Genomic DNA, 113,367 nt, shown 5'->3' on the forward strand with positions numbered 1-113,367 from the left:
CGCCAATGCGCTGCAGAAGCACCCGATCGTCAATTCCTCGGTCGACGGCACCGACGTGATCTATCACGGCTACGCCGACATCTCGATCGCGGTCGCCACCGACAAGGGTCTCGTCACGCCGGTCCTGCGCAACGTCGAGAACATGTCCTTCGCCGACGTCGAAGGCGCCATCGCCGGTTACGCCAAGCAGGCGCGCGAAGGCGGCCTGAAGCTCGAGGACCTGCAGGGCGGCACTTTCACGATCACCAACGGCGGCACCTTCGGTTCGCTGATGTCGACGCCGATCGTCAATCCGCCGCAGTCGGCCATCCTCGGCATGCACGCCATCAAGGAACGTCCGATCGCCGAGAACGGCGTCGTCGTGATCGCGCCAATGATGTACATCGCGCTGTCGTACGACCATCGCATCATCGACGGCAAGGATGCGGTGTTGTTCCTGGTGGACATCAAGAACCAGCTGGAAAACCCGCACCGGATGCTGCTCGGCCTCTGAGCCGACAGTTGCCCGCTGTCGCGCCGGAGACTGGAAAAGCGCGCCCTGCGCCCCCATCTAAGGCATAGACGGTCTCCCACTCCAATCCGCGCGGCTTCGCGCGGATCGATGCAAACAAGGATCGGAATTTCATGAGCGAGCAGTTCGATGTCGTGGTGATCGGTGGCGGTCCGGGCGGTTACGTGGCGGCGATCCGCGCCGCGCAGCTCGGCCTGAAGACGGCGTGCGTGGATGCGTTCATCGGCAAGGACGGCAAACCCGCGCTGGGCGGCACCTGCCTAAACGTCGGCTGCATCCCGTCCAAGGCTCTGCTCGACTCCTCGCGCCAGTTCCACAACCTGACGCACTCGTTCAAGGATCATGGCATCAGCGCCGACAATGCCCGCATGGACGTGCCGGCGATGATCGCGCGCAAGGACAAGATCGTTAAGCAATTCACCGGCGGCATCACCACCCTGTTCAAGGGCGTGAAAGGCAATCCGGTGACGCCGATCGCCGGCTTCGCCACGCTCAAGCCGGGCAAGCTCATCAGCATCAAGGGCCACGACGGCAAGGTCGCGGAAATCTCGGCGAGGAACGTCATCCTCGCCGCCGGTTCCGTGCCGATCGAACTGCCGTTCGCGAAGTACGACAACAAGCTGATCCTCGACAATGCCGGCGGCCTCGACGTGACTACCGTGCCGAAACGCCTCGGCGTGATCGGCGCCGGCGTGATCGGCCTGGAAATGGGCAGCGTGTGGCGCCGTCTCGGCAGCGAAGTGACGATCCTCGAAGCGCTGCCGGAATTCCTGGCCGCCGCCGACGCCGACATCGCCAAGGCCGCCGCACGAGAGTTCAAGAAGCAGGGCCTCGACATCAAGCTTGGCGCCAAGGTCAGCAAGACCGAAATCAAGGGCGAGGAAGTGCATCTCACCTACGCCGACGCCAGTGGCGAACAGACGCTGGTCGTCGACAAGCTGCTGGTCGCCGTGGGCCGCAAGGCCGCCACGGCCGGCCTGCTGGCCGAAGGCACCGGCGTGCAACTCGATGAGCGCGGTCGAGTGGTCGTCGACGATCATTGCAAGACGGGCGCCGACGGCGTCTGGGCGATCGGCGACTGCGTACGCGGCCCGATGCTCGCGCACAAGGCTTCGGAAGAAGGCATCGCCGTCGCCGAATTGATTGCCGGCCTGCCGGGCCACGTGAACCTCGACACCGTGCCCTGGGTCATCTACACCGAGCCGGAAATCGCCTGGGTCGGCAAGACCGAAGCCCAACTCAAGGCCGAAGGCGTCGACTACAAGGTCGGCAGTTTCCCCTTCGCCGCGATCGGCCGTGCCGTCGCGATGAACGAAACCGCCGGCATGGTGAAGATCATCGCCCACGCGGAAACCGACCGCATCCTCGGCGTGCACATGTGCGGCGCGAACGTCTCCGAGATGATCCACGAAGGAGTCGTTGCGATGGAGTTCAATGGTTCTGCCGACGATCTCGCGCGCATCTGCCACGCGCACCCGACCCTGTCGGAAGCGGTGCACGAAGCGGCGCTGGCCGTGGACAAGCGCGCGATCCACAAGGGCAACTGAGGTGCGGGGCTCGTCAGCGTTGCGCTGCAGCATACTGCTCGGCCTGCTGGCGTGCTCCCCGACTGCCTCCTCGCAGGATAGCCAGCCAATTGCCGCAGGAACCGACGTCGACAAGAGCGTGCCTCCCGCCCACGTCGAAGCGGTTCGCAAGGCGCAGACCCTGGGCTACTTGCTGCAGCAGCAAGATCGAGCCGTCTGGGTAAGTACGGATACGCTCGTTGAGAAAGGCATTGCCGCATCGCACCCCGAGGGTACCGGCTGGCTGGCTTCGCAGCAGGATGCCGAAGGCAACCAATGGGTGGTGGCCTACACGGAGGGCAGCGGGAGCGAACAAGTCTCATTCGTCGACGCACTCGTCACCTTGTCGACCGATCCACCTACTGTCCAGCTGCATTTGAACGAGCCGGGGCGCGAACTCAACGACTACGACCGCTTCCTGGTGCAGTACCGCGACATGGTATTGAAATCGGACAAGTGGCTACGCTGCGCACAGAACTACAACCATTCTGTCGGCATCGAGATCGTCGATGGAAAGAGGCAGTTCGTCGTCAAGCTGCTTCCCGGAAGGACTGACGTCAACATCTTTCCGCTGGGCGGTTTCCACGAGTTCCGCTTTTTCCCATTCGAGAAAGATAGAAAATCGGAACATTTCAGCCAGACGAAGTCCTGCTTGGCGATAGACACCAGCAAGTCCAACCCGGTGGCATTCGTAGTCAGCCATCTCACTTCTCCGACGCCGACGCAGTTCCACGTATTCATGAGCCTGTCTTACGACAAGCCCATCTACGTGACAACCGTCGAGAACGAACTAATGTGGCAGGTGGAAGCGGGCCGCATCAGCATCATGAAGGCGGACCCCGGCGCGGCAGCCAACGAATAGCGTTGCGATCCGCCTGCGAGCAGCCTCATCGCGCCGACCTGTGCCAGACTTCGCGCATGCGCCCCCTGCCCGCCGCCACGCTCGATAACATCAACCCGCCGGTGCGTGGCTATCGCTATTTCGACCATGCGGAAAGCACCCTGGAAACCGGCCGCGGCATCGAGTCGGCACGCAACCGCTGGCTGCTGAGCGAATACGCATTGCTGGCCTACGACGACGCCCAGCGCATCGGCGAAACGCTGCGCGACCGCAGCAGCAGGCTGCACTTCCTGCGCGGCGCCGGGCACAAGGGCTTCGCCTATGTCGCCGATCTCGACGGCCACGACGCCGTGCTCGCTTTTCGCGGCACGCAGGTCTTCAAACCCGGCGATTCCTTGTCGAAGTTCGGCGAAGTCGCCAGCGACTACTGGACCGACGGACGTTTCGCGAAACGTGCGGCGCATGGCGGCGGGTGGATGCACGGTGGATTTGCCGACAGCGCCGACGAGCTGATCGATGCGCTCCTGGACACCGACCTGCTGGCTTCGCCCAGGCGATGGTGGATCGCCGGCCACAGCCTGGGCGGTGCGCTTGCGCTGTTGGCCGCCTCGCGCTTGCGGGAGGAGGCCGAGCAGCGCATCGCCGCCGTGTTGAGCTTTGGGCAGCCGAAGGTAGGCGATGCGACCTTCGTTTCCCGGCTGGAAGAATTGCCGGTGTATCGGATCGTGCACGGCTGCGACGTGGTGCCCACGCTTCCGCCCGCGGCCTTCGGTTTCGCCCACACGAGCCGCGAGCACGTCATCGATGCCGCGCGCCGCGCCGACTACCCGCGTGCCGTGTTCAACCATATCGCCGACTACGCCCAGCGCTGGCGACAAGGCCTGGGCGCGCTCACGCCACTGGCCCTGCTCGATCACGCGCCGATCTACTACGCCACCCACTGCTACAACGAATACGTCGCCGGAGCCAATGCACGATGAGCCCCTCGCCTTCCGCCTTTCGCGCCTTCCGCATCCATAACGACGCAGCCGGTTATCGCGCAGGCATCGAAACGCTTTCGCTCGACGCGCTGAGCCCCGGTGAAATCGTCGTGCGCGCGGCGCACAGCGGCATCAACTTCAAGGATGCGTTGGCGGGTACCGGTGAGGGCAAGATACTTCGGCGCTTCCCGCTGGTGGGCGGCATCGATGTGGCCGGACACGTGATCGCGTCCGCCGACCCGGCTTTCCGGGAAGGCGACGCGGTGCTCTGCACCGGTTGCGGCTTGTCCGAAACGCGCGACGGCGGCTACAGCGAGGTCGTCAGGCTGGAATCGGCGTGGGCCATTCCGCTGCCGGCGGGCCTGAGTTTGCGCGAAAGCATGATCCTGGGTACGGCTGGTTTCACGGCAGGCCTGGCCCTGTACCGGATGCGGGAGAACGCACAGACGCCGAGCCTGGGGCCGATCGCCGTCAGCGGTGCCACGGGCGGCGTCGGCAGCCTGGCGGTTGCGATCTTTTCCAGGGCGGGCTACGAAGTGCATGCGATCAGCGGCAAGCCGGAGCATGGGGACTACCTGCGTGGGCTGGGCGCCACGACGGTCCTGTCGCGCGAGGCCGTGGCGACCTCGCGCCCCATGGATTCGGCCCGTTTCGGCGGCGCCCTGGATAACGTCGGTGGCCCGATGCTGGCCAGCCTGCTGGCGCAGACCGCACCCTACGGCAACGTCGCCAGCTGCGGCCTCGCTGCCAGTCCCACGCTGGAAGCGACGGTCATGCCCTTCATCATCCGGGGCGTTTCCCTGCTGGGCATCGCCTCGGCCGGTACGGCCCGAGCGATCCGCGAATGCGTCTGGATGCAGCTGGCCAGCGACTGGAAGCCCGAAGGCCTGGAATCGGTCTGCACCCGCCAGGTCGGCCTGGACGAGCTGCCCGGGGTTTTCCCCGGCATGCTGGCTGGTGGCTCGGTCGGGCGCACCCTGGTCAATCTGTGACATTCATCTTGCGCGATCCGGCCTTCCCGGGCATACAATCTGCGTAATTTCCTCAGGGGCAATCCATGGCACGCATCCTCATCGTCGACGACTCTCCGTCCCAGCTCATGGGCATGAAGCGCATCGTCGAAAAGCTCGGACATGAGGCCCTGAGCGCCGAAGACGGTTCGGCGGGCGTAGAGGCCGCCAAGGCCAATATTCCCGACCTTATCCTGATGGACGTCGTGATGCCGAACCTCAACGGCTTCCAGGCCACGCGCGCCATTTCGAAGGAACCGAGCACGGCCCATATCCCGGTCGTGCTGGTCACCACCAAGGACCAGGAAACGGACAAGGTTTGGGGCATGCGCCAGGGCGCGAAGGCCTATATCACCAAGCCCTTCACCGAAAACCAGTTGATCGAAGTGATCAATTCGCTGCTCGAGGGCTGAATCCGCCGCAGCGAAAGAAAAAACGGGCCTCGGCCCGTTTTTTTTCGCCTGCGATTCGCCGCTCAGTCGCGGAAGGCTTCGGCCATGCGTCGGTACAGATCGCGCTGCGCCTCGTTCTCGGCTTTCGGCGCACGGACCTCGATCTCGACGATCTGGTCGCCCGCCACCGGTTTGCCCGGCAAGCCACGACCCTTCAGGCGCAGTTTCCGCCCGGCATCGGAGTCGGTCGGGATCTTCAGTTCCACCTTTCCGCCCAAGGTCGGCACGCTGGCCGTGGTACCCAGCGCCGCTTCCCAGGGCGCGAGGCTCAGCGTGTAAAGAATGTTGCGCCCGTCCACTTCGAAGTCCGGGTGCGGCCGGTAATCGATTTCTAGCAGCAAGTCGGCCCGTCGCGCACCCTGCTGCTGGCCCTGCCCGGCGAGTCGGATCGACTGGCCCGGGCGAATGCCGGCCGGTACCTTCACCTCGAGAGTGCGGCCATCGATGCCGATGCGTTGCACGCCACCCGAATAAGCGACCTCCAACGGGATCGCCAGCTTCGCGCGGGTATCTCCCATCGGCGCGCCAGCGCCTGCGCCGCGCTGACCGAAGCCGGCACGACCGCCGAAGATGGATTCGAAGAAATCGCTGAAGCCGCCGCCTCCGCCCTCGTCGAAGCGGAAACCGCCCTGCCCGAAACCATTGCCGCCGCCGAAGCCTGGCGGCGGACGGAATTCCTCGCCCGAACGATAGCCCTGCGCGCGCAGCCGGTCGTACTCGGCGCGCTTTTCCTTGTCGCGCAGCACCTCATAGGCCTCGTTGATGGCCTTGAAGCGATCTTCCGCGCCTTTTTCCTTGCTGACGTCGGGATGGTACTTGCGGGCAAGGCGACGATAGGCGGTCTTGATCTCCGCCTCGCCGGCGCTCGCTTCCACACCCAGCGTCTCGTAGTAATCCTTGAACTGCATGCTCGTCCCTCTACTGCACTGCGCCCTGCATGCGCGCGAAAGCCCGCGAAGCGCACTTCGCGGGCCGATTGTCGCACCTGTCGCGCGGCGGAAGAAACTTCGTGCCGCCGACCGGTTCCGGCTTACTGGACCTGGATGCGTCGCGGCGTGGTTTCCGGACGCTTGGGAATGGCGATTTCCAGTACGCCGTTCTTGCCGGAGGCGGAAATCCCTTCCGGGTTGGCGCTGTCGGGCAAGGCGAAGCGGCGATAGAACACGCCCTGCGCGCGCTCGACGCGCGAGTAACGCTCGTTCTCGGCCTTGCTGCCGGTGCTGCGTTCGCCCTTGATCGACAGGATCCCTTTGTCCATGTTCACTTCGATGTCCTTCGGGTCGACGCCGGGCAGGTCGGCGAAGATGACGAAGCGATCGACCTCTTCCTTGATGTCGACGCGCGGCACCCACTGGCTGGTGACGACGCTGGAGGCGTCGGTGTCGCCGGCATCGCCGAAGAACTTGTCGAAAGCTTGTTTGATTTCGTCCTGGAGCGGATTGCGTGCATTCCAGGCGTGGTGACGGATCAGGCTCATTGCGTGTTTCCTCGTTTGCGGTGGGCTTGCGGCGAACTGCCGCCATGGCTCGTATCTAGGTTCAGGCGCCACGATTTCAAGGCCACGACCACGCCTTGAATTGGCCCCGCATCGACACCATGTCATATGATTCATTTTCTGCCGCGGACGATTCGCGGCTCCAGCGCAAGGAAACCGCATGAGCATCCAGATCGGCGACAAGATCCCGCAAGCCACCTTGAACATGTTGCGGGACGGCGTGCAGGCCATCGGCACCGACGAACTGTTCGCGGGCAAGAACGTCTTGCTGTTCGCCGTGCCCGGCGCGTTCACGCCGACCTGTTCGGCGAAGCACCTGCCGGGCTATGTCGAAAAGATCGAAGAGTTCTCGCGACGCGGCATCGATGTCGCCTGCCTTTCCGTCAACGATGCTTTCGTGATGGGTGCCTGGGCGAAGAACCAGGAGGTTCCGGACGAGCTGCTGATGCTCGCCGACGGCAATGGCGCCTTCACCAAGGCGCTCGGTCTCGAACTCGACGCCACCGCTTTCGGCATGGGCCTGCGCGCCAAGCGCTTCGCGCTGTATGCGGAAGACGGCGTGGTCAAACAACTGCACGTCGAAGCGCCCGGCGAGTTCAAGGTGTCGTCGGCGGACTACGTGCTGGAACACCTGGGCTGATCGGCCCACGCGTCGCGCGGCATCAACGCAGTACGCGGATATTCAACTCGGCCCAGGCACCGCTATCGGCCAGCGCGACGATGCGTTGGTCGCCGGCTTCGGCGAAGGCGTGCACGAATCCATTGCTTGCCCGGCTTTCGCCGGCCAGTTCGCCGTTGATCAGCCAGCGGACGCGCTCCTGCGTACCGAGCGCGCGCAAGCGGATCTGCGGCGGAACGACGCTATTGGGCGCGCGTGCGATGGCGCTGCCATCGGCCGGACCTTCGATGCGCAAGCTCTCCAGCGCGGCCAGCGCATCGCGACGGCAGTCCGGCGATAGCATCGGCAGGGCCGATGCCTCGCGCTCCGTGGCCGCCAGCCAGGGATAGGCCAGGCTGGGCCAGCGCGCCAACGCGCGGGCACGCGTCTCATGCGCGAGACCGCAGTCCTCCGATACGCGCAGGCCGCTGTTCGCGTCCACGAGCACGTCGAGTCGCCCGGCATTCCAGCGATGGCTCGCGCGCTCCGCGAATGTCGGCGGCACGACGCCCGCCAGCGTCCAGGCTTCGCGCTTGCTGCGGCACAACTCCGGATGCGCGGGGTCCAATGCGACACCGAGCGGCCAGCAGATCGTCTGCTTGCCCACGCCACGCGGCGATTGGCGGTGTGCGGCGACCGGGCCATGGCGCGGCAGGCTGTCCACGACTTCGAACAGCAACGGCAATGCCGTGATCGCGCCGTATTGGCCCGGCATCGGCGTGCCGTCCGGCCGTCCGACCCACACGCCGACCGTGTAGTCGCGCGTGCTGCCCAAGGCCCAGGCATCGCGAAAACCGTAACTGGTGCCGGTCTTCCAGGCGACGCGACGGCGCTGGCCCGGATCGAACGCGTCCTCACTGTTGCCGCCTCGTGCCGGATCTTCCAGCACTTCGCGCCAGATCCACGCCGATTCCGCCGACAACAAGCGTCGATCATCGGCCTTTCGCGAAGACACATAGCGCACGCGGCCGGCCAGGCCTTCGCGATTGAAGGCTGCGTAAGCGCCGACCAATTGCTCCAGCGAAACACCGGTGCCGCCCAGGATGACGGACAGGTTCGGGCGCGCGCCCTGCGGCAGCTTCAACTCGACGCCGGCATGCGCGAGCCGCGCGGTGAATCGCTCCGGGCCGAGGCGGTCGAGCAGATCGACCGCCGGCACGTTCAACGACAGGCGCAATGCGTCGCTGGCCGACACCGGGCCGTTGAAACTCGGGTCGAAATTCACCGGCCGGTAGTCGCCGAAGGATTGCGGCGCGTCGATGAGCAGGCTCTCCGAATGGATCAGGCCATCGTCCATCGCCAGCGCATAGAGGAACGGTTTCAGCGTCGAGCCCGGCGATCGCGTCGCCCGCACCATGTCGACATGGCCGAGGCTTTCCTGCCGGGCGAACGCCAGCGAACCGACGTAGGCCTGCGCTTCCATCGTGCGGTTGTCGATCACCAGCAACGCGGCCGAACTGCGCTCCGGAAGGCGCGCGAAATACTCGCCGACCCGCTGTTCCAGCGTCGCCTGCAAGTCGGCATCGATACTGCTTCGGATCCGACTGCGGCCGGGATTGGCGCGACGCAATCGATCCGCCAGCAGCGGCGCCAGCAACGGCACCTGCAACCGCCGCGACACGACCGGCTCGATGCGGGCTTCGCGCACCTCGTTCCGCGACCACACGCCTTGCGCCGCCAGTCGCCCGAGCACCTTGTCGCGCGCCGCCTGTGCCCGCGCCGGATTGCGATCGGGGCGCAGGCGGCTCGGCGACTGCGGCAATACCGCCAGCATCGCCGCTTCGGCATGCGACAGGTTCTTCGACGGCTTGCCGAGGTAGGCCCAGCTGGCCGCTTCGACGCCTTCGATGGTGCCGCCGAAAGGCGCGCGATTGAGATAGAGCGTCAGGATCTCGCGTTTCGAACAATGCCACTCCAGTTGCAGGGCGCGCAGCGCCTGGCGCAGTTTTCCCGTCGCCGTACGCGGATGCGGTTCGAGGATGCGTGCCACCTGCATGCTCAGCGTCGAACCGCCGGACACCACGCGCCCGTTACGCAACCATTGTCCGCCCGCACGCAACATCGCCACCGGATTCACGCCGGGATGGCGCCAGAACCAGCGGTCCTCATAGCCGATCAACGCCTGCAGGTAGAGTGGGGAAACATCTTCCGGTTCGACCGGATAGCGCCACACGCCGTCGGCGCTGGCGAAGGCACGCAATGGCGTGCCATCGCGCGCGCTGACGACGACGCTGGCGGTTTCCTGCTTCGGCAGTGGCAGCGGAAACAACCGATCCATCGCAAGGAGCGACAGCAGGCATAGCGAGGCGACGACGGACGCATGCGCCAGCCTGCGTCGCCATCGCCTCGCCACGGGCGAATACGGAGTCATGGCCTCAGGGTTGGACCACCGTGATGGTTTCCGGATTCACCTTGCCGATCGCCCGCAAGTCCGGCCGGTACATGTCCTCGAGCTGCGGCGGCGGCACGGTATAGGTACCGGGCGTAACGGCGCGCGCCAGGTAGTACAGCTTGGCGGTACCGTATTCGAGCTTGAGCGCGGCGACATAGCGATCGTCGCGATATTCCTCATGCACGATGTTGGCCTGGGAACCGCGTTCGTCCAGCGAGACGCCATCCACGCTGATGTCGGCCCATTGCTCGGCTGGCGTCAGGTTGAGGTTCTCGATCTCCAGCCCGGCCGGCAACAGGTCGACCAGCAGCGCATCCGGCATGCGGGCTTTCGACTCGACTTCCAGCTGCACGATGAGTGCCTGGCCTTCCTTCAGGGTTCCGCCCTTCCAGGGCGTACCGTCGGTGTTGAAGTAGCGACGCACCACGCTCATCTGGTCGGATTTGACCGCCGGACGCGCACGCGGGATGCCGGCCACGTCCACGGTCGCGTAGAGCTTGCCGGTGGAGCGCAGGTCGTAGCGCAGACCGGCGGCGAGATCGCGATAGTCGTAGAGCCGGCTGTGAACGCGCTCGGACGAAATCGCGCTCTTGTTGCCGGCGACTTCCACGTCGTCGGCGATCGCGTTCGCCGGATCGATGTCGGCCATCATCGTCTTGGCCAGTCGCGCCAGGGCGATCTGTTCCTGCGTGCTGTACCAGCGGTACGTACCGCCCTCTTCCGCCGCGATCTGCTTGGAAATCGCCAGCAGGCGCGCGTCGGCCTGCGGAACTTTGAGCTTGTGCTTGCGCGCCAGCATCAGCATCAGGGACTGATCGCGCAGGCTGGAGCCGTAATCGCCCCAGTAACCTTCGCGCTCGTCCTTCTTCGCGAAAGCCTCGGCGATCGCCTTCTTGCCGCGCGCCTGGTCGCCCTGAAGATTCAAGGCCAGGCCGAGATACATCAATGCCAGCGGCGTCTTCGCCTTACTGCGCTCGTTGTCGTACAGGGCACGCAAAGTGCCCAGCGGAGCGCGGTTCAAACGAGCCAAGACGTAACCCGCCTGCGCCTGGTAGGCGAAGCGCAAATGGTCGCGGTTGCTGTAGCCGTAGAACGGCGCGCTGCCGGTCAGCAGATCCTCGTTCAAGCGCTCGAGGGCTTTTTGCAGCATGGATTCCGGCACGGCGAAGCCGGCTTCGCGCGATTCCAGCAAGAACTCGGCGATGTAGGGCGTGAGCACCGGATAGGCTTCGCTGTCGCCTCCCCAGAAGGAGAAGTGCCCGCTGCTCGTCTGCATCGAGCTTAGGCGGGTGAACGCACCTTCCAGCCGCTTGCGGCGTTCGTCCGGCGTCAGACCGGCGAAGCCCATGCGTCGCGCGGTATCGGCATCGAGCAGCAGCGCCGCGTAACCGCGCGTGGTCGTCTGCTCGGCGCAACCGTAGGGATACTTGAGCAGCTCGTCGAGTACCTGGCCGAACGGAATCGGCGGCATCGAACTCAAGGTCACGCGCGCGTTCACCGAGCCGGGCAACAGGCCATTCGCCGCGTCGGCCCCCAAGTTCAGCGGCTGGCCGGGTGCGAGTTCGATCAGGCGCGAGCGCGCGATCGACGACCAGGCCGGGCGCACCGGCACGTCGAAACTGCGATTGACCGTCTGGCCCCCGCCGCTGACCTTCAGCTTCACCGTCGCCAAACCGATGCCCTGCCCGCCGGCGATCGGGAAACTGAGCGTGCTCTTCTTCTCGACGCCCAGGCTCAGCTTGCGACGCTCGCCGGCGATCTCGATCGGACCGCTGGCATCGAGGTCGACGGTGAACTCGCCGGCCTTGCCGGTGAAATTCTGCACGTCCAGGGTCAGCATGCTCCTGTCGCCCGGCGCCAACGCGCGCGGCGCGCTGATTTCGGCGAGGATCGGCGCGCGCAGCACGCTTTCGCTGCTGCCCTGGCCGTACTTGTCGTCGCTGTACACGAGCGCGGACACGCGCAGCGTGCCGTTGAAGTCCGGCACGTCCAGTTTGATCTGCGCAGCTCCTTGTTTGTCGAGCACCACGGCGCCCGAATACAGGTCCACCGTCTGCACGCGTGCCGTCGGGCGACGCGCCTGCGGCAGTGCCTGCACCGCCATGTCTCCGCCGAACTTGAGTCTCGCGACATCGCCCTCGAAGCTCTCGATCACCCGACCGTAGATGTCGTAAGCGTCGACGCCGAGGCGGCGCTGCGCGAAGAAATGCTTGGACGCATCCGGCACCGGGAAGCGAGTGATGTTGAGGATGCCGACATCGACCGCCGACACCGTCACCCAAGCCTTCTTGCCGGCCAACTGCGGTGCTTTGACCGTGATCGGCAAGGGCTGCTCGGGCTTGGTCATCTTCGGCGCCGTGACCGTCACGGCAACCGTCCGCTCGCGGCGATCCATCGGTACGTGGGCGACGCCGACCGCACGCGCGGGCGTGATCTTCTCCATCGAGGAGCCGCCGCGGAACACCAGGGCGGTGATATAGACGTCGTGCCGCTCCCAGTCCTTCGTGATATTCAATTCATAGACACTGCCTGGCTTCGCCTCGATCGGCTGCGCATGCAGCAGACGGTCGGTCTCCACCAGCAGGACGCCGGCGCCCGCGTGCGGCGGCGTCAGCGTGACCTTGAGCTTGTCGCCGGCGCGATAGGCGGTCTTGTCCAGCGCCAGCTTTACCTTGTCCGGGCGGGCGTCGAGGCCGCGGTTCTGGTTGTCCTCGCTCCAGCCGGCGACGAAGGGGAAACGGGTGACGAGGCCAGTGGCGGGGTCGCGCACTTCGACGCGATAGTCGCCCCATTCGACGGTGAAATCGAAACGCGTTCCGCCTTCGGCACGGGCAGCGACAGTCTTCGTATCGATCGTCTTCCAGGACGAATTGTAGTCGTAACCCCAATGGCCGCTTTCGTAGGTCCAGTGGTACTCGCGCTGTTCGCGCAACAGACTGACGCTGAGGTTGTTGGCGGCCGACAGCTTGCCGCTGACGTCGGAGCGCAGGACTTCGAAACCGACCGTACTGTTATAGGGCGCAGACTCCTTCGCATCGAACAATGGACGCAGGCCGACCAGCGTCGCCGCCGGCCACATCGTGCGCTTGAGGCTGCGGCTGACCGGGCGACCGCCGGTTTCGTAGACGCTGCCGGTGACGATCGCCGAGACCGGCGCACCACCCTTCACTTCGGCGGGCAGTTCGATCGGGGTTTTCAGCTTTCCTTGCTCGTCCAGTTCGCTGTCGACGATGTCGTCCGTCTTCTTCGGCAACGTGACGGTCGGGTCGCCGAAGTAGTGATCGGGGTATTTCTCGACCGGATGCTGCTCCGCGATCAAGCCGAGCCGTGCGGTGAAGCGATTGCCGCTGGCCGGTGCGCCGTACAGATACGCCGCCGAAACATCGAGCTGCAACGCTTCGCCGGGCTTCAGCGTCTTCTGGCTCGAATCGAGGTCGAGCTTCATGCGCTCCGGCAGGAACTCCTCGATGCGCAGCGTCATGCCCTGCACGACGTCGCCGGCCCCGGGCGCAGTACGAAACTGCACCTGCCAGCGCCCGGTCGGCACGTCCGGCGACAAAGCCTGTTGCCATTCGTAAAAACCACCTTCGCGCGGGCTCAGCTGGGTCTCCAGGAAGACCTTGCCGTCAGGCTGCTTCAGGCTCAGGAACAGGGGCTGCGCCTTGACCGGCTTGCCGTCCTGGTCGCGCATCAGGGCCGACAGGCGAACCGTTTCGCCGGGACGATAGAGGTCGCGTCCCGACCAGGCGAAGACGTCGAACCAGGCCTGTTCGCGCCCGGCCACCGCGAATTCCGACAGGTCGAGCGCAGGCTGGTTGAAGGCCAGCATCGAGACGTCGTTGCCGCGCCGCGCGACCAACACCTGTTCGGCATTGAGCTTGTACGCGACCAGCGCGTCGCCGCCGCCGTCGGTCGCGGCCTTCATCACCGTCTCGCCCTTGCGATCGATCACCGTCAGCGCGACATCGCCCAGGGCTTCGCCGGTCTTCAGCGACGCGGTGTGCACATAGATGCGGTCCTTGTAGGCGCGCAGGTGCAGGCCGATATCGCTGACGTAGAAGATCGCCGTCTCATACTCGCTGTCGAAACGCCCGACCTGCTTCATCGCAGCGAAATACAGACCGGGCTTCTGCAGCTCGGCGATATCCTGCACCGGCAGATGCGTCAGCCGGCGCTCGTTCTGCGCGCCGCCCAGCACGAATCGATTCACGTATACCGATTCGGCGTACTTGCGCAGCGGCGTATTGCCGGAATCGTAATCGCCCTGGTCGAGCTGCCAACCGCTGCGCCGCCCGCCGCGCTGGTACTCGGCGAAGAACTTGGCGACTTCGCTGTCGCGCACGCGGTAGAACTCGACGTCCACTTCCGGCACGTTGACCGAGACGACCGGCAGGCCGCGGCTCTCGCGCGCCGGCAGCACACTGCCTTGCGAGGCGAAGCCCACCGCGGGCTCCAACGGGCCGGTGAAGATCTTGCGCTGCTCATCCTTGCCCAGCGTTTTGCCGTCGGCAGCGGCGAGGCCTGCGCGGATCAATACGGTGTAGGTCTGGCTCGACTCGATGTACGGGAAGCGCAGCTTCTTGCCGTCGTCCGACAATACCCAGCTGCCTTTCACCACGGCATCCTTCGGCCCCTTCACCACCAGCAGCTGGTCGAACGCCTGCGCATTCGCCAGCGGCTGCGAGAACTCGAGTACGAGGGCGGCTTCGTCGTCCTGTTCGTCGCGACCAGCGGAAACCAGGCCGAAACCCTTGATCTTTCCGCTGACGTCGATCGGCGCGTTGGCTCCCTGCAGCTCCGGCACCTGGTTGGCCTCGCGCTTGCACGCGCCGAGCGACAGGGCCAGAACGCAGGCAACAAAAAACGCCGCATAGCGACGTTGTGCGATCGACTCGAGCATGTGGCTTCTCCGGTGGTCTGCCGAGAATAACGTGGCCGGCCGTCGGGGCCGGCCACGCTCTTAATAGAAAATTAACCGTGCTGCCTGATCCTGTTCGAGTGCCGGCTGGAGTGCCCGAGCTTCACTTGGCCGGTGCGACGGAGGGCAGCTTGGCGGCCATCGCCGTAGCGGCGGCCACCTTGTCGATCGGCGTCATCTGCAACGCCACGTCGGCCATATCCAGGCCCAGGCCGCTGCCACCGCTGCGCGAGCGCATCAGGCGTCCGAAATCGATATCCACGTAACCCATCGGATGGCCCTCGGCGGAAAAGGCCATGCCCGGCACGCCATCGACCAGCAGCACGGTCTTGGGCGTACGCGTCTCGCCGAGGATCATGCCCGAGCGGAACACCGGCACGCCGCCCCATTCGTCCGAAGTGCGCAGCAGCGAGAAGAACACCATGCCCGGCGTCGCCTTCACGCCATCCGCCAGGTCGACGAAGCCGAGGTTGGCGGGCGCATTGCGCAGGCGCAGCCAGGCCAGGCCCAGCTGGCTATCGCGCGTCACCAGGTCGGCCGGCAGCCAGTCCTCGCTGCCCGCGAGGCGAACGCGGAACTCGCTGGACTTCGATACCGGCGCGGCGCCCTTGGATTTGCCATCCGGCATGAAGTCGCTGAAATCGACGCTGACGGCGCGGTCGGGCACCAACAGCAGGCCGTCCTTCGCGACCAGCAAGCCCTGGGTACGGTCCTCGGCGCGTTCTTCCTTGCCGGAAGCGGTCACCGACATCACGAACTTCACCGTGACGACCGCGGCGGCGTGCTTGGCGGTCAGCGCGCGATAGATCTGGCTGTAGTCGTCCAGCGGTCGGGCGGCCGAGGCGGACATCGACACGAGCAGGGCCGAGGCGAAAAGAACGATGCGATGGAACGGTTTCATCATGACTCCGGATTGTCTGCGGTCAACCAGTAACGGTCGAGGAAGAGGATGCGCGCCTGGTTGCCGCGAATGACCTGCACGGGAATGAGATCGTCGCCAGGCTGCGCCAGCGCCGCGTCCAGCGCGGCGGCAAGCTGGGCGGGATTGGCCGTGTTGCGCGTGCCAAGCCGCACGATCACGTCGCTGCGCTTGAGGTGCGCCAGTCCGGCCGGACCGCCGCTCTCGACGCCATCGACGAAAACGCCGGCACGCTCAGGCGGCAGGCGCAAGGCGACGCGGTCGTAGAAGCCGAGTTCGCGCAGTTGCGCGCGCAGGCGGGTGATCGCCAGCGTGCCCAGCCCCGAGGTCTCGACCGGCGCGGGGGCCACCATGACGTCGAACGTCTGCGACTTGCCGTCGCGCATGGCCGTGAAGGCGGCCTTGCCGTCCAGGGTGAGGTCGTGGATGCGATCTTCGAAACCCTCGGCCGAAATCTCGTTGTTCGGCTTGAGCGGTTCGCCGTCGAGCGCCGTCAGCAGGTCGCCGACCTTGGCGCCGGCCTTGACCAGGGGGCTACCGGGATAGACGCGGGAAATACGATAGCCGGCGCTGGGCAGCTTCATTTCCGCCGACTGCGAAGTGGTGATCGGCTGCACTTCCACCCCGACCCAGGCCTTGGGCAGTTCCGGCAGGGGCGTGCGTTCCTGGTCGCCGAACACGGGCTTGATCAGGCTGATGCGCTGCTCGCGATTGCGCACGACGTCCACGATCAACCAACGATCGCCGCCTTCCGCCGCCTTCAGGATGGCCTCGAGTTGCGACAGCGCCACCACCGGCTTGCCGTCGACGCGACGGATGACGTCGCCGGTCTCGATTTCGGGACGCGCGATTGCCGCCGGGCTGCCTGGACGCACGCCCGTGACCATCAAGCCGTTGCCGGCTTCGAGGTTGCGTTTTTCGCTCATCTCGTTGGTCACTTCGATCAGCGAGACGCCGAGCGCCGGATAGACGCCTTCGTCGCCACGCTCCTTCAACAGGGGCTTGGCCTTGAGTTTGATCTCGACCGGGCTGCCGGCGCGGTCGATCTTCAATACGACGTCGTCGCCGACCTTGAGCTCGGCGATCTTCTTCTGCAGCGCGGGCACATCGATGGGCTGCGGCGCGTTCACCGCCTGGCCGTTGATGCTGAGGATGCGGTCGCCGGCCTGCAAACCGGCCTTGCCCGGGTCGGAATTGCGCTCGACGGCGTTCACCAGCACGCCTTCGGAATACCGGGTGCCTTTCAACGAACGCAAGCGGAAACCCAGCGTCGCACGCGGCACCTTGCCGTGCGCGATCAGCGAATCGACCACGCTGGCCGCTTCCGGCCCAGGAATGGCGAAGGCGAGGTCGCCGCCGACGATCATGCCCCGCGTGTTCACGCCGACGATGCGCCCGGACAAATCCACCAGAGGGCCGCCGGAATTGCCAGGCGCGATGGCGGCGTCGTGCTGGATCCACGCGTAGTAGCGGCCGGTCGGTTCGTCTTCGCCGAGGCTGTCTTCGTACTCCGCTTCGTCGTCGAACAAGGACACCAGCAATCGCCGCGGATTGTTGACCACGCCCGCGCTCATCGAATTCGACAAGCCCCAGGGCGCGCCCATTGCCAGCACGGTATCGCCGGGCTTGAGGTCGAGGTCGGTGGCGAACTTCGCGAAGGCGAAGGTTTCCGGCGTCTTCGGCTGCGCTTGCAGCACCGCCAGGTCGGTCAACGTATCGGTCCCGATCAGCTTGGCAGGCAGCTCGCGACCATCGGCGAAGACGACGCGGAACGATTCTCCGTTCTGCGTGACATGCGCATTGGTGGCGATATGGCCCTGCGCGCTCACGACGGTGCCGCTGCCGCTGGACACGCTGAGCGTAGGTTCGCCCTGGCGATAATCCTGGCGTACGACGAGGATGCTCACGACCTCGGGCAGCACGGCGTCGCGTGCTGCCGCTATCCGCGAGGCATCGGCACCGCCATCGGCGGCCGGCGCCGCCGCTGCGGCAAACGGCAAGGCCAGGCACAGCATGAGGCGCGGGAGGAAGGGGGAAGTGGCTGGCATGTCGGGTTCCGGATGGCTTGCCTGGTCTTACGGATCAGAGCGGGTTCTGGGGTTGCAGCGTCTCGCCGCCCTCGCCCGTACCGAGAGGCGCTTCCGGAACGTCGTCGACCTCGCCCATCGCGTCGATGCTCTCCACGGCGATCAGCTTCTCGCCTTCGGCCACGCGGATCAGGGTCACGCCCTGGGTGTTGCGGCCGACCTGCGAGACTTCCGACGCGCGCGTGCGGACCAAAGTTCCCTGATCCGAGATCAGCAGGATTTCGTGCTGCTCGGTGAGCTGGATCGCGCCGACCAGGCGGCCGTTGCGCTCGGTGGTCTGCAGCGCGATAACGCCCTGCGTGCCACGTCCCTTGCGCGGGAACTCGGCCGCCTCGGTGCGCTTGCCGAACCCATTCTCGCTAGCGGTGAGGATGTCGCCGTCGCCCTCGACCACGATCAGGCTCTTCACCTTCTCGCCTTCGGCCAGCTTCATGCCGCGCACGCCGGTGGCGGTGCGACCCATGGAACGGACCTCGGTTTCGTCGAAGCGGACGGCCTTACCGTTGGACGCGAACAGCATGATGTCGCTGGCGCCGTCGGTGAGCTGCACGTCGACCAGGCCATCGCCATCGTCGAGGTTGATCGCCCAGATGCCGCTGGCGCGCGGACGCGAGTAATCGGACAGCGGCGTCTTCTTGACCGTGCCGTCGCGGGTGGCGAAGAACACGTAACGGTCGTCGCTGAACTCGCGCACCGGCAACACGGCCTGGACCTTTTCGCCCTCCTGCAGCGGGATCCAGTTGATGATGGGGCGGCCGCGCGAATTCGGGCCGGCGTCGGGCAACTGGTAGACCTTGAGCCAGAACACGCGACCGGCGCTGGTGAAGGTGAGCAGCGTGTCGTGCGTATTGACCACCCACAGGCGCTCGATGAAATCCTCTTCCTTGACCGCCGTCGCCGAACGGCCCTTGCCGCCGCGCTTCTGCGCGCGATAGGCGCTGCTCGGCTGGCGCTTGGCGTAGCCGGCATGCGACAGCGTGACGACCACGTCTTCGGAAACGATGAGGTCCAGCACGTCGAGGTCTTCCTCGCTCGGGCGGATCTCGGTGCGGCGGGCGTCGCCGAACTCTTCCCTCAGATTGCGCAGCTCGGTGCGGATCACGTCCAGCAGCACATCCGGATTTTCCAGGATGCGAATCAGACCGGCGATGGTTTCCAGCAACTGCTTGTACTCGTCGGTCAGCTTTTCCTGCTCCAGCCCGGTCAGGCGGTTCAGGCGCATCTCGAGGATTTCCTTGGCCTGCGCTTCGGACAGGCGGTAGCCCTCCGCCTGCAAGCCGAATTCCTTGGCCAGGTCTTCCGGACGGGAAGACTCGGCGCCGGCGCCGGCCAGCAACGCGCGCACCAGGCCCGGCTCCCAGGTCTTGGCCAGCATGCGTTCCTTGGCGACCTGCGGGCTCTCCGAGGTCTTGATCAGCTCGATCATCTCGTCGATGTTGGCCAGGGCAACGGTCAGGCCTTCGAGGATGTGCGCGCGGGAACGCGCCTTGCGCAGTTCGAAAATGGTGCGACGGGTGACCACTTCGCGCCTATGACGGATGAAGGCCTCGAGCATCTGCTTGAGGTTCAACACCTGCGGCCGGCCATCCACCAACGCGACCATGTTGATGCCGAACACCGATTCGAGCTGCGTCTGCTGGTAGAGGTTGTTGAGGATCACTTCGGCTGATTCGCCGCGCTTGGCCTCGATGTAGATGCGCATGCCGTCCTTGTCGGACTCGTCGCGCAGCTCGGAAATGCCCTCGATCTTCTTTTCCTTGACCAGCTCGGCGATCTTCTCGATCAGCCGGGCCTTGTTGACCATGTACGGCAGTTCGGTGACCACGATCGCCTCGCGACCGTTGTCCTCGTTCATCTCAATCTCGGCGCGAGCGCGCATGCGCACGCGGCCGCGGCCGGTGTGGTAGGCCGCGTGGATGCCGGCGGCGCCGTTGATGATGCCGGCGGTCGGGAAGTCCGGGCCCGGGATGTATTGCATCAGGTCGCCGATGCCGGCGTCCGGATCGTCGATCAGGGCGATGGTCGCGTCGATAACTTCCGACAGGTTGTGCGGCGGGATGTTCGTCGCCATGCCGACGGCGATGCCGGCCGAACCGTTCACCAGCAGGTTCGGCACCCGCGTCGGCATCACGGTGGGCTCGAGTTCCTTCTCGTCGTAGTTGGGCTGGAAGTCGACCGTTTCCTTGTCGATGTCCGCCATCAGCTGGTGCGACAGGCGCGACATGCGCGCCTCGGTGTAACGCATCGCCGCGGCCGAGTCGCCGTCGATCGAACCGAAGTTGCCCTGCCCGTCCACCAGCATGTAGCGCAGCGAGAACGGCTGCGCCATGCGAACCAGGGTGTCGTATACGGCCGTATCGCCATGCGGGTGGTACTTGCCGATGACGTCGCCGACGATACGCGCCGACTTGTAGTAAGGCTTGTTCGAATGCGCGCCGAGCTCATGCATGGCGTACAGGACGCGACGATGCACCGGCTTGAGGCCGTCGCGGACGTCGGGGAGTGCGCGCCCCACGATCACGCTCATGGCGTAATCGAGGTAGCTCTTGCGCATCTCGTCTTCCAGGTTGACGGGGATGATTTCCTTGGCGAGCTCTGTCATTCAGCGATCCGTTCTGGCACTGCGGGAAGCCCGTTCCGGCAAGGCCGGAGACGCGGGCGGAGGCGACAGGAAATTGTAACAGAACGGGTGCCGGAAAGCCCCGGATTTGGATCGCAAAATCAGTGATTTACGGAGCCCGGGTGAGTTATCGAACCGCATTCGCCGGGAGGTTCGCCGCTACGCTGCCGAAAGCGCGTTTCAGCCCGCGAACAGGGCTGCCATCTTCCGTGCGTCCGGGTGCTCGATGACGCCTTTCTCGGTCACGATGGCGTCGATCAGACCGGCGGGCGTAACGTCGAATACCGGGTTGAAGGCGGACACGCCTTCGGCGACCGTGCGCTGCCCGGATACCGCCAGCAATTCGCTGCCGTCGCGCTCTTCGATATGGATATGGCTGCCGTCCGGCGTCGCCATGTCCACCGTCGAAGACGGCGCAACCACCATCACGCGGACGCCGTGATGCCGCGCCGCGATGGCATGGGTGTAGGTGCCGATCTTGTTCGCCGTATCGCCATTGGCGCAAATGCGGTCCGCGCCGACGATCAGCCATTGCACCGCGCCCGACTTCATCAGATGGGCGCCGGCCGCATCGGCGATCAACGTCGCCGGGATACCGTCTTCCCTCAATTCCCACACCGTCAGGCGCGCACCCTGCAGCCAGGGTCGGGTTTCACTGGCGAAAACCCTGTCGATACGATGCGAGGCGACGCCCGCGCGGATCACGCCCAACGCGGTTCCGAATCCGGCAGTCGCCAGGGAACCGGTGTTGCAATGGGTCAGCACGCCCGAGCCTGGCACGATCAGGCCCGCGCCCAACACGCCCATATGGCGATTCGCGGCCAGATCCTCCCGCTCGATCGCCAGCGCCTCCTGCTCGATTCTCTCGCGCCAGTCGGCCCCGGCCCCGGCAAGCGCACGGCGCATGCGAGCGATGGCCCACATCAGGTTCACGGCCGTCGGGCGCGAGCGATTGAGCTCGTCGATATCCGCTGCCATTCGCTCGAGCGCCTGCGCACCATCGGCGGCTTCGATCGTACGGGCGGCCAGCACCACCCCGAACGCCGCCGCGATGCCGATAGCCGGTGCTCCGCGCACGACCAGATCGCGGATGGCTGTGCCGACCGAACGACTGTCGGCGCATTCGACGTATTCGACCGCGAACGGCAGCTTGCGCTGGTCCAGCAATTCCAGGTGCGATCCACGCCAGCGGATCGGGCGGATGCGGTCGTAGCGATCGAAATCGAGATTCTGGTCCATGTCCATCGCGACAGTTTAACAAAGCGAACGGTTATGCTTGGCCCATGCCTTCCCGGAAACCGCAACGCCGCCGTACCGATCGTGCCGCTGCCGCGAACTCCCCGACCCGAAGCGTGGAGTCGGTATTGCATGCCGCCTGCGTGAAGGCCGGCGCCGCGGCGGCTCTGCAGGTATCGCTGGAACGCCTTCCGCTGCTCAAGCCCTTCCTGCCGCGGCCGATCACGCACGCCGCGCGCGGCGACGCGCCCGAACGCATCCAGCGACTGCTGGTGAAAGAGATCTATCTCCGCTACGGCATCAAGCCGGCCGGCTGGGAGGTCGAAGGCATCCTGGCCGTGGCGCAGACGCAGAGCGTGCTGACGCCGCTCGCAACGCAGGAAGGATTGAACGCCGTGATGCGCACGTGGCTGCCGGCGCGACTGAGTTCGCCCCTGCTGCGCTATACGCCGCTCGAGCCGCTGGTCACCGCATCGGCACGCGCCGTCGCGGCGACCTGGGCCGCCGGCCGCTACGCCGACAGCGTCTGCCGTCTGCGCCAGGCCGGTGCGGACTGGTTGCCGGCACCACTGAACGATGCGCTCAGCCTGGCGCCTTCCAAGCTCAAGCGCTGGAGTGCGGAAGCCCTGGCCCTCGCACTGCCGCCATTACGTCTGGCCAAGACCTGGGGCGAACGCGCCGCCAATGCCCTGCCCTCCGCGACGCCCAAGGCGAAAACGCCGCCGAAAAAACGGGCGCCGACCAGGAAACGAACGAGGCGCGTGGACTGATGCACTGCGGACATCGCGTGAAATCGCCGCCCGTTCGCCTGCGTTCCACGAACTGCATCACAGCAGCGGCGCGGCGATTGTCAGCATCATGGCCTGGCCCTAAGGTGCTCCCATGAAATCCCGGCCGGCCAGCATTCGCCTGCTTCCCTACGCCGCCAGCGCGATCGCACTGGCGGCGCTCGCGTTCTGGCTGGGATTCTCCGACGGCCATCCGTTCGTGGCGACGCTGGTGCTCATCCTCGGCCTGGCGCTGCTGCTGTATTTCCACAGGCAACAGACCGATGCCGCGCGCAAGTTGCAGTTGCATGCGCAGACCGCGCACAACTTCCATCGCGAGCTGCAGCGCGTCCAGGCGCAGCAGGACACGCATACCGCCGACCTGAACCTGCTGGGCCGTTACGGCAATCTGCTGCTCGGCTGCACCGACCTGGCCGAAGCCCTGCAGATCAGCCAGCAGATGTTGTCGATGCTGCTGCCTGGCAGCGCCGGCAGCATCTATCCGCTGCTGGAAGGCGAGGGCCTGGCCGAAGCCAGTCATCTCTGGGGTATCCATGCGGCCGAAACGAAATCGCTGGCCAGCGCGCACGATTGCTGGGCGATGCAGCGCAAACGCCTGCATGTCAGCCATCTCGACAGCCCGGGCAGCGTCTGTCCGCATGTCATCCATCCCGAGCTGGACGAGCCCGTTTGCGCCGCCTGCATCCCGCTGACCGCGCAGGGCGAATCGTTGGGCTGGATCTACCTCAGCGCGCCCGGCGTCGGTCCGTTCCCGAAACTTCCGGTGGCGATCGCCGCCAGCGAACAACTCGCGCAGGCGCTCGCCAACCTGCGCTTGCGCCAGAGCCTGCGCGACCTGTCGGTGCGCGATCCGCTTACCGGCCTGTTCAATCGACGCTACCTCACCGAATCGCTGGGACGCGAGATGACGCGCAGCGGCCGGCGCAAGCAGCCATTGGCGGTGATGACCTTCGACCTCGACCATTTCAAGGCCTTCAACGACAGCTACGGGCACGGCGCCGGCGATGCGGTGCTGGTGGCGTTCGCGCGACTGCTGCGCGACCGCTCGCGCAACGAAGACATCGCCTGTCGCATGGGCGGCGAAGAGTTCATCGTGATCCTGCCGGAAATGGATCGCGGCGTCGCCTGGCGGCGCGCCGAAGAAGTCATGCGCGAGCTGGCGGAGCTGAAGATCGTGCACGAAGGGCATCACCCTGCCTCCGATAACGACATCGATCGGCGTGGCGGTATTCCCGGATCACGGCAGCAAGCCGGAGGAACTGCTGGCCCGCGCCGACCAGGCGCTCTACGAAGCCAAGTCCGCCGGCCGGAACCGCGTCGTCACCGCCGCCGGCTGAACCCGGCTTTCAGGCGCGATCGAACGGAAACGCGAGCACGTCGCCGAGCTTGTCGCTGCCCATCATCGCCATCAACAGGCGGTCCACGCCCACGGCCACGCCGGCGCAAGCCGGCAGCTTCGGCAAGGCGGCGAGCAGGCGTTCGTCCACCGGCGGCTGCACCGACGCGCGCTTCTGCCGCGTCGAAAGGTCACGACCGAAACGCTCGCGTTGCTCGCCCGCGTCGTTGAGCTCGTGATACCCGTTGGCCAGTTCCAGCGGGCCGACATAGACCTCGAAACGCTCCGCCACCGGCACGTCGCCGGGCTTGATCCTGGCCAGCGCGCATTGGCTCGCCGGATAGTCGTAGATGATCAGGATGCGGTTGTTCGGAATGGTCGGCTGGATCAGGTGCGTCATCAGCAGATCCAGCCAGTCGTCCCGCGTCAGCCCGTCCGGGTTGATGCCGAACACCGCCAACGGACCACGCAATTCGCCTTCGCTCGCCGTCAGCGGATCGAACCCGAAACTGTCCTGATAGAGCTGGCGGAAACTCACGTCTCGAATCGTGGCCCGACGGCCCGCGAGGTGCAGCGCATCTTTCACCAGTTCGGCACACTCGTCCATCAACTCGTGATGCGTCCAACCGATGCGATACCACTCCAGCATCGTGAACTCGGGATTGTGCCGCTTGCCCGCTTCGCCGTTGCGGAATACCCGCCCCAGTTCATAACAATCGCCGATACCGGCGGCGAGCAGGCGCTTGAGCGGGAACTCCGGCGACGTGCGCAACCAGCGCATGCCGGCGCCCGCGGTCTTGGGGCCGAGGAACTGCAACTGGAAACTTTCGATGTTCGGATCGGTATTGCCGGCCGATGAAAGTATCGGCGTTTCGACTTCCAGCACCTTGCGCTCGGCGAAGTAGCGGCGGATCAGAGCATAGAGTTCGGCGCGCAGGCGCAGCGCCTTGGCGTTCGCGGTCGGTTTCCAGTCTTTCATGCGCCCACTCTGGCACCAGCGCGAGGCACTCGCAAGACGAAGGTACCGAGCCGCCAGCAGAAGTTCAGGAATATTGCGCGAGGAAAGCCAGCAGCTGCGCTTCGTCCCAGACTTCGATACCCAGCTCGAGCGCCTTGTCGAGTTTCGAACCCGCCGCCTCGCCAGCGACGACGAAGCTGGTCTTCTTCGAGACGCTGCCCGCCACCTTGGCGCCGAGAGCCTCCAGGCGATCGCCGGCCTGGTCGCGGCTCATCGCCGACAACGCACCGGTCAACACCACCGTCTTGCCGGCCAGCGGTCCTTCGGCCGAACGCTGCGGCGCCCCTTCCGGCCAATGCACGCCGGCCGCGCGCAGTGCCGCGATGGCTTCACGGTTGTGCGCTTCGCGGAAGAAAGCGGCGATGCGCCGCGCCACGATCGGACCGACGTCCGGCACTTCCAGCAGGGCCGCCTCATTGGAGGCCATCAGCGGATCGAGCGCGCCGAAGAACTTGGCCAGGGTCTTGGCGGTGGATTCGCCGACATCGCGGATGCCGAGCGCGAACAGCAGGCGTTCGAGACTGGAGGACTTGCTCGCTTCGATCGCCGCCAGCAGGTTTTCCGCCCATTTCGTCGCGACCTTGCCGGCCTTGGCCGTCTCCGGCACCGTGCCGTCGCGTTCGTCCGCGCGCCGGCGCATATCGACGAAATCTTGCAAGCCGAGGCGATAGAGATCGGCCACGCCATGCACGAAGCCGAGGTCGACCAGATCTTCGACGATGCGATCGCCCAGTCCTTCGATGTCCATCGCCCGCCGCGAGGCGAAGTGGATCAGGGCTTGCGCGCGCTGCGCCGGGCAATAGAGGCCGCCGCTGCAACGCACGACCGCCTCGCCTTCTTCGCGCACCGCCGCCGAACCGCAAACGGGACAGGCTGCCGGCATCGCATAAGGCGGATTCAGCGGCTGCCCGGCGGCGTCGATCGGGCGCTTCTCGTCGATGACGCGAAGCACTTCCGGAATCACATCGCCGGCACGCCGTACGATGACGGTATCGCCGACCCGGACGTCCAACCGCGCGATCTGGTCGGCATTGTGCAAGGTCGCATTGGTGACGACGACGCCGGCCACGTTCACCGGCGCCAGTCGCGCCACCGGCGTAATCGCCCCGGTGCGCCCGACCTGGACGTCGATGGCTTCCACCGTCGTTGTCTGTTCCTGCGCCGGATACTTGTGCGCCAACGCCCAGCGCGGTGCGCGGGAAACGAAGCCCATCGCATTCTGCTGATCGAAACGGTCGAGCTTGTAGACCACGCCGTCGATGTCGTACGGCAGCGCATCGCGCTTTTCGCCGATGCGGCGGAAATAAGCCAGCAAGCCTTCCAGGCCGGTGGCTTCGTCGGCCTCGGGCGACACGGCGAAACCGAACTCGCGCAGCGCCGCCAGCATGCGCGTATGACGTGCCGGCGGAGTCCAGCCCTCGACGGCGCCGAGCGCGTAGGCGAAAAAGGCCAGCGGACGCGACGCAGTGATCTTCGGATCGAGCTGGCGCAAGGAGCCGGCAGCGCCGTTGCGCGGGTTGGCCAGCGTCTTTTCGCCGCGCTCGCGCGCCAGTTCGTTGTAGCGTTCGAACTCCTTGCGCGGCATGTAGACCTCGCCGCGCACTTCCAGCACGGACGGCGGCGAATCGCTGCGCAAGCGCAAGGGAATCGCTCTGATCGTGCGCAGGTTGGCTGTGACGTCCTCGCCGGTGGCGCCGTCGCCGCGGGTCGCGCCGCGCACGAACAGGCCGTCCTCGTAGCGCAGGCTGATGGCCAGTCCGTCGAGCTTGGGCTCGACCGAGAACGCCGGCGCCTTGTCGCCCGTCGCCTGCACGATGCGATCGACGAAATCGTCCACGTCCTCGTCGTTGAACGCGTTGTTCAACGACAGCATCGGCACCTCGTGCCTGACTTCGGCGAAGTTGCGCGACGGCAGCGCACCAACGCGCTGGGTCGGCGAATCGGGACGGACCAGCGCTGGAAAGTCCGCCTCGATGCGCCGCACCTCGACCACCAGCCGGTCGTAGTCGGCATCGGGAATGGAGGGCTCGTCCAGCACATGGTAGCGGTGGTCGTGCGCCGCGATCTCGCGCAACAGCATCGCATGACGAAGCGCCGCTTCGTTCGGAACACCGCCGTTTTGATTCCTGGAGCCCGGCATACCGTTATCCGAGCCGGATCAACGACCGGGCTTGATGGTCAGCTTTTCCCGCGCGCGATCATAGGCGCGCAGCTCGTCGCGGATGTTGGCGATGCGCTGGCGTCCGAGCGCGTTGCGCTCCTCGTCGAGCAGCACGGCGTCGAGCAGCTCGGCCATGCGCTGCGCGGTCGGCAGCATGGTGTCCCAGGCATCGAGCGCCGCCAGCGGACCGGGCAAGGTCATGAAAAAGCTGATGCCGGGCGTCTTCAGGTCCTTGATCGTGCGCAGATCGAAATGACCCGGCTGCACGAGGTTGGCGACGCTGAAGATCGGTCCGTGTTCCGGATGCTTGTCCATCATGCGATGGAAGATGTTCATGTGGCCATAGATCAAGCCGGCTTTTTCGGCAGCGACCACCAGGTCGGGACCGTTGAGCGTATGACCCGCGCGAGCAGCGATGTAAAGCGTGACGATCTTGTCGAACTCGTGCGAGGGTCGCGAACCGACCTGCATGCCCGGCGGATCCTTCGGATCGCCGAGGCCGAGGTCGGGCTGTTCGACCGACGCCGGCTCGTGCGCTTCGGCCTCCAGAATCTCGCTCAGGGTCGGCTCCTGTCGGCGATCGGAACCGGTGCGTGGCGCCGGCGTGCGTTTGCCTTGATCCTTCTTGCGACGCGAGGTCAGCAGGATGATGGCGAAAAGGACCGCCGCCGCAACGGCGATGCCGATGCGCAGCAGGGCGGTATCGCTGAGTCCTTCGAACATCCCTACTCTCCTGCAAACCTTGCCGAACCCGACCGAAAATCAACCTGCCGCGACATCAGGCCGCGCCGGCGAGGCGCGCGGCCTCGGCCAGGTCGACCGATACCAGCCGGCTGACGCCCGGCTCGCGCATCGTGACGCCCGACAACTGCCGCGCCGCTTCCATCGTGGCCTTGTTGTGCGTGACGAAGAGGAACTGCACCTTCTCGCTCATCTCGGTCACCATCGAGCTGAAACGGCCGACGTTCGCTTCGTCGAGCGGCGCATCGACCTCGTCCAGCAGGCAGAACGGCGCCGGATTGAGCCGGAAGATCGAGAACACCAGCGCCACCGCCGTCAGCGCTTTCTCGCCGCCGGAAAGCAGCGAGATGTTCGACACGCGCTTGCCGGGCGGCCGCGCCATGATGGCGACGCCGGTATCGAGCAGATCCTCGCCGGTGAGCTCCAGGTAGGCATGACCGCCGCCGAACAGGCGCGGATACAGCTCCTGGATGCCGGCGTTGACGCGATCGAAGGTTTCCTTGAAGCGGCCGCGGGTCTCGCGGTCGATTTTCTTGATCGCGCCTTCGAGCGTTTCCAGGGCCGAGACCAGATCGGTGTTCTGCGCGTCCAGATAGGTCTTGCGCTCGCTCTGTTCCTTGTACTCCTGGATCGCCGCGAGATTGACCGGTTCTAGTCGGCGCATCTTCGCGTCGATATCGGCCAGCGTCTTGCTCCATGCCTCGAAATCGGCCTGCTCGGGCAAGGCCTGCAGCACGGCATCGAGTTCGAGACCGGCCGCGACGATCGCTTCCGACAACTGCTGCGACTTCAACGTCAGCGCCTGCGATTCGAGACGACGATTGGAAATCGCTTCGCGCTGCGCCAACGATTGCTGGTCGCGCTGCTGACGGGTCTGCTCGTACTTGCGCAGTTCCTGCTCGATCCCGTCGAGCGTGGAGCGCGCCGCCGCCAGTTCCTTTTCGACCAGCACGCGCTGATCCAGCACGGTCTGCCTCTCGCCCTGCAGGCGCAGGATCGGGGCATCGCCTTCCGCGAGCTGGGCCTTGAGTTCGTTCAAGCGCAATTCGAGTTGCGCGCGCTGGCTGCCCATGCGGGCCAAGGACTGGGTCAAGGCCAGGACGCGGGCGCGTTGCGCCTCAAGAGCCAACTGCAGCTGGTGCAGCGCATCGCGCGACTCGCGCGCGGTGTTGCGTGCCGCATCGCGCTGGTCGCTGAGCTGCCGGCGTTGCGAATCGAGCTGCTGGCGTTCGGTTTCCAGCTCGCCCATGCGCGCGACGGCTTGCTCGAGCCGGGTGCGCGCCTCGCGCGTCTGGCCCTGGGCTTCGTCCAGGTTCTGCGCCAGCGTCGCCAGCTCGCGATCGATGTTGCCGACGCGGGCCTGGGCCGACTCCAGGCGACTCTGGCTGCCCTGCAGCTGGCCGGCCAGTTCGGAGACGCTGCGATGGTTCAAGTACAGGGCACGCTGCGCGTCCTCGCGATGCTGCTCGGCCTCGAGCAACTTGTCGCGCATCAGCGTCAATGCCTCGTTGATCGACTGTTCCTTCTTCGTCGCGACGTCGATATCGGCGCGCAATTCACGGATCTCATTCTCGCGCGCCAGCGCGCCCTGCTGCGACTCGCCGCTGCGCAGCGCGCGCAACCAGCCGTGGCCCAGCCACTCGCCCTGCCGCGTCACCACCGCTTCGTCGTCGGCCAGCGCGGGCGCCATCGAACGGGCCGAAGCCGCGTCGTCCGCGATGCGGATCTTCGCCAGCAGTCGGCGCACGGCGGCCGGCCCCTGCACCTTCGTCGCCAGCGTACCGGCCGGCGAGGAGAAATCGCCTCCTTCGGCCACCAGGGCGATGCGGCCCTGCGCGAGGCCTGCCACGGCATCGAGCCACTCGGTCGGCGCGTCCACGGTCACCGCTTCGAGCAAGGAACCAAGCACGGTCTCGACCGCGGTCTCCCAGCCCTTGTCCACCTGCAGCACTTCGCCGAGGCGAGGATTGGCTTCCAGGCCCTGGGATTTCAGCCAGTCCAACGCACTGTTCTTTTCCTGGCCGAGCGCCGCGTGCTGCAAAGCTTCGAGCGAAGCCAGGCGTCCACGCGCGGACTGGATCTGCTTGCGCGTTTCCGATAGTTCGTTCTGCTGCTGGCGCTGCTGTTCCTGCAAGGCCGACAGGCCGCTCTTGCGCTGTTCGAGCGCCGCCGCGAGTTCGTCGAGACCGCCCTTCTTCTGGTCGTGCTCTTCCTTCATCGTCGCCAGCGCGGCGACGAGAGCGGAGGTATCCAGGCCGCCACGTTCGTTCGCCAGCGTTTCGCGGCGGCGCCCTGCGTCCAGCGACTGTTTTTCCAGGTACTCGATCTTGGTGCGCTCGACTTCGGCCCAGCGCGAGGCTTCCGCCTGCGCCTTCGCATAGGTATCCCAGCGCTGCTGCCATTCGTGCAAGGCGGTTTCGGCGATGCGAAGCGCTTCCTGGCGCTCGCCGTCGCTGCCTTCCATCGCGGCGGATTTCTGCTCCGCGTCGCCGATGGTCGTGCGCAGTTCGCCGAGCTGGCGCTCGTCGCCGGTGATATGTTCGCCGATCTGCGCGAAGGCGGCATCGGCCTCGGCGCGCGCCGTTTCCAGACGCTGCTTCAGCTCGCGCTGGTGGGTGATCTGCTGTTCGATGCGCGCGAGCTCGCCGCTGATGCGGTAACCCTCGGCCTGCACCTTGCCCAGCGCTTCGCTCGCTTCGCCCTGCTGCACGCGACAGGCTTCGATCTGCGCCTCCGCGGAACGCTGGTCGGCCTGGAACTGCTGCAGCTTGAGTTCTTCGGCCGTCATCGCTTCGCGCTGCACGGCGAGCTCACCGTCGAGCTTGCGATACTCCAGGCCCTTGAGCTGCGCGTCCTTTTCCCGGCGCTCTCCCTGCAGCGTCTGATACTGCTCGGCCGCGCGCGCCTGGCGACGCAGATGTTCGATCTGCTTGTCGACTTCTTCGCGCAGGTCGTTCAGGCGGTCCAGGTTCTCGCGCGTGGATTTGATGCGCGATTCGGTTTCCTTGCGCCGCTCCTTGTACTTGGAGATGCCGGCGGCCTCCTCCAGGTAAACGCGCAGGTCTTCCGGGCGAGCTTCGATGATCTGACTGATCATGCCTTGCTCGATGATCGAGTAGCTTCGCGCACCCAGACCGGTGCCGAGGAACAAATCGGTGATGTCGCGACGGCGGCAACGCGCGCCGTTGAGGTAATAGGTGGACTGTCCATCGCGGCTGACGGTGCGTTTGACCGAAATCTCGGCGAAGCGCGCGTACTCGCCGCCCACGGCGCCGTCGCCGTTGTCGAAGATGAGCTCGACCATCGCCTGGCTGACCGGCTTGCGCGAGGACGATCCCGAGAAGATCACGTCCGTCAGCGAATCGCCGCGCAAGCGGCTGGCCGAACTTTCGCCCATCACCCAGCGCACTGCATCGATGATGTTCGACTTGCCGCAACCGTTCGGACCGACGACGCCGGTCATGTTGGTCGGCAGATGCAGAACCGTGGGGTCAACGAAGGATTTGAAGCCGGCAAGCTTGATCGTCGAAAGGCGCATGGGCTGACACGAGTGATGCGGACACCGGACTCAGGCCGGCTGTCGGCGCCGAAGCGCCGCCGCGAAGCTACAGGGGGTCCGGATTACGGTCGACGACAGAGCCAAGTAGTTGATCTACAAGGAAACTCGCAGCGCCCGCAAGACGGTCACGGGGCAGTATAGCAGCGCCCGGCGGGGGCTCTGAAGGCATCCTGTAACGGGTTCAGCGGCCCGGAGCGGGCCGCTCCCGCTCAGCGCCCTGCCGCTTCGTCCGGCGTACGCGCCTGGATCGACAGGGCATGGATGTCGGTCTGCATCAGATCGCCGACGGCGGCATACACCTTGCGATGCCGGGCCAGCGGCGGCAGGCCCGCGAAGACCCGGCTGACGATCGACACGGCGAAGTGCCCGCGCCCGTCGCGGCCACCCGCATGGCCGGCGTGCTTGTGGCTTTCGTCCACGATGCGCAACTCCAGCGGCGCCAACGATTGCAGCGCCTCGCGGATCAAGCTGGTCCTGTCTTTCGGCTCGCTCACGGCAGGACCTGCCGGAAGGCCTTCACCTCGACCCGCGCGTAGACACCGGCCGCCAGGTAGGGATCGGCATCGGCCCAGCGTTGCGCTTCCTCCAGCGACTCGAACTCCGCGACGATCAGGCTGCCGCTAAATCCTGCCGGGCCGGGGTCTTCGGCGTCGATGGCCGGGAAGGGACCGGCCAGGCGCAAGCGACCGGCGTCGCGCAAGGCCTCGAGACGCGCAAGATGCGCCGGCCGCGAGGCCTGGCGCGCGTCCAGCGAGCCAGATCGATCCGTTCCGATGATCGCGTACCACATGGCTATGCCTCAGGCTCAAGTCGCCGCATCATACCGGCATGTCCCAACGCTTCGATGTCCATCCGGTCACGCCGCAGGAACGGCTGATCGGAAAGGCTGCGGAAACCCTGAAGTCGGGAGGCTTGGCGCTCTGCCCCAGCGACGCCGGTTACGCTTTCGTCTGGGCGCTGAGCGGTGTCGAAGCGGAAGGCCGCGTCCTGAGGCTGCGGCAACTGGACAGCCGCCATCCTTTCACCTTACTCTGTCGGACATTGAGTGAGGCCGGCCGTCTGGCCCGGCTCGACGATCCGGCCTTCAGGCTCCTGAGATCGCTGACCCCCGGCTCCTGTACGTTCATCCTTCCGGCCTCACCGGAAATACCTAAACGTCTGAAAAACAGCGGCCGCAGCAAGCGCCGCGACATCGGTATCCGCTTGCCCGATCACGTCGTGACCCGGGCCTTGCTGGAAGCGATGGGGGAACCGCTGCTTTCGGCCAGCCTGGTGCTGCCGGACGAAGAAGGCCTCGCCAGTCACGAAGCCGAATCGGTGGCTGAGCGGAGTTTGCGCTGGGTTGACGTCATGTTGGACGCAGGAGACTGCGAACCGGGACCGACCAGCATCGTGGATTGCATGGGCGATGAGCCCGTCGTCGTGCGTCAGGGCTTCCATCCCGTGACGCTCTAAGGCTGTACACCCGCCCACAGGGGCTCGCTCGCAAGAGCCAAACCGAATCGATTGATGAGCAACGCACCCGCGAACAGCGAACCCGCGCCCGAAGTCCCCGCTTCGACGGACCCGGCCGCGCCCCTGGCTGCGCAATCGCGACAGCAGGAGATGCCCCTGGCCATGGTCCTGGGGCAGCCGGTGCTGCAGATTCCGCAGGACCTGTACATCCCGCCCGATGCACTGGAAGTCATCCTGGAGGCCTTCGAAGGGCCGCTCGATCTGCTGCTCTACCTGATCCGCCGGCAGAACCTCGACATCCTCGATATCCCCGTCGCCGAGATCACCCGGCAGTACGTGGACTACATCGAGGTCATGCAGGACCTGCGCTTCGAGCTCGCCGCCGAGTATCTGGTGATGGCCGCGATCCTCGCCGAGATCAAATCGCGCATGCTGCTGCCCCGGCCACCGACAGAAGAAGGCCTGGAGGCCGACCCTCGCGCCGAACTGGTGCGGCGCCTGCAGGAATACGAGCGCTTCAAGAAGGCCGCCGAGGACATCGACCAGCTCGATCGCCTCGACCGCGACACCAGCCTGGCCAGCGCGTTCGTCCCCGATCGTGCGGTCAACAAGGTGCCGCCGGCGGTCGACCTGCGCGAGATGCTGCTGGCCCTGCGCGACGTACTGCGTCGCGCCGAGTTGTTCAGCCATCACGCGATCAGGCGCGAAGCGCTCAGCGTGCGCCAACGCATGGGCGAAGTGCTGAGCCGCCTAGCGAACGGCGAGTTCCACGGTTTCGAAATCCTGTTCAATCCCGAAGAAGGCAAGCTAGGCGTCGTCGTCACCTTCCTGTCCATCCTGGAACTGGCGAAAGAGCAGTTGCTGGAAATCGTGCAGGAAGCACCGCTCGCGCCGATCTACGTGAAATCCCTGGCCGCGGGCGGCGAAGCCGCCAACGATGCCGAACTGCCGCACCCGACCTCCGATGAGGATGGGCTCGAAGACTCCGCCGCTCCCACCGCGGCGAACGACGACCCGGCCTGAAACCGAAGAAACCCATGGATCAAGAACTGATCAAACGCATCGTCGAAGCGGCCGTGCTCGCCACTCCGCAACCCCTGACCCTGGCGCAGATCACCGCGCTGTTCCCCGAAGAAGGCGCCCCGGCCTCCGCCGATCTGCAACAGGCGATCGAAGCCTGCAGGCCGACTGCGAATCGCGCGGCGTGGAATTGGTCGAGGTCGCTTCCGGCTATCGCTTCCAGGTCAAGGCCGAAGTGCACGCCTTCGTCGCCCGCCTGTGGACCGAACGCCAAGCCAAGTACACGCGCGCCACGCTCGAAACCCTGGCGCTCATCGCCTACCGCCAGCCGATCACGCGCGGCGAAATCGAGCAGATCCGCGGCGTCGGCGTCAACGCCAACACCATCAAGATGCTGGAAGAACGCGAGTGGATCCGCGTCGTCGGCCACCGCGACGTACCGGGCCGCCCGGAACTGTTCGGCACTACGCGCAGCTTCCTGGATTACTTCGGCCTCAAGAGCCTGGACGAACTGCCGCCGCTGGCCGAACTGAAGGACATTCCCGAACTGGAACCGCAACTGCCCTTCGACATCGTGCCGGCCGTGGTGGCCAATGCGGCGATGGCGGACGAGATCGCGGATGAGGTCGCCGAAGAACTCGCCGCCGACGCCGATGCGCGTAGCGATGACGAAGATGCAAACAACGACGAGGCCGGCGAACGCGCCGAGCCGGAGCTGAAAAATGAGTGACAGCAAAACCAAGAAGACCCTCTCGCTGAAGAGCAAGGGCGAAGAGACCGCCGGCAAGATCGAAGAACGCCTGCACAAGGTACTGGCGCAGGCCGGACTGGGATCGCGCCGTGCGCTGGAAGAGCGCATCGCCAGCGGCCTCGTGCGCGTCAACGGCGAGACGGCGCGCACCGGCCAGTCGGTTTCCGGCGGCGACCGCATCGAAATCGATGGCAAGACCTTCGTCACCAGCACGCTGACCGAACCGGCGAGCGTGTTGATCTACAACAAGCCGGAAGGCGAAGTCACGACGCGCGAGGACCCCGAAGGCCGCCCGACCATCTTCGAATCGCTGCCGCGGCTCAAGGGCGCGCGCTGGATCGCCGTCGGCCGCCTCGACATCAATACCACCGGCCTGTTGCTGTTGACCACCGACGGCGAACTGGCCAACGCGCTGATGCACCCGTCGAGCGAGGTCGAACGCGAGTACATCTGCCGCATCCACGGCGAAGTGCCCGACAACATCGTCGATCGCCTTGCGCGTGGCGTCGCGCTCGACGACGGCCCGGCGAAATTCGACAAGATCGAGCGCATCGGCTCCAGCGATTCCCACGCGTGGTTCCAGGTCGTGCTGTCGGAGGGCCGCAATCGCGAAGTCCGTCGCCTGTGGGAGTCCCAGGGCTATCAGGTCAGCCGCCTGAAGCGCGTTCGCTACGGCGATGTCACCCTGCCCCGCCTGCTCAAGCGCGGCCATTGCGTCGAAATGGAAGCCGAGCAAGTGGAAGCGCTGCGCAAGCATTTCGGCCTGGAAAACCAGGCGCCGGTACTGACGCTGCAACCCGTCATCGGCCAGCGCAAGTCGCGCCCGATGGAAATCCGCGTCGGCAAGGATCGCCATCAGGCCTCGTACGTCAACGGCCACGTCAACGACGAGGCGCGCGAACTGCGCCGCTTCGATCATGTCCGCGAAGACAAGCCGCGAGGCCGCGGCCGCGGCAAGCCGGGCGGCGGTTACAAGGGCAAGGGCGGCAAGCCCTTCGCCGGCCCGATGGGTGCGGACGCGCCGTACCGTGAAGGACAGGCACCGCGCCCGCCCCGCGGCGGCAAACCCGGATTCAAGGGCAAGAAGCCGTTCGCCGGCCCGCGCGACGACAACTTCGGCAATCGCATCGACGACGCCCCGCGTGCGCGCAAACCCTTCGGCGAACAGCGCGGGCCTCGCCCGCATGGCCAGGGCGAGCGGCCGTTCGGCGAGCGCAACGAGCGCGGCCCGCGCGGTCAGGCGCCGGGTGGATTCAAGGGCAAGCCCCGCGGACCGAATCCGGCCCACGGTGCGGGCGGCAACTCCGCCGAGTTCCGCAGCTGGTACGTGCCCGATGGCGTGGAGACCGGTTCCAAGGTCGCTCCCCCGCGTCATGCGCGTGGTCCGAAGCCGCAGGGTCAACGTGGGCCGCGCCCGCAGGGCGACGGCCCCTATCAGAATCGCGGCCCGCGCCCGCAGGGTGATCGCCCGCAACATGGCCGTGGTCCGCGCCCGCAAGGCGAAGGCCCGCATCAGAACCGTGGGCCCCGGCCGCAAGGCGATGGTCCCTATCAGAACCGTGGACCCCGACCGCAGGGCGATCGTCCGCAGCAGAACCGGGGTCCGCGCAAGCCGGGTGGCGCACCGGGTCCGTATCGCAAGCGCCCTGACGGGTTGCCGTCGGACGATTGATCCGATCGAGAAACGACAAAACCCGCCGCGAGGCGGGTTTTGCTTTCCCGCGATCGCAGGAAGAAGACAAGCATTACCACGTTGCATCGAGTTCATGCTCTAGACGGCGATGGGAAGTTTGATCCCGGGCCACCGGGGAAAACTTATGACACCGCATCGAATGCTTCTACTGGCGCCGGGCCTGATCGCCCTCGCCGCCTGCTCCCGCACGATCGACATCGCCGACCACGACGGCAAGGCGCTGGCCGCCGCCATCCATGCAGCGAACGCCGACGCCGGCAAGACGACGATCCGCCTGGCCAAACGAGGGATGTACGTGATCGATGCGCCGGCCGAGCCCGGCCTGCTGCTGCCGAGCGTTCGCGGACATATCGAGATCCAGGGCAATGGCGCCGAGATCCGCGCCTATACCGACCAGCCCGTCGCCCTGCTGCAGGTGGAAACGAAGGGCGAGCTCCGACTGCAAAGCCTGAGCCTCGCGGAAGGCAGCGACGGCGCGATTCGCAATTTCGGTGAGCTGGAGTTCGAGCGCGTCAGCATCGTCGACAGTTCGGCCCAGCGCGCCAACGCGATCGTGCTGAATCACGGGACGCTGCACGCCGAGGACAGTCGCATCGCCTACAACGGGCTGAGCCCGGCGCTACGCGATGCCGGCACGGTATTGAACTACGGGCGCATCGAACTCGACCGCAGCGCCATCCACGACAACTACACGTTGGGCAAGTACCCCAGTCTCGCGGTAGCCGGCGGCGTGCTGAACTACGGCGAACTTCGCGTGGACGGATTGACGATGGCCAACAACAACGCCGACAACGGCGGCGACCTGCTGAGCACCACCGGCATCCTGAATCTCGGCAACGGCCGTGTTTCCGGCGACATCGCCAGCATCCGCGAGACCTTGCCCGTCGCCGCGTTGGGGCGATAGGCGAAGCGGCTCGCAAAGAAAAAGGCCGGCTTACGCCGGCCTTTTTTTGTGAATCGCTTCGCTCAGTCGAGCTTGAGCGCACCGCTGGTTTTTTCGCGGCGACGCTGCTCCTGCGCGTTGAACTTCGCCTCGCAACCGTCCTGGCGGACCATCACGCAATCCAGATAGTCGCTGACCATCACCACGGCGGCACGGATCGCCTTGCCGGCCGGCGTGTTCTGCTGGCTGGCGAGGCTGCCGCCCCAACCACCGCGATAGACGCCGACCGACATGCCGCTGCCCTTGGACGTGCCTTCGATGGTGCGCGAGTAGGAGATCTCGCCGGTCGTCGTATCGACCACGCGGATGTCGATGGCGATATAGGCCGATTCCGACTTGCCGCCGACCGAGATGCCGCCGAAGCTCAGGCCGCCGCCGGTGCTCTTGGTATTCTCCTCGTACGAGGTGACGGTGCCCATCACCAGATACTGCGCGCCGGCGAGCTTGCCCATCTGGGCCGCGTTGCTGGCCTTGGCACGGCCCGAGGCCATCAGGTTCTGCTCTTCAAGCACGTTCTGGATCTTGCTGCGCTCGACCATGCGGAACGAGCCGGTGTTTGACATCTCGTTGCTGAGCATGCCGGCCAGGTCGCTACCGACGCTGGCGCCCCACCAGCCCGCGCTGGTCTCGTTCTTGAACTCGGCGACGGCGATGACCGGCTTGCCGCCGTCCTGCGCCAGCGCTACGGGGCTGGCAACGGCAAGGGCGAGCAAAAGCGCGCTGCCGTATTTGATGCGTTGATTCATGGATGGACTCCTGCGATAGCGGGGATGGCGAGTTCGTGGGGCGGGCGCGGCGACCAAGGATCGCCGCTGCCTGCGGGGGCTGCCTAGAGATTCAAGACGCAAATGGGACGCTTCCCCGGTCACCCTGGCCGCGAACGGCCCGACCAGCATACTCGCTTGCCGGCAATCCGGCGTCCCATGCGTTCAGCCCAGCAGTTCGAAGCGGTCCGCGTCGAGCTGGGCCGGGAAGCGCTCGCGATGGCTGCGCAGGGCCTCGGCCGAGAACACGGTCTGGACGACCTGGGGGCGGGCGTCGCATTCGACCTGGACTTCGCCCAGGGCATCGAGCGCGACGCTGTCGCCGGCATAGTCCAGGCCGTTACCGTCGCGCCCCGCCCGGTTCACCGCCGCGACGCAAGCGAGGTTCTCGATGGCCCGTGCCCGCAACAGCGTGCGCCAGGCATGGCGCCTGGCCGCCGGCCAATTGGCGACGAAGACCAGTAGATCGTAGTCGAAGCGCTCCGCAGCTTCGCGATCGAAGCGATTGCGGATGAACACCGGGAAACGCAGGTCGTAGCAGACCAGCGGGCAGATACGCCAACCCTTCCATTCCATCGTGAGGCGGTCGCGGCCAGCGGCGTAGCGCTCGTGCTCGCGCGCCATACGGAAAAGATGCCGCTTGTCGTAGTAGGCAAGGCCCCCGTCGGGCGTCGCCCAAAGCAGGCGGTTGAACACTTTGCCGGCTTCGACGGCTTCGTCGCGGATCTGCACGCTGCCGGTGACGGCCGCGCCCAGCGCCTGCGCCTGTTCGCGCAACCAGGCGACGGTCGGCCCATCCATGCCCTCGGCACGATGGATGGCCTCGTTGCTGAAGCCGGAGGTGAACGTTTCGGGCAATACGATCAGATCCGCCTGCCCGGCAAGCGGCGCCATCAGTTCGCCGTACATGCGCCGGTTGGCCTCGGGATCGTGCCAGACCGTATCGCCCTGCACGAGGGCGACGCGCAAATCCGATGCCGACAGTTCGTGTCCGCTCATACGCGCTGCAACCTTTCGATCGCCGCGTCCAGCGTGCTTTCGTTCTTGGCGAAACACAGCCGCGCCAGGCGCTGACCTGCCGGCGCCGTCTCGTAGAACGGCGACAGCGGAATGGCGGTCACGCCTTTCTCGATCGTCAGCCAGCGGCAGAACGCGGCATCGTCCAGGTCGCTGATCGCCGAATAATCCACCAGTTGGAAATAGCCTCCCGGCACCGTCAAAGGCTTCAGCCGGGTGCTGCCGAGCTGTTCGCGGAAGCGATCGCGCTTGGCCTGGTAGAAATCGCCGAGCGTTTCGTAGTGTTCGGGCGCCTGCTCGATCATCTCGGCGAAGGCCCATTGCGCCGGCGCGAAGCTGCAGAAGGTGTTGTACTGGTGCACCTTGCGAAACTCGGCCGACAGCGCCGGCGGCGCGATGCAATAGCCGATCTTCCAGCCGGTGCAGTGATAGGTCTTGCCGAACGAGGAAACGACGAAACTGCGTTCGGCCAGTTCCGGATAGCGCAACACGCTCTCGTGCCGGCGGCCGTCGAAGACGATGTGTTCGTAGACTTCGTCCGAGAGCAGGATGATCGCCGTATCGCGCAGGATGTCGGCCAACGCGCGCATGTCCGCCTCGGACAGCATCGCGCCGGACGGGTTGTGCGGCGTATTGATCATCAGCATGCGCGTGCGCGGCGTGATCGCGTCCTTGACCCGCTGCCAGTCCACCGAAAAATCGTCGGGATCGAGCGGCACGTGCACGGCGCGGCCACCGGCCAGGTCGATCGCCGGCTCGTAGCAGTCGTAGCAGGGGTCGAGCACGATGACCTCCTCGCCCGGGCGCACGACCGCGAGCACGGCATCGAAAATGGCCTCGCTGGCGCCGCTGGCGACGGTGATCTCGGAATCGGCATCGACGCTGCGGCCGTAGCAGCGCTGCGTCTTGGCGGCGATGGCCTGGCGCAGGGCCGGGATACCAGTCATCGGCGCATACTGGTTCTTGCCTTCGCGCATGGCGCGATCGAGGGCCTCGATCAGCCGCTCCGGCACCGGAAAATCGGGAAACCCCTGCCCGAGGTTGACCGCCTTGTGCTCCAGCGCAAGCTGGGACATGACGGTGAAGATGGTCGTGCCGACCTTCGGAAGCTTGGTGGAAATCTGCATGCGCTTTGCGGCTTCGCCGGAATTCGAATGCCCGCGATTATGCCGCAAGCGGGGCATCCGGACCGCGTGGCGAAGGAAGCTAGCGCCGCTTGCGGCGCGCGTCGAGCAGTTCGCGCAAGCGACGGGCGATACGCCAGCCCGCCAGTGCCAATGGAATGGCTTTCACGACCCATGCCAGGCGCGAAGCGGACAACAGCGCCGCCGCCGCACCGAGTCCGCCCGTCGCGCCGCCCAGCATGCCCAGCAACGCCGGCGCGCGCTGCAGGTGCGTCATCGGATTGCGCAATTCGGACAGGCTCGTGGTCACCTCGAGGCGGCAGGCTTCCGCTTCCAGCAACAGCAGGCGTTTGCGCAGTTCGCGCGGCGAAGGCGCAGGCCTGGTCATGGCAGCAGGCGCTCCCGATCCTTGCGCAACTCGTCGAGCGTCATCGCGAAGGGTTCTGGCCCGTTCTTCATCCGGCTCCAGGCCATGCCCAGGCAAACGACGGCAAGCAGCACGAAGAAAGCGAGCAAGCCGATCACCACGTAGACGCGCTGCGCGGGTTCGACCATCAGCACCAGGGCCAGTGCCAGAGTCAGCAGGAAGAGCAGGATCGACCCGGCGCCGACGATCAGCAGCACCAACGTGCGCGCCAGGCGATCGCGCGCCTCCTCCAACTCGATGCCGAAGACGCCCAGATGCGACTGCAGCAGCCCGAGCAGGCTGGCGATGAGCCGCTGCAGTGGCCCGGGTGGGGCCGGCTTGGGGTCCGCGTCGCTCATGACCGGCTCAGGGGAAAATCGTGGATCGCGCGCGGATCAGCGTCGGGAAACCAGCAGACCGACAAGGAAGCCGACGCCGGCAGCGATGCCGATCGACTGCCAGGGATTGTCGTGCACGTACTGGTCGGTGGCCTTGGCGGCGACCTTGGCCTTGTCGGCGACGAGTTGCTCGGTTTCCACGAGCTTGGCCTTGACCGTGCGCAGGTTGTTGGCGATGCGCTCGCGCAGCGCACTGGCCATCTCGCCGCCTTCGTGCGCTACGTCCTTTAGCATCGCCTCGGTATCGGCGAGCACGTCCTGCAGGTCGGACATCAGCTCTTCCTGGTCGCTCTTGGATTGCCTTGCCATGTCTATGTCTCCTGGGTGGTCGTTCGCCGCGCGAGCGGCGTGCGGTTCGAGTATAGGATCGATCTACGACAAAAACGGCCGGATCGGGACAGGCACCAGCGAAGGTTCAGCTTGTCACTGCCGACGCGGGAATGGAAGTCGTGCAGCCTGCGCGCCGGCTCCTGCAACACGCAATGTCGTGCCGGGACGCGGGTCGGCGCACGCCCCGTCCCTGGAGCAGGTCACAGGCGCCACTTGTTCGCGCGACAGGCGACCGACACACTGCCCCTCCGCAAGACGAAGGCCGATCATGAGCGAGACCCCGCGCGTCAGTGCGCTGATGCCTGCCTACAACGCTGCCGCATTCATCCAGCCCGTGCTCGATTCGCTGTCGGCGCAGGACGAGCCCGGCATGGAAGTGCTGATTTCGGTCGACGACTGCGACGACGGCACGTTCGAGATCTGCGAGGCGCATGCCTTGCGCGACCGCCGCTTCCGGGTTCTGCGGCAGGCATCGCGCCTGGGATGGATCGGCAACAGCAATTTCCTGCTCGGGCAGGCCATCGGCGAATACGCCATCTTCGCGTTCCACGACGATCGCCTCGCGCCCGATTGCATCAGCCGGCTCGCCCATACGCTCGACACCCACCCCGAGGCGGTCCTGGCCTACGGCGATACGGAGCTGACGCGAGTCGATGGAAGCCGCGAACATTGGCAATACGAAGCACTCGACGGCGTGACCGACCCCTTGGCGCGGGCTCGGCGCCTGCTCCGGCGCAATGGCCAATGGTGGGTGGCGATGCACGGGCTTTTCCGGATGGCGCAGGCGCGCCGCATCGGCGGGCTGAAGCTCCATGGCGCCGGCGCGTTCTCCGCCGACTGGCCCTGGCTGCTCCATCTGAGCCTGCTGGGCGATTTCGTCCGTGTGCCGGGGACGCTTTGCTTCAAGCGCTACCACCCGGACAGCCTCTCGCGGCGCTGGGCTTACTCACGCGAGGACTACTTCGAGGCGTCGGTCTCCTGCTTGCGCGAGATATGGAACTCACGGCTTTCCTCCCGTCAGAAGCTCGCGCTCGCCCTGCCCTTCATGCAGTGGCTGGAACGCCACCGCCGGGCGACGATTTGCTCGAACTGAGGACGAAAGCCGGCGTGCGACTGGGGGATTTGCCATTGCCCCGGTAAAATGCCGGCCTCATGACTGCGCCCCCCGATGCCACGCCCCTGCTCGAATGCCGCGGACTTGAGTTCGCGCGCAACGACGAGCGCATTTTCGGCCCCCTGGATTTTCATCTCGCGCCGGGCATGGCACTGCAGGTGTTGGGCGGCAACGGTGCCGGAAAAACGACCTTGCTGCGCGTGCTGGCAGGCCTGCTCGCGACGACCACGGGCGAAGTGCGTTCGAACGGCAGGATCGTCGATCAGGGCCATCTTCTGAGCGGCAGCGCCTTCCTCGGTCACCTGCCCGGCCACAAGGCGGACCTGAGCGCGATGGAAAACCTGCAGTTCTCGTCAGCCCTGCTCGGCTCCGGACGAGCGCTCGATCAGGTGCTGACGCGCGTAGGCCTGGCTGGTTACGAGGACAGCCTTGCCCGCCGACTTTCCGCCGGACAGAACAAGCGACTGGCCCTGGCGCGGCTGCTGCTGTCGTCGGCGCGCCTGTGGTTGCTCGACGAGCCCTACGCCAATCTCGACCTCGATGGCATCGCCCTGGTGAACGAGCTGATCGGCGACCACGTCGGCAACGGCGGCGGCGTGCTGCTGACCACGCACGGCGCCTACGCGGCACCGCCGGTGCCGATCGCCACGCTGGAGCTGCGCGCATGAGCGCCCCTTCGTTGGTGTCGCTGGCGAAGGCACAGGCGCAGCGCGACCTGCGCCTGCTGTGGCGACGACGCGGCGATGCGTTGCAGCCCGTGCTCTTCGCACTGATGGTGATCGCGATGTTCCCGCTGGCCTTGGGAGCGGAGCCGGCGAAACTCGCGCCGATCGCGCCAGGCGTCCTGTGGGTGGCCGTTCTGCTTGCCGGCCTGCTGACGCTGGACTCGCTGTTCCGCAGCGATATGGACGACGGCAGTCTCGAACAGCTCTTGCTCGGGCAGGCGCCGCTGGCCTGGTTGATCGCCGTGCGGGTGGGCGTGCACTGGGCCGTGTCCGCCCTGCCCTTGCTGCTGTTGACTCCGGCCTTCGCCCAGTTGCTCGCCTTGCCTCCTGCGCTGCTGCAACCGCTGATGCTTGCCCTCGCCTTGGGTACGCCGCTGTTGAGCCTGATCGGGGCCGTGGTGGCCGCGCTGACGGTCGGTATCCGGCGGTCTGGTATCCTTCTCGCCGTATTGGCCCTGCCCATGTATGTGCCGGTGCTGGTGTTCGGCGCAGGCGCCGTGATGGCTGCCGCCCAGGGCCTGCCCTGGATCGGCGCGATCTACCTCCTCGCCTCCGGCCTGGTGCTGGCCCTGGTGCTGGCGCCGCTGGCCGCCGCCACCGCCCTGCGTATCGCCCTGACCTGACGACGTCGCCGTGAATCGTTTCCTGCTCTGGTTCCATCAAACCGGCTCGCCGCCCAACTTCGATCGTTTCGCCGAGCGCTGGACGCCCTGGGGTTTCGGGATCGGGTTCCTGACCCTGGCCATCGGCATCTACGGCGGCCTGTTCGTCGTGCCGGCCGACTACCAGCAGGGCGAGAACTTCCGCATTTTCTATATCCATGTGCCGAGCGCGTGGATGAGCCTTTTCATCTTCGTCGCCATGGCGGTGCAGGCGGTGATCGCCCTGGTATGGCGCATCAAGGCCTGCGAGATCCTGGCGATGGCCTGCGCACCGGTCGGCGCGACGTTCACCGCGATCACGCTGTTGACCGGCGCGATCTGGGGCAAGCCCACCTGGGGCACGTATTGGACCTGGGATCCGCGCCTGACGTCGGAACTGGTGCTGTTCTTCCTCTACGTCGGGGTGATGGGCCTGTACGCCGCCATCGAGGACCGCCGCGCCGCTGCACGCGCGGCCTGTTTCCTCGCGGTGATCGGCGTCGTCAACGTGCCGATCGTGCACTTCGCGGTGAACTGGTGGAACACCTTGCACCAGGGAACGACGATCAGCCTGCTCGGCAATTCGAAGATGGACTGGAGCATGCGCTGGCCGCTGATCTTCACCGTCATCGGGACCAAGGCCTGGTTCGTGGGCTCGCTGCTGCAACGCGCGCGCGCGCTGAACCTCGAACTCGAATCGGGCAGCGATTGGGCACGCGCTCAGGCGGAGGCATCGCGATGAGTTTTTCCTACCTCGCGGCCGCCTATTTCGCCTTCTTCCTGATCATGGCCTGGGACTGGCTCGGCCCGCGACTGCGCCTGGAAACGGCGCGTCGCGCGATCCTGGGGCGCCTGCGCCGCGAAGCGGCCAGGAAGTCGGCATGAACCCGACACGCAAGCGCCGCCTGGCGTTGGTCGGCCTGTTGCTGCTTGCTGCGGCGACCGCCGCCGTGCTGATCGCGTTCGCGCTGCAGGAAAACCTGACCTACCTGCATACGCCTTCCGAGGTGCGCGCCGGCAAGTCGCCGGCCGATGCCCGCTTTCGCCTCGGCGGCGTCGTTTGCCTCGGTAGCGTCAAGCGTACCAATGGCACCTTGCTGGTCGATTTTTCCGTAACGGACGGCCAGCGCCAGGTGCCGGTGCAGTTCAACGGCATCCTGCCCGACATGTTCAAGGAAGGCACCAGCATCATCGCGACCGGGCGCATGCAGCAGCAGCGCTTCGTCGCTACGGAAGTGCTGGCCAAGCACGATGAAACCTACATGCCCGAGGAAGTCGCGAAAGGCATGAGCCCGGAGATGCTGGCCAAGATGCGCGAAAGCGGCAATGCCACGCATAGCCTGAGCTGCGGAGCGAACTGAGTGCTGCCCGAACTCGGCCAGATCGCGCTGGCGCTGGCCCTGCTGCTGTCGTTGCTGCTGGGCGTACTGCCTTTGATCGGCGCGCAACGCGGAACGCCCGCGCTGATGGCGACGGCCCGGCCACTGGCCTACGCCGTGCTGGGTTTCGTCGCGTTCGCTTTCGCGATCCTGACCCATGCCTTCGTCGTACAGGATTTCTCGTTGGCCTATGTGGCGACGAACTCCAACTCCCTGCTGCCGGTGGTCTATCGCTATTCGGCCGTGTGGGGCGCGCATGAGGGCTCGCTGCTGCTTTGGGTGCTGATCCTCGCGCTGTGGATCGCCGCGGTGGCGCGGTTCTCGCGCTCCCTGCCCCTCGAAGTCGTGGCGCGCGTGCTGGCGGTGATGGGTTGGGTCGCGGTCGGCTTCCTCGCCTTCCTGATCTTCACCTCCAATCCGTTCGAACGCCTGTTGCCGGCGGCAGCGGAAGGTCGCGACCTGAATCCGCTGCTGCAGGATCCGGGCCTGATCATCCATCCGCCGCTGCTGTACACCGGCTACGTCGGCTTCTCCGTCGCGTTCGCTTTCGCCGTCGCGGCATTGATCGCCGGCAAGGTCGATTCGCAGTGGGTGCGCTGGTCGCGCCCGTGGACGAACATCGCCTGGTCTTTCCTCACCGTCGGCATCGCCTTGGGTAGCTGGTGGGCGTACTACGAACTCGGCTGGGGCGGCTGGTGGTTCTGGGATCCGGTCGAAAACGCCAGTTTCATGCCCTGGCTGGTCGGTACAGCCCTGCTGCACTCGCAGGCCGTAACGGAAAAACGCGGCAGCTTCCGCGGCTGGACCTTGCTGCTGGCGATCGCCGCGTTCTCCCTTTCCTTGCTGGGCACCTTCCTCGTTCGTTCGGGCGTGCTGACTTCGGTGCATGCTTTCGCATCGGATCCGCAACGCGGCCTGTTCATACTGATCTTCCTCGGCATCGTCGTCGGCGGGTCGCTGCTGCTCTATGCCTTGCGTGCGCCACGCGACGACACCGGCCAGCCGTTCGCCGCCTTTTCGCGCGAAACCCTGCTGCTCGCCAACAACCTTCTGCTGACCGCGGCCGCGGCGATGGTGCTGCTGGGAACGCTTTATCCGCTGCTGCTCGAAGCCCTGGACATGGGGAAGATTTCGGTCGGCCCGCCCTACTTCGGCCTGTTGTTCGGGCTGCTGATGATTCCGCTGGTGTTGTTGTTGCCGTTCGGTCCGCTGACGCGATGGCAGCGCGAGCAAGCGAACCTGCCGTTGAAGATGCTCGCGCCCTGGGCCTTGCTTGCCCTGCTCGCCGCTGCGATCGCTTTCTTCGCCTGGCCGCAGGGCAAACTGAAAACGGCCGCCGCGTTCCTTGCTGGACTCTGGCTGGCATTGGGCACCCTGCGTTTCATCCGCCAGCGTTTTGTCAAGGCGCAGGGACGCTTCACGGCCGAGATGATCGGCATGTGCCTGGCGCATGCCGGAGTCGCCGTGTTTTTCTTCGGCGTGCTGATGACCGAATCGCAGAGCCTGGAGAAGGACGTCGCCGCCAAGCCCGGCCAGAGTTTCGAGGTGCGCGGTTACCAGTTCCGTTTCGATGGCGTCGAACGCGTGCAGGGACCGAACTATCTTGCCGATCGCGGCACGGTGACGGTGACGCGCGATGAGCGAGCCGTCGCGACGCTGCATCCGGAAAAACGCGCTTACGCCAGCGGCGGGAGCATCATGACCGAAGCCGATCTCGACCCTGGTTTCACCCGTGACCTGTATGTCGCGCTGGGCGAACCAGTGGACGGAAACGGCGGCTGGGCCCTGCGCCTGCACGTCAAGCCTTTCGTGCGCTGGATCTGGCTCGGCGCGTTGATGATGGCGGCCGGCGGCATTGCCGTCGTCTTCGACAAGCGCTTCCGTCGACCGGTGACGGCATGATGCGGCGCTTCCTGCCCCTGCTGGCCTTCCTGTTGCTGGCCGCCTTGCTGTTCGTCGGCGTGCGGATGAACTCCGGCAAGGACACGAGCGCGATCCCCTCGCCACTGATCGGAAAGCCGGCGCCCGAATTCAGCCTACCCGTACTGGACCAGCCGGGCACGACGATGGCGAAGAAGGATTTCCTGGGCAAACCCTACTTGCTGAACGTCTGGGGCAGCTGGTGCCCGAACTGCCGCGTCGAACACCCGGTGATCAGCGCGCTGGCGCGCAGCGGAAAACTGCGCGTCGTCGGCTATAACTACAAGGACGAGGATGCCGAGGCGAAACGCTGGCTGTCCGAGTTCGGCAACCCGTATTCGGTCAACCTCGTCGATGCGGATGGGCGCGCCGCTTTCGATTGGGGCATCTACGGCGCACCGGAGAGTTTCATCGTCGATGCGAACGGTATCGTGCGCTGGAAGTTCATCGGCCCGATAGACGATTCCATCGTGCGCGAGCAGATCGGACCCTTGCTGATTCAACTGGAGCAAGGCCGATGAAATGCTGGTTGCTGCCTCTACTGTTGTTGTTCTTGTCCGCGACCGCATCCGCCGCCACTCCGCCGCAGTTCCGCGACGCCGCCGAAGAGACGCGCTTCCGTCAACTGACGGCCGAGCTTCGTTGCGTCATGTGCCAGAACCAGTCGCTGGCCGATTCCAATGCGCAGATCGCCCACGACCTGAGGCTGGAGGTCCTGCGCCTGATGCGCGAAGGCCGAAGCGATGCGCAGATCAAGCAGTTCCTGGTCGAACGCTATACCGATTTCGTGCTGTACAAGCCCGAGGTCAAGCCAAGCACCTGGCTGTTGTGGTTCGGCCCTCTGCTGATCCTCGGCGGTGGCGCGTTCGTCCTGCTGGGCATCGTGCGTGCGCGCCGCGCCAATGCGCCAAACGCGGCGCCGTCGCCTGACGAGCAGGAATGGTGATGACGATCTTCGTCCTGTCCGCTGCCTTGCTCGTTCTCGTCGCAGTCGCGTTCGCGACCGCACCGCTATGGCGCCAGTCGCGCGGCCTGGCGATGGCACTCGCCGTCATTCTTCCGCTCGGTGTCGTCGGGCTCTACCAGCTGCAGGGAACCCCGGCGGCCCTGGACCCTGCGAACCTACGGGCGCCGCAGAACATCGACGAAGCCATCGCGATGCTGCAGGCGCGCCTGGAACGCGAGCCCGACAATGTCGAAGGCTGGATCCTGCTCGCTCGCTCGCACGCAGCGCAGGAAAACTACGGGCTCGCGGCCAGGGCATATGCGCGCGCGCATGCCCTCGCCCCGGACGATGCCGATCTCGGCGTCGAATATGCCGAGGCGATGATGCGCAACGCCGGCGCCCAGGGCGCACCGGCGGAAGCGGTCGTTCTGCTGGAAGCGGCGCTTCGCGCCAACCCGAACAACCAGCGCGCCCTGTTGCTGTCCGGCATGCAACGCATGCAGGCGGGCAAACCGGCCGAAGCCAGCGCGCTGTGGGAACGTTTGCTGCCGATGCTGGAACCCGCCGCGGCCGGCGCTCTGCGTGCGCAGATCGACATGGCACGCGTCGCGGCGCAGTTGCCGCCCATGTCACCGATGGCCGATTCCAAACCGCTGTTGACGATCGAGGTCGGGATCGCTCCCGACCTGGCGGCGCAAGCGCGACCTGGCGACGTGCTCTTCGTTTTCGCGCGCAGCCCCGAGGGCGGCGGCCCGCCTTTCGCCGTCAAGCGAATCGCCCTCGACGCGCTGCCGATGCGGGTTACGCTCGGCGACGACGACAGCCCGATGCCGGCGGCGAAGTTGTCGGCGCAGAAGACGGTCCAGGTCGTTGCGCGCCTGTCGCGCAGCGGCAACGCGCAGGCCGGCAGCGGCGACATCGAAGCGGAACCGCTGACGGTTGATCTTGCAGACGCGGCCCCCATCAACCTGACGCTATCGCGACCGGTCCCATGACTGAATTCATCCCGCCCGGCACCCAGTTCGTCGACCTGCCTTCGCCTTTCCCGATGAAACGTGGCGATGCCCTGCACGCGGCACGCATGGCTTTCGAAACCTGGGGAAAGCTGGATTCATCCCGCGGCAATGCCATCCTGATACTGACGGGCCTGTCGCCGAACGCGCATGCGGCGGCGAACGAAGGAAATCCGGAAGCAGGCTGGTGGGAAGCCATGCTCGGGCCCGGCAAACCCATCGATACGGATCGCTGGTTCGTGATCTGCGTGAATACGCTGGGCAGTTGCAAGGGCTCGACCGGCCCGGCTTCGATCGACCCGGCGACCGGCGAACAGTACCGCCTTGCCTTTCCCGACCTGTCCATCGAGGACGCGGCACGCGCCGCCCACGCGGTGATCGAATCGCTCGGCATCGAACGTCTTGCCTGCGTGATCGGCAATTCGATGGGCGGCATGATGGCCCTGGCCTATCTCGCCCTGCATCCGGGCCGCGCCCGTTCGCATATCAACGTCTCGGGCAGTGCCCGCGCGCTACCGTTCTCCATCGCGATTCGCTCCCTGCAACGCGAAGCGATCCGTCTCGATCCGAACTGGAACCACGGTTCTTACGACGATGAACGCTATCCGGACAACGGCATGCGTATCGCGCGCAAGCTCGGCGTCGTCACCTACCGTTCGGCGATGGAATGGGATGGCCGATTCGGTCGCGTGCGCCTCGACAGCGAATGCCGGGAAGACGATCCCTTCGGCCTGGAATTCGAGGTCGAGCGCTATCTAGCCGGCCATGCGCAGCGTTTCGTCCGCCAGTTCGATCCCAACTGCTATTTGTACCTGTCTCGGTCGATGGACTGGTTCGACCTGGCGGAGTACACGGACGGCGACGTGATGAAGGCACTGGCCAGCATCAAACTCGAGAAAGCGCTCTCCATCGGCGTGCGCACCGACATCCTGTTCCCGCTGCAGCAGCAGGAACAGATCGCCGATGGCCTGCGCGCCGGCGGCGCCGAGACCGAGTTCGCCCCGCTGGAATCGCCCCAGGGGCACGACGCCTTCCTGGTCGACTTCGCGCGCTTCGGGCCGGTGATCTCGGGCTTCCTCGCCCGACTCTGAACGCGGCGGCCCCGTCGCAAGCGGGGTTTGATCTCGCGCAAGGAATCGCCCGCCCAGGGCTGCTAAACTGCCGCCCATGACGTTCCTGAACTTCACTGGCCGAGATGCCCTGCTGGCCGTCGTCGAGGAAGCCTACCGGCAGCCCGATGGCGAGCGCCTGACGCATAGCCTGCGCGACGGCCTGTGCCGCCTGATCAAGGACCGCACGGTCTTCCTGCCCGACTGCGTCTTCGAACCGGTAGAAGGTCACTACGCACGGCGCGAGCTCTATGCCTGCCCCGAGCGCGGAACCAGCATCGTCGCGATGACCTGGGCGCCGGGCCAGGGCACGCCGATCCACGACCACTGCGGTCTGTGGTGCGTCGAGGGCGTTTGGCAGGGACAGTTGGAAATCACCCGTTACGAACTCGAAGAGGAACAGGAGGAGCGCTGCCGTTTCAGCCAGCACGAAACCCTGCTCGCCGGCACCGGCACCGCCGGCAGCCTGCTGCCGCCGCACGAGTACCACACGATCCGCAATCCGAGCCCGGATCAGATCGCGATTTCCCTGCACGTCTACCAGAAGGCGATGGGCCAGTGCGCGACGTTCGAGCCGGAGAACGGCGACTGGTATCGCCGCGGGCAACGCCAACTCTGCCTGGACAAGGTCGATTGCGAGTAAGTCACGCCCTTCCTGCGCTATAATGCGCGGGCAATGCCGGTGTGGCGGAATGGTAGACGCGGCGGACTCAAAATCCGCTTCCAGCGATGGAGTGGAGGTTCGAGTCCTCTCACCGGTACCAAAGGCTGAAACGCGATGGAATGACTCGCGATTCGCTGGGTACCGAAGGCCGGATGCAGCAATCGAGAAAATCCCAAAGCCCGCTCAAGCGGGTTTTTGTTTTTCTGAAACGCGATGGAACGCCTCGCGAGACCGATGGTACCGAAGGCCGGATGAAACAATCGAGTGAATCCCGAAGCCCGCCGACGCGGGCTTTCGCTTTTCTGAAACGCGATGGAACGGCCTGTGATCGAGTGTGGGCGTAAGAAGCAAAGGCCGAGCACGACGATCGACAATTTCCCTTGAGGGAATCGCTTATTGGGACTGTGGTTTGTCCACAGCGCTTGCGGGCCACGGCCACCAGCCCTGCCCGGTCCGCGCATAACGGTCCGCCGCCTGTTCGAAGCGATTGCGGTGCGAGATACCGCCGCAGGCGAAATACAGCGGCAGGAACAGCGGGCCTAGGACCAGGTACTGATAGACGTGCGCGCGTTCGTGGTCGCCGATGCGCACGCATTCCTTCCCGCCGCTATGCGCGCAGTCGTAGGTCAAGGTGTCTTCGTCCAGCGACTCGCCCGTGTGCAGGATGACGTTGCCCAAGGTCAAGGCGCCGCCCGGGCCCCACGGAAACCGCTGGAAAACCAAAGCATGATCGGACACCTTCGGCCTGGCGCCGAACGCCCACGCCGCCAAGCCGGCGAGCAGGCCGGCAAGCGTCATGGGCAAGGCCCAGACGGCACCGAGAACCGCCAGCGCGATGGTCGTGGCGCGAGACATGCTTGGATGCTAACACCGTCCGTTTCTCCACGATCGCCCGACATCGTTGCCAATCCCGTCTCGCTCTGCGAGCCTGTGCGCGCCGCTCACGGGATACGCCGCCATGTCCGCCTCCGACGACGCCGAAACCATCCATCGCGTGCCCGGGCGCACGACGCCGACCTGGGAAATGGAGCTGCTGATTTCCGGCGCGACCATCATCGGCTTGCTGCAACTGCCGGCCCTGCTCGACAGCGCGTTCTACCAACTGTTCGCCCGCAGCAGCGAGGACGTGAACAAACTGCTGTCGCCGCTGTGGATCTACGCGAAGTTCTCGCTGGTGACCCTGATCGCAACCTTCGTCCTGCACCTGTTCCTGCGCGGCTACTGGGTGGCCCTGGTGGGCATGAATTCGGTCTATCCCGGCGGAATCCGTTGGGGAAACCTGCGGCTGGGCCCGATTTCGCGCGAACTGGCCGACACGCCGGAAGGCGAAATGCCGGCCACCATCGAAAACGCCGACAACCGCGCCACGCGCGTGTTCGGCATCGGTTTCGGCCTGGCGATGCTGATGCTGCTGCCGGCCACGCTGGTGCTGACGATCATCCTGATTGCCTTGGTGGTCGGCGTCGTCTCCGGGCATCGCGTCGACGCGATGATCGTCTTCAGCTATCTCGTGCCGGTCGTGCTGCTGCCCTGGTTCATCGCCTTGCTGCTCGACCGCCGCATGGGCGATCGCTGGCCGCGAGACAGCAGGAAGGGCCGCGCTCTGCGGCGCGTGCTGACCTTCTACGGCTTCCTGCGCTTCGGCAGCAACAACAACCCGTTGCTGGCGTTGTTTTCCAGCCACGAGGGCACGCGGCGCGCCGGCTGGACGATCATGCTGATCATGGCTCCGATCTTCGCCTTCGTGGTCGGACAACTGATGTTCAATAGCGGTGTCATCGACTACGGCCGTTACGACGGCCTGCCGGAATCGGACGCGATGACGATCGACGGTTCGCAGCCGGCCTTCTATGCCAACCAGCGCAGCGAGGATGCAGGCGGTCGCGCACCGCCGCCCTTCATCCCGGATCGCGTCGTGCGCGGACCCTACCTCGAACTTTTCGTGCCCTACCTGCCGAGGCGCATCAATTCGATCATGGCGCAGCAGTGCCCCGAGGTCGCAGCGCCCAACGCCGCGCGTACCGCGGGCCTGGATTGCCTGGCGAAGCTTTACGACATCCGCCTGGATGGCGAGCCCATTGCCGTACCGCTGGAGGCCGCCACCGATGCGAAGTCCGGTCTGCGCGGCAGCCTGGCGATGATCCCCGTGCGCGAACTGTCGCCGGGGCGCCATGAAATCAGCGTGGTCGAGGTCAAGCCGAGGCGATCTTCCGACAGGAACGAGCCGCAACGTCGCTACCGGATTCCGTTCTGGAAGTAGGTTGAGCAGCGCCGCAATGAAAAAAGCCGCCCGAGGGCGGCTTTTCCCTTGAACCCTTGCCGTTGGATCAGCCCGCGGCTTCGTCTTCCGTCACGGCCTTCATCGACAGACGGATGCGACCCTGCTTGTCGACTTCCAGCACCTTGACCTTCACGACATCGCCTTCCTTGAGCTTGTCGGTGACCTTCTCGACGCGCTCATTGGAGATCTGCGAAACGTGCACGAGACCGTCCTTGCCCGGAGCGATCGTGACGAACGCGCCGAAGTCCATGATCTTGGCGACCTTGCCTTCGTAGATGCGGCCCGGCTCGATGTCCGAGACGATCTGGTCGATGCGCGCCTTGGCGGCCTGCGCAGCAGCGGCGTTGACCGACGCGATGACGATGGTGCCGTCGTCCTGGATGTCGATCTGCGTGCCGGTGTCCTTGGTGATCGCCTGGATGACCGAACCGCCCTTGCCGATGACTTCGCGGATCTTGTCCGGGTGGATCTTCAGCGTGAGCAGGCGCGGCGCGAACTCGGACAGTTCGGCGCGCGGCGCCGACAGGCCCTTGGCCATTTCACCGAGGATGTGCAGACGGCCCTGCTTGGCCTGGGCCAGCGCGACCTTCATGATCTCTTCGGTGATGCCGTCGATCTTGATGTCCATCTGCAGGGCGGAGATGCCCTCGGCGGAACCGGCCACCTTGAAATCCATGTCGCCGAGGTGATCCTCGTCGCCGAGGATATCGGACAGCACGACGTAGCGATCGCCTTCCTTGACCAGGCCCATCGCGATGCCCGCGACCGGTGCCTTGACCGGCACGCCCGCGTCCATCAACGCCAGCGAGGAACCGCAGACCGAGGCCATCGAGGACGAACCGTTCGACTCGGTGATTTCGGAGACGACGCGGATGGTGTACGGGAATTCTTCCAGCGACGGCATCACGGCGAGCACGCCGCGCTTGGCGAGACGGCCGTGGCCGATTTCGCGACGCTTGGGCGCGCCGAAGCGGCCGCATTCGCCGACGGAGAACGGCGGGAAGTTGTAGTGGAACAGGAAGTTCTCTTTGTACTCACCGGCGATGGCGTCGATGATCTGGCCGTCGCGGGCGGTACCCAGCGTCACGATGACGATGGCCTGGGTTTCGCCACGGGTGAACAAGGCCGAGCCGTGCGTACGCGGCAGGACGGGCGCCTTGACGGAGATCGGACGCACGGTGCTGAGGTCGCGACCGTCGATGCGGACCTTGGTGTCGAGCACCGAGTCGCGCATGGTGCGGTATTCGAGCTCGCCGAATTCCTTGGCCAGCTCGCCGGTGTTCCAGTTGTCGGCGGCGACGCGGCCGGCGAGCACTTCGAACGTGTCCTTCTTGATCGCGCTGATGGCGTCGCGGCGCTGCAGCTTGTCGGTGACCTTGAACGCATCGGCCAACTTGCTGCCGACGACTTCCTTCAGGGCGGCGATCATGGCCGTGTTCTTGGCAGGCGCCGCCCAGGTGCTGGGCTTGGTGCCGGCTTCGACGGTCAGCTCGTTGATCGCGTTGATGACCTTCTGCTGTTCCTTGTGGCCGAAGGTGACGGCGCCGAGCATCACTTCTTCGCTCAGCAGCGCCGCTTCGGACTCGACCATCAGCACGGCATTGGCGGTACCGGCGACGACCAGCTCAAGCTTGGATTCCTTCAGCTCGGCGGCGGTCGGGTTGAGGATGTACGCGCCATCCTTGTAGCCGACCTTGGCGGCGCCGATCGGACCGGCGAACGGCGTGCCGGCCAGGGCCAGCGCGGCCGAGGCGCCGATCATCGCCGGGATGTCGCCATCCACTTCAGGGTTCAGCGAGATCACCTGCGCGATGATCTGCACTTCGTTCTTGTAGTCTTCCGGGAACAGCGGGCGGATCGGGCGATCGATCAGGCGCGAGATCAGCGTTTCCTTTTCGGTCGGGCGACCCTCGCGCTTGAAGAAGCCGCCGGGGATACGGCCGCCGGCATAGAACTTCTCGACGTAGTCGACGGTAAGCGGGAAGAAATCCTGGCCTTCGCGCGCGCTCTTGGCGGCGACGGCGCTGACCAGCACGACGGTGCCGTCCATGTTGACGATGACGGCGCCACTGGCCTGGCGTGCGATCTCGCCGGTCTCCAGGGTGACGGTGTGCTTGCCGTACTGGAAGGTCTTGGTGATTTTTGCCACGTTGATGTTTCCCTGTTCCGTTGATGCTGTCTGTGCCCGTCCGGCCCTTGCCGGATCGGGTTCGGCGCGGCGAATCCGCGCCTGAAAAAGAACGCGGCGCCATCAGGCGCCGCGCGGTGTTTGTTGCTTAGCGACGCAGGCCCAAGCGCTCGATGAGGCTCTGGTAGCGCGCGGCGTCCTTCTTCTTCAGGTACGCCAGCAGGCTGCGACGCTGGTTGACCATCTTCAACAGGCCGCGGCGGGAGTGGTGATCCTGCTTGTGCGCCTTGAAGTGTTCGCTGAGCTGTTCGATGCGGGCCGAGAGCAGGGCGACCTGCACTTCCGGGGAACCGGTGTCGTTGGCGACGCGGCCGAAATCCTTGATGATCTTGCTGGTATCGATGGACATGCTGTTTCTCTCTTGATGCGAAGTCGGCAGGAACCCGGGGCGAATGCCCGAGCACCGCATGACCCGCCGGTTATTGGAATGCTGCGATAAAGCCGCAGAAGTATAGCCTGCGACCCTTTTCCGAACAAGGTCTTAGGCACACGCCGAGGCGGGTCGGCTCAGTTTCTGGCGGCCCAGCGGAACAGGCGTTTGGCCCGGAGAATCGCATCCGGCCCGATTTCGGCAAGGCCCAGGCTGCGGCCCTGCGAATCCGTGACCTGCACCTTGCCCTGGACCTCTCCGGCCATAGCGACGCCCTGCCCCTGTCCCAGGCGCTGTGCCTGCTCCGGCTCCAGTACGAGAGTGCGCCAGCCTGCCAGGCCGGCTTCGACCGGCAACAGGCAGTGTTCCCGACCCGCTTCGTCCATCGCCTGCAGCGCTTCGATGGTGAACATGCGGGGTTCGCGGAACGGCTCGACCCAGAGCCGTCTCAATTCGGCGACATGCGCGCCGCAGCCCAAGGCTTCGCCGAGATCGCGCACCAGGCTGCGGACGTAGGTGCCGGAACCGCAAACGATGCGCAGCCTCGCCTCGTCCGCACGCAATTCGAGCAGCTCGATCGAATGCACCATCACTTCGCGCTCGGGAACCTCGATGGTCTCGCCCCGCCTCGCCTTCGCGTAGAGGGGCTCACCGCCCTGTTTCAGCGCCGAATAGATCGGCGGCCGTTGGCGTATCCGCCCGGTCAGCGGTTCGAGCAGCGAAACGAGGCGGTCGGCGACGACCGCATCGACGGCCCGCTCGCGCAAGGGCTTGCCGTCGGCATCGTCGGTATCGGTCGTGAGGCCGAAGCGCGCGACGGTCTCGTAGGCCTTGTCGTTGCCCAGCAAGTGGCCGGCGATCTTCGTCGCTTCGCCGAAGCAGAGCGGCAGCAAGCCCGTCGCAAGCGGATCCAGGCTGCCGGTATGCCCGGCCTTGTCGGCGCGGAACAGGTGCCGCACGCGCTGCAAGGCCTGGTTCGAACTGATGCCGGCGGGCTTGTCGAGCAGCAGGATGCCGTCGAGGGCACGGAAGACGGTGCGGGGACGCGCGTTCATGAAGTGATGCGACCGGTGCGGCCGCGCACGGGATCAGGCGTCGGGATCGGACGCGGGCGGATGGTCGCGCAGCAGCTCCTCGATGCGTTCGCCCTTGTCCACGGAATCGTCGTAGTGGAAATGCAACTCGGGCGTGTGGCGCATGCGTACCGCCTGCGAGAGACGATGGCGCAGTTCGGGCGCCAGTTCCTTGAGGGCTTTCACCGCCTCCTTCGAGGAACCGGGGAGCAACGCAGTGACGAAGACCTTGGCATGCGCCATGTCGCGGGTGACTTCGACGTCGGAAACGCTGACCGACGGCAGGCCGTGCTCGCGCACGGCCTGGTGGACCAGCAGGCCCAGCTCCCGACGGAGCTGGGCGGCGACGCGATCGGTGCGATGGAAACTCTTGCCCGGCATCAGAGCGTGCGCGCCACTTCGATGCGCTCGAAGCATTCGATCTGGTCGCCCGGCTGCACGTCGTTATAGGCCTTCACGGCGATACCGCACTCGGTACCGCTGCGGACTTCCTCGACGTTGTCCTTGAAGCGGCGCAGCGATTCCAGCTCGCCCTCGAAGACGACGGTGTTGTTGCGCAGGACGCGGATCGGCTTGGCCTTGCGCACGCTGCCTTCGATGACGAGGCAGCCTGCGACCGCACCGAACTTCGAACTGCGGAACACGTCGCGGACTTCCGCAATACCGATGATCTCCTCGCGCACTTCCTTGCCGAGCAGGCCCGACGCGACCTGCTTCACCTGGTCGATGACGTCGTAGATGATCGAGAAGTAGCGCAGGTCGAGGCCATTGCTCTCGATGATCTTGCGGGCGCTGGCGTCGGCACGGACATTGAAGCCGATGATCACGGCCTTCGCGGCGGCAGCCAGGGTGGCATCGGATTCGGTGATGCCGCCCACGCCGGACGCGATGACGTTGATGTTGATCAGTTCGTTCGACAGGCCGGTCAGGGACTGGCGCAATGCTTCCACCGAACCCTGCACATCCGCCTTGACGACGATGTTGAGCGTCTGCTGGCCGTTGGCCTGGCCCATCTGCGCGATGACGTCTTCCATGCGCGTGCCGGGCTGCTTGACCAGGCGCGATTCGCGGCGCTTCGCGTCGCGCTGTTCGGCGACGTCGCGCGCCAGGCGCTCGTCCGCCACGACGACGAAGTCGTCGCCGGCATCGGGCACACCCGACAAGCCGAGCACCTGCACGGGGATCGACGGACCGGCGGAATCGGTCTGCTTTCCGTTCTCGTCAAACAGGGCGCGAACGCGGCCATATTGCACGCCGCAGACGAGGTAATCGCCTTTCTTCAGCGTACCTTGCTGCACGAGCACGGTGGCGACCGGGCCACGGCCCTTGTCGAGCGCGGATTCGATCACGACGCCAGTGGCGCGAGCATCGACGACCGCCTGCAGTTCCATGACTTCGGCCTGCACCAGGATCGCATCGAGCAATGCGTCGACGCCCATGCCGGTCTTGGCCGACACCGGCACGAACTGCACGTCGCCGCCCCACTCTTCCGGCACCACTTCGAGCTTGACCAGGCCTTGCTTGACGTTGTCCGGATTGGCGTCGGACTTGTCCATCTTGTTGATCGCGATCAGCAGCGGCACCTTGGCGGCGCGCGCGTGATTGACCGCTTCGGCGGTCTGCGGCATCACGCCGTCGTCGGCCGCGACGACCAGCACGACGATGTCGGTGAGCTTGGCGCCGCGGGCGCGCATCGAGGTGAACGCGGCGTGGCCCGGGGTGTCGAGGAAGGAAATGACGCCCTTCTCGGTTTCGACGTGATAGGCGCCGATGTGCTGGGTGATGCCGCCGGCTTCACCGGAAGCGACCTTGCTGCGGCGGATGTAGTCGAGCAGCGACGTCTTGCCGTGATCGACATGGCCCATGATGGTGACGACCGGCGGACGCGTGCTCTTCTCGCCCTGCATTTCTTCGGTATGCGCTTCCAGCGCCGTCTCGGCGTCGTCTTCCGCGGCGCGCGTGGCCTTGTGGCCGAGCTCTTCGGCGACGAGGACCGCGGTATCGTGGTCGATGACCTGATTGATGGTCACCATCACGCCCATCTTGAACAGCGCGCGCACCACTTCGCTGCCCTTCAGCGCGAGCTTGTTGGCGAGTTCGGCAACGGTGATGCTCTCGCCGATGGCGATGTCGCGCACGACCGGCGCGGTCGGACGGGAAAACCCGTGCTGGCCGGAACTGGTGCGCGACTGCTCGACGATCTTGAGCTTCGGGCGCTTGCGATTACCGGCGGCGCCGCGGCGGGCACGTTCGGAATCGGTCAGGTGCAACTGGCCGGCGAGGAAGCGCGTCGGCGAATCCTCTTCGCCTTCGTTGTCCACCATCGCGTGCGAACCGCGGGTCTTGTGCTTGGGGCCGGCCTTGGTGCTGGCGGGCTGTTTCGGCGTCGGCGTCTTGTCGCGCAGCATGTCCGTCTTGTGCGGGCGCGGCGCATGTTTGTCGTCGCGCGGCTTCGGCGCGGCGCCATCCTGTTCTTCGGCCGTGGCGAGCACCGACGCGGCGGCGGCGTCGGAAGCCTCCTTGGCCTTGCGCGCGACGTCCTCGGCTTCCTTACGGGCGATTTCGTCTTCGCGGCGCTTGCGGTCGGATTCGTTCAACGCGGCGAGTTCGGCGTCGTTGCGCTTCTTCGATTCCTCCAGCTTGCGCAGCGCGTCTGCGCGCTCGTCGTCCACCGGCGGCGCATCCATCTGGTCGCGCTTGAGATAGGTGCGCTTCTGGCGCACTTCCACCGCCACGGTGGATTTGCTCTTGCCGGCGCTGACGGTCAGTTCCTCGACCTTGCGGCGCTTGAGCGTGATCTGCTTCGGCGCGGCGACCTCGGCGGTTTTCTCTTCCTTGCCGTGCGTACGGCGCAGGAAGCCGAGGAGCTTCATCTTCTCGGTGCTGCTGACCACCTGATCCGGCCCGCTGAAGGTCATGCCGGCGCTGGCCAGCTGCTCGAGCAGCTTCTCGACGGGCATTCCCAGCACTTTAGCCAGAGAACCTACGGTGACTTCAGACATGTGGCTTCGATTCCTTGCGTTGGGCGCCGTGGCGCCCTTGTTTATTCCATGTTGCCGCTTGCTGCCGTGGCGCTCATTCGAACCAGTGCTGGCGCGCCGCCATGATCAGCTTGGCCGCGTGCTCCTCGTCCATGCCTTCGATGTCGATGATCTCGTCCACCGCCAGCTCGGCCAGGTCGTCGCGACTGACGATGCCGCGCGAAGCGAGGATGTAAGCCGTGTGCTCGTCCATGCCCGGCAGCGACAGCAGCTCTTCCGTCGGCTTGTGGTCTTCGATCTCTTCCTCGACGGCCAGAGCCTCGGTCAACAACGCGTCGCGGGCGCGGGCGCGCAGTTCCTCGACGATGTCCTCGTCGAAGCCTTCCACCGCCAGCAGCTCGGCCGCCGGTACATAGGCGATTTCCTCGACCGTGCTGAAGCCTTCCGACACCAGGATGCCGGCGATTTCCTCGTCGACTTCGAGCTTGTCCATGAACAGCTTGCGCGCGTTGGACTGCTCGGCTTCCGACTTGGCGGTGACCTGGTCCTGCGTCATGACGTTGAGCTGCCAGCCCGTCAGGCGGCTGGCAAGGCGCACGTTCTGGCCGCCCTTGCCGATCGCCTGGGCGAGCTTGTCCTCGGCCACGGCGAGATCCATCGAGTGCTTTTCCTCGTCGACGATGATCGACTGGACTTCGGCCGGCGCCATCGCGTTGATGACGAACTGGGCCGGGTTATCCGACCACAGCACGATGTCGACGCGCTCGCCGTTGAGCTCGTTCGACACCGCCTGCACGCGCGAACCGCGCATGCCGATGCAGGCGCCGATCGGGTCGGTGCGATGATCGTGGGCGAGCACGGCGATCTTGGCGCGATCGCCCGGGTCGCGCGCGGCGGCCTTGATCTCCACCAGGCCCTGGCCGACTTCCGGCACTTCGAGCTTGAAGAGTTCGATCATGAATTCGGGCGCCGTGCGCGAAATGAACAGCTGCGGTCCGCGCGATTCGGCGCGTACGTCGAGCAGGAACCCGCGCACGCGGTCGCCCGGACGCAGCACGTCGCGCGGAATGGCCTTGTCCTTCGGGATGAATGCTTCGGCGTTGCCGCCGAGGTCGACGTAGACATTGCCGCGCTCGACGCGCTTGACGATGCCGTTGACCAGTTCGCCGACGCGATCCTTCCATGCATCCACCACCTGGGCGCGTTCGGCTTCGCGCACGCGCTGCACGATGACCTGCTTGGCGGCCTGGGCGGCGATGCGGCCGAATTCGGCGTTCTCGACCTGCGCTTCGACGAACTCGCCGATCTGCACGCCGGGTTGCTCGTCTTCGGCGTCCATCATGCGGATCTGCCGGTCCGGCGACTCCATCACGACGTCGTCGGCCACCACTTCCCAGCGGCGGAAGGTCTCGTAGCTGCCGTCCTTCGAGTTGATCGAGACGCGCATGGCGACGTCCTGCTCCGGATAGCGCTTCTTGGCCGCGGAGGCCAGGGCCGCTTCCATCGCTTCGAGGATCACGCCGCGGGGGACGCCCTTTTCATTGGCGACCGCTTCCACGACCAGCAACAATTCCTTGCTCATTTCTCTAACTCCAAGCGGGCGCGGGCGCCCTCAGTGATTTCCATTGGGTTTGCGTTTGCGACGGCTCTCGCCGCGCCCGCCGGGCTTGGCCGGAGCCAGTCCCAGCGCGACCAGGTCGGGAACCAGCCTGGCCTTCTCGATATTGTCGTGGGCGACCACGAACGCGCCGTCCTTGCCTTCTTCGGCGATAGCGACGTCGTTGCCGTCGACGCTGACGATGCGGCCCTGCAGCCGGCGGCGGCCGTCCTGCGGCAGACGCAGGCTGAGCTTCGCCTCTTCGCCGATGAAACGCGCGAACTGTTGCGGCGTGAACAGCGGCCGGTCGATGCCCGGCGACGATACTTCCAGCGTGTACTGCGAGACGATCGGATCGTTGACGTCGAGCAGTGCCGACACTTCCCGGCTGACGGCTTCGCAATCTTCGATGGTGACGTGCCGTCCTTCGACGTCGATGTACAGGCGCAGCATGGCGCTGCCGCTCGACGGCGCGTATTCGAGCCCGAGCAGCTCAAGACCGAGCGCCGCCACGGTGGGCGACAGCATCTCGACGAGTTCTTCCGCTTTGCCTGACATTGCCTTGGTTTTCGCTCGCTGGATTCCGGAAACAAAAAACGTGGAAAACAAAAAAGGGCCGTGAGGCCCTTTTCCGGTACATCCTGGTTCCGGTGTCTTCGCGGCCGAAACCGCTTGGACAAGACCGGGCAAGGTTGGTGGACGAACCCTGCCTTGAAACTGGTAGCGGGGGTAGGATTTGAACCTACGACCTTCGGGTTATGAGCCCGACGAGCTGCCAGACTGCTCCACCCCGCAGCAGTGAACGCGAATTATAGCGGGCGGCGAGAATTCAGCGCAAGTCTCGCGCTATTCGGCCCACGGCGCGGCTTCACCCGCGCTTAAGCCGCCCGGAGATCAGACCGGGAACGCTTTCTCGCACCAGTACATCAGGGGCTCGGCGAAAATACCCAGCACCAGCAATGCGCTGGCATTGACGGCGAAAACCACGCGCAGGTGGCTGTCGCCATGCAGCTGCGGCCCCTGCCCCTCGGGTTCTTCGAAGAACATCGCGCGAATGACCCGCAGGTAATAGAAGGCGCCGATCACCGCGCAGAGGACGGCCAGCAAGGCCAACCAGGTCAGCCCGCCCGCGAGCGCCGCCTTGATCACCTCAAGCTTGGCCCAGAAACCCAGGAAGGGCGGCACGCCGGCCAGCGAAGCCATGATGAACAACACCAGAAGGGCGTGCATCGGACTGCGCTGCCAGAGGCCGCGGAAATCGGCGACCTTGTCCGCCTCGAAGCCGCGACGCGAAAGCAGGATCACCGCCGCGAAGGCCGCCGCCGCCATCACCGAATAGCTGATCGCATAGAACAGGGCCGCGCCGTAGCCGATGTTGTCGGCCTGCGCCAAGCCCATGAAGAGGAAACCGACGTGCGAGATCGTCGAATAGGCCAGCAGGCGCTTGAAGTTCGTCTGCACCAGGGCGACGAGATTGCCGATGACCAGGGACAGCGCCGACAACCAGGCCAGCATCATTCGCCAGTCGCCATCGACCGGGCCGACGCCGGATTCCAGCAGCCGATAGGCCATGCCGAAAGCAGCGAGCTTCGGCACCGAACCGAGGAAAAGGGTCACCGCCGTCGGCGCGCCCTGGTAGACGTCGGGCACCCACATGTGGAACGGCGCCGCGCCGAACTTGAACGCGATACCCACCAGCAGGAAGACCACGCCGAACATCAGCATCCCGTTCGGACCGCCGGCCGCGACGGAATGGATCTCGGCGAGCGTGAGGCTGCCGGTCGCGCCGTAGATCATGGACATGCCGTACAGCAACAGGCCGGAGGCGAGCGAGCCGAGGATGAAGTACTTCATCGCGGCTTCCGAGGCCACTTCGTTGTCCCGGTCCATCGCGACCAGGCCGTAGGAACTGAGCGCCAACAGTTCCAGGCCGAGATACAGCGTCACCAGGCTCGCGGCCGACACCATCAGCATCATTCCGAGCAGCGCGAACAGGACCAGCGCGTAGAACTCGCCCTTGAACAGGTCGCGGTCCTGCAGATACGGTTTGGCGTAGACGAATACGAGCGCCGCCACCGCGTACATGGCCAGCTTCAGCACGTCGCTGGCGATATCGCGCACGAACATGTCGGAGAAGGCGAACACCTGCGTACTCGCCATGTCGTCGCGCAAGGTCAGCACGACCGCAGCGACGAGGATCAGGATCGCCAGGAAATGCGTCAGGCCACGACGCTGCTGCGAAATGAACAGGTCCAGCATCAGCAGCGCGAACGCGGCCGCGCAGACGAAAAGCTCTGGGACGATGGTATGCAGGTCGGCGCTGGAGATGGTCGGCGTCAGCAACATGTTCGTTCCCTTACAGCTTGGACGTGGCGATCTGGACGACCAGTTGCGTGATGGATGCATCCATCAGGTCGGTCAGCGGTTTCGGATAGACGCCCAGCGCCAGTACGCCCAAGGCGAAAATGCCCAGAACCCAGGCCTCGCGCAGATTGATGTCGGTCAGTTCGGCGACGTGATGATTGGCGACTTCGCCGAACACGACGCGCTTGACCATCCACAGGGTGTAGGCGGCGCCGAGGATCAGGGTGGTGGCCGCGGCGAAAGCGACCCAGAAGTGATACTGGAAGCTGGCCAGCACCACCATGAACTCGCCGACGAAACCCGACGTGGCCGGCAGGCCGGCGTTGGCCATGCCGAACAGGACGAACAGGGCCGCGAACCAGGGCATGGTATTCACCACGCCGCCGTAGTCCTTGATCATGCGGCTGTGCACGCGGTCGTAGAGAACGCCGACGCAGGAGAACATCGCGCCGGAAACGAAGCCGTGCGAGATCATCTGCACCATCGCGCCCTGCAGGCCGAGGCGGGCCGCGTCGTAGTTCTGGTAGTCGCGCACCAGAGCCAGGGCGATGAAGGTACCCAGGGTCACGAAACCCATGTGCGCGATCGACGAATAGGCGATCAGCTTCTTCATGTCCTGCTGCGCCAACGCGACGAAGCCGATGTAGACCACGGCGATCAGCGACATCGCCACCACGACCCAGGCGTATTCGTGGCTGGCGTCGGGCACGATCGGCAGCGAGAAGCGGATGAAGCCGTAGCCGCCGATCTTCAGCATGATGGCGGCCAGCACGACTGAACCGCCGGTGGGCGCTTCGACGTGCGCATCCGGCAACCAGGTATGCACCGGGAACATCGGCACCTTCACGGCGAAAGCGGCGAGAAAGGCGAAGAACAGCCACATCTGCTCGGTGCTATCCAGCGGCAGGGCCGTGAGGTCGGCCAGCTGCCAGCTGCCGCCCTTCAGGTACAGGTAGACCAGGCCGATCAGCATGAAGACCGAGCCGAGGAAGGTGTACAGGAAGAACTTCACGCTGGCGTAGACGCGACGCGGACCGCCCCAGACGCCGATGATGATGAACATCGGGATCAGCATGCCTTCGAAGAAGACATAGAACAGCAGGGAGTCGACCGCCGAGAACACGCCGATCATCAAGCCTTCGAGGATCAGGAAGCTGGCGAAGTACTGCGGCACGCGCTTGTCGATCGAGGCCCAGGCGCCGAGCAGCACCAGCACCGTCGTCAGGGTCGTCAACGCGATCAGCGCGACCGAGATGCCGTCCACGCCCAGGTTGTAGCCGATGCGGAACGTCGGAATCCAGGCATGCGATTCGGAGAACTGCATGGCCGCGCTGGTAGCGTCGAAACCGCTGATCAGCGGCAGGCACAGGCCCAGCGCCACCACGGAAACCAGCAGGGCGAACAGGCGCGCCTGCCCTGCCCGGTGATCGCCGAACAGCAGCGTCGCGGCGCCTCCGAGGATCGGCACCCAGATCAGCAGGCTCAAGAGATGTTGTTCGAGGAACATCGATGTTTCCTTGGCGAGCTTAGTGGCCGATCCAACCCGCCAGCACCGCGAGCAGCACGATGAGGCCAAGGATCATGGCGAACGCATAGTGATAGAGGTAGCCGGATTGCAGGCGCCGCACGAGGTTGGCGACGCGATCCACGATCCAGGCCGAGCCGTTGACGATGAGGCCGTCGATCAGGCCGGCATCGCCGAAGCGCGAGGCGAGCTTGCCGAGGCCGAGGCCGCCGCCGGCGAAACCGCCGATCCAGAGGTCGTCCATGCCGTACTTGTTTTCGAGGATGCGCGTGAAGAACGCGCCGACGGGGCTGGCGCGCATGCGGCCCGGCAAGGCCGGCTTCCATAGATAGAGCGCGGTGGCCAATGCAAAACCTCCGAGGGCCAACCAGAACGGCCAGGCCTGAATTCCATGGAGGGCGAACTGGAACGATCCGTGGAACTCCTCCGCCAGTTTCGCGAGAACGTCGCGCTCGGGCAGGTTCTCGATCGCACCGGCGAAGAACGGTGCCACTTCATGGTGCCCCGTCCAATCCTTGCCGAACAGCATCGGCCCAGCCGTGAAGAAGCCGACCAGCAAGGACGGTACCGCCAGCAGCATCAAGGGCACCGTCACGACCCACGGGGACTCATGCGGCTCGTGCGGACCGTGATGCCCATGGTCGTCGCCATGATCATCCGCATGCGCGTCGGGTTCGTGATGCGTTTCGTGCGCGTCGCCATGCGCCTCGGCATGCGCAACATCGGGGTGCGCATGATCGTCATGCGAAGCGCCATGCCCGTGCGTATCGGCGTGACGGAAGCGCTCCTCGCCGTGGAAGGTCAGGTACAGCAGGCGGAAGCTGTAGAAGCTGGTGACGAACACGCCCAGCAGCACGGCCCAGTAGCCGTAGGTAGCGACCCAACCATGCGACTCGTGCGCATGGTGCGCCGCCGCTTCGATGATGGTGTCCTTGGAATAGAAGCCCGACAGCAAGGGCATGCCGGTCAGGGCCAGCGTGCCGATCAGGCTGGTCCAGTAGGTGATCGGCATGTACTTGCGCAGGCCGCCCATCTTGCGCATGTCCTGCTCGTGATGCATGCCGATGATGACCGAACCCGCCGCCAGGAAGAGCAACGCCTTGAAGAAGGCGTGCGTCATCAGGTGGTAGACGGCGGCCGAATAAGCCGACACGCCCAGCGCGACGGTCATATAGCCGAGCTGAGACAGGGTCGAGTAAGCCACGACGCGCTTGATGTCGTTCTGCACGATGCCGATCAGGCCGGTGAAGAAGGCCGTGGTCGCGCCGATGAACAGGACGAAGTTCAGGGCCGTTTCGCTCAGCTCGAACAGCGGCGACATGCGGGCGACCATGAAGATGCCCGCGGTCACCATCGTGGCCGCGTGGATCAGCGCCGAGATTGGGGTCGGGCCTTCCATCGAATCCGGCAGCCAGACATGCAGCGGCACCTGCGCCGACTTGCCCATGGCGCCGACGAACAGGCAGATGCAGACCAGCGTGGCGACCGACCATTCCTGGCCGGCGAACAACGAAACCGTCTGGACCGACTGCGTGCTGGCGTAGCTGAATACGCTGGAGTAGTCGAGCGACCCGTACCAGAACAACACGCCGGCGATGCCGAGCAGGAAGCCGAAGTCGCCGACGCGGTTGACCAGGAAAGCCTTCAGATTGGCGAAGATCGCGCTGGGCCGCTTGAACCAGAAGCCGATGAGCAGGTAAGACACCAGGCCCACCGCTTCCCAGCCGAAGAACAGCTGCAGGAAATTGTTGCTCATCACCAGCATCAGCATGGAGAAGGTGAAGAGCGAGATGTAGCTGAAGAATCGCTGGTAGCCCGGGTCTTCCGCCATATAGCCGATGGTGTAGACGTGCACCAGCAGCGACACGAAGGTCACCACGACCATCATCATCGCCGTCAGTTTGTCGACCATGAAGCCGACATGGGCGGAGTAATTGCCGACTTCGAAAAACGTATAGATGTTCTGATTGAACGGATCCGTCTGCCCCGTCGTCAGCTGGTACAGGACCTGGCAGGACAGGGCGAAACTGATCGCCACGCCGATGATGGTCACCGTGTGCGCGCCGGTGCGGCCGACCTGGCGACCGAAAAGGCCCGCGACGATGGCGCCGAACAAGGGCGCCAGCGCCACTATCAGCAGGTTGGTAACCGAAAGGGTGAATTCCGGTGCGGATACAGGCGCCATGTCAGCCCTTCAGGGAGTCGAGCTCGGCCACGTTGATCGTGCGCCGGTTGCGGAACAGGGTTACGAGGATCGCCAGTCCGATCGCCGCCTCGGCGGCCGCGACGGTCAGGATGAAGAAGACGAAGACCTGGCCGGAAACGTCGCCGAGGAAACGGGAGAAGGCGACGAAATTGATGTTCACCGAAAGCAGCATCAACTCGATGCACATCAGCAGCACGATCAAGTTCTTGCGGTTGATGATGATGCCGGCCACGCTGATGGCGAAAAGCAATGCCGCCAGGGCGAGATAATGATTCAGGGTGATCACGGGTTACCCTCCTCGCCGTCATGCGCCGTCGACCGCTCGGCCTTCATCTTCAACAGGCGCACGCGGTCCTCGCGGCGCACGGTGACCTGGCGCGCCGGGTCCTGGTGCTTGGTGCCGCTGCGGCGGCGCAGGGTCAGCATGACGGCGACGACGATCGCCACCGTCAGGATGACCGCCGCGACCTCGAACGGCAGCATGTACCGGGTGAACAGGGAATGGCCGATCCACTCCAGGTTGCTCAGGTTCGCCGCAGCGGCCGGGTCGGTACTGGCCAGCTCGGTGACGTCGCGACCGCCGCGAATACCGATCAACCCGATCATCTCCACGAACATGATCGCGGCGACGGCCGTCGCAATGGGGAAATAGCGGGCGAAACCTTCGCGCTTCGGCGTGAGGTTGATGTCGAGCATCATCACGACGAACAGGAAAAGGATCATCACCGCGCCGACGTAGACGAGGATCAGCACGATGCCGAGGAACTCCGCCTGCAGCAGCAGCCACAGGCATGCGACCGAGAAGAAGGTCAGCACCAGGCTGAGGGCGGCGTGCACCGGGTTCTTCACCAGGATCACGCCGAGCGCGGCCAGGGCGGCGACGGCGGCGAACAGGTAGAAGGCGATCAGTTCGAAGGACATTTCTCTCCCCTGCCCTCAGCGGAACGCGGCATCGGCGGCGCGTCGGGCCGCGATCTCGGATTCAAAGCGGTCGCCGATGGCGAGCAGCTTGTCCTTGGTGACGACGTTCTCGCCGCGCTGTTCGAAGTGGTATTCGTGGATGTGCGTCTCGACGATCGAATCCACCGGGCAGCTCTCTTCGCAGAAGCCGCAATAGATGCACTTGAACAGATCGATGTCATAACGCGTCGTCCGGCGCGAACCGTCTTCGCGCGGCGCCGCGTCGATGGTGATGGCCAGGGCCGGGCAGACGGCCTCGCACAGCTTGCAGGCGATGCAGCGTTCTTCGCCGTTCGGATAGCGGCGCAGCGCGTGCAAGCCCCGGAAGCGCGGCGATTGCGGGAACTTCTCGAAGGGATAGTTCACCGTGTACTTGGGCTTGAACATGTATTTCCAGGTCAGCCACAGGCCCTGGAGGAACTCCAGGAGCATCAGGCTGCGCAAGTAGTTGATTACGCGGCTCATGTCCGATCAGGCCCCGATGACGAACCAGTTGTTGTAAGCGGCCACCGCCGTCACGAAGATCCAGACGATGGTGATGGGAATGAAGACCTTCCAGCCCAGGCGCATGATCTGGTCGTAGCGGTAGCGCGGGAAGCTGGCGCGGAACCAGACGAACGAGAAGGCGAAGAACAAGGCCTTGGCGAACAACCACCACCATCCCGCCACGCCCAGCCACGGCACCGTCGCCGGGAACGGCGACAGCCAGCCGCCGAGGAACAGCAGCGCGGCCAGGAAGCTGACCAGGATCATGTTGGCGTATTCGGCCAGGAAGAAGATCGCGAAGGCCGAACCCGAGTATTCGACGTGGAAACCGGCGACGATTTCCGACTCGCCTTCGGCGACGTCGAAGGGTGCGCGATTGGTTTCGGCGACGCCCGAGATGAAATAGACCAGGAACAGCGGCAGCAAGGGCCAGACGAACCATTCGCCGATGCCCAGGTCGCCGGCCTGCGCGTTGACGATCTCGGTCAGGTTCATGCTGCCCGCCGCGACCAGCACGCCGACGAGCGCGAAGCCCATCGCGATCTCGTAGCTGACGACCTGCGCGGCAGAGCGCAAGGCACCGAGCATCGCGTATTTCGAGTTGGACGCCCAGCCGCCGAGGATGATGCCGTACACGCCCATCGACGTGAGCGCCAACAAGGCCAGCAGGCCGGCATTGACGTTCGCCAGCACGGCCGGACCGTCATCGCCAGGACCGAACGGGATGAGGGCCCAGGCCGCGAACGAAGGCGCCAACGCCAGCAGCGGCGCAAGGCGATAAAGGAAGGGGCTGGCACTGGAAGGAACGATCAGTTCCTTGAACAGCATCTTGAACACGTCGGCGAAGGCCTGGATGACGCCGATGCCCATGAAGCCACCGACGAACTGCGGCCCGTGGCGGACGTGCATCCAGCCGATGACCTTGCGTTCGAAAAGGGTGTAGAACGCCACCGCCAGGATCAGCGGCACGGCGATCACCAGCACCTTGAGCAGCGTCCAGACGAAAGCGCCGATCAGGCCGTATTGCAGCAGGAGGTCGCGAAGCATGTCGAACACGTCAGGCCCTCACTACCGAGAGGTTGGCGGTCGGCGACAGCGGTGCCGTGGCCTCGTAGCCCGACTCGATCCAGATCGCGCCGCGCGGAACACGCGGATTGATCGACACCGGCAGCGTCACGCTACCCGTGCCATCGCCGGCTTTCAGCATCGCGCCGTCCGACAGGCCCAGCGCGATCGCTTCTTCCGGATGCAGCGCGGCATGCGCGCCGCGCGTCAGCGGGTGCGAATTCAATGCGGCGGAACGGCGCAGCACGGCGTCGCCGCGATAGATCGGCGTCGTCGTGATGCGTTCCAGGCCGGCGCCCTTCGCCGCGACGGCGGCGAGACCATCCCCGCTGACGGGCGCTTCGGCACGCAACTGTGAGCGCAAACCGGCGAGATCGGTGAAATCGAAACCTTTCAGGCCAAGGGCGTCGCACAGCGCGCGCAGCACGCGCCAACCCGGGCGTGCCTCGCCCGGCAATCGCCCGGCGGCATTGGCGTACTGCGTCGTGCCATCGAGGTTCACCAGGCTGGCGTCGACTTCCGGCAACAGGCCGATGGGCAGGACAACGTGCGCGATCTTCTTCAGCTCCTCGCTGGCATAGGCCGAGAAGGCCACGACCTTCGCCGACGCCAGTGCCCTCAGTGCCTGGGCGCCGTGGGCGAAGTCGTACTGCGGTTCGATGCCGTACAGGACGAAGGCCTTGGTCGCGCCGTCGAGCATTGCGCCGACATGGCGTCCCTGGCCCTTCGGCAACACGCCGTGCCACGCGAGCCCAAGGGCGTTGGCGCCCTGCGGGATACGATTGAGCTTCGCGCCGGTCGCCTTCGCCAGCGCACGCGCGGCGGCGTGCAGATGCGAGGCCTGCGGATGGTTCTCGGCGATCTCGCCCAGCACGATCACGGCATTGCCATCCGCCTTGGCCAGTGCCTCGGCCATCGGACGCAGGCTATCGTCGGCATCGATCGGCAACGACGTGGGCAGGCTGGCGCCGGCCGCTTGCGCGGCGGCGGCAAGCGCCGCCGGTAACCGCGAAGGCGGAACGATGCGCTTGCCGGCCAGGGCGAAGGTGAAATCGAAATCGACCGGATTGATCGCGAAGATCTTCGTGCCGCGCTTGCCCGCCTTGTGCAGGCGCTGGTGCAGCAGCGGAACCTCGTGGCGCAGATTGCAGCCGACCAGCAACACGACCGAAGCGGTCTCCATCGCTGCGGCCGACATCTGGAAAGCCTCGGCCACGGCGGCGCCAGCGAAATCGACCTGCTTGAGACGGTGATCGATGTTGGCGCTCCCGAGGGCTTCGGCGATGCCGGCCAGCAACGCGCCTTCCTCATTCGGCGTCGCCGGATGGGCCAATACGCCCAATTCATTCGCCGGCACGCTACGGATGGCCGCAGACGCGATCGCCAGCGCCTCTTCCCAGGACGCTTCGCGCCAGGAATCACCTTCCCGAACCAGCGGCTTGGTCACGCGGTCGGATGCCGACAGGCCCTGGTGCGAATAACGGTCGCGGTCCGACAGCCAGCACTCATTCACCGCTTCGTTGTCGCGCGGCACGGCGCGCAATACTTCGCCGCGACGCTGGTGCAGGTAGAGGTTGGAGCCGAGCGCATCGTGGTAACCGAGGCTCTCGCGCGCCACCAGCTCCCAGGCGCGCGCCTGGAAACGGAACACCTTGTTGGTGAGAGCGCCGACCGGGCAGACGTCGATGACATTGCCGGAAAGTTCGGTGGTCAACGGCTTGCCGTCGTAGGTGCCGATCTGCAGGTTCTCTCCGCGGCTCATGCCGCCGAGCTCGTAGGTACCGGCGATGTCGGCGGTGAAACGGATGCAGCGCGTGCACTGGATGCAGCGCGTCATGTCGGTGGCGACCAGCGGCCCCATGTCCTCGTCGGCGACGACGCGCTTGCGGTCGACGTAGCGGCTGACCGAACGCCCGTACCCCATCGAAACGTCCTGCAGCTCGCATTCGCCGCCCTGATCGCAGATCGGGCAATCCAGCGGATGGTTGACGAGCAGGAATTCCATGACATTGCGCTGCGCATCGAGCGCGCGCTTGGTCTGCGTCGTCACCTTCATGCCTTCCATGACCGGCGTGGCGCAGGCCGGCGCAGGCTTGGGCATCTTCTCGACGTCGACCAGGCACATGCGGCAGTTGGCCGCGATCGGAAGCTTCTCGTGGTAACAGAAGCGCGGAATCGGGATGCCGGCCTTGTCGGCGGCATGAATGATCATCGAACCCTTCGGCGCCTGCATCGGCTGGCCGTCGATCTCGATATTCACCGTATCCGGAGCGGCCTGATTGGTAGGTTGGGCGCTCAACGCACACCTCCAAACGGAGCGAATACCAGCCCCCTTGAGTCAAGCGGGCTGGCGATCGACAGGTATTTCGGCGATCGCCGGGGAATGTGGATGCTCATGCGGCCTGCTCCACGTTGATCGTGCCGTTCGCCACGTCGTCGACGTAGAAACGCTTGTTGACGATCGCGTATTCGAACTCGTGCCAGTAGTGGCGCAGCATGCCTTGCACCGGCCAGGCCGCGGCTTCGCCGAACGCGCAGATGGTATGGCCTTCGATCTGGCCGGCCGCCGCCTTCAGCATCGACAAATCCTCGAGCGAGGCATTGCCTTCGACGATGCGGGTCAGCATGCGGTACATCCAGCCGGTGCCTTCGCGGCAAGGCGTGCACTGGCCGCAGCTTTCCTTGTAGTAGAAGCGCGCGATGCGTTGGCAGGCGCGCACCATGCAGGTGGTTTCGTCCATCACGACGACGGCACCGGAGCCGAGGCCGGAGCCGGCCTTCTGGATCGAGTCGTAGTCCATCGTGCAGGCCATCATCGTGTCGGCGGGCAACACCGGCATCGACGAACCGCCGGGAATCACGGCCTTGAGCTTGCGGCCGCCTTTCACGCCACCGGCCATCTTCAACAATTCGGAGAACGGCGTGCCGAGACGGATCTCGAAGTTGCCGGGATTCTCGACGTGGCCGGAGACCGAGAATATCTTCGGACCTCCGTTGTTCGGCTTGCCGAGATTGAGGAACCACTCGGCGCCGTTGCGGATGATCGCCGGTACCGAGGCGTAAGTCTCGGTGTTGTTGATCGTCGTCGGCCGGCCGAACAGGCCGTAGTTAGCCGGGAACGGCGGCTTGTAGCGCGGCTGGCCCTTCTTGCCTTCCAGCGATTCCATCAGCGCGGTTTCTTCGCCGCAGATGTAGGCGCCGGCGCCGAGCGCCGAATACATGTCCACGTCCACGCCGGTGCCGAGCAGGTTCTTGCCCAGCCAGCCGTTGGCGTAGGCTTCCTTCAGTGCTTCTTCGAAATTCTCGAAGGGCTCGTGATGGAACTCGCCGCGCATGTAGTTGTAAGCGACGGTGCAGCCGGTGGCGTAGCAGGCGATCGCCATGCCTTCGATCACCGCATGCGGGTTGTAACGCAGGATGTCGCGATCCTTGCAGGTACCCGGTTCCGATTCGTCGGAATTGCAGAGGATGTACTTCTGACCCGGCGCCGAACGCGGCATGAAGCTCCACTTCAAGCCGGTCGGGAAGCCCGCGCCGCCACGACCGCGCAGGCCGGACTGCTTGACCATTTCGATCACCTGGGCCGGATCCATCTTTTCGCTGAGGATCTTGCGCCACGCGGCATAACCGCCGGTCTTGAGGTAATTCTCGTAGGACCAGGGCTTCTCGAAATGCAGCGTCGTGTAAACGACGTTGTGCTCTTCGGGAGCGGGACCGACCGGGCCGTGATGTGCGTGGTGTGCCATGGCGGTTCCTTACTTCAGTCCGTCGAAGAGTTCGTCCATCTTCGCCGGCGTCAGGCGCTCGTGATAATGGCCATCAACGACCATCATCGGCGCGCCGGCGCAAGCGGCCAGGCATTCTTCTTCGATCTTCAACGTGATGCGCCCGTCCGGGCTGGTGCCGCCGTGCTTGCAACCGAGCTTCTTCTCGGCATGGCGCACGAGGTCTTCGGCGCCGTTGAGCCAGCAGCTGATGTTCGTACAGATGGCGACCTTGTGCTTGCCGACCGGCTGCAGATCGAACATCGAATAGAACGTGGCCACTTCATAGGCCCAAACCGGAGGCAGCCCGAGGTACTTGGCGACGGCGGCGATGATCTCGTCGGTCAGCCAGCCTCCATTCTGTTCCTGCGCGGCCATCAGTCCCTGGATCACCGCGGAGCGCTTGCGGTCGGGCGGGAACTTCGACACCCAATGGTCGATATGCTCGCGCGTATGCGCCGTCAGCGCGACCATCGGGTCGACGTGCTGGCAGGCTTCGAAATTGCCGGTAGCTTTCATTCTTGGTGCGATCCTCAGCGATCCACTTCGCCGAACACGATGTCGTAGGTGCCGATCATCGCCACGACGTCCGGCAGCATGTGGCCGCGCACGATCGCGTCCATCGAGGACAAGTGGGCGAAACCGGGAGCGCGTAGCTTGAGGCGGAAAGGCTTGTTGGCGCCGTCCGACACCATGTAGACGCCGAACTCGCCCTTGGGCGCTTCGACCGCCGAATACACCTCGCCCGCCGGCACCGAATAGCCTTCGGTGAACAGCTTGAAGTGGTGGATCAGCGCTTCCATGTCGTCCTTCATCTCCGAACGCGAAGGCGGCGAGACCTTGAAATTCTTCGCCATCACCGGGCCAGGATTGCGCTTCAGCCAATCGACGCACTGCTTGATGATGCGATTCGACTGGCGCATCTCCTCGACGCGCACGAGGTAGCGGTCGTAGCAGTCGCCCTGCACGCCCACCGGAATATCGAAATCGACCTTGTCGTAGGCCGCATAGGGCTGCTTCTTGCGCAGATCCCAGGCGACGCCGGAACCACGCAGCATCGGGCCCGTCATGCCCCAGGCCTTGGCCATCTCCGGCGGCACGACGCCGATGCCGACGGTACGCTGCTTCCAGATGCGGTTGTCGGTCAGCAGGGTTTCGTATTCGTCGACGCGGCGCGGGAAATCGTCGGTGAATGCTTCAAGGAAGTCGAGCAACGAGCCTTCGCGCCATTCGTTCAGGCGCTTGAGTTCCGGGCCTTTGCGCCAGGGCGATTCGCGATACTGCGGCATGCGATCCGGCAGGTCGCGATAGACGCCGCCCGGACGGTAGTAGGTGGCGTGCAGGCGTGCGCCCGACACCGCCTCGTAGCAGTCCATCAGCTCTTCGCGCTCGCGGAAGGCATAGAGGAACACGGCCATGGCGCCGAGGTCGAGCCCGTTCGAACCGATCCACATCAGGTGGTTCAGGATGCGGGTGATCTCGTCGAACATCGTGCGGACGTACTGCGCGCGAACCGGCACGTCGATGCCCATCAGGGTTTCGATCGCGCGCACGTAGGCGTGCTCGTTGCACATCATCGACACGTAGTCGAGCCGGTCCATGTAACCGATCGACTGGTTGAACGGCTTGCTCTCGGCAAGCTTCTCGGTGCCACGATGCAGAAGGCCGATATGCGGATCGGCGCGTTGCACGACCTCGCCGTCCATCTCGAGCACGAGGCGCAACACGCCGTGCGCCGCCGGATGCTGCGGACCGAAGTTCAGCGTGTAGTTGCGGATTTCCTGCTTGCTGCTGGCGGGCGCGCTCATGCCTTCTTCACCTGCGTCTGTTCGGCCTGCGCCTGCTGCCATCGCGAATCCTCGCGCACCACGCGCGGCACGCCCACGCGCGGCTCGATGCTCACGGGCTCGTACACCACGCGCTTGCGGTCGGCGTCGTAGCGCACTTCGACGTTGCCGATCAGCGGGAAATCCTTGCGGAACGGATGGCCGACGAAACCGTAGTCGGTGAGGATGCGACGCAGGTCCGGATGCCCTTCGAAAACGATCCCGAACAGGTCGAAGGCCTCGCGCTCGAACCAATTTGCCACCGGGAAAACCTCAACAAGCGACTGCACGACAGGCAGGCTATTGTCAGCCGCAAAGCACCGCAGGCGTAGGCGCTTGTTGTTCGTGACCGACAGCAGATGCGCGACGGCGGCGAAGCGCCGATCCGGGCCGCGCCCCATCGGCCGGTTCTCCCAGCTGAAACGTCCGGGTCCCTGCCCGTCGACGCCACGGGAAAAACCCTCGGAGCTGACGTCGGTGGTTTCCCATTCGTCGTCGCCGTAGCTGAGGTAGTCGGTGCCGCAAAGGTCGATCAGCGACTCGAAACCGAACTCGGGTTCGTCGCGCAGTTGGCGCGCGACCTCGCGCCAATGCAGGGCGTCGACTTCGAGAGTGGTTTCGCCGAAAGCTTCGACGACCGACAACGCACGTTCGCCGAAGCGGGCCTTGAGGCGGTCTGACAGGCTGAGGTTCGGATCGGGCATGGCGTCGGCTGTGCCTGCGGTTCGTGGCCGCGCTTAGCGCGCGATGGTGTTGGTCCGGCGGATCTTCTTCATCAGCTGGAGGATGCCGTAGACCAGCGCTTCCGCCGTCGGCGGACAACCAGGCACGTAGACATCCACCGGCACGATGCGATCGCACCCGCGGACCACCGAATAGGAATAGTGGTAGTAACCGCCGCCGTTGGCGCAGCTACCCATGGAAATGACCCATTTGGGATCGGGCATCTGGTCGTAGACCTTGCGCAGCGCCGGCGCCATCTTGTTGACCAGGGTGCCCGCGACGATCATCACGTCGGACTGCCGCGGCGACGGGCGGAACACCACGCCGTAGCGATCCAGGTCCAGGCGCGAGGCGCCGGCGTGCATCATCTCGACGGCGCAGCAAGCCAGGCCGAAAGTCATAGGCCACATCGAGCCGGTGCGCGCCCAGTTGACCAGATCGTCGAGTCGGGCGGTGGCGAAACCGCGCTCGATCAGGGGATTGTCCGGACCGGGGCGCAGGATGTCGTCGACCGTCTCGATCGGCAACGGGTTGTGCAACGCATTCGAAATGGATTGCATCACTCCCATTCGAGCGCTCCCTTTTTCCAGACGTAGACGAAGCCCAGCACCAGCAGGCCGAGGAAGATGCCCATCTCGACGAGGCCGATGTAACCGAGCTGACGGAAGATCACCGCCCACGGAAACACGAAGGCGATTTCCAGGTCGAAGGCGATGAACAGGATCGCGATCAGGTAGTAGCGCACGTCGAACTGCATGCGCGCGTCCTCGAATGCCTCGAAGCCGCATTCGTAGGGAGAGAGTTTCTCGTCGTCGCTGCGCGCGCCGGTGAGGACGCGCCCGAAGACCGAACCCAACACCAGCAGCGCGATGCCGATCACGCCGGCCACCGCGAGAAACAACAGGATCGGCAGATATTCGCCCAGCATGCGCGACTCCTTTGCCTGCGCCGCCCGGCGCTTTCGCCCCATCGCACCGTCGCCGGCCGATGATCTGTTCCTAAGGATTGGTGCCCAAGGGGGGACTCGAACCCCCACGACTTTCGCCGCTACCACCTCAAGGTAGTGCGTCTACCAATTCCGCCACCTGGGCATGTTCTCGATCCGTCGCCGGATCGAGACGCGAGATTGTACCAGCGGATCAACCGCCCTTGTTGCCCTCGGCCGGTGCCTGTTCCTGCTCCACGGCGGGCGTGGGTTGCGCGCTGTTGGCGGGCTGCGGCGCCGGTGCGATGACAGGCGTGCTTTGAGCCGGCGCGGTCTGGGCCGGTGCAGGCTGGGCGGCCGGAAGTGCAGGGGCACTCGGCAACGCGGCGGGCGCTTTTTCGCCAGGCGCGGCCGGGAGATTGTTCATGACGCCAAGGTCTGCCTTGCCCGTTTCCGGCTTGCGCAGGCCATGGGTCGCCTGCCAGGCCATGAAAAGGCTCAGTGCGAAAAACAGCGCGGCGAGCACCTTGGTGGAACTCGAGAGGAAATTGGCCGATCCGCGCGCACCGAAAACGGTGCCGGACGCGCCCGCGCCGAAGCCGGAACCGGCCTGTGCGCCGGCACCACGCTGGAGCAGGATGAACACGATCATCGCGATCGCGATCAGAACGTAGACGACGTTGAGCAGGGTATGGAGCATTTTTTCGTTTTCAGCGGGCCACGGCTTGCGCGATGGCGAGGAAATCCCGGGCGGCGAGCGAAGCGCCTCCGATCAGGCCGCCATCGACATCCGCCTGTGCGAACAGGTCGGCGGCATTGGCGGGCTTCACGCTGCCGCCATACAGGATCGGCAGCAAGCGGGCGATATTAGCATCCCGGGCCGCCAGTTCGCTACGGATGAAGGCATGTACGGCCTGCGCTTCCTGCGGGCTGGCGGTCTTTCCGGTGCCGATGGCCCACACCGGCTCGTAAGCCAGCAGGGCCTGTTCGAAAGCCTGGTCGCCAGCGGCGGACAACACCGGGTCGAGCTGCTTCTGGATGGCCCATTCGGTATGGCCGGCCTCGCGTTGATGCAGGGTCTCGCCGACGCAAAGGATGGGAATCAATCCTGCCTTCTTCGCGGCGACGAATTTTTCGGCGACCAGTTCGCTGCTTTCGCCGTGGTACTCGCGACGCTCGGAATGCCCTACCAGCACATAGCTGCAACCGACATCGGCGAGCATGCTGCCGGACACCTCGCCGGTATAGGCGCCCTGGACGTGCACGCCCAGGTCCTGGGCGCCGAAGCGCAGCGAGGGGCGGGAGTATCGGCTGGCCAACTCGCCGATGAAAGGCAATGGCGGAAGAACGACGAGTTCCACGCCCTCGATTTCGGGTTCGGCCACCACCGCATCGAGCAATTCGCGGGCAAAGGCCCGGCTGCCGTGCAGCTTCCAGTTGCCGGCCACGATCTTCTGGCGCATACGGCCTCCACTTGGGTCAGGCGCAAAGGATACCCCGCCGCCCGCCCGCCCCAAAACATGCGCAACGCCCCAAGGCTGCCCCGCCCTTGTGACGCAGGACACGCTCCTGCATCGCCGAAGGCGCGCGCCGCGCTGGCCTCGTCATCGCAAGCCACCCGATATGCGCTAGTTTTCCGATACGCCTGCAACGATCGGAAAGCCTCATGACCACGCCCTCCCCCGCTTACGCACTGATCACCGGCGCCTCGAGCGGCATCGGTGCGGCGATCGCGCGCGAGTACGCGCGCCGCGGCAAGCCGCTGATCCTGACCGCCCGGCGCACGGATCGGCTGGAAGCGTTGGCGCAGCAACTGGCCGCCCAGGTGCCCTGCGTGGTGATCGCCGCCGACCTGGCCGATCCTGCAGCGCCCGCATCGCTGTTCGCGGAGACGCAGGCACGCGGCCTGTTCGTCGATACGCTGGTCAACAACGCCGGCTATGGCGTGCCCGGGCGCTTCCTCTCCAGCGGATGGAAGATCCATGCCGACTTCCTGCAGGTCATGATCACCGCCGTCGCCGAACTCACCCATCTCTACTTGCCTGCCATGGAACAGGCAGGCCATGGGCGCATCCTCAACATCGCGTCGTTGGCCGGTCTGGTTCCGCCGTCCGCCGGCCATACCTTGTACGGCGCGACCAAGGCCTGGCTGATCCGCTTCTCCGAATGCCTGGCGCTCGAATCCGGACCGCGAGGCGTGCATGTCACCGCGCTCTGCCCGGGCTTCACCTACTCCGAGTTCCACGACGTCAACGGCATGCGCGGCAAGATCTCGAAGCTGCCCAAGTTCCTGTGGCTGACCAGCGAACAGGTCGCGGCGCAGGGCGTCGAAGCCGTCGAGAGCGGCCGCACCCGCCTGGTTACCGGCAAGACGAACAAGCTGATAGCTTTCCTGTCCAAGCACCTGCCGGCACCGCTCGCCAGCGCATTGGTCAGCGGGCGCAGCAAGGACTTCCGCGACGCGGACTGAGACGACGACCCGATGAATCCCTACGACTTCAATCCTTACGCAACGCGCATCCGCGTCCTGCCCTACGAAGCCCCGGTCGAAGGCCGCAACTATTGGGTGCTCGACGATGCCCTGCCGAACCCCGAACAGGTCCGCGAACGCTGCCTGGCCAAGACCGACTGGATACTGGGCCATCCGCACCGCCCCGAAGCGTGGCCCGGGCGTCGCGCCATCCCCGCCCTGCAGCCGGACGAGATCGGCCGCATCGAAACCTGGGTGAAACAGGTCACGGGCGCATCGAAACTGTGGGTCGAAACGGCGCCGGGCGGCGCACGCCTGAACCACAACTGCGTGCAGGTGGTCGGCGCACGCGAGGCGCAGGCGAAACCGCACACCGATTCGCGCAGCCTCTGCCGTTATGCCGGCGTGCTGTACCTGACGCCGGGCGCGCCGATCGACTGCGGCACCAGCTTCTATCGGCAACGCATGCCGAACGGCGAACTCGGCGGCAACAAGGTCGAGGCGCCGCACAACAACATGGTCGATGCGCTGGGCACGCGCTTCGTGCCGCCGAACGCCTTCGTCGAGGACGTGCGCGTACCGAACAAGTTCAACCGCATGCTGCTGTACAGCGCCAGCCTGCTGCACAGCGCCACCTCCTATTGCGGCCTCGATTTGCTCGAGCAACGCATGGCGGCAGTGTTTTTCTGGATGGTCTGAAACCCGCCGCGCCGCCGATCAGACCAGCTTGATCTCGCGCAGGCGCTCGAGCAGGTAGTCGTGCGCCGTGATCGGCGTCGGATAGCGGTCCGGGTTCTCCACGCTCACGCAACCCGGCAAGGTGGAGATCAGGAAATCCGGGTTGGGATGCAGGAAGTACGGCGTCGAATAACGCGGCTTGCGCGCCAGGTCACCCGGCGGGTTCACCACGCGGTGCGTGGTCGACGGATAAACGTGATTGCTCAGGCGCTGCAGCATGTCGCCGATATTGACGACGATGGTGTCGGCCTCCGCCGTGAACGGCACCCATTCGCCCTTGCGCGACCGCACTTCCAGGCCGGCAGCGCTGGCGCCGACCAGCAAAGTGATGAAATTGATGTCTTCGTGCGCGCCGGCGCGCACGTTGGGAATGTCGTCGGCCGTGATCGGCGGGTAATGGATCGGCCGCAGGATGGAGTTGCCGTTATTGGTCTTGTCGGCGAAATAGTTTTCCGGCAAGTCGATGTGCAGGGCCAGCGCCGACAGCACGCGCGATCCCAGGGCATCGAGGGTTTCGTACAACTCGTAGGCGTAGCGCTTGAATTCAGGCACTTCCTCCGGCCAGAGATTCGGCGGCATCACGCTGGCGTAAGGCGAACCGGGCGGCAATTCGCGGCCGACGTGATAGAACTCCTTCAGGTCGAAATGCTTGGAATCCTTCGCCGTCTCGATGCCGAAAGGCGTATAGCCGCGCGCGCCGCCGCTGCCGGGCACGTGGTACTTGCGCTTGATATCCTCGGGCAACGCGAAGAAGGCCTTGAACGCCTGGTAGGCGCCATCGATGAGCTGCGGCGAAATGCCGTGGCCGCCGATGCCGCAGAAGCCCCACTCGCGGTAGGCGGCGCCCAGTTCGGCGACGAAAGCCTCGCGGTCGGTGTCGAAACGACGGATATCCAGGCTGGGGATCTGACTCATGGCGTTATCGCTTCCAACGGTTCGGTCAATAGGTTAGCGCAGCCGGCCCGGCCGGCAAACGCGTCAGGCCGCCGCGCGCACGACGGCGGAAAGTTCGTCCAGCACGCGCTGCATCAGGTTCTCGTCGGCCGCTTCCACGGTGACGCGCACGACCGGTTCGGTGCCGGAAGGCCTGAGCACCAGCCGACCGCGCCCTTCCAGCGCCGCCTCGGCGTCGGCGCGTGCGGCCTGCACGCTGGGGTGCTGGAGCGGCTGGACGCCGGCGGCAATGCGCACGTTCACGGTCTTCTGCGGCAACGGCCGGTAGGGCTCGAGCGCCTGCTGCAAGGTCTGCCCCTCGGTTTGCAGGCACTGCAGCACCTGCAGCGCGGCGACGATGGCGTCGCCCGTGCTGGCGCGGTCCAGGCAGAGCAGATGACCGGAAGCCTCGCCTCCGAGCACGCCGTCGCCTTCGACCAGAGCCTGGTGCACGAAGCGGTCGCCGACCTTGGCGCGGACGAAGCCGATGCTGCGATCCGCCATCGCTTTTTCCAGCGCGTAATTGCTCATAAGGGTGCCGACCACGGGCCCGCGCAAACGACCGCGTCGTTGCCAATCGATCGCGAGCAAATGGATGAGGGCATCGCCGTCGTGCAACCGGCCGGAAGCGTCGACCATCTGCAGGCGATCGCCGTCGCCATCGAAGGCGATGCCGAGATCCGCACCGGTCGCGAGCACATGCGCGACCAAGGCTTCGGGGTGCGTCGAGCCGACGCCGCGATTGATGTTCAGCCCATCGGGCTGCACGCCGATGCTTGAGACTTCCGCACCCAACTCGGCGAACACCTTCGGCGCGACCTGGTAGGTCGCACCGTGGGCGCAGTCCAGCGCCAGCTTCATGCCCTGCAGCGACAGGGACTGCGGCACGCTGGCCTTGCAGAATTCGGCGTAGCGGGTCAAAGCGTCGGCGACGCGCGAGGCCTTGCCGAGGTTTTCCGAGGCGACCGTCCGGAACGGCTGCTCGAGTTCGGCCTCGATGGCCAGTTCGACGGCATCGGCAAGCTTTTCGCCGTGGGCGGAAAAGAACTTGATGCCGTTGTCTTCGTGCGGATTGTGCGAAGCGGAAATGACGATGCCGGCGTCGGCGCGCAAGGATCTCGTCAAATGCGCGACGGCGGGCGTAGGCATCGGACCGAGCAGGCGCACGTCCACGCCGGCGGCGACCAAACCGGCTTCGAGCGCGGATTCGAACATGTAGCCGGAAATGCGCGTGTCCTTGCCGATGACGACGCTGGCGCCGTCTCGGCCGGCCGCGAGCACCGTGCCGGCGGCGCGGCCAAGGCGCAACATGAAATCGGCCGAAATCGCCCCCTCGCCGACCCGTCCGCGGATGCCGTCGGTGCCGAAATACCTGCGAGCGCTCATGCGGCCGGCCTCAGGATTCCGCAGCCACCGGCGCCGGCTGGTCCATCATCAGGGCGAACAGCGCCGCGAGACGGTCGCGCAGTTCGCGCCGGTCGACGATCAGGTCGACCGTGCCGTGTTCGCGCAGGAACTCCGAACGCTGGAATCCCGGCGGCAGTTTCTCGCGTACCGTCTGTTCGATCACGCGCGGCCCGGCGAATCCGATCAGCGCCTTCGGCTCGGCGACGTTCAGGTCGCCCAGCATCGCGAAAGACGCCGTGACGCCGCCGGTCGTCGGGTGAGTCAGCACCGAGACGTAAGGCAGGCCAGCGGCGCGAAGCCGCCCGAGCGCTGCCGAGGTCTTCGCCATCTGCATCAGCGAAAACAGGCTTTCCTGCATGCGCGCGCCGCCGGAAGCGGCGAAGGATACGAAGGGACAGCGCAACTCCAGCGCCTTCTCGGCTGCCAGGGTGAAACGTTCGCCCACCACCGAGCCCATCGAACCGCCCATGAAGCGGAATTCGAAGGCGCTGGCGCAGACATCGCGGCCGTGCAGCTTGCCGCAGATCGAAACCAGCGCATCGCGCTCGTCGATAGCCTTCTGCGTGGCGACGATGCGGTCGGCGTAGCGCTTCTGGTCCTTGAAGTGCAGAGCGTCGACCGGACCGAGTTCGGCGCCGAGTTCCTCGACCTCGCCCTCGTCCAGGAAAGAAGCCAGGCGCTCGCGTGCGCCGATGCTCATGTGATGGTCGCACTTGGGGCAGACACGCAGGTTCTTTTCCAGCTCGGGGCCGTACAGCGCCGTGCCGCAGCTGTCGCATTTTTCCCAAAGCCCTTCGGGCACGCCACGCTTGCCGCTGCCCTGGGTGCGGATGCGCGCCGGCATCAGTTTGGTCAACCAGCTCATCGGGAACTCGCCAGGAAATGGTATCGGGCAGTGTAGCTCAAGCCACCGTGGACGAAGCGTCCAAGGCCGTCCGCAGGGGGCGCAGGAACGCGCGCGCGCGGTCCTGCGCGTCCTCGGCATCGACCGCCGTCGAGATGGCCTGGACCAGCGCGCTGCCGATCACGATGCCATCGGCCAGCTTTCCCATCGCCGAGGCGGACGCCGCATCCTTGATGCCGAAACCGACCACGACCGGCACGCGGCTCAATGCCCGCAGCTCGGCCGTTCGTCCGGCGACGTCGTCGCCGTCGATGCGATCGGCGCCGGTGACCCCGGCGTAACTAACGTAGTAGACATAGCCGCCGGCCTGACGGGCCAACACTGCCATGCGAGCGGCCGTGGTGGTCGGCGATGCGAGCGCGATGAGCTTCAGGCCTTCCTGGTCGAACGCGCTGCGGGCATCGCCGGATTCTTCCGCCGGCAGATCCACCAGAAGCACGCCGTCGACGCCGGCCGCGACCGCCTGTCGCGCGTAAGCGGCGTAACCGCGCATCTCCACCGGGTTGAGGTAACCCATCAGCACCACGGGGGTGCGCGGATCGCGCTGCCGGAAGTCACGCACGCAATCGAACACATAGGCCGTATTGGCGCCGCGTTCGAGCGCACGTTCGGAGCTGCGCTGGATCGTCGGGCCATCGGCCATCGGATCCGAAAAAGGCACGCCGAGTTCGATGATGTCGGCGCCGGCTTCCACCAGCGCGTGCATCAGCGGCACCGTCGCATCCAGTGAAGGGTCGCCGGCGGTGAAGAACGGCACCAGGGCCTTGCGGCGCGTCGCCTGCAGGCGAGCGAACGACGCCGCGATGCGATCCATCAGGCGTCTTTCTCTTCCTGCGCCGCCGCCTGCGCCTGCGGGGCGCCAGCGAGATCGTCGAGGTGCTTGAGGATGGATTCGCGGACATGCGCCGACATGTAGTCGGCGAAACGACCGCGTTCTTCGGCGCTGTCGTCCCCCGGCTTCACTACCTGACGGAAGTGATGGGCGCTGTAGCGGCAGAACGCATGCAGGATCACCAGCTGCGCATGGCTCGAGTCCAGGCGCTGCTCGACGCGATTGGCCTGTTCGAGGATGTCGTTGACGCGGACGAAAAACTCCGGATTGATTTCCGGCGATCCGATTTGCGGCTTCTGTTCGGTCATTGTTCTGGGTCCGGCGGATCAGGAAAGCGAGGAAGGATCGGTCGTGCCGGACTCGAGATTCTCGTCGAGCATGCGGCGGTACAGGTCCACCATGTACTGGACGAAATCTTCGCGGCTGACGTGGCGGGCATCGTCCTGCTGCAGGAATCCGTGCACGTTGTAGCGGGCGGCGGCGTAAAGCAGCGACGCGCTGACCGAATCGTAGGTATAGGTCTTGTGCAGGTCGTTGGCCTGCGAGAGGAAGCCGTTCACGCAGGTGTGGAGTTCCGGCGGAAAGGCGATACGGGTACTAGCACTCATCTTGGGGGCCATCGGGGCGGGAAACGGCAATTTTAGCCCAGACACGCCGTCCGGCGCGCGATCCGGGCCGGGACGCCCCTTTCCCGGGGCTCAAATCGCGATGCCTTCCCGTCGGGCGATGGAGTGGATGTCCTTGTCGCCTCGACCCGACAGGTTCGCCAGCACCAGGGCCTCCTTCGGCAGATCGCGGGCCAGCTTGATCGCCTGCGCGATGGCATGGCTGGACTCCAACGCCGCCAGTATCCCCTCGGTCCGGGCGAGCAGGTGGAATGCCTGCATGCATTCTTCGTCGGTGATGCCGGCATAGGTCGCCCGGCCGGCATCGCGCAGGAAGGCGTGTTCCGGCCCCACGCCCGGGTAGTCGAGACCGGCGGAAATCGAATGCGTCTCGATGACCTGTCCGTCGTCGTCGCAGAGCAGATAGGTGCGATTGCCGTGCAGAACGCCGGGACGCCCCGCCGACAGCGATGCGGCATGTCGACCGGAAGCGATCCCCTCTCCCGCCGCCTCGGCGCCATGCAAGGCCACGTCGTCATCGTTGAGGAACGCGTGGAATATGCCGATGGCGTTGGAGCCGCCGCCTACGCAGGCCGTGATCGCGTCCGGCAGCCGACCGTATTCTTCCAGCATCTGTGCCCGCGCCTCCTGCCCGACCACGGCGTTGAAATCGCGCACCATGCGCGGATACGGGCTGGGGCCGGCTACCGTGCCGATGATGTAGAAGGTGTCGCGCACGTTCGTGACCCAGTCGCGCATAGCCTCGTTCAAGGCGTCCTTCAGGGTCTTCGAACCGGAATGCACCGGCACCACTTCGGCACCGAGCAGTTTCATCCGGAAGACGTTGATCGCCTGGCGTTCGATGTCGACCGCACCCATGTAGACCACGCAACGCAGACCCAATCGCGCCGCGACCGTAGCGGAAGCGACGCCGTGCTGGCCGGCGCCGGTCTCGGCGATCACCCGCGTCTTGCCCATGCGCTTGGCCAGCATCGCCTGGCCGATGGTGTTGTTGATCTTGTGCGCACCGGTGTGGTTCAGGTCTTCGCGCTTGAGCAGGATGCGGGCGCCGCCGACCTCGCGGCTCAGTCTTTCCGCTTCGTAGATCGGACTGGGCCGCCCGACGTAATGCCGGTAGTCCTTGCGCAGTTCGGCGACGAACTCGGGATCTTCGCGAAATCGGTCGTAAGCCGCTTCGAGCTCGCGCAGCGGTTCGATCAAGGTTTCCGAGACGAAGCGGCCGCCATACGGACCGAAATGGCCCTGGGCGTCGGGATAGGCCGAATAGTCGATGGCGGTGCCGTCAGCTGACGGAATTGCGGTCTGCACGTCTTACCTCTTCAACGAATTGTTGCATCCTGGCGCCGTCCTTGATGCCTGGCGCCGACTCGATCCCGCTGGCCACATCCACTGCGAACGGACGCACCGTCCGGATCGCTTCGGCGATATTGCCCGTGTTGAGGCCACCGGCCAGGAACACCGGGCGATTCAGGGATGGCACCGTGCTCCAGTCGAAGTTTTGCCCGCGCCCGCCGGCTTCGCCAGGCGCATGCCCGTCGAGCAGGAAGGCCGCTGCGGAAGGATAGCGTTTGGCTTCCGCCGCAGGCTCCTGCGCACCGCCGCCCATCGCCAGCGTCTTCATGAACGGCAGGCCGAAACCACGGCAGAAGGCGTCGCTTTCGCGCCCATGGAACTGCAGCAGCGTCGGCCGCAGCGTCCGCACGACATCGAGCACTTCGCTGCCGCTGGCGTCCATGAACAGGGCCACGACATCGACCAGGGGCGGGACCACCGCTCGCATGCCGTCGATCTGCGAGAGCGGCAGTCGACGGGGACTGTTCACAGCGAAAACGAAACCGACGGCGTCGATCCCGAGTTCGATGGCCAGGCGCACATCGCCGGGGCGGGTGAAACCGCAGAACTTGATTCGCGTCCTGGTCACAACGTCGCCTCCATCGGCAGCGCCCATTCGGCCGGATACTTCGGACCGATGAAAAGCAGACCCGCCGCAGGTGCCGTCGCGCCCGCGACCGTGCGATCGCCGCCGCGCAACAATTCGCCCAGCCAGGACACCGGCCGCTCGCCGAGCCCGATCGGAATCAGGCTGCCGACGATGTTGCGCACCATGTGATGCAGGAAGGCGTTGGCCTGCAACTCCACATGGACCTGGTCCGCCTGCCGCACGACCGAGATCTCATGCATGTTGCGCATCGCATGTTTAGCCTCGCATTGCGCGGCGCGAAAGGCGCTGAAATCGTTTTCGCCGAGCAGCGACTGGGCGGCGACGTGCATGGCATCGGCATCCAGCGGGCGACGCTCCCAGCTCAGGTAGACGCGTTGCAGCGCCGGGCGCACCGGACGGTTGAGGATGCTGTAGCGATAGCGACGGGCCCGTGCCGAGTATCGCGCGTGGAATTCGTCCGGCATCGGCTGGCACCAGAGCAGCCGGATGCTGTCCGGCAATCGCGTATTGGTGCCGAGCACCCAGGCGCGGCTATCGCGTTCGGCCTCGCTGTCGAAATGCACTACCTGGCATTGCGCATGCACGCCGGTATCGGTGCGTCCGGAACAAACCACTTCGACGGGGCGATCGGCGACGAAGGCGAGCGCGTCTTCCACCGCTGCCTGCACGGTCGCACCCATGTGGTGCCGTTGCCATCCGAGGAATTCGCTGCCGTCGTATTCGATGCCGAGCGCGTAGCGCATGATCAGGACTCGGCCGGAACGCGATCACGCGCCCCGGCCCGTATTGGCGAGGGCGACTCAGCCGAGTTCGTTGAGGATGCGCAGCGCTTCCGCCTTCGCCGCCGGCCCGCCATCGATCAGAACTTCTTCGAGCATGCTGCGCGCGCCGTCGAGATCGCCGATGTCCAGATAGGCCTTGGCCAGTTCGATGCGAGTGGCGCTCGCTTCGTCTTCGGCCAGAACCTCCGCTTCGGCGCGATGCACGTCTTTCGGCGTGTCGACGCCGAAATCCGGAACGGACAAGTCGATGTCGGTCAGGTTCTCCGATGCGCCACCGGCCTGCGCCACGAGGCGATCCCAGTCGTTGTTGTCCGCATGCGCATCGACCGTAGTCGCGGCTGCGCTCGCGGTGCCGGCCGTCGCCACCGCTGCGGCAGCAGGAGCGACCTTGGCGGGCGCTTCCGCAGCGGCGGCCTTGGGCGCTGCCGCCGGCTCGCCGAACTGCGGCGCGTTCCAACCGGCCTGGCTGAACAGCGGATGCCCCGGCAACAATCCGGCGCCCATCACGACAGCCTCGCGCCAACGCGGATCCATCGTACTCGGCACCTGCAGGCGCATGATCTGCGCCGCGGCTTCGTACTCGGCCGTCTGCCGGTGCGAATGGTAGTAACGGAGCAGGCTCAGGTGCGCCTCAAGATCGTGCGGGCGCGCCTTCACGGCGGACTTGAGGTTTTCCAGTTCGCGATCCGTCGTTTCGACCGGCTTCGGTTCCGGTGCTTTTTTTGCCGCCGCCGCTGCGGGCGCCGCCGCCGGCGGTGCCGCAGGCGCTTCCGGTGCCGCCGAAATCCGCGTCTGCGCCAGGCTCGCGCGCAAGGCATCGTCGTCCGAAATGCGGCGCACCGGAATCGCATCCTCGGCGGACGCCGAGCGACCACGACGCAACGCCAGGACCATGCCGATCAACAGCAGCAGACCGGCGCCACCGAGCACGTACGGGTTCATGTACAGCGGTTCGGACGCCGGTTCCTCGGCCGGGGTCGCCGCGGGCTTGTTCGCCGCCGCCGGCTTCGCATCCGGCTTGGCAGCAGGCGCGGCCGCAATCGGTTCGGCCGGCGTCGCGGTCTTCGCCTGTTCGAGTTCCGCCAGGCGATCCTGCAGCGCCTTCATTTCGCTGCTTTGTACCTGGATCATTTCCTGCTGCTTCTGGTTCAACTCGTCCAAGTCGGCGACGCGCGACTTGAGCTCCGCCACTTCGGCGGTACGCGCGGCGAGATCTTCCTTCGCCTGCACGAGTTCCGCACGCAGTTCGCTACCGCCCGCACCTGCGGCGGCGCCCGACTGGCTGCCGCGCGCGGCTACTTTTCCGGAGGGCGGAACGATTTCGAGCCGCGACTGGGCAGGACGACGCGCAGGCTTGGCGGGCGCAGCGGCGACGTGATCGGCCGTTGGCGCGGGCGTCGCTGGCCGCGGAGTCTCCGCAGGCTTGCGTTCGGCGATCGTCTCGGCCGGCTGAGGCACCGGCGCCGGCGGCGTACGCCAGGCACTGGCCTGGGCCTGCACGAGAGCGGCGGCTTCCGCCGGGCCCAGCGTCGCCACTTCCTCGCGACCGGGAATGCGCAGTACCGACCCGCTCTTCAAGCGATTGATGTTGTCGCTGTCGAAGGCCTCGGGATTGGCGCGCAACAAGGCCAGCATCATCTGGTTGGTGGTCAAGGCCTCATCGGGTTTGACCGATTCGGCGATCGACCACAGCGTCTTGCCCTTCTCCACCGGGCCGTACTGACCCGGCTTCTCCGGGGCCGGGGCCGGGACCGGCGTCGGTGCGGGTACGGGCGCTGGCGCGACCGGGCGCGGCGCGGGACGAACGGGCGCCGGTGCAGCCGGGCGCGAAACGACAGGCTGCGGCGGCGGGGCCGGCAAGGGCGGCGGGGGTTCGGCGACGGGCTCAGGGGTCGGCGCAACCGACACCGGCTCGGGTTCGGCGGCCGCGACGGTCCGCGCGGGCGCCGGCGGCGGCGCCTGCACGGGAGGCGCGACCGGCACCTGGACCGGCACGGCGGCGACCGTCGCCGTTTCCAGCGGCCTGATGACCGCCGGCGCGATGTAGGGCGGATCGATAAGCGCCGTGTATTCGCGGGTAACGGTGCCCTTGCCCCAATCGGCCTCGATCAGGAAGGACAGGAAGGGCTCGGTGAACTTGTTGGTGGTGCTGATGCGTACGACGGGCTGGCCCCGCGCATTGCGGCCTACGCTGAACTGCAGGTTCGCCGTGAGTTCGCGCGGCAGATCCAGGCCGACGCGCGCGAAAGCATCGGGGGATGCCAGGCGTACCGTGAGCTGGTCCATCTCCGTCGGCGTGGCGGAAATGATGGGAATTTCGGCGACCAGGGGCTGGTTCAGACCGGACTTGACCTGCAGCTGCCCCAGGCCCAGGGCCTGGGCGGTCGGCGCAGCCAACGCCAGCGACAAGGCCAGCGGCAGCAAGAGATGGCGGGTGTTCACGAACGACTCTCCCCAATCGGTGACCCGGCGCCAGCGGGGGCTGGGGCCGGGAGGAATTCCGCTGATAAGAACGCTTTACGAGCGATTTTTCAACAAGAGCTCAGCCAGCTGGACCGCATTCAGGGCCGCGCCCTTGCGGATATTGTCCGAGACGACCCACAGGTTCAGGCCCCGCGGGTGGGAAACATCCTCGCGGATCCGCCCCACATAGACCGGGTCCCGGCCCGAGGCGTGGGTCACCGGCGTCGGGTAGCCGGCCGCCCGTCGTTCGTCCACCACTTCCACGCCCGGCGCCTTCTCCAACATGGCCCGCGCTTCTTCGGCGCTGATTTTCCGGCGGGTCTCGATATGCACGGCCTCGGAGTGGCCGAAGAAAACCGGCACTCGTACCGCGGTCGGGTTCACCTGGATGGACGGATCGCCGAGGATCTTCTGCGTTTCCCAGACCAGCTTCATCTCTTCGCGCGTGTAGCCGTTGTCCTGGAAATCGTCGATGTGCGGGATCAGGTTGAAGGCGATCTGCACCGGGAAGCGCTGCGGATTCGGATCCTGGAAGCCCAGGATCGCCGCCGTCTGCTTGCCGAGTTCCTCCAGCGCCGAACGACCGCCGCCCGACACCGACTGGTAGGTCGCGACATTGATGCGCTCGATGCCGACGGCGCGATGGATCGGCGCCAGCGCCACCACCATCTGCATGGTCGAACAGTTCGGGTTGGCGACGATGCCACGTGGGATGTTCTTCAGTTCGTCCGGATTGACCTCGGCGACGACCAGCGGCACGTCCGCGTCCAGTCGGAAGGCGGAGCTGTTGTCGATGACGATGGCGCCGGCCGCCGCGAACTTCGGCGCGTACTCCTTCGACACCGAACCCCCGGCGGAAAACAGGGCGATGTCGACGCCGGCAGGATCGAAGGTCGCGAGATCGCGCACGGTGATCTTGTGGTTGCCGAAATCGATCTTGTCGCCGGCGGAACGTTCGCTGGCGAGGGGGATCAGTTCCTTGATCGGGAACTTGCGCTCATGGAGGATGGCGAGCATGGCTTCGCCGACGGCGCCAGTGGCGCCGACGACGGCAACGGTAACGGTCTGGGTCATGTCTGTTCTTGTCTTGATTGAGTAGCTCGCGCAATCGCGCGTACAGGATTCGTGGTGTCAGACCCGATAGTCGGGGCGCGGGCATCGAAACGATTCGAGCGGGCCGCAATGGCGCCCCGACCGGCGTTTTCGCGCCGCGCATTTCAGCTCGAGCCATTGTATGGCGTTCACGGCCTACCCGCCGGTATGCGTGGCGTGACGTCGCCGACGTCGCCGCATTGCGCGCGGTGACGTAGCGCCTGGTCCATCAACACCAGGGCCAGCATCGCCTCGCAGATGGGCACGGAACGCAGGCCGACGCAGGGATCGTGGCGACCGGTCGTCACGACCTCGACCTCGTTGCCCTGCACGTCCAGGCCGCGCGCCGGCAGGCGCAGGCTGGAGGTCGGCTTGAAGGCCACCGAACACCGTATAGCCTGCCCGCTGCTGATGCCGCCGAGGATGCCGCCCGCCTGGTTGCCGAGGAAACCCTCGCGCGTCATCTCGTCGCGGTGTTCGCTGCCCTTCTGCATGACGCTGGCGAAACCGGCGCCGATCTCCACGCCCTTGACGGCATTGATCGACATCATCGCAGCGGCGATCTCGGCATCGAGCTTGCCGTATATCGGCTCGCCCCAACCGGGCGGCACGTTGTCGGCGATCGCATCGATGCGCGCGCCGATCGAATCCCCAGACTTGCGCAGCGCGTCCATGAAGGCTTCGAGTTCGCCCACTTGCGAAGCGTCGGGCCAGAAGAACGGGTTCGCTTCGACCGCATTCCAGTCGAACGCATGCGGACGTACATCGCCGATCTGGGCCACGTGCGCGCGAACACGAATCGAGAACTTCTCCGCGAGCCAGCGCTTGGCGACCACGCCGGCCGCCACCCGCATCGTCGTTTCGCGCGCCGAGCTGCGGCCGCCGCCGCGCGGATCGCGCAGACCGTACTTCTGCCAATAGGTGTAATCGGCGTGGCCGGGACGGAATTGTTCGACGATGCGATCGTAATCCTTGCTGCGCGCATCGGTATTGCGAATCAACAAGGCGATCGGCGTACCGGTCGTACGACCTTCGTAAACGCCGGAGAGGATTTCGACTTCGTCGGCTTCGTGCCGCTGCGAAGTGTGGCGGCTCTTGCCGGTGGCGCGCCGCGCCAGGTCATGGGCGAAGTCCCCCGCCGCGAGGGCGATGCCCGGCGGGCAGCCATCGATCACGCAGCCGATGGCCGGGCCGTGGCTCTCGCCGAAAGTGGTGACGGTGAACAATCGGCCGAAACTGTTCGCGCTCATCGGCGTGCGTCGGCCAGGACCTTGATGCTGGCGGCATGCGCGACGAGATCGGATCGCTCGACCACGAATACGCCCATCTGTCCGACCTTGAACTCGACCCAGGCCAAGGGCAGCTCCGGCAGCAGCCTGACCAGATGGCGTTCGCTTTCGCCGACTTCGCAGATCATCAAGCCGTTGTCGCTCAGATGCACGGGCGCGTCGCGCAACATCTTGAGCACCAGATCCAGGCCATCGGGACCGGCGCGCAGGCCCAGCTCGGGCTCGTGCGCATATTCCTGCGGCAGGGCATCGGTCTCGTCGTCGGTCACATAGGGCGGATTGCTGACGATCAGATCGTAGACCTCGCCCTGCAGGCCCGCGAACAGGTCGGATTTCAACAGGCGCACGTTGCGCGCGTCGAGTCGCTCCACGTTTTCGGCGGCCAAGGCCAGGGCGGCGTCGCTGATATCGACGCCGTCGACCTGCCAATGCGGGTGATAGTGCGCGGTGGCGATCGCGATGCAGCCCGAGCCGGTGCACAGGTCCAGCGCGCGCTCCACCGATCTTCCGCCGAGCCAGGGTTCGAAACCGGACAGGATGAGTTCGGCGATCGGCGAACGCGGCACCAGGGCGCGCGGGTCGGACTTGAAGCTCAAGCCGGCGAACCAGGCTTCGCCGGTCAGGTAGCACGCCGGGATGCGCTCGTCGATCCGGCGCTGGAACAGCGCCAGGATCGCCTGCTTTTCTTCTTCGACGAGCCGGGCCTGGCCATAGGCCGGGCCGATATCGTGCTGCAGATGCAAGGCGTGCAGGACGAGCTGCGTCGCTTCGTCGAGCGCGTTGTCGTAGCTGTGTCCGAAGGTGAGGCCGGCTCGACCGAAACGGCTGGCGCCGTAGCGGATGAAGTCGATGATCGTCGTCAGTTCGGCGCTCATTGCCGGCCCGGATAATGGCGAAGCCTCAAGTATAGCGGCCCTACCGCTATAATTCGCGGCATGAATGCCCCCAAGCAATCCGGTTTCGCCTCACGTTCCATCCTGCTGGTGCTGTGCGCGGCGCTCGCCGCCGGCCTCGGCTTGATGGCCGCCCAGCGCTACTTCGGCAAGCCGGCCGCAGCCGACGCGGCTGCCGCACCGAAGCTGTACGCGGTGACGCGCATCGCACCGGCACGCGAGTTGCCCGCGTTCGAGTTGCAATCGTCCGACGGCACCGCGCTGACGGCGAAGCACCTGCAAGGCCATTGGACGGTCGTTTTTCTCGGCTTTACCCATTGCCCCGACGTCTGTCCGACCACGCTCAGCGAACTGGCCAAGGCGCAGAACGCCTGGAAAGACATCCCGGCCCCGAAGCGCCCGCGCATCCTGTTTGTATCGGTCGATCCCGATCGCGACACGCCGAAACTCACCGGCGAATATGCGCGCTACTTCCATCCGGAGACGCTGGCCGCGACCGCCGATGAGCCCGCGCTGTCGGCCTTCGCCCGCGGCCTGGGTCTCGTCTACATGAAATCGCCCCTGCCCGGCGGCGATTACACGATGGACCATTCGGCGACCCTGGTCGTGCTGGACCCGCAAGGACGGCAAGCCGGTCTCATCCGTCCGAACCCGCCGCCGAAACAGCCACTGGATGCGCGCGGCATCGCCGACGACCTGCGCAAGCTGACCGAGGCCGCTCCATGAAGCCTTCGATCGCGATCCAGTACGCGCTGCCGCATCGCTTGCTGTCGCGTCTGGCCCTATGGGCGGCGCGCAGCGAAAACCAGGCTTTCAAGAATTGGCTTATCGCCTTGGTCATCCGCAAGTTCGGCGTCGACATGAATGAGGCGGCCGAACCCGATCCGACGCGCTACGCCAGCTTTAACGCCTTCTTCACCCGCGCCCTCAAGGACGGGGTCCGCCGCCCCGACCCGGACCCGCTGCGCCTGCTGATGCCGGCCGACGGCAAGATCAGCCAGATCGGCCGGATCGAGGACGGTCGCATCTTCCAGGCGAAAGGCCAGCACTTCACCGCGGCCGAGCTGCTCGGCGACGAAGCGATGGCCGCGCCTTTCGCGCAGGGCTGGTTCGCCAATCTCTATCTTTCGCCGCGCGACTACCACCGCGTCCACATGCCCTGGGGCGGCGAACTCGTCGAGACTCTGCACGTGCCGGGTCGCCTGTTCAGCGTCGCGCCCTGGGCCGTGCGAGAAATACCGCAGCTGTTCGCCCGCAACGAACGCCTGGTCTGCCACTTCGATACCGATTTCGGCCCGATGTGCGTGGTCATGGTCGGCGCCTTGCTGGTATCGGGCGTCGAAACCGTCTGGAACGGCGTGAACATTCCGCGTTACGCCTCGCGCCCGCAACGCCAGGACTTCCGGGGTCGTGGCATCACGCTGGCCCGCTTCGCCGAGATGGCGCGCTTCAACTACGGCTCGACCGTCATCGTGCTGCTGCCGCAGGCGGCCGTCGAACTCGATCGGTTGCCCACCGAAACCCCGACCCGGGTCGGCGCGAGCATGGGCCGCGTATTGCGGTGATAGTCTGATCGCGGGTCGCCCAGGACCCGAATCCCCCCAGGCGTTAACATGGGCCAACAGCGCGGCATACGCGTTTTCCAGACTGCCGAACATGCCTGCGGCTATTGGCCGGAGCGCAATGCGCGCGACATCGTGCTCGATCCATCGGACGCGGCGTTGCCGGACGTCTATCCGCAGTCGCTTGCCTTGGGCTTCCGCCGATCCGGCGGCCATGTCTACCGGCCGCAATGCGCCGCCTGCCAAGCCTGTATCGCCGTGCGCCTGCCCGTGCGCGAGTTCGCGCCCGATCGCAGCCAACGCCGCTGCCTCAAGCGCAATACGGACCTGCGGATGGAATTGCGCCCGGCGCAACGCACGGATGAAGTATTCGACCTGTATCGCCGTTACGTCGATTCGCGCCATGCCGGCGGCGGCATGGACGGCGCAGCGACCGAAGACTTCGATCGCTTCGTCTCCTGCGAATGGAGCCCGACGCATTTCCTGGAGTTCCGCCGCGGGCAAGCGTTGCTTGCGGTCGCCGTGACCGACTTCTTGCCTGCTGCTCTGTCCTCGGTCTATACCTTCTTCGACCCGCGCGAGGCTGCCCGCAGCTTGGGAACTTTCGCCATCCTGTCGCAGATCGAATGGGCGCGGCGCGAAGGCCGCGAATACCTGTACCTTGGCTTCTGGCTGAAGGATCACCCGAAAATGCACTACAAAGAAAATTTCCGGCCGCAGGAACGACTGCAAGGCCGAAACTGGGTAAGGCAGGCATGAGCCCGATGCGCCGGATGGCCGCGTGGTTCTACGCCTGCCTGCTGTTGCCTGCGCTCGCCACGGCCGCGGTACCGGATTTTTCGCCCGCCTTGCCACCGCCTGCGCTCGACCTGCGCATCGCCACCTACAACAGTTCACTGTATGACGAGCGCGAGGGTGGACTGATTGCGCGGCTCGAGGCCGGCGACGCGAAGGCGCGCAAGATCGCGGCCGTCATCCAGCATCAGCGGCCGGACATCCTGCTGCTGAACGAATTCGATTTCGATCCCCAGGGACGGGCTGCGGAGACATTCCAGCGCCGCTATCTCGAAGTCGGACAATCCGGCGAGCAGCCGATCCGCTACGACTACCGCTACCTCGCCCCGGTCAATACCGGCGTGCCTTCGGGCATGGATCTCGATCGCGACGGCAAGGTCGGCGGCGAGGGACGCAGCGCCGGCAACGACGCCTTCGGTTACGGCCTGCATCCGGGTCAATACGGACTGCTGGTGCTGTCGCGTTATCCGATCGATGCCGAACGGGCACGCACGTTCCAGAATTTCCTCTGGAAGGATTTGCCCGGCGCGGCCCTGCCGCGCGACCCCGCCACCGGTGCCTCCTGGTATCCGCAGGACGTGATCGCAGGCTTCCGCCTGTCGTCGAAATCGCACTGGGACCTGCCGATCGATACGCCGCGAGGTCGCATCCATTTCCTCGTCGCGCATCCGACGCCGCCGGTCTTCGACGGGCCGGAAGACCGCAACGGCGCGCGCAATCACGACGAGATCCGCTTCTGGAACGAATATGTGACGCCGGGAGCGAAACCCTGGCTCTGCGATGATCGTGGTCGCTGCGGCGGTCTGGCGACGGACGCGCTGTTCGTCATCGCCGGCGACCTCAACAACGATCCCGCCGATGGCGATGGCCGGCACGATGCCATCGTCGGACTGATCGAAAATCCGCGCGTCCTGCGTATGCCCACGCCGCGCAGCGAAGGCGCCGAACTCGCCGCGCGAACGGTCGGTGGTGGCAACCTCGCGCAGCGCGGGTCGCCAGCGCAGGACACCGGCGACTTCGGTCCGCGCGTCGGCAATCTTCGCCTGGACTACGTGCTTCCCTCGGTCGGCCTGCCGGTAAAGGCATCCGGCGTGTTCTGGCCGAAGCCCGGCGAGGCGGGCGCCGACTGGATCGATGCCAGCGACCACCACATGGTCTGGATCGACATCGCATCACCCGACTGAGACAGGAACCGCACGACGTCATGCCGACCCACGCCGAGTTCAATCGTCCGTCCGCTCTGGCGGCGCAGTTCCTCCCGCCTTTCCTCTGCCTCTGGCCTTTGTTCTCGCGCAACGACGCGATGCTCTATGCCGGCGCGGCGGCCTCCGTAGTGGTGATCGCCACTTCCTTGCTCAGCCTGGTCATTCGTCTCTCCCGCCCGCGGGAACGCCGCGGCCGGCTGTTGCGCGCCGTGATGGCGATGGCGCTGGCCTGTGTCGCACTGGCGTATTTCCACAGCGAGCGACAGATCGCGATGCGGCGCATCAACAGCCTCGCCGATGGATTGCAGCTGCATTGCCGCCAGTACGGCGGTTGTCCGCTGAAGATCGAAGGCTGGCAAGCGGCTTCGCCGCCGTTCGCGTCGCAGTTCGACGACCGCTTGGGGCGCGTCGCCCATCGGTACCTGTACTCGGCCGACCGCGAGACGTTCCGGATTTACCTGGATGTCGGCGGCGGCTTCCTGGAAAGCGTGGAAGGCGGCCGAAAGACCGAAGTGCGCAAGGCCGGGACCCTGCCCTCGCCGCACCGATAAACGAATCGTCTGCGGCTTCGACCGCTCAGGCGAAGCCGAAGCCCACGTCGCGGCCGTGCACGCTGGCGATCAAGCGGATCATGCCGGTGGGAATCATCAGTTCGAGTTCGACCAGCTTGCCGGCGTTGTCGCGGCCCTGCAGCGCCATCTCGCAGAAAGCGCCCCCGGTATCGACGCCGATGCAAAGCAGATGCGGACCGGAAGGCCCTTCCACCAGATAGGGCTTCACCGCATCGCCCAGCGCTTCGAGCGCCGCCGGATACAGGAAAACGGCATAAACCTGCGACTCCACCATCTCACTCTCCAGTCATGCGGCTCCGGGCGACGCGCCGCCCGTCAGATCAGTTCCACCTTCAATGCCGCGGCCGCAGCGCGCGCCTTCTCGCGCGCGGCTTCGATGTCGGGCCCGCGAGCCAAGGTAACGGCCACGCGACGATGCCCCTCCACTTTCGGCTTGCCGAACAACCGCAATGCCGTGTCCGGCGCCGCCAACGCGGCTTCCACGCTGGAGAAGCACGGCACGCCCTGCCCGTGCGCCAACACCGCACAAGAGGCCGATGCGCCGTGCGTGGCGATGTTCGGGATAGGCAGGCCGAGGATCGCGCGGGCATGCAAGGCGAATTCGCTCAGATCCTGCGAGATCAGCGTGACGAGACCGGTATCGTGCGGCCGCGGGCTGACTTCGCTGAACCAGACGTCGTCGCCCTTGACGAACAGTTCGACGCCGAACAGGCCCCAGCCGCCGAGGTCGCCGGTGACTTTGTCGGCGATCGCGCGCGCGCGCTCGAGCGCCCGGTCGGACATCGGCTGCGGCATCCAGCTTTCGCGATAGTCGCCGTCGATCTGCAGATGGCCGATCGGGTCGCAGAAACTGGTGCCGTCGCGATGACGGACGGTCAGCAAGGTGATCTCGTAGTCGAAATCGATGAAACCTTCGACGATGCAGCGGCCCTGCCCCGCGCGTCCGCCGGTCTGCGCGTACTCCCAGGCCTTTTCGACGTCGTCCGCGCTGCGCACGGTACTCTGGCCCTTGCCGGAAGAACTCATCACCGGCTTCACCACGCAGGGCAGGCCGATGGCGGCGATGGCCTCGCGGTACTGCTCGGGCGTATCGACGAAACGATAGGGCGAGGTCGGAAGGCCAAGAGTTTCGGCCGCCAACCGGCGGATGCCTTCGCGATCCATCGTCAGCCGCGCGGCGCGCGCCGTCGGAATGACGCGCTGGCCCTGGTCGCGTTCGAGTTCGACCAGGGTCTGCGTATGTATGGCCTCGATCTCGGGAACGACCAGGTCGGGCTTCTCGTGCGCGATCAGGTCTCGCAACGCAGCCGGGTCGAGCATGTTCAACGTGTGGCAGCGATGCGCCACCTGCATGGCCGGCGCGCTGTCGTAGCGATCGGCCGCGATGACTTCGACGCCCAACCGCTGCAGTTCGATCGCGACTTCCTTGCCCAACTCGCCCGAGCCGAGAAGGAGGACGCGCGTGGCCTGGGCAGTGCAGGGAGTTCCGATCCGGACGGGGGTTGGGCGCATGGCGAGTCACGCAGTCGAGGACGCGTAGTGTACCTTCGGCGTTCAAGCGCGGGCCGCTTTCTGGCATCCTCGCGCTTTCGTTACTGGCGACACGCATGCGCTGCCTCCTCCTGACCTGCCTGCTTCTCGCATCGCCGGCCCTCGCGTCGGCGGCCGCTCCCGGCCTGCGCTGGTCGCCGGCGGAATACGCCGGCACCTTCATCGACCCAGCCCTGGATGAAGTCAGCGGCATGGCCGCTTCGCATGCGCAGCCGGGGCTTTATTGGGCGCATAACGACAGTGGCAACGAACCGAAACTGGTTCTGGTCCGCCCGAACGGCGAACGTGTCGCGTCCTTGAAAGCCGAGGGCGCAATCAATACCGACTGGGAGGACATCGCTTCCTTCGCCCTGGATGGACGCAACTATCTGCTCGTCTCCGATACCGGCGACAACGGCGGCATCCGTGAAACCCTGACGCTCTGGGTATTCGAGGAACCGGCCGCGCCGAAAGACGGCGACAGCCTCAAGCTGGCGTGGAAGATCGATTTCCGCTGGAAGGATGGCGCGCGCGATTGCGAGGCGGTCGCCGTTGACGCCGCCCGGGGCGAGGTGCTGCTGGTTTCGAAGAAGCGGGTTCCGCCCGAGCTCTATCGCCTCCCGCTACGCCCGCCCGGCTCGCTGCAGACAGCCGAACTGATCGGCAAGATCCAGGGCGTTGAACAGCCCAGCGAGGCGGACCTGAAGTTGAACCCGGTGTACGGGCGCTATCGTTCGCAGATTACGGCCGCCGATCTCAGCCCGAACGGCCGCGTGCTCGCCATCCTGAACTACCACTCGATCTACTTCCTCGTGCGCCAGCCGAACGAAGCCTGGGCCGACACCCTGAAACGGCCCCCCAGCCAATTGCGCTACCCCTGGCTGCCACAGGCCGAGGCCATCGCCTGGTCGACCGATGGACGCAGTCTCCTGGTCGCTAGCGAACAGCAGCCCTACCCGATCCTGCGCTTCCGGGTAACGCCCCCCTGAGGCAACCCGGCAGCCGCTCCAGGCCGCTTGATCTCCAGTAGATCCTGAATAATCCTGATCAAGCCTTTGTTTTTTAAAGAGGCCTCTTTGTCGTTCACGCGCGGTTGCAATTTGATATCTTTTTGATATCTTATTCTCCAACACCAGGAGGCCCGCCATGAAAGAAACATCCGTCCGTTCGTATTCCGGTATCCCGATGCTGCTGCTCCAGCTGGCGGCCATGGCGGTCTTCGGTTTCCTGATCGTCAAGGGCGCCCTGAACGACCAGGCAGCCATCATCATCGCCGCTGTCCTGGCCGAACTGGTCCTGCTGGTTCTGCTTTGCGGCTTCTACATGGTCGAACCCAACCAGGCGGCGGTGCTGAGCCTGTTCGGCAAGTACGTCGGCACGTCGAAGGAGCAGGGCCTGCGCTGGGCCAATCCGTTCTTCTCGGCGAAGAAGGTCTCGCTGCGCACGCGTAATTTCGAAAGCAGCAAGCTCAAGGTCAACGATCTCGACGGCAGCCCGATCGAAATCGCCTCCGTCGTGGTCTGGCAGGTGGTGGATTCGGCCGAGGCCGTTTACAACGTCGACGATTACGAGAGCTTCGTGCACATCCAGTCGGAAGCGGCGTTGCGCGCGATGGCCACCAGCTATCCCTACGACCAGCACCAGGAAGGCCAGGTCGCGTTGCGCAGCCACGCCAGCGAAATCGCCAAGCACCTTACCGAGGAAATCCAGGAGCGCCTGGCCCAGGCCGGCGTGCAGGTGATGGAAGCGCGCATCAGCCACCTGGCCTACGCGCCGGAAATCGCCCAGGCGATGCTGCAGCGACAGCAGGCCAGCGCGATCATCGCCGCCCGCACGCGCATCGTCGAAGGCGCGGTCAGCATGGTCGAGATGGCGCTCAGCGAACTGAGCAAGCGCAACGTGGTCGACCTCGATCCCGAGCGCCGTGCGGCGATGGTCAGCAACCTGCTGGTCGTGCTCTGCGGCGAGCGCGGCACCCAGCCGATCGTCAACACCGGCTCGATCTACTGACCGCATGCGGAAGCCCCGCCGCTTCCGCACGCCCCTCCCGGCATGAGCGAGAAAAAGGCCTATCCCTTGCGCATCAACGCCCAGGTGCTGGACGCCGTCCAGCGCTGGGCCGACGACGAACTGCGCTCGCTCAATGCGCAGATCGAATACGTGCTGCGCGAGGCCCTGCGGCGCAATGGCCGGCTGAAACCGGCCGAACCTGTCCACGACACGGAGGAATGACATGTTGCACATCGTCCACCTGATCGAACGCCGCGGCGGCGACCCCCGCCACGTCATCGGCGCCCTCGCCGCCGCCAGCGCGCTCGCGCTGTTCGTCGGAACCTTCCTGTATTTCCTCTGACACGAGGAGCGAGCGCGATGAACCATAGTCGCTGGAGCTACGAAGTCATCACGGTTCCGCCCAATACCTGGCGCGGCGGCGTCAACGCCGAAAAGCTAAAGCTGGCCTTGAACGAAATGGGGCAGAAGGGCTGGGAGCTCGTCGGCATTCCTCCAGGCGCTGGCCCTTACGGCCAGACGACCCTGGTCTTCCGTCGCCCGCAGTGATGGCGGGACCGCGAGCATGCACGCCACCGTTGTCGTCACCAGCGTTCGCGAAGACCTGAAGCTGGCAGCCGTACTTGGCCTCGCGGCCGCGGTCGCGGTTGGCCTGCTTTTCCCCTACCTGATGCAACTGCTGCCGCAGGCGTTTGCGAAGATCAGCCTGCCGCTGGCGATCGTGATTCCCCTGCAGTGCCTGCAGGCCGGATTTTTCTGCTTCCTGATGGCCTTCGCCGGCTTGCGAATGTCGCCGCGCACAGGCCTGGATGCGCCTTGGTTGCGCGCCTGGATCCAGGGAAGGCCCCGCCCGGCGATGCCATGGCTGAATTCGATCCTGCTCGGCCTGCTGGCCGGTGTGGCGATCCTGGCACTCGCCGCCCTGCTTGATCCGCATTTGCCGCCGCCGCTGCATGCGCTGCCGATGCCCGATGCCTTCAACGGCCTGCTCGCTTCGTTCTACGGCAGCATCGTCGAAGAGATCATGGCGCGCCTGTTCCTGATGACCTTGATTGTCTGGGCCGTCGCCCGACTCACGCGACGCCCGCCTTCGTCGACGACGGTCTGGACTGCTATCGCACTGGCGGCGATCGCTTTCGGCGCGGCGCACCTGCCGACGGCAGCGGACGTTTGGCCGTTGGATACCTTCGTCGTGTTCCGTACGATCGTCCTGAATACGATCGCCGCCCTGGTATTCGGATGGCTCTATTGGCGACGCGGCATCGAGGCGGCGATGCTGGCGCACTTCAGCGCCGACATCGCGCTGCATGTGCTGGCGCCCTTGGCCGGCGCGGCAATGGCATGAAGACGCAGGAGTTCGAGTTTACGCCGCCCGGAGCCTTTCCGAGGCTGTTCCCGTTGTTGATCGGCGCGGGCATACCGCTAATCCTCGTGGCCGTACTCGCACTGCAACCACAGCCGGTGACCTGGATGCATATCCTGCCCGCCTTGCTGCTGTTGCCGGTCGTGGGCGCCGCGTTCGCCTGGACGATGCATCGCCGACGGATCCGGATCGAAGGCGGCGGCATCCGCTACCGTCTGATGCCCGGCACGAGCACGCGCCTGATCGACCTGGACCTCGATTCGGCGCGCATCGTCGATCTCGAACAGGAGACATCGTTGCGGCCGGTCTTCCGTTTGTTCGGCACCGCCCTGCCCGGCTATCGCTCGGGCTGGTTCCGGCTGCGCAACCGCGCTACGGCCTATGTCGTGCTCAGCGACTGGCGCCGGGTGCTGGTCTTGCCGCGGCGCGACGGCAGGCTGCTGCTATTCAGCCTGCAAAAACCCGAAATGGCGCTGGAGGCGCTGCGTCGCGGATAAGCCGCATGGGAAGCGGCGAACGCTGCTAAGCTCGCGCCATGCATTCCGGTCAATGGCGCCTGCTCAACGGCGAGTTCCTCGAAGCGCTGCCCGCCGCCGCTGCGAACCCACGCGGCAACGCGACTGCGCGCGCCCTGTCGCAGGCGCAATGGCTGATCCGACGCAAGAGCGATGGTCGTTTCCTCGCCCTGCGCGAGGGCGACACGGTGCGCGAACTCCAACGCGGTGCGCTGACGCCATCGCATCGCGTCGACCTGGCGGCGCTCGCCGAAGCCGACCAGGCGACCGCTTCGCCGCGCGAGCTCAGCGGGCTGATCGATCGCCTGCATGCGCTGGGTCTGGATGAGGCCGACTATGCCGAGCGCACCGGCCTGGACCTGGTCGCCGAACCGACGCGCCTGAGCTTCGCCGGTTGGGATCGCTATGCACGGCCATTGTGGCTGGACGACGGCGCCTCGCGAGCCTGGCGGCGAATGCGCGACGCCGCGCGCGCGGACGGCATCGCGCTCGACGCGATCTCCGGCTATCGCAGCCACGACTACCAACTCGGCATCTTTCGCCGGAAGCTCGCGCGCGGGCAGACGGTCGAGCAGATCCTGTCGGTGAATGCCGCGCCGGGTTTTTCCGAACACCACGGCGGCCGTGCGATGGATATCGGCACGCCGGGCGAACCACCGGCGGAAGAATCCTTCGAGGCCACGCCCGCGTTCGCGTGGTTGCGCGAGCAGGCGAATGCTTTCGGTTTCGTGATGAGCTATCCGCACGACAACCCGCACGGCATCGTTTACGAGCCCTGGCACTGGCGCTGGACTGCGGGCGACCGTTGATGGACGAATTGCCTGCTCCGGGCGATTGCGACGACCCGCAGCGCCGTCGCTTCGTCGGCGCAGCGCGCTTCAGCCCTGCGAACGCTTGATCGGCGGCTTCGGCGTTTCGGCGAAATCGGCGATGCGCCACAGATAGAGGCTGGCGTAGGTGCGATACGGACCCCAACGCTCTCCGCGTTCGGCCAAGGCCCGTGGCGTCTGCATCTCGGCGCGACGGTCGACGCGCTGCGCGCCCTTGCGGATGCCAAGATCGTCCACCGGCAGTACGTCCGGGCGGCCAAGCCGGAACATCAGCATCATCTCCACCGTCCAGCGCCCGATGCCGCGCACCGGCACCAGCGCCTGCACGACATCGTCGTCGCTCATCGTGGCCATGCGCCGCGCATCGGGAATCTCGCCGCGCTGCGCGCGCGCCGACAGGTCGCGCAAGGCCAACAGTTTGTTGCCCGACACACCGCAGGCGCGGATGGTCGCGTCGTCGACGCGTCCCAGCGTGTCGGCATGCAGCTTGTCGGACACGATCGCCGTTTCGACGCGACCGACGATCGTCGCCGCGGCCTTGCCGCTGAGCTGCTGGTAAAGGATCGCACGCGCCAGCGCGTCGCAGACATCGAACGGCTTCTTCCAGCGCGGATCGGCTTCGATCCTGCCGATGCGCTGCATCCATGCCGCCAGCTTCTTGTCCACGCGCGAAAGATGCGCTTGCGCCGCTTCGACATCGAATCCACGCGCGTGCCTGGCCATGCGTCCTCAGGGCGTTTTCAGGAAATCGATCGCCAGTATCGCCCAGCCGGCCATCAGCAGCATGCCGCCTGCCGGCGCCAGGGTCGTCGGCGCCTGAAGGAAAACCGCGGCGACCAACGACCCGGAGAACAACAGCACGCCTGACAGCAAGGCCAGCTTGCCGGCCATCGCCCAACGCGTCGATCGCGGGAACAAGGCGATCAGGCCCAGGCCATGCGCGAAGGCGAACGCCGCCGCCAGCCCCAGGCGATGTGCCGCTTCGCCCTCGGCGCCGTGGCTGGCGTAGGCGGCCAACGCCACCGAAGCGCCGCAGAACAACGCCCCGGCCGCCGAAAACCATCTGCGGCCGTGCATCGGACTCAAGCCGGGCGACGTTGCGAGCGCCGCCGGAATGCGAGAAAGCCCGCCACCAGGATCACGATCGCCGGCATCGCAAGGATGTTGATCAACTTGATGCGTCCGCCAAGTTCGTCGATGTCGGCGTTGAGCTGGTGCTGCACGTCGCGCAGCTCGCGTCGCGCCTGCGCCTTCTGCTTCTGGAACTTCTGCAATTCGGCCTGTTGCTCCGCCGTCAGCGCGGCAGGCGGCGCGCCTTCCGCCTGCGCCGGTTGCAGGGCCGACAGCTTCTGTTCGAGCTCGGCCAGCTGCTGCTGCAACTGCCGCTCCTGCGTCTGGTAACGCTGTTCCGCCGTCCGGCGCAGCGTTTCCACCCGCTGGAACGGTCGACGCGCGGTCATGCGCGTGCGTACCGCGATCAGGTCGCTGTTGCCGATCAGGTTGTCGACGGCGTTGTAGACGAAATCCCCGTTGTTGGCGAACGCATTGACGATCGGCTGACCTAGGAAGTTCTGCACGTCGGCCCACAAGCGATCGCTGAGGATGTCGGTGTCGGCGACCACGATCATGTTGGCCGTCTTCACGCTCTGCATCAGTTGCTTCTCGGCGCGACGCTCGGGAAAAGCCGTCTTGAGGTTGCCCGACAGACGCGCGGCCAGGATGAAGGGCGAATCGGCCGGCTTGATGCTCTGCAGCAGCTGGCTCGGATCGCCGGCGGCCAGGCGCACCGTTTCGTTGTCGGAAAGCGAAGCCTTCGACGAACTCTGCAACAGGGCTTCGAGCTTGAGCGGCGAATCTTCCGTCAGCGAGAACGAACCGGTGCTGGCGAGATTCACCGATTCGAGGTCGGCGCTGACCACGTCGCGCTGGTTCATCGCGGCCTTGTTCAGCCCCAGCAGGGAAGGATTGCGGACCGGCGCGGCGTTCGGGTCGGGCGGCTGCACCTGCAGTGCGTACTGCGGATCGAGCACGACCTGCACCGGGTTGTATTCGATGCCCCATGCGCCGAAGAGCCGGCCGAGGTCGGAGGAGCGTCCGAGCCCCAGAGAAGCCGGATCCATCGGATTGCCGCCGACATCGGTTTCGGCGTCGGGGTCGACGAACACGAGCAAGCGGCCGCCGCGCAGCACGAACTGGTCGATCGCATACAGGGTGTCGTCGGAAAACTGTTTCGGGTGCACGACCATCAGCAGGTCGACGTCGTCGCCGATCGATCCGGGATTGGCCTGCAGGCGACGCAGTTCGAAGCGATCGCTCAACTGCTGGTCGATCAGCCAACCCAGGTTGGGCTGCCCGTTGGCGTCGATGTTCGGTCCGGTCGGCAGGTCGCTGAGCAGGCCGATCACCGGCGGCTTGGCCTCGATCAGGCTCGCAAGCAACTTGGCGATGTCGTACTCGAGGAAGGCCTCTTTGTCCGGGTGGATGAACGGCATGATCACGTCGCTGCCGTCGGCCGTACTTCCCACCAGGCCGAAATACAACGAACCACCGCTGTTGTTCAGCGGCAATCCACGCAGGCCGAAGCTGGCCGCCTCGTCCTCGGCATCGGAGAAGGGTTCGGGATCGATGGTCTCCAACGCGATCTTGCCCTTCGAGCGCTCGGAGATTTCCTGCAGCAATTCCTGCACGCGCTGGGCGAACACGCGGAACTGCGGGTAGTTGCGCGCCGCGGTCTCGGAGTAGAAGAGCCGCAGCTTCACCGGCTGCTTTGCGCCCTCCACGATATGCAGCGTTCCGGGCGACAGCGTGTACTGGCGGTTCTGCGTCAGGTCCAGGCGCAGGCCGCGGAACAACCATCCGCTCAAGACCACGAGGGCGACGAACAGCACCGCCAGCAAGGGCAAGGCATAGGCGGGCACGGCGCGGCGATTGAGGAAACGATCGGCGAGGCGATTGAACGGGGCCATGGCTTCAGTCCGCCTTCTTGATCTCGATCACCAGGGCGTTGGCGGCGAGCCAGACGAGGATGGCGAGCAGGAAGTAGGCCACGTCGCGCAGGTCGAGCACGCCGCGGGTGATGGCCTGGTAATGCGTCAACAGGCTGAGCGAGCTGATCGCATCGACCAGCGACTGCGGCGCGATGGCGCGCACCGCATCGAGCGCCAGCGGAAATCCGGCCAGCATCAGGACAAGGCAGACCAGGACGGCGAGGATGAAGGCCACGACCTGGCTACGCGTCGCGGCCGAGATGCAGGCGCCGACGGCGAGCATCGCACCGGCCATCAGCCAGCTGCCGACATAGCTGGCGACGATCACGCCATTGTCAGGATCGCCTAGCCAGTTCACCGTGATCCAGATCGGGAAGGTCAACGCCAACGCGAGCCCGAGGAACGCCCACGCCGCCAGGTACTTGCCGAGCACGGCCTGCGGCAGGGTCACCGGCTGAGTGAGGAGGAGTTCGAGCGTGCCGGTCTTGCGTTCCTCCGCCCAGAGGCGCATCGACACGGCCGGCACCAGCAGCAAGTACAGCCAGGGATGGAAGCGGAAGAATGCCTGCAGGTCGGCCTGTCCGACTTCGTAGAAATCGCCGAGATAAAAAGTGAAGGAACCGGCAAGCAGCAGGAAGATGACGATGAACACCGCCGCCAGCGGCGTGGCGAAATAGCTGGCGAACTCGCGCCGGAAAATCGCGGTCACGGCGCTCACGCGGTCTGCTCCTCGGTGATGCGGCGGAAGACTTCGTCCAAACGCCCCTGTTCCAGGCGCAGGTCGCCGAAAATCACGCTGCGTTGCCGCAGGCGGTCGCCGACCGCATCGAACAGCTTCGCCTGTCCCTGCGGGAACACGTACAAGCGGCCTTCGCGCTCCTGGTGTTCGAAGCCGGAGACGCCCGGCATGCCGTCCAGCGCCGCGCGCGCCGCGATGCTGTCGGTCGGCAGCAGCGACACCGCCTGGTGGTATCGCGATTTCGCCAGCAACTGCGCCGGCGTGGCGTCGGCGCGGATCTTGCCGCCGGCGATGATGATCGCGCGCGTGCACACGGCCTCGACTTCCTCGAGGATGTGGGTCGAGAGCAGCAAGGTGCGTTGACGCGCCAGTTCGGCGATCAGGCCGCGCACTTCGTGCTTCTGGTTCGGATCCAGGCCGTCGGTCGGCTCGTCCAGCACCAGCGCCGCGGGATCGTGCACGATCGCGCAGGCGAAGCCGACGCGACGCTTGAAACCCTTGGACAGGGTTTCGATCGGCTGGTCCAGCACGCCGGCGATGGCCAGGCGCCCGACGACGAAATCGAGGCGCTGTTTGCGCTGCTCGCCCTTCAGTCCGCGCAGGTCGGCCACGAACGCCAGCAGGCCGCGCGGCGTCATTTCCGCGTAGGCGGGCGCGCCTTCAGGCAGGTAACCGAGCGCGCGTCTGGCCGCGAGCGAATCGCTCATCACATCGTGGCCGCAGACTTTCGCCGAACCTTCGCTGGGCGCGAGGAATCCGGCGATCATTTTCATCGTCGTGGACTTGCCAGCGCCGTTGGGTCCGAGGAAACCGAGCACCTCGCCCGGCTCGACCCGGAAACTGATGCCGTCGACGGCGACTAGCCGTCCATAGCGCTTGCGCAGGTTGCTGGTTTCAATCATCGGCGTTGAGGCCGCGGGGGGAAGTAAAGAAGTTCTAACCCGGGACTGGCGCGAAAAGTTCCGCCACGCCCGGCGCAAAAGGAAAGAGCGGGCCGGGCCCGCTCTTTCTCGTCCATCGGCTCAGTTCTTGACCGGCCAGTAGACCTTGAACCTGGCGTCTTCGTTGAGCATGGTGTCGACGCCGCCCAGATAGTCCTCGAAAGGCTGGCCCGTGGTATCGGTGCCATGCACCAATGCCCAAGCGCGCAGCACGTCGCGCATGCGCGCCAGGCCGGGCGCCGGACCCACGTAAGTGGTCGTGGCGACGCGGCGGGCCGGGATCTGTTCGTACTGCACCGTGCTCTCCAGCTTCACGTCGAGCGGGTCGCCGGCGACCGCATTCGGCGGCGCATCGGCCTTGCGCACCGGCTGCACGACATCGAAGCCATAGCTGTCGCCGGTGAACTCGTTGGTGACGATGCGCAACGGACCATCGGCGACCAGGCCGTTGGCTTCCATCACCTTCTTGATCCAGCTGAGCTGGTTGTTCATCGCGATGGCGATTTCTTCGCTGTCGCGACGCGAGGCGGTCGTCACCAGGAGCACGTCGCGGGCCGGCTCTTCTTCGAAAGCGAAGCCTTCCGTGTGCTGGCTGTAATCGAACTTCGGGATCTGGGCCAACAGGTTGGTGAACTTGTCCAGGCCCCGGCGCACGTCGTCGCCGACGTTGCGGGTCACGTACAGGCCGGCGTAGCGGCCGATCAGGTCCCAACCGTACTTCACTTCGTAGGACTGGGTGATCTTGACGTTCCGGTTGTTCTGGCCGGTGCGCTCGAAGCGCAGGGTCATGATCTTGTCGCTGCCGCGCGAGTTATTGGTCAGGCGGTACTTGATCATCTCGCCCGGGATGCTTTCGATGATTTCCCAGTTGCCCTTGCCGATGACGCGGTCGTTCGAGTCGAAATTGAACTTCGCGCCGACGCCGGACGGGGCGCCGTCGATGCTGGTCTTCATGCGCGGGTCGCGGCGCGCCAGCGGATTCCAGTCCTTGAAGCGATTGAAGCCGTTGAACAGGTCGAACACCGTGCTCATCGGCCGGTTGGTCTCGACGCTGTACTCGAAGCTGCGCTTGGAGGGCAGGAACAGGGCGATCACCACGAACAACGCGGCGACGATCACCAGGGAAATAAGGAATTCAATTACACGGGTCATTCGGTGGCTCTCCGGGAACGGCCCTCGTCCGGTAAGGCTCGCCGGAACGCAGGAACGGGAGAGGATAACAGGTCGGCCCGCTGCCCGGCAGGGGCCCGTCGGGCCCTCAAGGACCGTGCCGCGGAACTGTGACGGCCTGAACAGCCCGCGCCCACTGTCGTGGCAATCGGTCTCGGCCGGATCGGTGATCGCAGCCCGGCGCCAACGCGCTACGCGAAAGCCGCGAGCGCGCAGTCCGGCCGGGCGATCGACGCCACTAGACCAGTTTCAGTTCGAACGCCTTGAGCACCGCACGCGTGCGATCCCGGACGCCGAGTTTCGACAGGATGTTGGATACATGATTCTTGACCGTTCCCTCCGCGACGCCGAGCGAATTGGCGATCTCCTTGTTGGAGAACCCCCCGGCCATCAGGCGCAGGATCTCGGTCTCGCGATCGGTCAGGGGATCGGGCTGCTCCAGGCTGACGAAATCGTTGTTCAGCCCTTCCAGGCCGGACAGCAGGCGCTGCGTCACGGCCGGCTGCACCAGCGAACCGCCCGAGGCGACCGTCTGGATGGCCGAGACCAGTTGGTCCAGCGATACGTCCTTCAGCAGATAGCCCTTGGCGCCCGCCTTGATGCCGGCCAGCACGAGCTGGTCGTCGTCGAACGTCGTCAGGATGATGGTGGCGGGAAGCTGGCCGCTGCCGGCCAAGGCCTGCAGGGCCTCGAGCCCGGACATCACCGGCATGCGCATGTCCATCAGCACGACGTCGGGCTTGATCTGCGGAATGAGTTCGACGGCCTGGCGACCATCGCCCGCCTCGGCCACCACTTCGATATCGTCGGCCAGTTCGAGCAGGGATCGCACGCCCTGGCGAACGAGGGTTTGGTCGTCGACCAGGCAAACTCGGATCATGGGCTAGTCTCCAGCGGTAAACGCACGTCGAGGGAAAATCCCTGTCCAGGTGCGGTGGATATGTCGACGCGGCCGCCGCAGGCGGCCAGTCTTTCGCGCATTCCGCGCAAGCCGTTGCCGGGCGCCGGCTGCTCGCCGCCGCGACCGTCGTCGCGCGCTTCGAGCCTGATTTCCCCGGGTTCGGCCGTCAACTTCAGGCGCAAATGACTGGCCGAAGCATGCCGCACGGCATTGGTGATGATTTCCTGGGCGCAGCGCAACAGTACCTGCGCGCGTTCCGGATCTTCCACCGGCAGGCGCTCGGGCAACTCCAGCTCCACGCTCAGGGCCGGCACGCCCTCGGCCAGGGTGCGCAGGGCCGCGGTGAGGTCGAGGCCGCGCTCTTCGCGCATCTCGCTGACCGCTTCGCGCACATCGGTCAACAGGAGCTTGGCCAAGGTATGGCTCTGCTTGACGTGTTCGAGCGCCTTGCCTTCGGTCAGGTGGCCGGCGACTTCCAGGTTCAGGCTCAGGGCGGTGAGATGGTGGCCGAGCAGGTCGTGCAACTCGCGCGAGATGCGCAGGCGCTCGCTCATGCGCGAACTCTCGGCGAGCAAGGCGCGGGTCGCACGCAATTCGGCATTGAGACGGCGCTGTTCTTCGCGCGCCTGGGCCTGCTGCTTGGCAACGAAGCCGGTCACGAAAGTGAAACTCGAATAGCCGATATAGAGCGCCGTCTGCAGCACGGCCTCGATCGGCGTGAAGCCCTGGCCTTCGATGAAAACGGGAACCAGGGCGACATGCTGCAGCACCAACCAGAGGATGCCGGCGCCGAGCGGCATCAGCCAGGGGATCACGCCGGCGACGATCATCAGCAGGATGCCGCCGAGCCCGGTGCCGGTGAGCTGGCTGACCGCGATCGCCGCAAGCGTCAGCACGGCGAGCAGGACCAGGTCGTACCAGCGCGGCCGTCGGGCGCCGAGACCGCGCGTCACCAGCCAATAGGCCAGACCGAACGTGGTGAAGGCGAGGATCGGGCCGAACATGTCCGGCGCCGGCGGGCCGCCCGCGGCCGAATCCGCGGCTGGGAAATACCAGGTGTTGAGCACCAGCGGTATGCCGACCATGGCCCAGGTGAACAGGCCGGCATAACGCAGCAGCTGGGTATGGGAAAGGCGCAGGGGCATGCCGCATCTTAGGCGAGGCCCGGCCCGCGGAGGGAAGCCCGAAAGTCATGCTGCCCCGAGACCGCTGAACCGGAGCGGTCCGGCGGTGCTGGCGCGACGTGACGGCCATGCGATAATCCCGGCTTCTCGCGACGGCGCCAGGAAGGCGCTGTCCCAGGCAGGAGTGGTTAAAGAAATGTCGATTCTCATCCGCGACGTGCGTGAGCACGAGCTGGATTCCGTCCTGGCTTTGAACAATGCCGCCGGCCCGGGCATCCTCCCGATGGATGCGGCCAAACTGAGATTCTTCTGGGAAAACGCCGATTATTTCCGCGTCGCCGAGAAAGACGGCCTGTTGGCCGGTTTCCTGATCGCGCTTTCGCAGGAAGCGGCCCACGACAGCCCCAACTTCCTCTGGTTCCGGGAGCGCTATCCGGAATTCCTCTATATCGACCGCATCGTCATCGCCAGCACGCGGCGCGGCGCCGGTGTCGGCCGCGTTTTCTACGCCGACGTGCAAAGCTTCGCCGAGCTGCGCCTGCCGCGCCTGGCCGCCGAGGTGTTCCTCGAAAGCAGCAGCCACCCTGCCCTGCTCTTCCATGGCAGCTTCGGCTTCCGCGAAGTCGGCCAGCAGGTGATGCCCGTGCACGGCCTGCGCGCCTGCATGCTGGTGAAGGAACTCTGCAGCCATGCCTTCGTGCAGGAGCGTTACGGCAGCGGGCTGCCGCCGCAGCCCTGGACGCAGGCGCGTGCGCTGCCGGGCCGCAAGTCGCAGCGCCAGACCGGCACCTGAGGCACGACGGTCGATGGCAGCCACGCAGAGCGGTTACGAACAGGCCGGCGAACTCAAATTCGGGCAGGTGGGCATCGCCAACCTGCGCATCCGTAACCTCGATATCGCCGCGCTCGCCGACGAAATGCGCGAGCGCGTACGCACCGCGCCAAAACTTTTTGATCGCGCCGCCATCGTGCTCGATTTCGGCGGCCTGTCGGCCTGTCCCGATGCGGCCACCGTGAAGGCACTGGTCGCCGCGTTGAAGGAAGCCGGCGTATTGCCGGTGGCCCTCGCCTACGGCACCAGCGCAGTGGACACCCTGTCGCGCGACGTCGGTTTGCCGTTGCTGGCGAAATTCCGCGCCTCGTACGAGCGCAGCGAAACGGCCGCAGCCGCCGAACCGGCGCCGACGACCAAGCCCGCGCAGGTGCCGGAACCAGCGGCCACCCCGCCGGAAACGACTCCGGCGGCGAAAACAGAACCCGGCCTGCTGCAGTCGCAGCCCGTGCGCTCGGGCCAGCAGGTCTATGCGCAGAACCGCGACCTGACCGTGTGTGCGACGGTCGGCGCCGGCGCCGAAGTCATCGCCGACGGCTCCATCCATATCTACGGCGCCTTGCGCGGACGCGCACTCGCCGGCGCCGGCGGCCAGGCTTCGGCACGCATCTTCTGCCGCGAGTTCCACGCCGAACTCGTCGCCATCGCCGGCGTCTACAAGGTGCTGGAAGAAATCCCGAAGAAACTGCACGGCAAGGCCGTGCAGATCAGGCTGGAAAACGATCAGCTCCGCATCGAAGAGCTGGCATGAACACGACAAGGAACAGGATCTAAAGCATGGCTGAGATTATCGTTGTGACCTCGGGCAAGGGCGGCGTGGGCAAGACCACGACCAGCGCCAGCCTCGCCTGCGGTTTGGCCAAGGCCGGCAAGAAGACCGCCGTGAT

The 113,367-nt window shown here is 65.6% G+C and carries 110 protein-coding genes, 3 tRNA genes and 2 pseudogenes (2 of these 115 running past the window's edge); 46 read left to right on the forward strand and 69 right to left on the reverse strand.

Annotated features, from left to right (window positions below; all coding sequences use genetic code 11):
• The 6 genes from sucB to QM707_RS01260 all read left to right on the forward strand — a co-directional run.
• Positions 1-493, forward strand: partial view of a dihydrolipoyllysine-residue succinyltransferase gene (gene sucB, locus QM707_RS01235; RefSeq protein ID WP_415000055.1) — the 3' portion only. It extends 683 nt beyond the left edge of the window; only the last 493 of its 1,176 coding nucleotides appear in the window; its start codon lies off the left edge, out of view; the stop codon is at positions 491-493.
• A 131-nt stretch (positions 494-624) separates the two neighbouring features.
• Positions 625-2,058, forward strand: coding sequence for a dihydrolipoyl dehydrogenase (gene lpdA, locus QM707_RS01240; protein ID WP_415000056.1), 1,434 nt, complete (start codon positions 625-627; stop codon positions 2,056-2,058).
• Positions 2,059-2,077: 19 nt separating this feature from the next.
• Positions 2,078-2,938, forward strand: a complete 861-nt coding sequence (locus QM707_RS01245; RefSeq protein WP_415000057.1) for a hypothetical protein — start codon at positions 2,078-2,080, stop codon at positions 2,936-2,938.
• Positions 2,939-2,994: 56 nt separating this feature from the next.
• Positions 2,995-3,897, forward strand: coding sequence for a lipase family protein (locus QM707_RS01250; protein WP_415000058.1), 903 nt, complete (start codon positions 2,995-2,997; stop codon positions 3,895-3,897).
• Complete coding sequence (locus QM707_RS01255; RefSeq protein WP_415000059.1) at positions 3,894-4,889, forward strand: YhdH/YhfP family quinone oxidoreductase; 996 nt, start codon at positions 3,894-3,896, stop codon at positions 4,887-4,889. The genes QM707_RS01250 and QM707_RS01255 overlap by 4 nt, the downstream gene beginning before the upstream one ends.
• 65 nt (positions 4,890-4,954) lie before the next feature.
• Positions 4,955-5,320: a response regulator gene (locus tag QM707_RS01260; protein WP_415000060.1), complete on the forward strand. Its 366-nt coding sequence runs from the start codon at positions 4,955-4,957 to the stop codon at positions 5,318-5,320.
• Positions 5,321-5,382: 62 nt separating this feature from the next.
• Here the strand turns inward: QM707_RS01260 and QM707_RS01265 are convergent, their stop codons facing one another.
• Both QM707_RS01265 and QM707_RS01270 read right to left on the reverse strand, forming a co-directional pair.
• Positions 5,383-6,267, reverse strand: coding sequence for a DnaJ C-terminal domain-containing protein (locus tag QM707_RS01265; protein ID WP_415000061.1), 885 nt, complete (start codon positions 6,265-6,267; stop codon positions 5,383-5,385).
• A gap of 122 nt (positions 6,268-6,389) precedes the next feature.
• Complete coding sequence (locus QM707_RS01270; protein WP_415000062.1) at positions 6,390-6,836, reverse strand: Hsp20/alpha crystallin family protein; 447 nt, start codon at positions 6,834-6,836, stop codon at positions 6,390-6,392.
• Positions 6,837-7,014: 178 nt separating this feature from the next.
• Here QM707_RS01270 and QM707_RS01275 point away from each other — a divergent pair, with 178 nt between their 5' ends.
• Positions 7,015-7,494: a peroxiredoxin gene (locus tag QM707_RS01275; RefSeq protein ID WP_415000063.1), complete on the forward strand. Its 480-nt coding sequence runs from the start codon at positions 7,015-7,017 to the stop codon at positions 7,492-7,494.
• A 22-nt stretch (positions 7,495-7,516) separates the two neighbouring features.
• Here the strand turns inward: QM707_RS01275 and pbpC are convergent, their stop codons facing one another.
• The 6 genes from pbpC to mtnA form a co-directional block, all read right to left on the reverse strand.
• Entirely contained in the window at positions 7,517-9,883 is a 2,367-nt protein-coding gene (gene pbpC / locus QM707_RS01280; protein ID WP_415000064.1) for a penicillin-binding protein 1C, read from the reverse strand.
• 4 nt (positions 9,884-9,887) lie between these two features.
• Positions 9,888-14,804, reverse strand: a complete 4,917-nt coding sequence (locus QM707_RS01285) for an alpha-2-macroglobulin family protein (protein WP_415000065.1) — start codon at positions 14,802-14,804, stop codon at positions 9,888-9,890.
• Between the two features lie 121 nt (positions 14,805-14,925).
• Positions 14,926-15,723: a hypothetical protein gene (locus tag QM707_RS01290; protein WP_415000066.1), complete on the reverse strand. Its 798-nt coding sequence runs from the start codon at positions 15,721-15,723 to the stop codon at positions 14,926-14,928.
• Positions 15,723-17,789 (reverse strand): PDZ domain-containing protein, encoded by a 2,067-nt coding sequence (locus QM707_RS01295; protein ID WP_415000067.1) that lies wholly within the window; start codon positions 17,787-17,789, stop codon positions 15,723-15,725. Before QM707_RS01295 ends, QM707_RS01290 begins: the two co-directional genes overlap by 1 nt.
• Before the next feature lie 34 nt (positions 17,790-17,823).
• Positions 17,824-20,430 (reverse strand): DNA gyrase subunit A, encoded by a 2,607-nt coding sequence (gene gyrA / locus QM707_RS01300; protein WP_415000068.1) that lies wholly within the window; start codon positions 20,428-20,430, stop codon positions 17,824-17,826.
• Positions 20,431-20,628: 198 nt separating this feature from the next.
• Positions 20,629-21,693 (reverse strand): S-methyl-5-thioribose-1-phosphate isomerase, encoded by a 1,065-nt coding sequence (gene mtnA / locus QM707_RS01305; RefSeq protein ID WP_415000069.1) that lies wholly within the window; start codon positions 21,691-21,693, stop codon positions 20,629-20,631.
• A gap of 38 nt (positions 21,694-21,731) precedes the next feature.
• Here mtnA and QM707_RS01310 point away from each other — a divergent pair, with 38 nt between their 5' ends.
• From QM707_RS01310 to QM707_RS01320, 3 genes and pseudogenes are all read left to right on the forward strand, one after another.
• Positions 21,732-22,454 carry a hypothetical protein gene (locus tag QM707_RS01310; RefSeq protein ID WP_415000070.1) on the forward strand — a complete coding sequence of 241 codons (723 nt, stop codon included), beginning with the start codon at positions 21,732-21,734 and terminating at the stop codon, positions 22,452-22,454.
• Between the two features lie 598 nt (positions 22,455-23,052).
• A pseudogene (locus tag QM707_RS01315) lies at positions 23,053-23,649 on the forward strand (GGDEF domain-containing protein); the annotation flags it as partial.
• Positions 23,650-23,692: 43 nt separating this feature from the next.
• Entirely contained in the window at positions 23,693-23,809 is a 117-nt protein-coding gene (locus tag QM707_RS01320) for a diguanylate cyclase domain-containing protein (protein ID WP_415000199.1), read from the forward strand.
• 9 nt (positions 23,810-23,818) lie between these two features.
• Here the strand turns inward: QM707_RS01320 and epmA are convergent, their stop codons facing one another.
• The 6 genes from epmA to QM707_RS01350 form a co-directional block, all read right to left on the reverse strand.
• Complete coding sequence (gene epmA, locus QM707_RS01325; protein ID WP_415000071.1) at positions 23,819-24,787, reverse strand: EF-P lysine aminoacylase EpmA; 969 nt, start codon at positions 24,785-24,787, stop codon at positions 23,819-23,821.
• A 64-nt stretch (positions 24,788-24,851) separates the two neighbouring features.
• Positions 24,852-26,906 (reverse strand): NAD-dependent DNA ligase LigA, encoded by a 2,055-nt coding sequence (ligA, locus tag QM707_RS01330; protein WP_415000200.1) that lies wholly within the window; start codon positions 26,904-26,906, stop codon positions 24,852-24,854.
• Between the two features lie 78 nt (positions 26,907-26,984).
• The gene (gene zipA, locus QM707_RS01335) at positions 26,985-27,710 is read right to left on the reverse strand and encodes a cell division protein ZipA (protein ID WP_415000072.1); all 726 of its coding nucleotides are present in this window, start codon (positions 27,708-27,710) and stop codon (positions 26,985-26,987) included.
• Positions 27,711-27,765: 55 nt separating this feature from the next.
• Positions 27,766-31,266 carry a chromosome segregation protein SMC gene (gene smc / locus QM707_RS01340; RefSeq protein ID WP_415000073.1) on the reverse strand — a complete coding sequence of 1,167 codons (3,501 nt, stop codon included), beginning with the start codon at positions 31,264-31,266 and terminating at the stop codon, positions 27,766-27,768.
• 230 nt (positions 31,267-31,496) lie between these two features.
• Positions 31,497-31,781 carry a BolA family protein gene (locus QM707_RS01345; protein WP_415000074.1) on the reverse strand — a complete coding sequence of 95 codons (285 nt, stop codon included), beginning with the start codon at positions 31,779-31,781 and terminating at the stop codon, positions 31,497-31,499.
• Positions 31,778-32,077, reverse strand: a complete 300-nt coding sequence (locus QM707_RS01350; protein ID WP_415000075.1) for a YciI family protein — start codon at positions 32,075-32,077, stop codon at positions 31,778-31,780. Before QM707_RS01350 ends, QM707_RS01345 begins: the two co-directional genes overlap by 4 nt.
• A 38-nt stretch (positions 32,078-32,115) precedes the next feature.
• Here QM707_RS01350 and QM707_RS01355 point away from each other — a divergent pair, with 38 nt between their 5' ends.
• The 5 genes and pseudogenes from QM707_RS01355 to QM707_RS01375 all read left to right on the forward strand — a co-directional run bounded on the left by QM707_RS01355 (position 32,116) and on the right by QM707_RS01375 (position 37,110).
• The gene (locus QM707_RS01355) at positions 32,116-32,742 is read left to right on the forward strand and encodes an L-threonylcarbamoyladenylate synthase (RefSeq protein ID WP_415000076.1); all 627 of its coding nucleotides are present in this window, start codon (positions 32,116-32,118) and stop codon (positions 32,740-32,742) included.
• A gap of 54 nt (positions 32,743-32,796) precedes the next feature.
• On the forward strand, positions 32,797-33,765 hold the full coding sequence (locus QM707_RS01360; protein ID WP_415000077.1) for a segregation and condensation protein A: 969 nt from the start codon (positions 32,797-32,799) through the stop codon (positions 33,763-33,765).
• A 14-nt stretch (positions 33,766-33,779) separates the two neighbouring features.
• A pseudogene (gene scpB, locus QM707_RS01365) lies at positions 33,780-34,468 on the forward strand (SMC-Scp complex subunit ScpB); the annotation flags it as partial.
• Positions 34,469-34,484: 16 nt separating this feature from the next.
• Complete coding sequence (rluB, locus tag QM707_RS01370; protein ID WP_415000078.1) at positions 34,485-36,185, forward strand: 23S rRNA pseudouridine(2605) synthase RluB; 1,701 nt, start codon at positions 34,485-34,487, stop codon at positions 36,183-36,185.
• Positions 36,186-36,330: 145 nt separating this feature from the next.
• A complete protein-coding gene (locus tag QM707_RS01375) occupies positions 36,331-37,110 on the forward strand; it encodes a hypothetical protein (protein ID WP_415000079.1) in 780 nt (259 codons plus the stop codon).
• A 62-nt stretch (positions 37,111-37,172) separates the two neighbouring features.
• Here the strand turns inward: QM707_RS01375 and QM707_RS01380 are convergent, their stop codons facing one another.
• The 6 genes from QM707_RS01380 to QM707_RS01405 form a co-directional block, all read right to left on the reverse strand.
• Positions 37,173-37,895, reverse strand: coding sequence for a CsgG/HfaB family protein (locus QM707_RS01380; protein WP_415000080.1), 723 nt, complete (start codon positions 37,893-37,895; stop codon positions 37,173-37,175).
• A gap of 183 nt (positions 37,896-38,078) precedes the next feature.
• Positions 38,079-38,912 carry an amidohydrolase gene (locus tag QM707_RS01385; protein ID WP_415000081.1) on the reverse strand — a complete coding sequence of 278 codons (834 nt, stop codon included), beginning with the start codon at positions 38,910-38,912 and terminating at the stop codon, positions 38,079-38,081.
• The gene (locus tag QM707_RS01390; protein WP_415000082.1) at positions 38,909-40,057 is read right to left on the reverse strand and encodes a pyridoxal phosphate-dependent aminotransferase; all 1,149 of its coding nucleotides are present in this window, start codon (positions 40,055-40,057) and stop codon (positions 38,909-38,911) included. The genes QM707_RS01385 and QM707_RS01390 overlap by 4 nt, the downstream gene beginning before the upstream one ends.
• 79 nt (positions 40,058-40,136) lie before the next feature.
• Positions 40,137-40,442, reverse strand: a complete 306-nt coding sequence (locus QM707_RS01395) for a hypothetical protein (RefSeq protein WP_415000083.1) — start codon at positions 40,440-40,442, stop codon at positions 40,137-40,139.
• The gene (locus QM707_RS01400) at positions 40,439-40,819 is read right to left on the reverse strand and encodes a phage holin family protein (protein ID WP_415000084.1); all 381 of its coding nucleotides are present in this window, start codon (positions 40,817-40,819) and stop codon (positions 40,439-40,441) included. The genes QM707_RS01395 and QM707_RS01400 overlap by 4 nt, the downstream gene beginning before the upstream one ends.
• 36 nt (positions 40,820-40,855) lie before the next feature.
• On the reverse strand, positions 40,856-41,167 hold the full coding sequence (locus QM707_RS01405) for a DUF883 family protein (protein WP_415000085.1): 312 nt from the start codon (positions 41,165-41,167) through the stop codon (positions 40,856-40,858).
• Between the two features lie 289 nt (positions 41,168-41,456).
• Between QM707_RS01405 and QM707_RS01410 the strand changes: the two genes are divergently transcribed.
• The 13 genes from QM707_RS01410 (at position 41,457) to QM707_RS01470 (ending at position 50,799) form a co-directional block, all read left to right on the forward strand.
• Positions 41,457-42,281: a glycosyltransferase family 2 protein gene (locus QM707_RS01410; protein ID WP_415000086.1), complete on the forward strand. Its 825-nt coding sequence runs from the start codon at positions 41,457-41,459 to the stop codon at positions 42,279-42,281.
• A gap of 59 nt (positions 42,282-42,340) precedes the next feature.
• Positions 42,341-42,970, forward strand: a complete 630-nt coding sequence (gene ccmA / locus QM707_RS01415) for a heme ABC exporter ATP-binding protein CcmA (RefSeq protein WP_415000087.1) — start codon at positions 42,341-42,343, stop codon at positions 42,968-42,970.
• Complete coding sequence (gene ccmB / locus QM707_RS01420; RefSeq protein WP_415000088.1) at positions 42,967-43,650, forward strand: heme exporter protein CcmB; 684 nt, start codon at positions 42,967-42,969, stop codon at positions 43,648-43,650. The genes ccmA and ccmB overlap by 4 nt, the downstream gene beginning before the upstream one ends.
• Positions 43,651-43,660: 10 nt before the next feature.
• The gene (ccmC, locus tag QM707_RS01425; RefSeq protein ID WP_415000089.1) at positions 43,661-44,410 is read left to right on the forward strand and encodes a heme ABC transporter permease CcmC; all 750 of its coding nucleotides are present in this window, start codon (positions 43,661-43,663) and stop codon (positions 44,408-44,410) included.
• Positions 44,407-44,553, forward strand: a complete 147-nt coding sequence (locus QM707_RS01430; protein ID WP_415000090.1) for a hypothetical protein — start codon at positions 44,407-44,409, stop codon at positions 44,551-44,553. Before ccmC ends, QM707_RS01430 begins: the two co-directional genes overlap by 4 nt.
• Positions 44,550-45,029, forward strand: coding sequence for a cytochrome c maturation protein CcmE (gene ccmE / locus QM707_RS01435; protein ID WP_415000091.1), 480 nt, complete (start codon positions 44,550-44,552; stop codon positions 45,027-45,029). Before QM707_RS01430 ends, ccmE begins: the two co-directional genes overlap by 4 nt.
• Positions 45,030-46,949, forward strand: coding sequence for a heme lyase CcmF/NrfE family subunit (locus QM707_RS01440; protein WP_415000092.1), 1,920 nt, complete (start codon positions 45,030-45,032; stop codon positions 46,947-46,949).
• Complete coding sequence (locus QM707_RS01445; protein ID WP_415000093.1) at positions 46,946-47,488, forward strand: DsbE family thiol:disulfide interchange protein; 543 nt, start codon at positions 46,946-46,948, stop codon at positions 47,486-47,488. The genes QM707_RS01440 and QM707_RS01445 overlap by 4 nt, the downstream gene beginning before the upstream one ends.
• Positions 47,485-47,913 carry a cytochrome c-type biogenesis protein gene (locus tag QM707_RS01450; protein ID WP_415000094.1) on the forward strand — a complete coding sequence of 143 codons (429 nt, stop codon included), beginning with the start codon at positions 47,485-47,487 and terminating at the stop codon, positions 47,911-47,913. Before QM707_RS01445 ends, QM707_RS01450 begins: the two co-directional genes overlap by 4 nt.
• The gene (locus QM707_RS01455; RefSeq protein ID WP_415000095.1) at positions 47,913-48,908 is read left to right on the forward strand and encodes a tetratricopeptide repeat protein; all 996 of its coding nucleotides are present in this window, start codon (positions 47,913-47,915) and stop codon (positions 48,906-48,908) included. The genes QM707_RS01450 and QM707_RS01455 overlap by 1 nt, the downstream gene beginning before the upstream one ends.
• Positions 48,905-50,017: a homoserine O-acetyltransferase MetX gene (gene metX / locus QM707_RS01460; protein WP_415000096.1), complete on the forward strand. Its 1,113-nt coding sequence runs from the start codon at positions 48,905-48,907 to the stop codon at positions 50,015-50,017. The genes QM707_RS01455 and metX overlap by 4 nt, the downstream gene beginning before the upstream one ends.
• Positions 50,018-50,093: 76 nt before the next feature.
• Positions 50,094-50,678: a cysteine dioxygenase gene (locus QM707_RS01465; protein WP_415000097.1), complete on the forward strand. Its 585-nt coding sequence runs from the start codon at positions 50,094-50,096 to the stop codon at positions 50,676-50,678.
• A 35-nt stretch (positions 50,679-50,713) separates the two neighbouring features.
• A tRNA-Leu gene (locus QM707_RS01470) sits at positions 50,714-50,799 on the forward strand.
• 293 nt (positions 50,800-51,092) lie between these two features.
• On the opposite strand, the gene QM707_RS01475 is transcribed toward QM707_RS01470, so the two are convergent.
• Entirely contained in the window at positions 51,093-51,554 is a 462-nt protein-coding gene (locus QM707_RS01475) for a hypothetical protein (protein ID WP_415000098.1), read from the reverse strand.
• Positions 51,555-51,657: 103 nt separating this feature from the next.
• Here QM707_RS01475 and QM707_RS01480 point away from each other — a divergent pair, with 103 nt between their 5' ends.
• Positions 51,658-52,959, forward strand: coding sequence for a hypothetical protein (locus tag QM707_RS01480; protein WP_415000099.1), 1,302 nt, complete (start codon positions 51,658-51,660; stop codon positions 52,957-52,959).
• A 67-nt stretch (positions 52,960-53,026) separates the two neighbouring features.
• Here the strand turns inward: QM707_RS01480 and pnp are convergent, their stop codons facing one another.
• The 25 genes from pnp to tpiA form a co-directional block, all read right to left on the reverse strand.
• Positions 53,027-55,129, reverse strand: coding sequence for a polyribonucleotide nucleotidyltransferase (gene pnp, locus QM707_RS01485; RefSeq protein ID WP_415000100.1), 2,103 nt, complete (start codon positions 55,127-55,129; stop codon positions 53,027-53,029).
• A gap of 127 nt (positions 55,130-55,256) precedes the next feature.
• Positions 55,257-55,517 carry a 30S ribosomal protein S15 gene (gene rpsO / locus QM707_RS01490; RefSeq protein ID WP_415000101.1) on the reverse strand — a complete coding sequence of 87 codons (261 nt, stop codon included), beginning with the start codon at positions 55,515-55,517 and terminating at the stop codon, positions 55,257-55,259.
• Between the two features lie 158 nt (positions 55,518-55,675).
• Positions 55,676-56,593, reverse strand: a complete 918-nt coding sequence (gene truB / locus QM707_RS01495) for a tRNA pseudouridine(55) synthase TruB (protein ID WP_415000102.1) — start codon at positions 56,591-56,593, stop codon at positions 55,676-55,678.
• 33 nt (positions 56,594-56,626) lie between these two features.
• Positions 56,627-56,992 (reverse strand): 30S ribosome-binding factor RbfA, encoded by a 366-nt coding sequence (rbfA, locus tag QM707_RS01500; protein WP_415000103.1) that lies wholly within the window; start codon positions 56,990-56,992, stop codon positions 56,627-56,629.
• Entirely contained in the window at positions 56,992-59,613 is a 2,622-nt protein-coding gene (gene infB / locus QM707_RS01505) for a translation initiation factor IF-2 (RefSeq protein ID WP_415000104.1), read from the reverse strand. Before infB ends, rbfA begins: the two co-directional genes overlap by 1 nt.
• 73 nt (positions 59,614-59,686) lie before the next feature.
• Entirely contained in the window at positions 59,687-61,174 is a 1,488-nt protein-coding gene (nusA, locus tag QM707_RS01510) for a transcription termination factor NusA (RefSeq protein ID WP_415000105.1), read from the reverse strand.
• 30 nt (positions 61,175-61,204) lie between these two features.
• A complete protein-coding gene (gene rimP, locus QM707_RS01515; protein ID WP_415000106.1) occupies positions 61,205-61,747 on the reverse strand; it encodes a ribosome maturation factor RimP in 543 nt (180 codons plus the stop codon).
• 160 nt (positions 61,748-61,907) lie between these two features.
• Positions 61,908-61,984, reverse strand: a tRNA-Met gene (locus QM707_RS01520).
• Between the two features lie 99 nt (positions 61,985-62,083).
• Positions 62,084-63,532, reverse strand: coding sequence for an NADH-quinone oxidoreductase subunit NuoN (nuoN, locus tag QM707_RS01525; RefSeq protein WP_415000201.1), 1,449 nt, complete (start codon positions 63,530-63,532; stop codon positions 62,084-62,086).
• A 13-nt stretch (positions 63,533-63,545) separates the two neighbouring features.
• On the reverse strand, positions 63,546-65,060 hold the full coding sequence (locus tag QM707_RS01530; protein ID WP_415000107.1) for an NADH-quinone oxidoreductase subunit M: 1,515 nt from the start codon (positions 65,058-65,060) through the stop codon (positions 63,546-63,548).
• A gap of 19 nt (positions 65,061-65,079) precedes the next feature.
• Positions 65,080-67,263 (reverse strand): NADH-quinone oxidoreductase subunit L, encoded by a 2,184-nt coding sequence (gene nuoL / locus QM707_RS01535; protein WP_415000108.1) that lies wholly within the window; start codon positions 67,261-67,263, stop codon positions 65,080-65,082.
• 1 nt (position 67,264) lies between these two features.
• Complete coding sequence (gene nuoK, locus QM707_RS01540; RefSeq protein ID WP_415000109.1) at positions 67,265-67,570, reverse strand: NADH-quinone oxidoreductase subunit NuoK; 306 nt, start codon at positions 67,568-67,570, stop codon at positions 67,265-67,267.
• On the reverse strand, positions 67,567-68,205 hold the full coding sequence (locus QM707_RS01545; protein ID WP_415000110.1) for an NADH-quinone oxidoreductase subunit J: 639 nt from the start codon (positions 68,203-68,205) through the stop codon (positions 67,567-67,569). The genes nuoK and QM707_RS01545 overlap by 4 nt, the downstream gene beginning before the upstream one ends.
• A gap of 15 nt (positions 68,206-68,220) precedes the next feature.
• Positions 68,221-68,709, reverse strand: a complete 489-nt coding sequence (gene nuoI / locus QM707_RS01550; protein ID WP_415000111.1) for an NADH-quinone oxidoreductase subunit NuoI — start codon at positions 68,707-68,709, stop codon at positions 68,221-68,223.
• 6 nt (positions 68,710-68,715) lie between these two features.
• A complete protein-coding gene (gene nuoH, locus QM707_RS01555) occupies positions 68,716-69,777 on the reverse strand; it encodes an NADH-quinone oxidoreductase subunit NuoH (protein ID WP_415000112.1) in 1,062 nt (353 codons plus the stop codon).
• Between the two features lie 10 nt (positions 69,778-69,787).
• Positions 69,788-72,094, reverse strand: a complete 2,307-nt coding sequence (gene nuoG, locus QM707_RS01560; RefSeq protein WP_415000113.1) for an NADH-quinone oxidoreductase subunit NuoG — start codon at positions 72,092-72,094, stop codon at positions 69,788-69,790.
• A gap of 94 nt (positions 72,095-72,188) precedes the next feature.
• Positions 72,189-73,541, reverse strand: coding sequence for an NADH-quinone oxidoreductase subunit NuoF (gene nuoF, locus QM707_RS01565; RefSeq protein ID WP_415000114.1), 1,353 nt, complete (start codon positions 73,539-73,541; stop codon positions 72,189-72,191).
• 9 nt (positions 73,542-73,550) lie between these two features.
• A complete protein-coding gene (nuoE, locus tag QM707_RS01570) occupies positions 73,551-74,078 on the reverse strand; it encodes an NADH-quinone oxidoreductase subunit NuoE (RefSeq protein WP_415000115.1) in 528 nt (175 codons plus the stop codon).
• A gap of 14 nt (positions 74,079-74,092) precedes the next feature.
• Entirely contained in the window at positions 74,093-75,367 is a 1,275-nt protein-coding gene (locus QM707_RS01575; RefSeq protein WP_415000116.1) for an NADH-quinone oxidoreductase subunit D, read from the reverse strand.
• The gene (locus QM707_RS01580; protein ID WP_415000117.1) at positions 75,364-76,089 is read right to left on the reverse strand and encodes an NADH-quinone oxidoreductase subunit C; all 726 of its coding nucleotides are present in this window, start codon (positions 76,087-76,089) and stop codon (positions 75,364-75,366) included. Before QM707_RS01580 ends, QM707_RS01575 begins: the two co-directional genes overlap by 4 nt.
• A gap of 33 nt (positions 76,090-76,122) precedes the next feature.
• Positions 76,123-76,677: a NuoB/complex I 20 kDa subunit family protein gene (locus QM707_RS01585; protein WP_415000118.1), complete on the reverse strand. Its 555-nt coding sequence runs from the start codon at positions 76,675-76,677 to the stop codon at positions 76,123-76,125.
• Complete coding sequence (locus QM707_RS01590) at positions 76,668-77,036, reverse strand: NADH-quinone oxidoreductase subunit A (RefSeq protein ID WP_415000119.1); 369 nt, start codon at positions 77,034-77,036, stop codon at positions 76,668-76,670. The genes QM707_RS01585 and QM707_RS01590 overlap by 10 nt, the downstream gene beginning before the upstream one ends.
• 78 nt (positions 77,037-77,114) lie before the next feature.
• Positions 77,115-77,199, reverse strand: a tRNA-Leu gene (locus QM707_RS01595).
• A gap of 48 nt (positions 77,200-77,247) precedes the next feature.
• Positions 77,248-77,733 (reverse strand): preprotein translocase subunit SecG, encoded by a 486-nt coding sequence (gene secG / locus QM707_RS01600; RefSeq protein WP_415000120.1) that lies wholly within the window; start codon positions 77,731-77,733, stop codon positions 77,248-77,250.
• A gap of 10 nt (positions 77,734-77,743) precedes the next feature.
• Positions 77,744-78,496: a triose-phosphate isomerase gene (tpiA, locus tag QM707_RS01605; protein WP_415000121.1), complete on the reverse strand. Its 753-nt coding sequence runs from the start codon at positions 78,494-78,496 to the stop codon at positions 77,744-77,746.
• Positions 78,497-78,699: 203 nt separating this feature from the next.
• Between tpiA and QM707_RS01610 the strand changes: the two genes are divergently transcribed.
• On the forward strand, positions 78,700-79,503 hold the full coding sequence (locus tag QM707_RS01610; RefSeq protein ID WP_415000122.1) for an SDR family NAD(P)-dependent oxidoreductase: 804 nt from the start codon (positions 78,700-78,702) through the stop codon (positions 79,501-79,503).
• 12 nt (positions 79,504-79,515) lie between these two features.
• Positions 79,516-80,202: a DUF6445 family protein gene (locus tag QM707_RS01615; protein ID WP_415000123.1), complete on the forward strand. Its 687-nt coding sequence runs from the start codon at positions 79,516-79,518 to the stop codon at positions 80,200-80,202.
• Positions 80,203-80,220: 18 nt separating this feature from the next.
• Here the strand turns inward: QM707_RS01615 and QM707_RS01620 are convergent, their stop codons facing one another.
• The 13 genes from QM707_RS01620 to prmB form a co-directional block, all read right to left on the reverse strand.
• Entirely contained in the window at positions 80,221-81,156 is a 936-nt protein-coding gene (locus QM707_RS01620) for an isopenicillin N synthase family dioxygenase (RefSeq protein WP_415000124.1), read from the reverse strand.
• Positions 81,157-81,219: 63 nt separating this feature from the next.
• Positions 81,220-82,560 carry a phosphoglucosamine mutase gene (glmM, locus tag QM707_RS01625; RefSeq protein WP_415000125.1) on the reverse strand — a complete coding sequence of 447 codons (1,341 nt, stop codon included), beginning with the start codon at positions 82,558-82,560 and terminating at the stop codon, positions 81,220-81,222.
• Positions 82,561-82,570: 10 nt separating this feature from the next.
• Positions 82,571-83,446 carry an acetyl-CoA carboxylase, carboxyltransferase subunit beta gene (gene accD, locus QM707_RS01630; RefSeq protein ID WP_415000126.1) on the reverse strand — a complete coding sequence of 292 codons (876 nt, stop codon included), beginning with the start codon at positions 83,444-83,446 and terminating at the stop codon, positions 82,571-82,573.
• Between the two features lie 37 nt (positions 83,447-83,483).
• Positions 83,484-84,299 (reverse strand): tryptophan synthase subunit alpha, encoded by an 816-nt coding sequence (gene trpA, locus QM707_RS01635; protein WP_415000127.1) that lies wholly within the window; start codon positions 84,297-84,299, stop codon positions 83,484-83,486.
• On the reverse strand, positions 84,299-84,625 hold the full coding sequence (locus QM707_RS01640; protein ID WP_415000128.1) for a hypothetical protein: 327 nt from the start codon (positions 84,623-84,625) through the stop codon (positions 84,299-84,301). The genes trpA and QM707_RS01640 overlap by 1 nt, the downstream gene beginning before the upstream one ends.
• A gap of 18 nt (positions 84,626-84,643) precedes the next feature.
• Positions 84,644-84,925 (reverse strand): DUF3144 domain-containing protein, encoded by a 282-nt coding sequence (locus QM707_RS01645; RefSeq protein WP_415000129.1) that lies wholly within the window; start codon positions 84,923-84,925, stop codon positions 84,644-84,646.
• Between the two features lie 90 nt (positions 84,926-85,015).
• Positions 85,016-86,215: a tryptophan synthase subunit beta gene (trpB, locus tag QM707_RS01650; protein ID WP_415000202.1), complete on the reverse strand. Its 1,200-nt coding sequence runs from the start codon at positions 86,213-86,215 to the stop codon at positions 85,016-85,018.
• 10 nt (positions 86,216-86,225) lie between these two features.
• The gene (locus tag QM707_RS01655; protein ID WP_415000130.1) at positions 86,226-86,864 is read right to left on the reverse strand and encodes a phosphoribosylanthranilate isomerase; all 639 of its coding nucleotides are present in this window, start codon (positions 86,862-86,864) and stop codon (positions 86,226-86,228) included.
• Positions 86,861-87,628, reverse strand: a complete 768-nt coding sequence (truA, locus tag QM707_RS01660) for a tRNA pseudouridine(38-40) synthase TruA (protein WP_415000131.1) — start codon at positions 87,626-87,628, stop codon at positions 86,861-86,863. The genes QM707_RS01655 and truA overlap by 4 nt, the downstream gene beginning before the upstream one ends.
• A gap of 57 nt (positions 87,629-87,685) precedes the next feature.
• On the reverse strand, positions 87,686-90,109 hold the full coding sequence (locus QM707_RS01665) for a FimV/HubP family polar landmark protein (RefSeq protein ID WP_415000132.1): 2,424 nt from the start codon (positions 90,107-90,109) through the stop codon (positions 87,686-87,688).
• Positions 90,110-90,184: 75 nt separating this feature from the next.
• Positions 90,185-91,204: an aspartate-semialdehyde dehydrogenase gene (locus QM707_RS01670; RefSeq protein WP_415000133.1), complete on the reverse strand. Its 1,020-nt coding sequence runs from the start codon at positions 91,202-91,204 to the stop codon at positions 90,185-90,187.
• Positions 91,205-91,371: 167 nt separating this feature from the next.
• A complete protein-coding gene (aroC, locus tag QM707_RS01675) occupies positions 91,372-92,472 on the reverse strand; it encodes a chorismate synthase (protein WP_415000134.1) in 1,101 nt (366 codons plus the stop codon).
• Positions 92,469-93,386, reverse strand: coding sequence for a 50S ribosomal protein L3 N(5)-glutamine methyltransferase (prmB, locus tag QM707_RS01680; protein WP_415000135.1), 918 nt, complete (start codon positions 93,384-93,386; stop codon positions 92,469-92,471). The genes aroC and prmB overlap by 4 nt, the downstream gene beginning before the upstream one ends.
• Before the next feature lie 60 nt (positions 93,387-93,446).
• Here prmB and QM707_RS01685 point away from each other — a divergent pair, with 60 nt between their 5' ends.
• The 5 genes from QM707_RS01685 to QM707_RS01705 are packed head-to-tail and all read left to right on the forward strand — an operon-like array spanning position 93,447 to position 97,517.
• Positions 93,447-94,130 (forward strand): SCO family protein, encoded by a 684-nt coding sequence (locus QM707_RS01685; RefSeq protein WP_415000136.1) that lies wholly within the window; start codon positions 93,447-93,449, stop codon positions 94,128-94,130.
• Complete coding sequence (gene asd / locus QM707_RS01690; RefSeq protein WP_415000137.1) at positions 94,127-94,969, forward strand: archaetidylserine decarboxylase; 843 nt, start codon at positions 94,127-94,129, stop codon at positions 94,967-94,969. Before QM707_RS01685 ends, asd begins: the two co-directional genes overlap by 4 nt.
• 48 nt (positions 94,970-95,017) lie before the next feature.
• Positions 95,018-95,725 carry an arginyltransferase gene (locus QM707_RS01695; RefSeq protein ID WP_415000138.1) on the forward strand — a complete coding sequence of 236 codons (708 nt, stop codon included), beginning with the start codon at positions 95,018-95,020 and terminating at the stop codon, positions 95,723-95,725.
• Positions 95,722-96,945, forward strand: a complete 1,224-nt coding sequence (locus QM707_RS01700) for an endonuclease/exonuclease/phosphatase family protein (protein ID WP_415000139.1) — start codon at positions 95,722-95,724, stop codon at positions 96,943-96,945. The genes QM707_RS01695 and QM707_RS01700 overlap by 4 nt, the downstream gene beginning before the upstream one ends.
• A gap of 20 nt (positions 96,946-96,965) precedes the next feature.
• Positions 96,966-97,517, forward strand: a complete 552-nt coding sequence (locus QM707_RS01705) for a hypothetical protein (protein ID WP_415000140.1) — start codon at positions 96,966-96,968, stop codon at positions 97,515-97,517.
• A 25-nt stretch (positions 97,518-97,542) separates the two neighbouring features.
• Here QM707_RS01705 and QM707_RS01710 read toward each other — a convergent pair whose 3' ends face one another.
• Both QM707_RS01710 and purT read right to left on the reverse strand, forming a co-directional pair.
• Complete coding sequence (locus QM707_RS01710) at positions 97,543-97,812, reverse strand: hypothetical protein (RefSeq protein ID WP_415000141.1); 270 nt, start codon at positions 97,810-97,812, stop codon at positions 97,543-97,545.
• Positions 97,813-97,853: 41 nt separating this feature from the next.
• Complete coding sequence (gene purT, locus QM707_RS01715) at positions 97,854-99,050, reverse strand: formate-dependent phosphoribosylglycinamide formyltransferase (protein WP_415000142.1); 1,197 nt, start codon at positions 99,048-99,050, stop codon at positions 97,854-97,856.
• 95 nt (positions 99,051-99,145) lie between these two features.
• Between purT and QM707_RS01720 the strand changes: the two genes are divergently transcribed.
• The 7 genes from QM707_RS01720 to QM707_RS01750 all read left to right on the forward strand — a co-directional run bounded on the left by QM707_RS01720 (position 99,146) and on the right by QM707_RS01750 (position 103,765).
• Positions 99,146-100,057, forward strand: coding sequence for a hypothetical protein (locus tag QM707_RS01720; RefSeq protein WP_415000143.1), 912 nt, complete (start codon positions 99,146-99,148; stop codon positions 100,055-100,057).
• 157 nt (positions 100,058-100,214) lie between these two features.
• The gene (locus tag QM707_RS01725) at positions 100,215-101,078 is read left to right on the forward strand and encodes an SPFH domain-containing protein (protein ID WP_415000144.1); all 864 of its coding nucleotides are present in this window, start codon (positions 100,215-100,217) and stop codon (positions 101,076-101,078) included.
• A 42-nt stretch (positions 101,079-101,120) separates the two neighbouring features.
• Entirely contained in the window at positions 101,121-101,300 is a 180-nt protein-coding gene (locus QM707_RS01730) for an Arc family DNA-binding protein (protein ID WP_415000145.1), read from the forward strand.
• 138 nt (positions 101,301-101,438) lie between these two features.
• Entirely contained in the window at positions 101,439-101,627 is a 189-nt protein-coding gene (locus QM707_RS01735; RefSeq protein WP_415000146.1) for a DUF4177 domain-containing protein, read from the forward strand.
• A 16-nt stretch (positions 101,628-101,643) separates the two neighbouring features.
• Complete coding sequence (locus QM707_RS01740) at positions 101,644-102,423, forward strand: type II CAAX prenyl endopeptidase Rce1 family protein (protein WP_415000147.1); 780 nt, start codon at positions 101,644-101,646, stop codon at positions 102,421-102,423.
• Entirely contained in the window at positions 102,420-102,938 is a 519-nt protein-coding gene (locus tag QM707_RS01745) for a PH domain-containing protein (RefSeq protein WP_415000148.1), read from the forward strand. Before QM707_RS01740 ends, QM707_RS01745 begins: the two co-directional genes overlap by 4 nt.
• Positions 102,939-102,976: 38 nt before the next feature.
• Entirely contained in the window at positions 102,977-103,765 is a 789-nt protein-coding gene (locus tag QM707_RS01750; protein WP_415000149.1) for a M15 family metallopeptidase, read from the forward strand.
• Between the two features lie 69 nt (positions 103,766-103,834).
• Here QM707_RS01750 and QM707_RS01755 read toward each other — a convergent pair whose 3' ends face one another.
• The 8 genes from QM707_RS01755 to QM707_RS01790 all read right to left on the reverse strand — a co-directional run bounded on the left by QM707_RS01755 (position 103,835) and on the right by QM707_RS01790 (position 111,669).
• Positions 103,835-104,509, reverse strand: a complete 675-nt coding sequence (locus QM707_RS01755) for a DNA-3-methyladenine glycosylase family protein (RefSeq protein WP_415000150.1) — start codon at positions 104,507-104,509, stop codon at positions 103,835-103,837.
• 6 nt (positions 104,510-104,515) lie between these two features.
• Complete coding sequence (locus tag QM707_RS01760) at positions 104,516-104,863, reverse strand: DUF423 domain-containing protein (protein WP_415000151.1); 348 nt, start codon at positions 104,861-104,863, stop codon at positions 104,516-104,518.
• A 5-nt stretch (positions 104,864-104,868) separates the two neighbouring features.
• Positions 104,869-106,752 carry a Gldg family protein gene (locus tag QM707_RS01765; protein WP_415000152.1) on the reverse strand — a complete coding sequence of 628 codons (1,884 nt, stop codon included), beginning with the start codon at positions 106,750-106,752 and terminating at the stop codon, positions 104,869-104,871.
• 4 nt (positions 106,753-106,756) lie between these two features.
• The gene (locus tag QM707_RS01770) at positions 106,757-107,491 is read right to left on the reverse strand and encodes an ABC transporter permease subunit (RefSeq protein WP_415000153.1); all 735 of its coding nucleotides are present in this window, start codon (positions 107,489-107,491) and stop codon (positions 106,757-106,759) included.
• Positions 107,488-108,414: an ABC transporter ATP-binding protein gene (locus tag QM707_RS01775; RefSeq protein WP_415000154.1), complete on the reverse strand. Its 927-nt coding sequence runs from the start codon at positions 108,412-108,414 to the stop codon at positions 107,488-107,490. Before QM707_RS01775 ends, QM707_RS01770 begins: the two co-directional genes overlap by 4 nt.
• A gap of 120 nt (positions 108,415-108,534) precedes the next feature.
• Positions 108,535-109,605: an SRPBCC family protein gene (locus QM707_RS01780; RefSeq protein ID WP_415000155.1), complete on the reverse strand. Its 1,071-nt coding sequence runs from the start codon at positions 109,603-109,605 to the stop codon at positions 108,535-108,537.
• A gap of 256 nt (positions 109,606-109,861) precedes the next feature.
• Positions 109,862-110,503: a response regulator gene (locus QM707_RS01785; RefSeq protein WP_415000156.1), complete on the reverse strand. Its 642-nt coding sequence runs from the start codon at positions 110,501-110,503 to the stop codon at positions 109,862-109,864.
• Positions 110,500-111,669, reverse strand: coding sequence for a sensor histidine kinase (locus tag QM707_RS01790; protein WP_415000157.1), 1,170 nt, complete (start codon positions 111,667-111,669; stop codon positions 110,500-110,502). Before QM707_RS01790 ends, QM707_RS01785 begins: the two co-directional genes overlap by 4 nt.
• Positions 111,670-111,844: 175 nt before the next feature.
• Between QM707_RS01790 and QM707_RS01795 the strand changes: the two genes are divergently transcribed.
• The 3 genes in view from QM707_RS01795 to minD are tightly spaced (at most 26 nt apart) and all read left to right on the forward strand, a layout consistent with a single transcriptional unit that may run on beyond the window.
• Complete coding sequence (locus tag QM707_RS01795; RefSeq protein ID WP_415000158.1) at positions 111,845-112,441, forward strand: GNAT family N-acetyltransferase; 597 nt, start codon at positions 111,845-111,847, stop codon at positions 112,439-112,441.
• Between the two features lie 13 nt (positions 112,442-112,454).
• Positions 112,455-113,231 carry a septum site-determining protein MinC gene (gene minC, locus QM707_RS01800; protein WP_415000159.1) on the forward strand — a complete coding sequence of 259 codons (777 nt, stop codon included), beginning with the start codon at positions 112,455-112,457 and terminating at the stop codon, positions 113,229-113,231.
• Between the two features lie 26 nt (positions 113,232-113,257).
• A protein-coding gene (gene minD / locus QM707_RS01805; protein WP_415000160.1) for a septum site-determining protein MinD crosses the window boundary here: on the forward strand, positions 113,258-113,367 show its start. 700 nt of this gene lie beyond the right edge of the window; the window shows 110 of its 810 coding nt (coding positions 1-110); the start codon lies at positions 113,258-113,260; the stop codon falls past the right edge of the window.

It is taken from the genome of Arenimonas sp. (assembly GCF_047602345.1).
Taxonomy (GTDB): Bacteria; Pseudomonadota; Gammaproteobacteria; order Xanthomonadales; family Xanthomonadaceae; genus Arenimonas.

Bases quoted from the DNA above. Each gene is read 5' to 3' on its own strand.
- lpdA (WP_415000056.1), top strand. From the start codon at position 625: ATGAGCGAGCAGTTCGATGTCGTGGTGATCGGTGGCGGTCCGGGCGGT.
- QM707_RS01250 (WP_415000058.1), top strand. From the start codon at position 2,995: ATGCGCCCCCTGCCCGCCGCCACGCTCGATAACATCAACCCGCCGGTG.
- QM707_RS01255 (WP_415000059.1), top strand. From the start codon at position 3,894: ATGAGCCCCTCGCCTTCCGCCTTTCGCGCCTTCCGCATCCATAACGAC.
- QM707_RS01260 (WP_415000060.1), top strand. From the start codon at position 4,955: ATGGCACGCATCCTCATCGTCGACGACTCTCCGTCCCAGCTCATGGGC.
- QM707_RS01265 (WP_415000061.1), bottom strand. From the start codon at position 6,267: ATGCAGTTCAAGGATTACTACGAGACGCTGGGTGTGGAAGCGAGCGCC.
- QM707_RS01270 (WP_415000062.1), bottom strand. From the start codon at position 6,836: ATGAGCCTGATCCGTCACCACGCCTGGAATGCACGCAATCCGCTCCAG.
- QM707_RS01275 (WP_415000063.1), top strand. From the start codon at position 7,015: ATGAGCATCCAGATCGGCGACAAGATCCCGCAAGCCACCTTGAACATG.
- pbpC (WP_415000064.1), bottom strand. From the start codon at position 9,883: ATGACTCCGTATTCGCCCGTGGCGAGGCGATGGCGACGCAGGCTGGCG.
- QM707_RS01285 (WP_415000065.1), bottom strand. From the start codon at position 14,804: ATGCTCGAGTCGATCGCACAACGTCGCTATGCGGCGTTTTTTGTTGCC.
- QM707_RS01290 (WP_415000066.1), bottom strand. From the start codon at position 15,723: ATGAAACCGTTCCATCGCATCGTTCTTTTCGCCTCGGCCCTGCTCGTG.
- QM707_RS01295 (WP_415000067.1), bottom strand. From the start codon at position 17,789: ATGCCAGCCACTTCCCCCTTCCTCCCGCGCCTCATGCTGTGCCTGGCC.
- gyrA (WP_415000068.1), bottom strand. From the start codon at position 20,430: ATGACAGAGCTCGCCAAGGAAATCATCCCCGTCAACCTGGAAGACGAG.
- mtnA (WP_415000069.1), bottom strand. From the start codon at position 21,693: ATGGACATGGACCAGAATCTCGATTTCGATCGCTACGACCGCATCCGC.
- QM707_RS01310 (WP_415000070.1), top strand. From the start codon at position 21,732: ATGCCTTCCCGGAAACCGCAACGCCGCCGTACCGATCGTGCCGCTGCC.
- epmA (WP_415000071.1), bottom strand. From the start codon at position 24,787: ATGAAAGACTGGAAACCGACCGCGAACGCCAAGGCGCTGCGCCTGCGC.
- ligA (WP_415000200.1), bottom strand. From the start codon at position 26,906: ATGCTGTTGCGCGAGATCGCGGCGCACGACCACCGCTACCATGTGCTG.
- zipA (WP_415000072.1), bottom strand. From the start codon at position 27,710: ATGTTCGAAGGACTCAGCGATACCGCCCTGCTGCGCATCGGCATCGCC.
- smc (WP_415000073.1), bottom strand. From the start codon at position 31,266: ATGCGCCTTTCGACGATCAAGCTTGCCGGCTTCAAATCCTTCGTTGAC.
- QM707_RS01350 (WP_415000075.1), bottom strand. From the start codon at position 32,077: ATGTGGTACGCGATCATCGGAACGGATCGATCTGGCTCGCTGGACGCG.
- QM707_RS01355 (WP_415000076.1), top strand. From the start codon at position 32,116: ATGTCCCAACGCTTCGATGTCCATCCGGTCACGCCGCAGGAACGGCTG.
- QM707_RS01360 (WP_415000077.1), top strand. From the start codon at position 32,797: ATGAGCAACGCACCCGCGAACAGCGAACCCGCGCCCGAAGTCCCCGCT.
- rluB (WP_415000078.1), top strand. From the start codon at position 34,485: ATGAGTGACAGCAAAACCAAGAAGACCCTCTCGCTGAAGAGCAAGGGC.
- QM707_RS01375 (WP_415000079.1), top strand. From the start codon at position 36,331: ATGACACCGCATCGAATGCTTCTACTGGCGCCGGGCCTGATCGCCCTC.
- QM707_RS01380 (WP_415000080.1), bottom strand. From the start codon at position 37,895: ATGAATCAACGCATCAAATACGGCAGCGCGCTTTTGCTCGCCCTTGCC.
- QM707_RS01385 (WP_415000081.1), bottom strand. From the start codon at position 38,912: ATGAGCGGACACGAACTGTCGGCATCGGATTTGCGCGTCGCCCTCGTG.
- QM707_RS01390 (WP_415000082.1), bottom strand. From the start codon at position 40,057: ATGCAGATTTCCACCAAGCTTCCGAAGGTCGGCACGACCATCTTCACC.
- QM707_RS01395 (WP_415000083.1), bottom strand. From the start codon at position 40,442: ATGACCAGGCCTGCGCCTTCGCCGCGCGAACTGCGCAAACGCCTGCTG.
- QM707_RS01400 (WP_415000084.1), bottom strand. From the start codon at position 40,819: ATGAGCGACGCGGACCCCAAGCCGGCCCCACCCGGGCCACTGCAGCGG.
- QM707_RS01405 (WP_415000085.1), bottom strand. From the start codon at position 41,167: ATGGCAAGGCAATCCAAGAGCGACCAGGAAGAGCTGATGTCCGACCTG.
- QM707_RS01410 (WP_415000086.1), top strand. From the start codon at position 41,457: ATGAGCGAGACCCCGCGCGTCAGTGCGCTGATGCCTGCCTACAACGCT.
- ccmA (WP_415000087.1), top strand. From the start codon at position 42,341: ATGACTGCGCCCCCCGATGCCACGCCCCTGCTCGAATGCCGCGGACTT.
- ccmB (WP_415000088.1), top strand. From the start codon at position 42,967: ATGAGCGCCCCTTCGTTGGTGTCGCTGGCGAAGGCACAGGCGCAGCGC.
- QM707_RS01430 (WP_415000090.1), top strand. From the start codon at position 44,407: ATGAGTTTTTCCTACCTCGCGGCCGCCTATTTCGCCTTCTTCCTGATC.
- ccmE (WP_415000091.1), top strand. From the start codon at position 44,550: ATGAACCCGACACGCAAGCGCCGCCTGGCGTTGGTCGGCCTGTTGCTG.
- QM707_RS01445 (WP_415000093.1), top strand. From the start codon at position 46,946: ATGATGCGGCGCTTCCTGCCCCTGCTGGCCTTCCTGTTGCTGGCCGCC.
- QM707_RS01450 (WP_415000094.1), top strand. From the start codon at position 47,485: ATGAAATGCTGGTTGCTGCCTCTACTGTTGTTGTTCTTGTCCGCGACC.
- QM707_RS01455 (WP_415000095.1), top strand. From the start codon at position 47,913: ATGACGATCTTCGTCCTGTCCGCTGCCTTGCTCGTTCTCGTCGCAGTC.
- metX (WP_415000096.1), top strand. From the start codon at position 48,905: ATGACTGAATTCATCCCGCCCGGCACCCAGTTCGTCGACCTGCCTTCG.
- QM707_RS01465 (WP_415000097.1), top strand. From the start codon at position 50,094: ATGACGTTCCTGAACTTCACTGGCCGAGATGCCCTGCTGGCCGTCGTC.
- QM707_RS01475 (WP_415000098.1), bottom strand. From the start codon at position 51,554: ATGTCTCGCGCCACGACCATCGCGCTGGCGGTTCTCGGTGCCGTCTGG.
- QM707_RS01480 (WP_415000099.1), top strand. From the start codon at position 51,658: ATGTCCGCCTCCGACGACGCCGAAACCATCCATCGCGTGCCCGGGCGC.
- rpsO (WP_415000101.1), bottom strand. From the start codon at position 55,517: ATGTCCATCGATACCAGCAAGATCATCAAGGATTTCGGCCGCGTCGCC.
- truB (WP_415000102.1), bottom strand. From the start codon at position 56,593: ATGAACGCGCGTCCCCGCACCGTCTTCCGTGCCCTCGACGGCATCCTG.
- rbfA (WP_415000103.1), bottom strand. From the start codon at position 56,992: ATGCCGGGCAAGAGTTTCCATCGCACCGATCGCGTCGCCGCCCAGCTC.
- infB (WP_415000104.1), bottom strand. From the start codon at position 59,613: ATGTCTGAAGTCACCGTAGGTTCTCTGGCTAAAGTGCTGGGAATGCCC.
- nusA (WP_415000105.1), bottom strand. From the start codon at position 61,174: ATGAGCAAGGAATTGTTGCTGGTCGTGGAAGCGGTCGCCAATGAAAAG.
- rimP (WP_415000106.1), bottom strand. From the start codon at position 61,747: ATGTCAGGCAAAGCGGAAGAACTCGTCGAGATGCTGTCGCCCACCGTG.
- QM707_RS01530 (WP_415000107.1), bottom strand. From the start codon at position 65,060: ATGTTCCTCGAACAACATCTCTTGAGCCTGCTGATCTGGGTGCCGATC.
- nuoL (WP_415000108.1), bottom strand. From the start codon at position 67,263: ATGGCGCCTGTATCCGCACCGGAATTCACCCTTTCGGTTACCAACCTG.
- QM707_RS01545 (WP_415000110.1), bottom strand. From the start codon at position 68,205: ATGTCCTTCGAACTGATCGCCTTCTACCTGTTCGCCGCCGTCGCCGCC.
- nuoI (WP_415000111.1), bottom strand. From the start codon at position 68,709: ATGAGCCGCGTAATCAACTACTTGCGCAGCCTGATGCTCCTGGAGTTC.
- nuoH (WP_415000112.1), bottom strand. From the start codon at position 69,777: ATGCTTCGCGACCTCCTGCTGCAATACGGCCTGATCGGCGCTTTCGTC.
- nuoF (WP_415000114.1), bottom strand. From the start codon at position 73,541: ATGGCACACCACGCACATCACGGCCCGGTCGGTCCCGCTCCCGAAGAG.
- nuoE (WP_415000115.1), bottom strand. From the start codon at position 74,078: ATGAAAGCTACCGGCAATTTCGAAGCCTGCCAGCACGTCGACCCGATG.
- QM707_RS01575 (WP_415000116.1), bottom strand. From the start codon at position 75,367: ATGAGCGCGCCCGCCAGCAGCAAGCAGGAAATCCGCAACTACACGCTG.
- QM707_RS01580 (WP_415000117.1), bottom strand. From the start codon at position 76,089: ATGCCCGATCCGAACCTCAGCCTGTCAGACCGCCTCAAGGCCCGCTTC.
- QM707_RS01585 (WP_415000118.1), bottom strand. From the start codon at position 76,677: ATGGGAGTGATGCAATCCATTTCGAATGCGTTGCACAACCCGTTGCCG.
- QM707_RS01590 (WP_415000119.1), bottom strand. From the start codon at position 77,036: ATGCTGGGCGAATATCTGCCGATCCTGTTGTTTCTCGCGGTGGCCGGC.
- secG (WP_415000120.1), bottom strand. From the start codon at position 77,733: ATGCTCCATACCCTGCTCAACGTCGTCTACGTTCTGATCGCGATCGCG.
- tpiA (WP_415000121.1), bottom strand. From the start codon at position 78,496: ATGCGCCAGAAGATCGTGGCCGGCAACTGGAAGCTGCACGGCAGCCGG.
- QM707_RS01610 (WP_415000122.1), top strand. From the start codon at position 78,700: ATGACCACGCCCTCCCCCGCTTACGCACTGATCACCGGCGCCTCGAGC.
- QM707_RS01615 (WP_415000123.1), top strand. From the start codon at position 79,516: ATGAATCCCTACGACTTCAATCCTTACGCAACGCGCATCCGCGTCCTG.
- QM707_RS01620 (WP_415000124.1), bottom strand. From the start codon at position 81,156: ATGAGTCAGATCCCCAGCCTGGATATCCGTCGTTTCGACACCGACCGC.
- glmM (WP_415000125.1), bottom strand. From the start codon at position 82,560: ATGAGCGCTCGCAGGTATTTCGGCACCGACGGCATCCGCGGACGGGTC.
- accD (WP_415000126.1), bottom strand. From the start codon at position 83,446: ATGAGCTGGTTGACCAAACTGATGCCGGCGCGCATCCGCACCCAGGGC.
- trpA (WP_415000127.1), bottom strand. From the start codon at position 84,299: ATGGATCGCATCGCGGCGTCGTTCGCTCGCCTGCAGGCGACGCGCCGC.
- QM707_RS01640 (WP_415000128.1), bottom strand. From the start codon at position 84,625: ATGACCGAACAGAAGCCGCAAATCGGATCGCCGGAAATCAATCCGGAG.
- QM707_RS01645 (WP_415000129.1), bottom strand. From the start codon at position 84,925: ATGAGTGCTAGTACCCGTATCGCCTTTCCGCCGGAACTCCACACCTGC.
- truA (WP_415000131.1), bottom strand. From the start codon at position 87,628: ATGCGCTACGCGCTCGGCATCGAATACGACGGCAGCGAATTCCTCGGA.
- QM707_RS01670 (WP_415000133.1), bottom strand. From the start codon at position 91,204: ATGACCCAGACCGTTACCGTTGCCGTCGTCGGCGCCACTGGCGCCGTC.
- aroC (WP_415000134.1), bottom strand. From the start codon at position 92,472: ATGAGCGCGAACAGTTTCGGCCGATTGTTCACCGTCACCACTTTCGGC.
- prmB (WP_415000135.1), bottom strand. From the start codon at position 93,386: ATGAGCGCCGAACTGACGACGATCATCGACTTCATCCGCTACGGCGCC.
- QM707_RS01685 (WP_415000136.1), top strand. From the start codon at position 93,447: ATGAATGCCCCCAAGCAATCCGGTTTCGCCTCACGTTCCATCCTGCTG.
- asd (WP_415000137.1), top strand. From the start codon at position 94,127: ATGAAGCCTTCGATCGCGATCCAGTACGCGCTGCCGCATCGCTTGCTG.
- QM707_RS01695 (WP_415000138.1), top strand. From the start codon at position 95,018: ATGGGCCAACAGCGCGGCATACGCGTTTTCCAGACTGCCGAACATGCC.
- QM707_RS01700 (WP_415000139.1), top strand. From the start codon at position 95,722: ATGAGCCCGATGCGCCGGATGGCCGCGTGGTTCTACGCCTGCCTGCTG.
- QM707_RS01705 (WP_415000140.1), top strand. From the start codon at position 96,966: ATGCCGACCCACGCCGAGTTCAATCGTCCGTCCGCTCTGGCGGCGCAG.
- QM707_RS01710 (WP_415000141.1), bottom strand. From the start codon at position 97,812: ATGGTGGAGTCGCAGGTTTATGCCGTTTTCCTGTATCCGGCGGCGCTC.
- purT (WP_415000142.1), bottom strand. From the start codon at position 99,050: ATGCGCCCAACCCCCGTCCGGATCGGAACTCCCTGCACTGCCCAGGCC.
- QM707_RS01720 (WP_415000143.1), top strand. From the start codon at position 99,146: ATGCGCTGCCTCCTCCTGACCTGCCTGCTTCTCGCATCGCCGGCCCTC.
- QM707_RS01725 (WP_415000144.1), top strand. From the start codon at position 100,215: ATGAAAGAAACATCCGTCCGTTCGTATTCCGGTATCCCGATGCTGCTG.
- QM707_RS01730 (WP_415000145.1), top strand. From the start codon at position 101,121: ATGAGCGAGAAAAAGGCCTATCCCTTGCGCATCAACGCCCAGGTGCTG.
- QM707_RS01735 (WP_415000146.1), top strand. From the start codon at position 101,439: ATGAACCATAGTCGCTGGAGCTACGAAGTCATCACGGTTCCGCCCAAT.
- QM707_RS01740 (WP_415000147.1), top strand. From the start codon at position 101,644: ATGCACGCCACCGTTGTCGTCACCAGCGTTCGCGAAGACCTGAAGCTG.
- QM707_RS01745 (WP_415000148.1), top strand. From the start codon at position 102,420: ATGAAGACGCAGGAGTTCGAGTTTACGCCGCCCGGAGCCTTTCCGAGG.
- QM707_RS01750 (WP_415000149.1), top strand. From the start codon at position 102,977: ATGCATTCCGGTCAATGGCGCCTGCTCAACGGCGAGTTCCTCGAAGCG.
- QM707_RS01755 (WP_415000150.1), bottom strand. From the start codon at position 104,509: ATGGCCAGGCACGCGCGTGGATTCGATGTCGAAGCGGCGCAAGCGCAT.
- QM707_RS01760 (WP_415000151.1), bottom strand. From the start codon at position 104,863: ATGCACGGCCGCAGATGGTTTTCGGCGGCCGGGGCGTTGTTCTGCGGC.
- QM707_RS01765 (WP_415000152.1), bottom strand. From the start codon at position 106,752: ATGGCCCCGTTCAATCGCCTCGCCGATCGTTTCCTCAATCGCCGCGCC.
- QM707_RS01775 (WP_415000154.1), bottom strand. From the start codon at position 108,414: ATGATTGAAACCAGCAACCTGCGCAAGCGCTATGGACGGCTAGTCGCC.
- QM707_RS01780 (WP_415000155.1), bottom strand. From the start codon at position 109,605: ATGACCCGTGTAATTGAATTCCTTATTTCCCTGGTGATCGTCGCCGCG.
- QM707_RS01785 (WP_415000156.1), bottom strand. From the start codon at position 110,503: ATGATCCGAGTTTGCCTGGTCGACGACCAAACCCTCGTTCGCCAGGGC.
- QM707_RS01790 (WP_415000157.1), bottom strand. From the start codon at position 111,669: ATGCCCCTGCGCCTTTCCCATACCCAGCTGCTGCGTTATGCCGGCCTG.
- QM707_RS01795 (WP_415000158.1), top strand. From the start codon at position 111,845: ATGTCGATTCTCATCCGCGACGTGCGTGAGCACGAGCTGGATTCCGTC.
- minC (WP_415000159.1), top strand. From the start codon at position 112,455: ATGGCAGCCACGCAGAGCGGTTACGAACAGGCCGGCGAACTCAAATTC.